Raw genomic sequence first — 112,626 nt, 5'->3', positions numbered from 1 at the left:
GGTCATGTCGATGAAGTCGATGACGATCAGGCCGCCGATGTCACGCAGGCGCAACTGACGGGCGATCTCTTCGGCCGCTTCCAGGTTGGTCTGCAGGGCGGTTTCCTCGATGTCGCCGCCCTTGGTGGCGCGCGCCGAGTTGATGTCGATGGAAACCAGGGCTTCGGTCGGGTCGATGACGATGGAACCGCCGGATGGCAGCTTCACTTCGCGCTGGAAGGCAGTCTCGATCTGGCTCTCGATCTGGAAGCGGTTGAACAGCGGAACGCTGTCCTGGTACAGCTTCACCTTGCTCGCGTACTGCGGCATGACCTGGCGGATGAAGTTCAGCGCTTCTTCCTGGGCATCGATGCTGTCGATCAGCACTTCGCCGATGTCCTGGCGCAGGTAGTCGCGGATCGCGCGGATGATGACGTTGCTTTCCTGGTAGATCAGGAAGGGCGCGCCGCGCTCACCGGAAGCCTCCTTGATGGCGCCCCAGAGTTGCAGCAGATAGTCGAGGTCCCACTGCAATTCTTCGGAGCTGCGGCCGAGGCCGGCGGTGCGCACGATCAGGCCCATGTCGGCCGGTGCGTTGAGGCCGTTCAGGGCTTCGCGCAGTTCGTTGCGTTCTTCGCCTTCGATACGACGGGAAATGCCGCCCGCGCGCGGGTTGTTCGGCATCAGTACCAGGTAACGGCCGGCGAGGCTGATGAAGGTGGTCAGGGCTGCGCCCTTGTTGCCACGTTCCTCTTTCTCTACCTGGACGATGACTTCCTGGCCTTCGCTCAGCACATCGCGGATGTTGATGCGCCCTTCGGGCGATTTCTTGAAGTATTCGCGGGAGATTTCCTTGAGGGGGAGGAAACCGTGGCGTTCGGCGCCGAAGTCGACGAAGGCAGCTTCCAGGCTGGGTTCGACGCGAGTGATGCGACCTTTGTAGATGTTGGCCTTCTTCTGTTCGCGCGCGCCGGACTCGATATCCAGGTCGAACAGGCGCTGGCCATCGACCAGCGCTACACGCAACTCTTCGGGTTGAGTCGCGTTGATCAGCATTCTTTTCATGTAGTACCAATGGTTTCCGGGGCTGCCGGAAACGGCAATCGGCACACACGACTCTCACGGTCGGTGCTCAGGTACGTACTCAGGAACGGCGGACCATTCCCGTGTCCAGCGGCGTCGGCTGGGTGTGCCGTGCCGCGACTACGTTTCCTGCTTGCTGTGATGAAACAAGCATTCAGTCAGGAGGAGGAATCAACTGTCGGACGCGGACGATAACGTGCGTCTTGGATCCAAAGCTTCAAGGCTACGCGATCCGACCGTTGTGCATCTCCACCCTGCACGCTTCCCTCAAGAATCGGGTGCCGCTCGCAGAATCCGGGAGCGGGTGGCTTTTTTCACGACTACCGGAGTAGTCGTGCGTCATGGCTCAAGGCTTGGGTTCCGAGTCGTCGACGGTGGGAGAAATGCTCATCCGCCGTAGCAACGCTTCGCAGGACTGCCTCGTGTCCGTTCAATGTGTTTGCAGGCGGTGGAGATGGCTTATTCACGCTCATCTGCAGGCCAGGCCGCTATTGCCGGCGTCCCCGACTATAGCAGCAATGATTAAGTGCTTCAATTGAATGAAAAATTGTTATTATGAGCGGATGACGACTCCCGCCTCCCAGACTTCCGGCGTTCAGCTGCTTGAGGTCGCGCCGGAATATGCCGGCCAACGTATCGATAATTTCCTCCGTACTCAGCTCAAGGGCGTGCCCAAGACGCTGATCTATCGCATCCTGCGCAAGGGCGAAGTACGGGTCAACAAGGGGCGGATCAAGCCCGAGTACAAGCTGCAGGCCGGTGACGTGGTGCGCGTTCCGCCGCTGCGTCTGGCCGAGCGCGATGAGCCGGCGCCATTGGCCCAGGGCCTGCTCGAGCGTCTGGAAGCCGCCATCGTCTACGAGGACAAGGCGCTGATCGTGGTCAACAAGCCGGCCGGCATCGCCGTGCACGGCGGCAGCGGTCTCAGCTACGGGATCATCGAAGCCTTCCGTCAACTGCGTCCGGATGCCAAGGACCTGGAGCTGGTCCATCGCCTGGATCGGGATACCTCCGGGCTGCTCATGATTGCCAAGAAGCGCAGCATGCTGCGCCACCTGCATGAGGCTCTGCGCAACGAGCATGCGGTGGACAAGCGCTACCACGCGCTGGTGCGCGGCAGTTGGCCGGCGGCCAAGAAGCAGATCCGTGCGCCGTTGATGAAGAACAACCTGCGTTCCGGTGAGCGCATGGTCGAAGTCAACGTGGAAGGCAAGGACGCGCTGACCGAGTTCAAGGTGCTTCGTCGTTTCGGCGATTTCGCCACCCTGGTCGAGGCGCGGCCGATTACCGGGCGTACCCACCAGATTCGCGTGCATGCCAAGCATGCCGGGCATTCCATCGCTGGCGATACGAAATACGGCGATGAGGATTTCTCCCGCGAAATTCGCGAGCTCGGTGGCAAGCGCCTGTTCCTGCATTCCGCGCACCTGCGCGTGCCGATGCCGGACGGCTCGGTGCTGGAGCTCGACGCGCCGGCGGACGAGATGTGGGAGCGTGCGCTGGAGCGCCTGAATGCGTGACTATTCCCTGCTGATCTTCGATTGGGATGGCACGCTGGTCGACTCCATCGGACGTATCGTCGAGTCGATGAAGATTGCGGCAGTCGGTTCGGGCCTGCCGGTGCGCAGCGATGAAGCGATCAAGGGCATCATCGGCCTGGGGTTGCCGGAAGCGATCCAGACGCTCTATCCGGAGATCGAGGAAGGTGATGCGCTGGCGCGCTTCCGGTATGACTACAGCGAGCATTACCTGTTGCTGGAGCAGCAGCCGTCGCGTCTTTTCCCGGGTGTTGCCGAGGCTATGCTGGAGTTCCGCGAGGCGGGTTATCGCCTTGCCGTGGCTACCGGCAAGAGTCGCCGCGGACTGGATCGGGTGCTGGCGGGGCAGGGCTGGAGCGACTTTTTCGATATCACGCGGGCGGCCGATGAGTCGGCGAGCAAGCCGGACCCGCGCATGCTGCATGAGATTCTCGGGCATTGCCGGGTGGCGCCGGAGCGCGCCCTGATGGTCGGCGATTCGCCCTTCGATCTGGAGATGGCCCGGCGTGCCGGGATGGATTCGGTGGCCGTGGGCTATGGGGCCCAGTCGCTGGAGGCGTTGCGGGAATTCGCTCCGACGCTGGAGGTCGGGCATTTCAATGAGTTGCGCGCCTGGTTGAATGGATGCGCGGCGGGATCAGGATTCGAGGTGAGTGAGCATGTCTGACGAATGGAAGAGCGACACGCCCAAGGCGACTGACGACAAGAGCTGGAAGCTGCTGGAGAAGACCTTGCTGGCCAGTGTCCAGGAACAGCGGCGGTCGCGGCGCTGGGGGATTTTCTTCAAGCTGCTGACCTTCCTTTATCTGTTCATTGCGTTGGCATTCCTCGGCCCGTGGGGTGGCGTGTCCAAGTCCGCTTCGCGCAGCGGTAGCCATACGGCGCTGATCGAAGTGAAGGGGATGATCGCCGACGATGAGCCGGCGAGTGCCGACAATGTCGTGGGGGCCCTGCGTACCGCGTTCGAGGATCAGGGCACCAAGGGCATCGTCCTGCGGATCAATAGTCCGGGCGGTAGTCCGGTGCAGTCCGGCTATATATATGACGAGATCAAGCGTCTGCGCGGCGAGCATCCGGATACCAAGGTCTACGCGGTGATCAGCGACCTGGGGGCTTCCGGTGCCTATTACATCGCCAGTGCGGCGGATCAGATCTATGCGGACAAGGCCAGCCTGGTCGGTTCCATCGGGGTGACGGCGGCCAGCTTCGGCTTCGTCGGTGCCATGGAGAAGCTTGGCGTCGATCGCCGCGTCTATACTTCGGGCGAGCACAAGGCGTTCCTCGATCCCTTCCAGCCGCCCAAGGAGGAAGAAGCCCGCTTCTGGCAGGGAGTGCTGGATACCACGCACAAGCAGTTCATCGACAGCGTGAAGAAGGGGCGTGGCGATCGCCTGAAGGACAAGGATCATCCTGAGCTGTTCTCCGGGCTGATCTGGTCCGGCGAGCAGGCTCTGCAGCTGGGCCTGATCGATGGCATGGGCAATACCAGCTACGTGGCGCGCGAGGTGATCAAGGAGAAGGAGGTGGTGGACTACACCATCCAGGAAACTCCGTTCGATCGTTTCGCCAAGAAGCTTGGCGCCAGTGTGGCAGAGCGCCTGGCTCTGTGGATGGGGTGGCAGGGGCCGGTGTTGCGCTGATGCATGCCTGTCAGAGGGAGCCCGGCGATGCCGGGCTTTCTCGTTTCAGGGGATCTGCACGCCTTCCGCCAGCAACATATCCACCAGGCGGATCAGTGGCAGGCCGATCAGACTGGTGCCGTCCTCGCCCTCGGTTGCGCGGAACAGGCTGACTCCCAGGCCTTCCGCCTTGAAGCTGCCAGCGCAGTCGAATGGTTGTTCGGTCTCCAGGTAGCGGCGGATGTGGGCTTCGTCGAGTTCGCGGAAGTGCACGGTGAAGGGGATGCAATCCACCTGGCAGTGTCCGGTGCGGGTGTTGAGCAGGGCCAGTCCGGTGAGGAAGCTGACGCTGGCGCCGCTGGCGGCCCGTAATTGCTCCATGGCGCGTTCGAGGTGATGGGGTTTGCCGAGTATCGTCGAGCCCTGGACGGCTGCCTGGTCGGAGCCGATGATCAGGTGCTCGGGATAGCGGCCAGCCAGCGCGCGAGCCTTGGCTTCGGCGAGGCGGCGTACCAGTTGTTCGGTGCTCTCGCCGGGGAGGGGACTTTCATCGATGTCCGGGCTGGCGCAGGTGAATGGCAGGCGCAGGCGTTGCAGTAATTCGCGGCGGTAGGGCGAGCTGGAGGCCAGGATCAGTGGCAGCATGGAAAGTCTCCTTCATGAGCTGGCCGATTCTAGCGAAAAGCACTGGCCGTACAGCGGCTTATGGCTAATTTCCTTTGACAGGGGCAAGTGCATCCCTATAATGGCGCGCTTATGTTGAATGGGCCGATACCACCTCACGTAGATCCGCGCAAACTGGTTGAGCGCGCAGCCACCCTCGAGGGTGAGCTTGCTCTCGCCAGGATGCCGCGACTTTGCGAGCAGTTGACCAGCAGCGACGGCAATATCCGGGCGAAGTTTTCCTTCTTCCGTGATGAGCAGAAGCTGGCGGTCATGCACGTCGATCTCGACGCCGAGGTGAGCATGGTATGCCAACGCTGCCTTGAGCCGGCGACCTTCCATGTTGGTGGTGCGTATGACTACGCCATCATCCAGGAAGGCAAGTCCGTTGAAGGTTTGCCGAAGGGCTACGATGCGCTGGAAGTAGGGGAAGAACCCCTCGACCTGGCATCGCTGGTCGAGGATGAGCTGTTGCTCGCCTTGCCCATCGTTCCGGTCCATGACCCTGAGGAATGCCAGCAGCCGGTGGGATATGCAACAGCGCCCGAACCGAGCGAGAACGAGGAAGAGCGTCCCAACCCGTTCAGCGTACTGGCGCAGTTGAAGCGTGACCCAAACGTTTAGGAGTTAATCAATCATGGCTGTTCAGCAGAACAAAAAATCCCGTTCCGCTCGTGACATGCGTCGTTCCCACGATGCGCTGGAAGCGAACGCTCTGTCCGTGGAAAAGAGCACTGGTGAAGTTCACCTGCGCCACCACGTCTCCCCGGACGGTTTCTATCGCGGTCGTAAGGTCGTAGACAAGGGCTCCGAAGAGTAATCCTTGTCTGCACCAATCATCGCGATTGATGCAATGGGTGGGGACTACGGTCCCCACTGCATTGTTCCGGCCTGCATTTCTTTTCTCGCCGAACACCCCTCCCTGCAACTGGTCCTCGTCGGCCAGGCACCTCTCCTTGAAGATCTGATTGCCCGCAGCTCCATTCCGGCGCTCGATCGGCAACGCCTGCATATTCATCACGCCAGCGAAGTTGTCGCCATGGACGATCGTCCGTCCCAGGCGCTGCGCGGCAAGCCCGACTCATCCATGCGCATTGCCCTGGAGCTGGTTCGCGACGGCAAGGCCCAGGCCTGCGTCAGTGCCGGCAATACCGGTGCGTTGATGGCGCTTTCACGCTATCTGCTGAAGACGCTGCCGGGAATCGACCGGCCGGCCATGGTCACCGCAGTGCCGACCCAGACCGGCAGTTGTCATCTGCTGGATCTTGGCGCCAACGTCGATTGCAGCGCCGAGCACCTCTACCAGTTCGCCATCATGGGCGCCGTGGCCGCCGAGGCTCTGGGCAAGGTCAGGCCGCGGGTGGCTCTGCTGAATGTGGGCACGGAAGACATCAAGGGTAACCAGCAGGTGAAGTTGGCCGCCAACTTGCTACAGGCAGCGAGTGGGGTGAATTTCATTGGTTATATAGAGGGAGATGGCCTCTATCGCGGTCTGGCCGATGTAGTGGTATGCGACGGATTCGTCGGCAATATCCTGCTGAAGTCCAGCGAGGGGCTGGCGGCGATGATTTCTGCACGGCTCGAGGCGCTGTTCGCTTCCAGTCTGCCGGCGCGGGCTGTGGGGCTGGTGGCGATGCCGTTGCTGCGTCGCCTGCGCACCGAGCTGACGCCAGCGCAACATAACGGTGCGAGTTTTCTCGGCCTGCAGGGCATCGTGGTGAAGAGTCACGGCAGTGCGGGCGAGGAAGGTTTCAGGAGTGCATTGCGCCGCGCCATGATCGAGGTACGGGAGAATCTGCCCCAGCGGTTGCATGGTCGCCTCGAACATCTGCTCTAAGAGCCTGTTTACGATCTGCTGCGCGTCGGCATAACTGCGTTGAAAACGGGCTCGGGGTGCTCATTTACTGCGTGTAAACTCCGCCCCCTCGTCTGTTTTCGCCTTGTTCTGCTCTAGCTCGCGAGATCGTAAACAGGCTCTAATGTGTGACCACGGCCGATAGCCCGTCATCCAACTGTAAGTCCGTTGCGCCAGGCTATGCCGGCGTTTCCCCTTCGACGAAACAACACAAAGGGACCTGTTGCAATGTCCGCATCCCTCGCATTCGTTTTCCCCGGCCAAGGTTCGCAATCGATCGGCATGCTGGCCGATCTGGGCGCACAGCACGCCGTGGTGCGCGATACCTTTGCCGAAGCCTCCGAAGCTCTTGGCTATGATCTCTGGGCCCTGTGCCAGGAAGGCCCTGAAGAGCGCTTGAACCAGACCGACAAGACCCAGCCGGCCATCCTGACCGCCTCCATCGCCCTGTGGCGTCTGTGGCAGAGCGAAGGTGGCGTGGTTCCGGCATTCGTTGCCGGTCATAGCCTGGGCGAGTATTCCGCGCTGGTCGCTGCTGGCAGCCTGCCGTTCGCCGCAGCGGTGAAACTGGTCGAGCGTCGTGGCCAACTGATGCAGGAAGCCGTGCCGGCCGGCACCGGCGGCATGGCGGCGATCCTCGGCCTGGAAGACGCCGATGTGGCTGCTGCCTGCGCCGAAGCTGCGCAGGGTGAGGTGGTCAGCCCGGTCAACTTCAATGCGCCGGGGCAGGTAGTGATCGCTGGTGCCGCCAAGGCAGTCGACCGCGCCATCGAGGCCTGCAAGGCGCGTGGCGCCAAGCGCGCCATGGCGCTGGCGGTCAGCGTGCCGTCGCACTGCGCTCTGATGCGTCCGGCCGCCGAGCGCTTCGCCGAGTCGGTCGAGGCCATCGAATGGCAACAGCCGCAGATTGCCCTGGTGCAGAACGTCAGCGCCCAGGTGGCGGTCGATCTGCCGACCCTCAAGCGCGATCTGCTGGCACAGCTCTACAGCCCGGTACGCTGGGTCGAGACGGTTCAGCTGCTGGCCGAGAAAGGCGTTACCGATCTGGTCGAGTGCGGTCCGGGCAAGGTCCTGGCCGGTCTGAACAAGCGTTGCGCCAAGGGCGTGACTACCCACAATCTGGACTCCGCGGACGCCCTTGCGGCTGCCCGTGCGGCTCTGGCTTGAACAGGAGATAAGTGGCATGAGTCTGCAAGGTAAAGTCGCACTGGTAACTGGCGCGAGCCGTGGCATCGGTCAGGCGATCGCTCTGGAACTCGGGCGCATGGGCGCCGTCGTCATCGGTACCGCTACCAGCGCTTCCGGCGCCGAGAAGATCGCCGAGTACCTGAAGGAGAACGGCGTCGAAGGTGCCGGCCTGGTGCTGGACGTTTCCAGCGACGAGTCGGTTGCCTCGACTCTCGAGCACATCCAGCAGCATCTCGGTCAGCCGCTGATCGTCGTCAATAATGCCGGCATCACCCGCGACAATCTGCTGATGCGCATGAAAGACGACGAGTGGTTCGATGTGGTCAACACCAACCTCAACAGCCTCTACCGTTTGTCGAAAGCTGTTCTGCGTGGCATGACCAAGGCTCGCTGGGGTCGCATTATCAACATCGGTTCGGTGGTCGGTTCCATGGGTAATGCCGGGCAGACCAACTACGCTGCGGCGAAGGCCGGTCTAGAGGGCTTCACCCGCGCTCTGGCGCGTGAAGTCGGCTCCCGTGCCATCACCGTCAACGCGGTTGCGCCGGGCTTCATCGATACCGACATGACCCGCGAGCTGCCGGAAGCCCAGCGTGAAGCGCTGCTCGGCCAGATTCCGCTGGGTCGACTGGGACAAGCCGAAGAGATCGCCAAAGTGGTAGCATTCCTCGCTTCCGACGGCGCCGCCTATGTAACGGGCGCCACGGTACCGGTGAATGGCGGTATGTACATGAGCTGAATGTGACCTGATCTTTCGCGGTTGTGTCATATGCACTGTCTAAAATCCGTTAGTTGGCATGCCACTGGGATTAGATGGAGCAGATGGGTGGCCGCGAAAGGGCAGTGGCATTCGGCTTGAAATGCAGAAAACCCTTTCTATACACTTACGCAGCCCAGCTGTACGGATTGTCCATAGGAGTGAAAACAAGGTATGAGCACCATCGAAGAACGCGTTAAGAAGATCGTCGCTGAGCAACTCGGCGTGAAGGAAGAAGAAGTCACCAACAGCGCTTCCTTCGTCGAAGACCTGGGTGCCGACTCCCTTGACACCGTTGAGCTGGTGATGGCTCTGGAAGAGGAATTCGAGACCGAAATCCCTGACGAGCAAGCCGAAAAGATCACCACCGTTCAGGAAGCTGTCGACTACATCGTTGCTCACCAGCAATAAGTAGTCGTCCTTTCCCGACGGAAGAAGCCGCACGGCCTGAAAGGGGCGTGCGGCTTTTCTTTAGCATCGGAGCCAGCAGGCGGGTTCCGGCGCCATAGCCGTGAAACGTACAAGAGGAAGTCGCAGTGTCGCGTAGACGCGTCGTCGTAACTGGAATGGGCATGTTGTCGCCCCTGGGTGTGGACGTGCGGAGCAGTTGGGAAGGAATTCTCGCTGGCCGCAGCGGTATCGCCCCGCTTGAGCACATGGATCTCTCCGCCTATTCCACTCGCTTCGGTGGCTCGGTGAAGGGCTTCGACGTCGAGCAATACATGTCCGCCAAGGAAGCTCGCAAACTCGACCTGTTCATCCAGTACGGTCTGGCTGCCAGTTACCAGGCGATGCGCGATTCCGGCCTGGAAGTCACCGACGCCAACCGCGAGCGCATCGGCGTGGCCATGGGCTCGGGCATCGGTGGTCTGACCAACATCGAGAACACCTGTCGCGCGCTGTTCGAGCAGGGCCCACGGCGCATCTCGCCGTTCTTCGTGCCCGGCTCCGTCATCAACATGGTTTCCGGATTCCTGTCGATCAACCTTGGTCTGCAGGGGCCCAACTACGCCATCACTACCGCCTGCACCACCGGTACCCACAACATCGGCATGGCCGCGCGCAACATTGCCTACGGCGAGGCTGACGTGATGGTGGCCGGCGGTGCCGAGATGGCTGCCTGCGGCCTGGGCATCGGCGGCTTTGCCGCGGCCCGCGCGCTGTCCACCCGCAATGACGAGCCGACCCGTGCCAGCCGGCCGTGGGACAAGGATCGCGATGGCTTCGTGCTTTCCGACGGTGCTGGCGCCCTGGTGCTGGAAGAGCTCGAGCACGCCAAGGCGCGCGGCGCGCACATCTATGCCGAGCTGGTCGGTTTCGGCATGAGCGGCGATGCCTTCCACATGACCGCTCCTCCGGAGAGCGGCGCCGGCGCGGCGCGCTGCATGAAGGCGGCGTTGCGCGATGCCGGGATGAACCCGGAAGAGGTCGATTACATCAACGCTCATGGCACTTCCACGCCGGCGGGCGACATCGCGGAAATCGCCGCGGTGAAGTCGATCTTCGGCGAGCACGCCTATCGCCTGTCGATGAGCTCCACCAAGTCGATGACCGGTCACCTGCTCGGCGCTGCCGGCGCGGTGGAAGCGATCTTCTGCATCCTCGCCCTGCGCGACCAGGTCGCCCCGCCGACCATCAACCTCGATCAGCCCGACGAAGGTTGCGACCTCGACCTGGTTCCGCATGAGCCCAAGTCGCGATCGATCGACGTGGCTCTGTCCAACTCCTTCGGTTTCGGTGGCACCAACGGATCGCTGATCTTCCGCAGGTTCCTCGACTGATGTCGAGCTGGGTCGACGGCAGTCCGGCCGAGCTCCTGTCCGTGCGCGATCGCGGACTGGCCTACGGCGATGGACTGTTCGAGACGATAGCCGTGCGTGCCGGTCGGCCGCGCCTTTTGGCGCGGCACCTGGCACGACTGGAAGAGGGTGGACGGCGGTTGCGCATGGCGTTGCCGCTGGAACTCATCGAGCAGGAGCTGCTCGCCTTCTGCGCTGACCTCGGCGAAGGTGTCGCCAAGCTGCTGGTGACCCGTGGCGACGGCGTGCGAGGCTATGCCGCCGCCAGCGACGCGCCGGTGCGCCGGATACTGCTGGGCTCGCCAGCGCCGGCCTATCCGCCGCAGCACTCCACACAGGGCGTCACCCTGTTTCCCTGCAGCACCCGCCTGGCCGAGCAGCCGTTGCTCGCCGGCCTGAAGCATCTCAATCGCCTGGAGCAGGTTCTGGCTCGCGCCGAGTGGAGCGATCCGGCCATCGCCGAGGGGCTGATGCGCGATCAGAGCGGGCGGGTGATCGAAGGGGTATTCAGCAATCTGTTCCTGGTCCGCGACGGCCAGTTGAAGACCGCCGACCTCGGTCGCTGTGGCGTTTCCGGGGTAATGCGCGCGGAATTGATCGAGCGCGCCGGGGCGTTGGGCCTGCCGGTCATAATTGGTGACATCGAGTTCACCGAACTGCTCGCGGCCGACGAGGTCTTTCTTTGCAACAGCCTTTACGGTATCTGGCCGGTACGGCAGATGGCCGAACATTCCTGGCCGCTTGGGCGGCTGACTCGTAAACTGCAAGACAATTTACGCGAAACCCTGGATTTCTGACTCGTGATGCGCAAATTGCTGGTGCTGCTGGAGAGCGGCCTGCTGCTCGCAGGGTTGCTGCTCGGCGTCGCCGCCTGGGAGCAGCAGCGTGCTCTGCAACAACCATTGGAGCTCACCGAAGAGCGACTGCTGGAGGTCCCCTCCGGCTATACCCCCGGACACCTGCTGGCGCGCCTGCAAGATGAGCAGGTGCTGCACGGTGCGTTCTGGCTGCGCCTGTATTGGCGCTTCAATCTCTCCGGACAGGCCCTGCACAGTGGCGAATATCGTCTGCGTCCGGGGATGAACGGGAGGGACCTCATCGACCTCTGGCGCGAGGGCGATGTGGTGCAGTACGGCCTCACGCTGGTGGAAGGCTGGACCTTCCATCAGGTGCGTGAGCTGTTGGCGCGCCAGCCGAAGATCGAACAGACCCTGGCCGGTCTGGGCGATGCCGAGGTCATGGCCCGGCTGGGGCAGCCTGGGGTCTTCCCTGAGGGGCGCTTCTTCCCGGATACCTACAAGTACGTCCGTGGCACCCGCGACATCGACATTCTCCGGCAGGCCTACCAGCGCATGGAGGGCATCCTCGTCGAGGAATGGAGCGGGCGCGCCAGCAATCTGCCGTACAAGGAGCCGTACCAGGCGCTGATCATGGCCTCGCTGGTGGAAAAGGAAACCGGCGTAGCGGGGGAGAGGGCGGAGATCGCCGGAGTCTTCATCCGCCGGCTGCAGAAGAGCATGCTGCTGCAGACCGATCCAACGGTGATCTATGGCATGGGCCAGCGCTACAACGGCCGGATCACTCGCGCCGACCTGCGTGAGCCGACGCCCTACAACACGTATGTGACCCCCGGGCTGCCGCCGACTCCGATCGCCTTGCCGGGGCGCGAGGCGATCCATGCGGCGCTCAATCCGGCCGACGGCCAGAGCCTGTACTTCGTCGCCAGGGGGGACGGCAGCCACGTGTTTTCCGACAACCTCGACGACCACAACAAGGCGGTGCAGGAATACCAGCTCAAGCGGCGGCCGGACTATCGCTCCAGCCCCGCACCGCTACCCGCGCAATAGCACAGACAGAAGGAGAGCCGCGTGACCGGCCTGTTCGTTACCCTCGAAGGCCCCGAAGGCGCGGGCAAGAGCACCAACCGCGACTATCTCGCCGGCCGTCTGCGCAAGCATGGCGTGGAGGTCCTGCTGACCCGCGAGCCTGGCGGCACGCCACTGGCGGAGCGTGTGCGCGAATTGCTCCTGGCGACGAGCGACGAACCGATGGCGGCGGATACCGAACTGCTGCTGGTCTTCGCCGCTCGTGCCCAGCATATCGCCCAGGTGATTCGCCCGGCGCTGGAGCGGGGCGTAGTGGTGCTGTGCGACCGCTTCACCGATGCCACCTATGCCTACCAGGGCGGCGGCCGTGGCCTGCCGGAATCGCGCATCGCCGAACTGGAGCGCTTCGTCCAGGGCGACCTGCGTCCGGACCTGACCCTGGTGTTCGACCTGCCGGTGGAAGTCGGCCTGGCGCGCGCCGCCGCACGGGGACGTCTGGACCGCTTCGAGCAGGAGGGCAAGGACTTCTTCGAAGCGGTACGGCAAACCTATCTTCGCCATGCGCGGGCCGACGCCGGGCGTTATCACGTGATCGACGCCGCGCAGCCCCTGGCGGCGGTACAGGCCGATCTCGACGAACTGCTGCCAAGCCTGCTGGAGCGCCTGCATGGCTGAGATCTATCCCTGGCAGACTGCGCTCTGGCAGCAACTGACCGGGCGTCAGCGGCATGCCCATGCCTACCTGCTGCATGGCCCCGCCGGTATCGGCAAGCGCGTCCTGGCCGACAATCTCGTCGCCTATCTGCTTTGCCAGCGGCCGCAGGGCGCGTCTGCCTGTGGCCAGTGCAAGGCCTGCCAGTTGCTGGCGGCCAGCACCCATCCCGACTACTTCCTGCTCGAACCGGAGGAGCCGGAAAAGCCGATCAAGATCGACCAGGTGCGCGAACTGGTGGAGTTCGTCGTGCAGACCGCGCAACTCGGCGGTCGCAAGGTGGTGCTGGTGGAGCCTGCCGAAGCGATGAACATCAACGCCGCCAACGCGTTGCTCAAGAGCCTGGAAGAGCCGTCCGGCGACACCGTGCTGCTGCTCATCAGCCATCAGCCGAGCCGCCTGTTGCCGACCATCAAGAGTCGCTGCCAGCAGCAGGCCTGCCCGGTGCCGAGTACCGCACAGAGCCAGGTCTGGCTGGCCGGGGCGCTCCCGGAGGAGTCCGCTGAATCCCTGGAAGAGTTGCTGGTGCTGGCCGGCGGTTCGCCGCTGACCGCCCAGCGCCTGCATGGCCAGGGCGTGCGCGAGCAGCGCGGGCTGGTGGTCGAAGGCGTGAAGAAGCTGCTCAAGCAGCAGGTGGCGCCCGGCCAACTGGCGGAAAGCTGGAACGCCATCCCGCTGCCGCTGCTGTTCGACTGGTTCTGCGACTGGGCGCTGCTGACCCTGCGCTATCAGCTGACCCGCGATGAGGCGGGGCTGGGGCTGACGGACATGCGCAAGGTGGTGCAGTACCTTGCGGAGAAGTCTTCGCAGGCGAAAGTGCTGGCGATCCAGGAGTGGTTGCTGGCGCAGCGGCAGAAGGTTCTGAACAAGGCCAACCTCAACCGTGCCCTGCTTCTCGAAGCCCTGCTGGTGCAGTGGGCAAGCCTGCCGGGAGCGGGCTAGAATCGGCGAATCGGATAATCGCCAGGATAGCTGCATGAGCTTGCCACCGAATCTGGGCCCGCGTAACGGAATCCTGTCCCTGACCATCAAGGACAAGTCCGTGCTGTATGCCGCCTACATGCCCTTCATCAGGAATGGCGGCTTGTTCATCCCGACCAACAAGTCCTACAAGCTGGGCGACGAAGTCTTCATGCTGCTCAACCTGATGGACGAGCCGGAGAAGATCCCGGTGGCCGGCAAGGTGGTGTGGATAACCCCGAAGGGCGCGCAGGGCAACCGTGCGTCGGGAATCGGCGTGCAGTTCAACGATGGCGACAATACCGCCCGCAACAAGATCGAAACCTACCTGGCCGGTGCGCTGAAGTCGGACCGGCCGACCCATACGATGTGAGCCGCAGGCTGCAAGCGCAGGCGCCCGAAGCGGGCGCCTCGTCATTTCTGGAGATTGAAATTCCCCATGCTGGTTGATTCCCACTGCCATCTCGACCGCCTCGACCTGGCCGCCCACGACGGTTCGCTCGATGCCGCCCTGGACGCCGCACGTGCGCGTGGCGTCGGACAATTCCTCTGCATCGGCGTCAGCGCCGACAATGCCCAGGCGGTGAAGGTGCTCGCCGAGCGTTATGCGGACGTGCACTGCTCGGTGGGTGTTCACCCGCTGGACCTCGAGCCGGGCAGCGCGCCGGCACTGGAATGGCTGCTGCAGGAGCTGAATCACCCGCGGGTGGTGGCGATTGGCGAAACCGGGCTCGACTACCACTACGAGCCGGAGGCGGCGGAGCTGCAGCAGGAAGCCTTCCGCCTGCACCTGGAGGCGGCGCGGATCACCGGCAAACCGGTGATCGTGCATACCCGCGAGGCGCGCGCCGACACCCTGGCGCTGCTGCGCGAGGCGGCGCTGCCGCAGGCCGGCGTACTGCACTGCTTCACCGAAGACTGGGAGATGGCCAGGGCCGCGCTGGATATCGGCTTCTACATTTCCCTCTCCGGCATCGTCACCTTCCGCAATGCCGAGGCGTTGCGCGAAGTGGCGCGGCAGGTGCCGGCCGATCGCCTGCTGGTGGAGACGGATTCGCCCTATCTCGCGCCGGTGCCGTATCGCGGCAAGCCCAACCTGCCGGAATACGTGCGCGAGGTGGCGGAATACCTGGCGGTGCTGCGTGGGGTGAGTTTCGAGACGCTGGCCGAACAGACTACTGCCAACTACAAGCGCCTGTTCCCGCTGGCAGCCTGAGCGATTACAAATCCTGCAGGCAAAAAAAACCCGGGTTCTGGGGGATGAATCCGGGTCAAGACCATTAGGAGTGTAACAATAAGGTACGCGATCCTCGGTACCTTCACTGGCGGGGTACTTGGGGGGAGATACCCGCGCACCAGTAACTAGAAGTATTGGCCAAGAAACTGCATCGTCCACAACCGTTCGGCCGTTTTTTAAACAGATTTGGAATACTCGGGGGCAGGCCTGATCAGCTTTCGCTGTCAGCTCCGTCCGATTGGTTGAGTACGCCTATTACCGGACCAGTCCGCGAATCACCGCCAGCGTCTCCTCGATCACCGTTTCCGTCGTATAGAAGTGCGGCGAGAAGCGGATTCCCGCTCCACGCTGGATGCACACGATCTGCTCGCTGCGCAGCCGTTCCAGAAGGTGGCTGTTGTCCCAGCCATCCATGCTGAAGGTGATGATCCCGGCCCGGCGCGCGGGATTCAGCGGACTGTGCAGATGCACGCCGGGCAGCTTCATCAGCCCGTCCTGCAGCCATTCCACCCGCTCTCGCAGGGCATCGCCCACTGCCGACATGCCGATCTCTTCCAGCAGGCTCAGGCTGGCGTCCAGCGCCACCGCGCCGAGCATGTTCGGGCTGCCGCACTCGAAACGACGGGCGCTGCGTGCCGGGCGCCAGTCGAGCTGGTCGTAGTTGCCGGCGTTCTCCAGCATGTGCCAGCCGAACTCGTGCAGCGCCAGTTGCTCCCGCTCGGCGGCGCGGCAATAGAACACGCCGAGTCCTTCCGGGCCGAGCATCCACTTGTGCCCGTCGGCCATGGCGAAGGCGCAGTCGTAGGCCTTGACGTCGAAGGGCAGGGCGCCCAACTGCTGGATGGCATCGATGCAGAACAGCACGCCGCGCTGGCGACAGCCGGCGCCCAGGCGTTCCAGGTCCATGCGCAGGCCGCTGGCGTACTGCACGGCGCTGATCGACAGCAGGCGGGTGCGCGGGCCGCAGGCGGCCAGCAGGTCGGCTTCCGGGTCATGTCCGGCGAGGCTGACCTGGATGACCTCCACCCCGCGTGGCTTCAGCGCTTCCCAGACCACGCGGTTGGAGGGGAACTCCTGGTCGCTGATCACCACCTGGTCGCCGGGGCGCCAGTCCAGGCCGAAGGCGACGAAGGAGAGGGCCTCCGAGGTGTTCTTGACCAGGGCGATATCCAGCGTGGAGTCGGCATTGAGCAGCCTGACGAGGCGCTCGCGCAGGCGCTTCTCCACATGCAGCCACTGCGGATAGTCGCGGGCGCCGAGGTGGATGTTCTCGCTGGCGAAAGCCGCCACCGCATCGGCGGCGCGTTTCGGCCAGGGGGCGACGGCGGCGTGGTTCAGATAGCGCAATCCCGGCGCCTGGGGAAATTCATGGGTGAAGTGATTCATATAGCGAACGGTCCGTGCAATTTGGCGCTGAATAGGCATAATACCCGGCTCGAAATCTGACTATTTCCGGCAGAACAGTCTTTTTATGCAGAAAGAGCCGCGCAAGGTTCGCGAATTCCGCCGTCGCGAGCAGGAAATCCTCGATACCGCCCTCAAGCTGTTCCTTGAGCAGGGTGAAGACAGTGTCACGGTCGAAATGATCGCCGATGCCGTCGGTATCGGCAAAGGCACCATCTACAAGCACTTCAAGTCGAAGGCGGAGATCTACCTGCGGCTGATGCTCAACTATGAGCGCGATCTTGCGGCGCTGTTCCATTCGGAAGACGTATCGCGGGACAAGGAAGCGCTCTCGCGCGCCTACTTCGAGTTCCGCATGCGCGACCCGCAACGCTACCGGCTGTTCGACCGCCTGGAAGAGAAGGTGGTGAAGACCAGCCAGGTGCCGGAGATGGTCGACGAGCTGCACCGCATCCGCGAATCCAACTTCGAACGGCTGAACCAGCTGATCAAGGAGCGGATCGCCGACGGCAAGCTGGAAGACGTGCCGCCGTACTTCCACTACTGCGCGGCGTGGGCCCTGGTGCATGGCGCGGTGGCGCTGTATCACTCGCCGTTCTGGCGCGAGGTGCTGGAGGACCAGGAAGGCTTCTTCCAGTTCCTCATGGACATCGGCGTGCGCATGGGCAACAAGCGCAAGCGCGACAGCGAAACGCCGCCCTCCGCCTGAGTCTCCATTCACGAGCCGGGCAGGCGCGCGCAGCGGGCATATACTTCTGAAGTAATGTCCGCCGGAGCCTCCGATGATCGTCGATCGCCAGGGCAGGCGTTTTCGCAACCTGCGCATCAGCCTGACCGCCGCCTGCAATTACGCCTGTACCTACTGCGTGCCGAACGGCAAGCGCCTGGTCGCCGCCCAGGACGAGCTTTCCGCCGAGACCATGGCGCGTGCCGTGGCCTATCTGATCGAGGCGGCCGGCATCGAGCGGCTGCGCATCACCGGCGGCGAGCCGCTGGTCAGTCCCAGGCTCGATCCCTTCCTGCACAGCGTCAGCCGCCTCGGCCTGGCGGATATCAGCCTGACCAGCAATGGCCAGTTGCTCTCGCGCAAGCTGCCGCTGCTGCTCGAATGCGGCATACGCCGGCTGAACATCTCCCTGGATACCCTCGACGCCGAAGGCTTCCGCCGCATCGCCCGTGGCGGCGACCTGGCGACGGTGCTGCAGGGGCTGGCCGAGGCGAAGGCCGCCGGGCTGAAGATCAAGCTGAACATGGTGCCGCTGCGCGGGCACAACCTCGACCAGGTGCTGCCGCTGCTGGACTATGCCCTGGAGCAGGGCTTCGAGCTGCGCTTCATCGAGCTGATGCGCATGGGCCACCTGGCGCGCGACGGCAATACCTTCAGCCAGCAGTTCGTGGGGATCGACGAGCTGCTGGAAACCATCGGCAGCCGCTACACCTATATCCAGGCCGATGCGCCGGTGGACTCCACCGCGCTGCGCTACCGGATTCCGGGGCTGGGCCATTTCGGCGTGATCGCCAACGAAAGCGTGCCGTTCTGCCGTACCTGCTCGCGCCTGCGCCTGTCCTCGACCGGCTGGCTGTATGGCTGCCTGTCGTCGAGCAACTGCCACTTCATCGGCGATCTGCTCGACAAGCCGCGCCACGTCGCGCTGCCGGCCCTGCAGCGGTTGCTGGTCAAGGCGCTGGCCGACAAGCAGGAAGTGGCCTTCTCCGGCGGTGTCATGGTGATGAAGATCATCGGCGGCTAGCAGCAGGTGTGCCGATAGCTGCAGCTCCGTACAATACCTGCCCCCGGCTGGCGCGGAAGTTGCCTCGATAGCGCCCGACTGCCGGCATTCCGACGCCGGTACTGGAGATCCTGCATGCGCTATCTGTTGTTGATCCTCGCCTTTGCCGCGCTGGCGGGGTGCATGAAGCCTAGCGACCTGGCCGATGGCGCCGATCATTACCTGCGCGATGCCGGCTTCCTCGACCATGGCCAGACTCGCCGGGCCAGCAACTGGCGCCTGCAGGCGGACTCCTTCGTCTATATCGCCCAGGGCCCGTTCGTGCCGCGCGGGCATCCCTATGCGCGGCCCAATGTGGTGGCCGAGGAAGCATTCAAGGGCTTCATCGAGTATTTCCCGCGGGTCCGCCGCGCCGATGCGCCCCAGGGGCTCGACTTGGCCCTGCAGACGGCACGTTCGCTCGGCGCCGATTACCTGCTGTACACCCGCTTCGCCCGCGGCGAGGACAATATCGGCACCTGGGAAGAGCTGGAGGATCGCGAGTCGCTGGGCGACGTCGGTCGCGACCGCAGCGTGGTCCAGGTGATGCTGATCGAGACCTCCACCTTCTATCTGGTCGACACGGCGACCATCCATAACCGTGGCGGCTTTCTGACGTTCTACGATGCCCAGCCGGACGATCTGCTCGGTCCGCCGCTGGAGGAATATGCCCGCAGCCTGCTGGGGCTGAAACGATGAGGTTTTCCGATGACTGATCCAGGCAAGGCCGGCGACCTGCTGGCACAGATTCCCAGGGACAAGGGGTTGCCGCCGGTACACCTGTGGAATCCGCCGTTCTGCGGCGATATCGAGATGCGCATTGCGCGCGACGGCACCTGGTACTACCTGGGCACGCCGATCGGGCGCAAGCCGATGGTGAAGCTGTTCTCCAGCATCATCCGTCGCGATGGCGACGACTACTTCCTGGTCACCCCGGTGGAGAAGTGCGGGATCACGGTGGACGATGCGCCGTTCGTGGCGATCGACGTGGCCGTCGAGGGTGAGGGCGAGCAGCAGGTATTGCGCTTCACCACCAACGTCGAGGACGAGGTCGAGGCGGATGGCGAACATCCGCTGCGCGTGGACCTCGATGCGCAGACCGAGGAGCCGGCGCCTTATGTGCTGGTGCGTGCCAATCTGGAGGCACTGATCCACCGCAACGTCTTCTACCAACTGGTCGAACTGGCTGTGCCGCGAGTGATCGACGGCGAGGAGTGGCTAGGCGTTTGGAGCGGCGGCCAGTTCTTCCGCCTGGGGCCGCTCCCTACCTGACCGTGACCTACCAGCTGTAGCTGACCCGGCCGATCACGGTGCGCTCCACGCCCGGATAGCAGCCGTCGACCTCGTTGCCATAGCAGGTGGCGGTGTAGTCGCGGTCGAACAGGTTCTGCACGTTGAGGCCTACGCTGACCTGCGGCGTCAGCTGGTAGCTGGCGGCCGCATCGACCAGGGTGTAGTCGTCGAGGCGCACCCGGTTCGCCGCGTCGCCGTACATCGAGCCCACGTAGCGCACGCCGGTGCCCAGGGTGAGGTCGCGCAGCGGGCCGTCGTTGAAGCTGTAGTTGACCCAGGCCGAGGCCATGTTGCGTGGCACGTTGGGCGTTTCGTTGCCTTCGTCGCCGCTGTTGCTTTTGGTGATCTCGGTATCCAGCCAGGTGTAGGACGCCAGGATGTCCCAGTGCTCGTCCAGGCGCGCCTTGGCCTCCAGCTCGATGCCGCGCGAGCGCGCCTCGCCCTGGGCGACCTGGAAGGTGCGGTCCAGCGGGTCGAGGGTCAGCACGTTGGTCTTGGTGATCTCGAAACCGGCCAGGGTGAGCAGGATGTTCTCGGTCGGCTGGTATTTCACGCCGACTTCCCACTGCTCGCCTTCGCTCGGATCGAAGCTGGAACCGCTGCGGTCGATCCCCGGGTTGGGCAGGAAGGACTCCGAATAGCTGGCATAGGGCGCCAGGCCGAAGCTGGTGAGGTAGGTCACGCCCAGCTTGCCGGTGAAGGCATGCTTCTGGATGTCGGCGGAGGAGCGCGGATTCAGCACGTCGTTGCGCTCCTGCTGGTAGTCGTCGTAGCGACCGCCGGCGGTGACGATCCAGCCGTCGCCGAACTTGATCTGGTCCTGCAGGTAGTAGCCGAGCTGCTCGATGGTTTCGCGGTAGTTGATCGCCGGAGTGCTCGGGCGCGGGACGTCCAGGCCGTACTGCGGGTTGTTCGGATCGAGCAGGTACGGCTGCAGGGCGGCCAGTGTCAGCGGCCCGTAGTAGCGGCGGACGTCGGCGTGGCCACGGTTGTAGTCGATGCCGCCGAGCAGGGTGTGCTGCAGGGCGCCGGTGGCGATCTCGAACTGCAGCTGGTTGTCCACGGCGAAGGCGTCCAGGTGCTCGTCCCAGCGCCGCGGCTGGCGCGCCACGAAGCTGCCCAGCGGGGTTCCGGCAAGAGCCGGCACCAGATCGCTCACGGCGCCCAGCGGCAGCATGTTGTTCATCTTCACGTCGACCTGGCCGTAGCGCAGGTTCTGGCGGAACTGCAGGGCGTCGTTGAAGCGGTGCTGGAACTCGTAGCCGATGCTGTGCTGGTCCTGGTCGAAGTGGTTGAAGCTGTGCTCGTTCAGCAGCGTGTCGGTGAGGTGGAGGTTATTCGTGTAGTAGCTCACGGTGCCGCCGGAACGGTCGCGCAGCACGTCGGCCAGCAGGGTCAGCTGGGTGTCGTCGCTGAAGTTCCAGGTGAACGACGGCGCCAGGTACAGGCGGTCGTCCGGCACTTCGTGGCCGTCGCCGTATTCGAACTGGGTGTTGCTGTCGCGGGCGACGCCGATCACCCGGTACAGATAGCGGCCTTCGTCATCCACGCGGTCGCCGATATCGAACTGGCCCTGCACGCGGTCGTGGTTGCCGGCCTGCAGTTCCACCTCGTGTACGCCGGCGGCAGTGGGTTTCTTGCTGACGCGGTTGATCAGGCCACCAGCTTCGCCCGAGCCGAACAGGGTGGAAGCGGGGCCGCGCAGGATGTCGATGCGTTCGAGCGCGTAGGGCTCGGTGCGAAAGAAGCTGTAGCTGTTGTTGAGCTGGCGCAGGCCGTCGCGAAAGTCGTTGCTCGCCTGTGCGTTGAAGCCGCGGATGTACAGCCAGTCATAACCCTTGGGGTCCATGCCGAAGGTTTCCACCTTCACTCCCGGCACGTAGCGCAGGGCTTCGGTCACGCTCTGCACGTTCTGCGCGTCCATCTGCTGGCGGGTCACCACCGAGATCGACTGCGGCGTCTCCAGGAGCGGCGTGTCGGTCTTGGTGCCGGTCCGGCTGCGGCGCGGCACGTAGCCGACGCTGTCGTCGTCGACGCTGGCCGTCACGGTGGAGGCTTCCATGCTCAGGGTGTCGGCCGGGATCAGCCGGTAGGTGCCGTCGTCGCTGCGCTGCAGTTGCAGGCGATGGCCGCTGAGCGCCTGCTGCATGGCCTGCTCCGGGGTGTACTGGCCATTCACCGGGTTGGACAGCTCGTTGCCGACCAGGCGCGGATCGATGGCCAGGATCAGGCCGGCGTCGTTGGCGATGCGGCTGAGCACGTCGGCCAGCGGAGCGGCGGGAATGGCGTAGGCGCGGACCTGTTGCTGGGATACCTCGGCCGCCTGCGCTACGGGGCCGGCGAGCATGCAGGACAGGCCCAGGGCGAGGGCCAGCGGGCTGAGGGGGAGGCGGACGTGACGCAGAGAAAGCATGGATCGAATCCTTGATGATAGGCATTGGCATTTCCAATACCGAGCGAGTCACGCCAATCCACAGGGGGCCTGGAAATTATTTTTCGGCTCCGCCCTGTGGGGCGTTTTCGCGGGGGACGATCCGGGTCCAGAGGGTGCCGTAGCGTTCGATCCGGATGGGCAGGGCGTTGGCCAGGGCGGCCAGGGTCCTGTCGCCGTCGCGCAGGGAGAAGCTGCCGCTGACGGTCAGTCCTGCCAGGCTCGGATCGACACTGATGAAGCCGCGCTTGTAGTCGGCGAGCGCGGCGACTACTTCGCCCAGCGGCCGTTCGCGCACCAGAAGCATGCCGCGGGTCCAGGCATCCGCAGCGCCCGGCGAGGCGCTGATCGGCAACAACTGGCCGTCGCGCAATTGCAGGCGCTGGCCTTCCTTGACCGTCACCTCGGCGGGTGCCGTACCGCGTGCGGCGACGGCCGAGCGCAGGACGTCCAGGGTGGTGCCGCCGTCATCGCGAACCACGCTGAAATAGGTGCCGAGGGGGCGCATCTGGCCGTCCTCGCTGCGCACCACGAAGCGCCGCGAGTCGCCATGGGCGGTGCGCACGGCAAGGCTGCCGTGGCGCAGGGTGAGGGTGCGCTGCTGGTTGTCGAAGTCGACGTCGAGCAGGGTGCGCGGGCCCAGCACCAGTTCCGTACCGTCCTCAAGGCGCACCGAGCGCAGCTCGCCAGTGGCGGTGGCGTAGTCGGCGCCCAGAGCCTCCAGCGGGATCTGCCGGTTGACGGCGAACAGGCCGCAGCCGAGGGCCAGCAGCAGCGTCAGCGCCATGCCGGGGCGCGCCTTGCGGGGCCGGTAGCTGTGCAGCAGGACCTGGCTGCCGGCACGATCCAGGCCGGCAAAGGGCGCATCGATTTCGCACAGGCGCCGCCAGGCTTCGGCATGTTCCTCGTTCGCCTGGCGCCAGGCGTGGAACTCGGCGAGCAGTTCAGGCGACGGGGTGGTCGTCTGCAGTCTCAGCTGCCAGTCGATGGCTTCGGCGATGGCGCTTTCCGCCAGCCTGCGCTGCTCAGTCATGCCCGGCCTCGAAGCGCGCGGCGTAGCAATGGCGCAGGGCCTGGGCGAGGTACTGCTGGACGCGGGTCGGCGAGACGCCGAGCTGGATGGCGATCTGCTGCTGGCTCAGCCCTTCCAGGCGGTGCAGCAGGAAAGCGCGTTTGGCCCGGCCGGACAGGCCGTCCAGCTGACGGTCGATCGCGCGCAGCTGTTCGAGCCGAATCTGCTGTTCCTGCGGGTCGTCGGCGAGTTCCTCGGGCTGTTGCGCCAGGTACTCCAGATAGCTGCGCTCCAGCGCCGAGTGGCGATAGAAGTCGATCAGCAGGCCGCGGGCGATCAGGGCGAGGAACGAGCGCGGCGGGCGCTCCGCGGGAATCTCGGGCTTGCCGAGCAGGCGGACGAAGGAGTCCTGGGAGAGGTCGGCGGCGGTATCCCGATTGCCCAGGCGGCGGTACAGCCAGCCGAGCAGCCAGGGCTGGTGCTGCTGGTACAGATCGGAGATGAGCGCGTACTGAGGGGAAAGGGTAGTGGGCCGTTTCATCCCGGCCTCGCTGCCGCAGACTTCTACTTAACGATAATTGTTATCAATTAGATCATGGGCGACGCGCTAGCGGCAAGAGCGCGAGCCATGAAACGAAAAGGGCTCCCTGAGGAGCCCTTTCGTCGGTATTACATGTTGGGGTAGTTCGGACCGCCGGTGCCTTCCGGGGCAACCCAGGTGATGTTCTGGGCCGGGTCCTTGATGTCGCAGGTCTTGCAGTGCACGCAGTTCTGCGCGTTGATCTGGAAGCGCTTGCTGCCGTCGTCGTTGCTCACCACTTCGTACACGCCGGCCGGGCAGTAACGTTGTGCCGGCTCGTCGTACAGCGGCAGGTTCTTGCCGACCGGTACGCTCGGGTCGGTGAGCTTCAGGTGGATCGGCTGGTCTTCCTCGTGGTTGGTGTTGGAGAGGAATACCGAGGACAGCTTGTCGAAGCTGAGCTTGCCGTCCGGTTTCGGGTAGTCGATCTTCGGCGCTTCGCTGGCCTTCTTCAGGCAGGCATAGTCCGGCTTGTTGTCGTGCAGGGTGACCGGGATCTTGCCGCCGAAGATGTTCTGGTCGATGAAGTTGAACGCACCGCCGACGAGGGCGCCGAACTTGTGGATCGCGGCGCCGAAGTTGCGGCTGCGGAACAGCTCGTCGTACAGCCAGCTGGCCTTGAACGAGTCGACGTAGTTGTTCAGCAGGTCGCCGCCTTCGCGGCCGGCGGCCAGGGCTTCAGCCACGGCTTCGGCGGCCAGCATGCCGGACTTCATCGCGGTGTGGCTGCCCTTGATCTTGGCGAAGTTCAGGGTGCCGAGGTCGCAGCCGATCAGCGCGCCGCCCGGGAAGACCATCTTCGGCAGCGAGTTCAGGCCGCCCTTGCAGATGGCGCGGGCGCCGTAGGCCACGCGCTTGCCGCCTTCCAGGTACTGCTTGATCACCGGGTGGTGCTTGTAGCGCTGGAATTCGTCGAACGGCGACAGGTGCGGGTTGCTGTAGGACAGGTCGATGATCAGGCCGACCACGACCTGGTTGTTTTCCAGGTGGTAGAGGAAGGAACCGCCCGGGTTGTCGTCGTTCAGCGGCCAGCCGGCGGTGTGTACCACCAGGCCCTGCTGGTGCTTGGCCGGATCGATGTCCCAGATTTCCTTGATGCCGATGCCGTAGTGCTGGGCGTCGGCTTCGCTGTCGAGCTTGTATTTCTTGATCAGCTGCTTGCCGATGTGGCCACGGCAGCCTTCGGCGAACAGGGTGTACTTGGCACGCAGTTCCATGCCCGGGGTGTAGTAACCCTCTTTCGGGTTGCCTTCGCGGTCGACGCCGAGGTCACCGGTGATGATGCCGCGAACCACGCCGTTCTCGTCGATCAGCGCTTCCTGGGCGGCGAAGCCCGGGTAGATCTCGACGCCCAGGCCTTCGGCCTGCTGGGCCAGCCAGCGGCACAGGTTGCCCAGGGAGATGATGTAGTTGCCTTCATTGTGCATGGTCTTGGGCACGAAGAAGTTCGGCACCTTGACCGCGCCGTCGGCGCTCTTCAGCAGATAGATGTCGTCGCCCTTCACCGGGGTGTTCAGCGGCGCTTCCAGTTCCTTCCAATTGGGGAACAGTTCGTTCAGCGCGCGCGGCTCGAAGACAGCACCGGAGAGAATGTGAGCACCGACTTCGGAACCCTTCTCGACTACGCAGACGCTGATCTCCTGACCAGCCTCGGCAGCTTTCTGTTTCAGTCGGCATGCGGCGGACAGGCCGGCAGGACCGGCGCCGACGACGACGACGTCGAATTCCATGTACTCGCGTTCCACTATCAATCTCTCCTAACTCAGGGCTCTACGGCTATTTTGTTGGTTATGGGGTCGGGGCACTACCCGGACAGAGCGGGGCCGCATTATATCCGTCTACGGTGTCATATCCACACCCCTTATCGAGCGATACAAACGTTTGTTTGAATCGCTCGGAACCCAGATGGAATCGGGGTTCTGGCTGCTTGCAGGGTATTCTGACGTATTGACCGGCCAGAACGATACAGTCAAGATACCCACCGGTTTTGCGGTCGCGGTCTCGCTGAATGTAGTTGCAGATGGCGTGCACTACCTGCCAGGCCTGTCTGGCGACATTCCCAATCACCGGTGAATAACGAGGAATCCATGAAGGTTCTTGTAGCTGTCAAGCGAGTGGTCGACTACAACGTCAAGGTTCGCGTCAAGGCGGACAACTCCGGCGTCGACCTCGCCAACGTCAAGATGTCGATGAACCCCTTCTGCGAAATCGCCGTGGAAGAAGCGGTACGTCTGAAAGAGAAAGGCGTAGCCACTGAAATCGTCGCCGTCTCCGTCGGCCCGACCGCCGCCCAGGAGCAACTGCGCACCGCGCTGGCGCTGGGTGCCGACCGTGCCATCCTGGTCGAGTCGAACGAAGAGCTGAACTCCCTGGCCATCGCCAAGGCGCTGAAAGCCGTGGTCGACAAAGAGCAGCCGCAGCTGGTCATCCTCGGCAAGCAGGCCATCGACAGCGACAACAACCAGACCGGCCAGATGCTGGCTGCACTGAGCGGCTACGCCCAGGGCACCTTCGCCTCCAAGGTCGAAGTGGCTGGCGACAAGGTCAACGTCACCCGTGAGATCGACGGCGGTCTGCAGACCGTTGCGCTGGCCCTGCCGGCCATCGTCACCACCGACCTGCGCCTGAACGAGCCGCGCTACGCGTCGCTGCCGAACATCATGAAGGCCAAGAAGAAGCCGCTGGACGTGGTCACTCCGGACGCCCTGGGCGTTTCCACCGCTTCCACCGTCAAGACCGTCAAGGTCGAAGCCCCGGCCGCCCGCAGCGCCGGCGTGATGGTCAAGTCCGTTGCCGAACTGGTCGAGAAACTGAAGAACGAGGCGAAAGTAATCTGATGGCTATCCTGGTAATCGCTGATCACAACAATGGCGCTCTGGCCGGTGCCACCCTGAATACCGTCGCTGCCGCTGCCAAGATCGGTGGTGAGATCGCCGTGCTGGTCGCTGGCCAGAACGTCGGTGGCGTGGCCGAGGCTGCCGCCAAGATCGAAGGCGTGGCCAAGGTGCTGGTCGCCGACAACGCCGCCTACGCCAACCAACTGCCGGAAAACGTCGCGCCGCTGATCGTCGAGCTGGCCAAGGGCTACAGCCACGTGCTGGCCCCGGCTACCACCAACGGCAAGAACTACCTGCCGCGCGTCGCTGCCCTGCTGGACGTCGACCAGATCTCCGAGATCGTCGAAGTAGTCAGCGCCGACACCTTCAAGCGTCCGATCTATGCCGGCAACGCCATCGCTACCGTGCAGTCCTCGGCTGCCGTGAAAGTGATCACCGTGCGTGGCACTGGCTTCGACGCTGCCAAGGCCGAAGGCGGTTCCGCCGCTGTTGAAGCCGTCGGCACCGTTTCCGACGCCGGCAAGTCCGCCTTCGTCGGCGAAGAGCTGGCCAAGTCCGACCGTCCGGAACTGACCGCTGCGAAGATCGTGGTCTCCGGTGGCCGTGGCATGCAGAACGGCGACAACTTCAAGCTGCTCTACAGCCTGGCCGACAAGCTCGGCGCTGCCGTCGGCGCTTCCCGTGCCGCGGTTGACGCCGGCTTCGTGCCGAACGACATGCAGGTCGGCCAGACCGGCAAGATCGTCGCGCCGCAGCTGTACATCGCGGTCGGCATTTCCGGTGCCATCCAGCACCTGGCCGGCATGAAGGACTCGAAAGTCATCGTCGCGATCAACAAGGATGAAGAGGCTCCGATCTTCCAGGTTGCCGATTACGGCCTGGTGGGTGATCTGTTCCAGATCATTCCGGAGCTGGAAGCAGCCATCTAAGGCTTCTCCCGTTCAAGAAGAAACCCGCCATCCGGCGGGTTTTTTCATTCCCGGCGGCTCTCGTAGGAGCAACTGTCCTGCCGCCGATGGTGCTTTTTTGTAGGAGCGAGGGGGACGCCCAGTCCGATGCTCGCGAAGCTTTTGTGTTGCCGGTGTTCGCGAGCAGAGCTCGCTCCACAGGAATATGTTCCGGCGCCAGATCATCTCGTAGGATGGGTTGAGCGAAGCGATACCCATGCGGGCCATGGATGATGGGTATCGCAAGCTCAACCCATCCTGCGTCAGCGCCAACGTGATTCAGCTACGGGGCTGGTTGTCGAGGAAGGCGAGGTAATGCCGGGCCGTTTCTTCCGGCCTCTCGATCATCGGTACATGCCCGCAGTTCTGCATGATCACCACGCTCGGCTGGCGCAGCAGCGGTTTCATCACGTCTACGCTGGATACATCCAGCAGGCGGTCCTGTTCACCCCAGAGCAGCAGGGTTGGCGCGGTGATCTTCGGCAGCTCCGGCTCCAGCGGGATATAGCGTTCGAGCAACTGGACGAAGATCTTCCGGTTGAAGGCGCTGCGCTCCACGGCACGCTCGCCCAGATATCGCTGCAGCCGTTCGGGCATTTCGGGCGGCTGGACGAAGACGAAGTCGAGCAGCTTCGGCAGTTCCTCGGCCTTGCTCAGCAGCAGGGGGTTGTCGCCCTGTTCGAGGCGACGCAGCAGCTCGCTCTGGCGTGGCGCCTGTACACCCGCGTTGTCGAACAGGGCCAGGGACAGCACCTGCTGTGGATGCCGTGCGGCGAACACGGCGACGATCTGTCCGCCCATGGAGTTGCCCACCAGGTGCAAGCGGCCGATGCCGAGGGCGCGGGTGAAGTCGAACAGCCGTTCGGCCTGGGAGCCGACGTCGTAGCTGATATTGTCCGGCCGGCTGCTTTCGCCGAAGCCGGGCAGGTCCACGGCAATCACGTGGTAACGCTCGGTCAGATAGCGGGCGAAACGCGGCCAGTTGTTCTTGTCGGCGCCGAAACCGTGGACCAGCAGCACGGTTTGCGCTTTTGCCGGGCCACCCTCGTAGTAGCGGATATCCAGGTCGCCGACCTGCAGGGATCGTTCGCTGAGTCCGGCGCGGGTGCTGTCGACCAGTTGGCTGGCGGCGAGCAGGGTGGCGGGGGAGAGGTAGAACACGCCGGCAGTCGCGGCAAGAATCAGGATAAGTCCGAGAAAGGCTTTCTTCATGAGTGGTCCTTATTATCAAATACAAGCCGCGCGGCAGCTTGCCACTGAATGCCCGGGGCGAAAGACGGCTGCCGTTCGTCGCCGCCTGCCGCCGACCCAAGCATGACCGATTCATTCATCGCCAAGCGAGACAATTCGATGCTCGAACGCCGCGTGTGGCTCCGTCCGGCACTGTTGCTGGTTTCCCTGCTCCTGCCGCTGGCTGCTCCGGCCGCCGGGAAATGCGAGCGGCTGATTGCCACCGGCAATCCTGACTTTCCCCCCTATCTCTGGCGCGATCCGGCCAGGCCGGACCGGCTGATCGGCGCCAACGCCGACCTGCTGGAGCGGATCGGCAAGGCGATTGGCGTGGATATCCGGGTGCTCTACACCGGGACCTGGGCCCGGGCGCAGGAGGAGGCGCGCAAGGGACGCGTCGATCTGCTGGCGGGGGCCAGCCTGACGCCGGAGCGTCTGGAGCAGATGGACTACGTGCACCCTGCCTTCCTGGCGGCCGACAGCGTGCTGTGGGTGCGCAAGGATGCCTTGTTCCCCTACGCCGGCTGGGAGGACCTGCGCGGCCGCAAGGGGGCGATCCTGGCCAATAACAGTTTCGGTCCGGGTTTCGATGGTTTCGCCAGGGCGAACCTGGCGCTGGAGGCGGTGCCGAGCCTCACCCAGGCCTTCCAGCAGCTCCTGCTGAAGCGCTCCGATTTCGTGCTGCAGCAGTATTACCCCGGCCTGGCGACGGCCGATACGCTGGGCATGCTGAACGACCTGCAGGTGCTGGAACCTCCGGTCTCCAGCGAGAGTCAGTACATCGCGCTGGCGCACAACTCCGCCTGCAACGATCCCTGGCTGCGCGGACAGCTGGCGAAAAAAATGACAGAATTGGCCGCCGCGGGTGTCCCCCAGCGCTTGCTGGAGGACAATCTGGTGCGTTGGAAGGCCCAGCAATTGCAGCCGGCCGGCACTCCCACCGAGTAGGACAAGAGATTTCGTGATCGATCCAAGGATTATGGTCGCAGGCATCGCCATGCTGGCTGTGGCAGGTTGCGCGTCGAACGACCCCGTACCAGGCGAGCAGATGCGCCTGACCGAACAGGCCCTCACGCAGGCGAAAGCTGTCGGTGCGACCGACGAACTGGCCGAGTTCAGGATGGCCGGGGAGAAATACCAGGCGGCGAAAAGCGCCCTTGCCGAGCAGGAAAACAAGAAGGCCCGGCAATTGGCGGAGCAGGCGGAGCTCGATGCGCGACTGGCGGAGGCCAAGGTGCTGACGCGCAAGAGCGCCGAGCAGTTTGCCGAACAGGGCAAGAGCATCAATCGTCTGCGCAAGCAACTGGGGGAACTGCAATGAAGTCCCGCCCGATGTTGCGCATATCCGCAATCCTCATCCCCCTGGCGCTGACCGGTTGTGCCACCTCGAAGCCGGCCGAGCAGGCGCTGGAGCAGGCACGCTCGGCGTTCCAGGCGGTCAAGGAGGATTCCAACGTATTGCGCAGCGCGCCGAAGGATGTCATCCGTGCCGGCGAATCGCTGGCGCGCGCCGAACGCCTGTCCAGCTACTGGGGCAGCGACGACGATGTGCTGCAGTACGCCTACCTCAGCCAGCGCTACAGCGAGATCGCCCGCGAGCACAGTGAGCTTGGGCTCAATCAGGAGCGCCTGGCGAAGCAGCAGCTGGAGCGCGAACGCCTGCAACTGGCCATGCGCGAGGCGCGCCTGCTCAGCGTCCAGCAGCAGAGCAAGTGGCTGGAAGAGCAGATGGTCAGCCTGGCGACCAACGAGACCGAGCGCGGCCTGGTGCTGACCCTGGGCGACGTCCTGTTCGACAGCGGCGAGGCCGACCTGAAGCCGGCGGCGAATCGCACGGTGCTCAAGCTCGTGCAGTTCCTGCAGCTGAACCCGCGCCGGGTGATCCGCATCGAGGGCTATACCGACAGCGAGGGCGATGCGCAGGAAAACCTGCAACTGTCGCGGGATCGCGCGCAATCCGTCGCCGACGCGCTGGGCGATCTCGGCATCGACATCCGACGCATCCAGGTGCAGGGGTACGGCGAGAAGTATCCGGTAGCGGACAACGCCTCCTCGCTGGGGCGCGCGCAGAACCGCCGGGTGGAAATCGTCTTCTCCGACGAGAAGGGGCAACTGGGCGCGGTTCGCTAGCGGCCATTTTCGAGCTTTTCCTACTTTTTCGTGAAAAATAGAGCCCCGGCCCGCAAGGTTCGGGGCTTTTTCGTGCTGTTCGTTCGAACTATTACGAGGCGGGAGATAGCGAGAATAGGGAATGGACCATCCCCGGATAACTAACACGAAGAGAGAGGGAAGCTCATGTCGCTCGCGAAAGACATGGTGAACGTCGTGGTGGCCGATGTTCAGCCGATGATCCGTTGGGGCCTGCAACAGTATCTACCGGAGCATTGCAGGGCGCGTGTGCTGTTCAGTACCTCCAATATCGACACCCTCCTGCAGCGATTGGCCGAAACGCCGGATGTGGATGTCGCGATCATCGAAATGGCCCTGCCGGGAATACAGGGACGCGAAGCCGAACACCTGATCGAGAGGATGCAGCGTGACCACCCGCATCTTCGCGTACTGATCTACTCCGTCATGGGCGCACCGCTGATGGCCAGGGCGGCACTGAAGCTCGGCGCCCATGCCTTCGTCTGCAAGCGCAGCCCCCTGCCGGTACTCAGCGATGCCATTGCCCATCTGCGTAACGGCGAAACCTTCATCGATCCCAAACTGCGGCTGCAACGGCACGGCAGCCGGCCATTGAGTGCCACCGAGATCGATGTCGTCTGGCGTTTGGCGCATGGCGCCACGGTCAGCGAGATAGCCGAACGTACCGACCGCAGCGTTTCGACCATCAGTACCCACAAGCGCAACGCCATGCTCAAGCTGGGCATCACCACCGATGCGCAACTGGTACTGGCCGGAATGCTCGACTGGTTGGGCGAGTACTGAGACGGAGCTGCTGACGACTCCGCCCGGGAGGGCGTTCTGTCGGCAGGAACTGTACGGCGGAGATAACCTGCTACTGTTCTGGAACAGTTTTGTCTTTTTGGCTACTGTTTCGGTTCAATGACCGAGGGATCGCCGCCGTGACCAATCTGCTCCTCTATCAACGCATTGCCCAGCAACTCGCCGAGGACATTCGCCGTGGTGTCTATCAGCCGGGCGAGCGGGTGCCCTCGGTGCGCAAACTGAGCACCCAGCTCAACGTCAGCCACGCAACTGTGCTGCAGGCCTACGCCACCCTCGAGGACCAGGGCCTGATCCGCGCTCGTCCGCAGTCGGGCTATTACGTGCACCGCACGCCGGCGCTCACCGCATCGACGCCGGATATCGCCCGGGTCGAGCGGCCGGGGCTGGTCACCCGCAGCAGCATCATCAACCAGGTACTGGCCGAGGCGCGCCGCGAAGGCGTGTTCCCGCTCGGCGCGGCGGTGCCGCATGTGGACTACCTGCCGGTGCGCGCCCTGCACCAGCAACTGGCCAAGGTCACCCGCTTCTCCAGCCCGCGTGCCTTCAGCTACATGTTCAGCCCGGGCTACGAACCGCTGCGCCGGCAGGTGGCGATCCGCATGCGCGATGCCGGCGTGATCGTCGATCCGACCCAGGTGACCATCACCCACGGCTGCGTCGATGCCATCCACATGGCCCTGAGGGTGATGACCCGGCCCGGCGACCTGATCGCCACCGAGTCTCCGAGCTACTACGGCCTGCTGCAACTGGCCGATATCCTCGGCCTGAAAGTGATCGAGATCCCCAGCGACCCGCTTACCGGGATCAGCCTGGAGGCCCTGCAACTGGCCGCCAACCAGTGGCCGATCAAGGCTCTGGTGCTGACTGCGCGGCTGAGCAATCCGCTGGGCGGGACCATCCCCGAGGAGCGCCAGAAGCAGCTGCTGAAGCTCACCGCCGACCACAACATCGGCGTGATCGAGGACGACATCTACGGCGAGCTGATGTTCGACCAGGGCCAGACCAAGGCGCTCAAGGCCCACGACAAGGAAGGGCGGGTGGTGTACTGCTCGAGCTTCTCGAAGACCATTTCCCCCGGCGTGCGCATCGGCTGGATCATCGCCGAGCGCTACCAGGAGGAAATCCGCCGCCTGCAGACCTTCACCACCCATTCCGCCTGTACGGTGACGCAGATGGGCGTGGCCGCCTATCTGGAGAACGGCGGCTACGACCGCCACCTGCGCTACATCCGCCAGGAGTACCGGAAGAACATGACCGCCTTCCAGTTGGCGGTGCAGCAGTACTTCCCGGAGGGCACGCAGATGACCCGGCCGAAGGGCGGCTTCATCCTCTGGGTCAGCCTGCCGGCCAAGGTGAATACCAAGGAGTTGCACGTACGGGCGCTGGAGCAGGGCATCAGCATCGCGCCGGGGCTGATCTTCAGTAACACCGAGCAGTTCAACAACTGCCTGCGCCTGACCTGCGGCATCCCATGGGATCGCGAAGCGGAGCGGGCGATCATGACCCTCGGCATGCTCGCCGGCCAGCTCTGTCAGGAAGGGTTGATCGCGGCGTAAGTTGAACGCCCTGCTCGCCGGAGTAGGGCGGGTGAAACCCGCCATGGGTCGCGCGTCGGATGTGGCGGATTTCATCCGCCCTACGTGTTAACCCGCTTTTCCTCGGTCGTCCGTCTCAGCGGGTGAAAGGATCATCACCCGCGAGGCCACCATCATGTCGCTCCCCATCCATTTCCTGCGTCCCGCCACCCAGGGTTTCGCCATCGGCCTGTTGCTGGCGCTTGCCGGCTGCGGTGTATCCAGCGAAGGCGAGGTCTCCAGGGCCGCGCCAGTGCCCAGTCAGCCGGCCACCCAGCCTGAAGCAGAAATGCCGGCCAGCCCGGTCGTCGAGGAGCGGGCCAAGCTGCGTTCCGAAGCCACGGCAAGCGCCTACCTGTCGAAGGCCCCGGCCGCGATGATCGCTCCGGCGCCGATGGCGGACTACCAGCAGGGCGGCTATCGCGACGTGCCCCGCGAGCAGTACCAGAACCTGCCGCAGAACCCCGTGCACGCCGTGGCGGAGGCGCCGGTTTCCACCTTCAGCATCGACGTCGATACCGGCAGCTACGCCAACGTCCGGCGCATCCTCAATGAAGGCCGCCTGCCGCCGGAAGGCGCGGTGCGCCTGGAGGAGATGGTCAACTACTTCCCCTACGACTACGCGCTGCCCGCCGATGGTTCGCCGTTCGGCATCACCACCGAGCTGGCGCCGTCGCCCTGGAACCCGCAGACGCGCCTGCTGCGCATCGGCATCCGCGCCAGCGACCGCAGCATCGCGGAGCTGGCGCCGGCCAACCTGGTGTTCCTCGTCGATGTTTCCGGCTCGATGGACCGCCGCGAGGGGCTGCCGTTGGTGAAGAGCACCCTCAAGCTGCTGGTGGATCGCCTGCGCGAGCAGGATCGCGTCGCCCTGGTGGTCTATGCCGGCGAATCGCGGGTGGTGCTGGAGCCGACGTCCGGCCGCGACAAGGCGAAGATCCGCGCGGCCATCGACCAGCTCAGCGCGGGCGGCTCCACCGCTGGCGCCTCGGGCATCGAGATGGCCTACCAGATGGCGCAGAAGGGCTTCATCAAGGACGGCATCAACCGCATCCTGCTGGCCACCGACGGTGACTTCAACGTCGGCATCAGCGACTTCGACACACTCAAGCAGATGGCCGCCGAACGGCGTCGCAGCGGCGTTTCCCTGACCACCCTCGGCTTCGGCGTGGACAACTACAACGAGCGGCTGATGGAGCAACTGGCCGATGCCGGCGACGGCAACTACGCCTACATCGACAACCTGCGCGAGGCGCGCAAGGTGCTGGTCGATCAGTTGAGCTCGACCCTCGCGGTGGTGGCGAAGAACGTCAAGATCCAGCTCGAGTTCAATCCGGCGACCGTCAGCGAATACCGCCTGCTTGGCTACGAGAACCGCGCGCTGAAACGCGAAGACTTCAACAACGACCAGGTCGATGCCGGTGAGATTGGCGCCGGGCACACGGTCACCGCGCTCTACGAAATCGTCCCGACCGGGGCCAGGGGCTGGCTGGACGATCTGCGCTACCAGCAGGCGAAACCGCAGGGCAGCGGCAAGGGCGACGAGCTGGCGCTGCTGCGGGTGCGCTACCAGGCGCCAGAGGGCGGTGCCAGCCGGCTCGTGGAGCGGCCGGTACGCATGGCGGAACAGCGCGCCAGCCTGGCCCAGGCCAGCGACGACCTGCGCTTCGCCGCGGCGGTGGCGGCCTTCGCCGAGCAGTTGCGCGGCGGCCGTTACACCGGCGCCTTCGGCATGGGCGATACTGTGCAGCTGGCCCGCGCCGCGCGCGGCGACGACCGCTTCGGTCTGCGCGGCGAGTTCGTCCAGCTCGCCGAGCTGGCGCAGAGCCTGCAGACTCCCATACCCACTCAGGCACGGACGGAGTGATGTGAAGAATACCGACACGGACGATGACGCCGCCCTGCTGCGGCGTTACCGACAAGGCGATGCCGAGGCGTTCGGCGTGCTCTATGCGCGCCATCGCCTCGGCCTGTTCCGTTTCCTCCACGGCCTCTGCGGCGACACCGCCCAGGCCGAGGAGGTGTTCCAGGAAACCTGGCTGAGCCTGATCCGCAGCGCCAGCGAACCGCTCGGCCGGGCCAGCTTCAAGACCTGGCTGTACCAGATCGGCCGCAACCGCCTGATCGACCACTGGCGCAAGCACGGCCGCCAGCAGGAGCGCCTGGAAGAGTTCGATGAACAACTGCATGGCGACGCGCTGCCGGGGCAGGACGAAGACCCCGAGCGGCAGTTCAGTCTCAGCCAGGACCGCGAACGCCTGCGCGGCGCGCTGGATGCCTTGCCCGGCGAACAGCGCGAAGTGTTCCTGCTGCGCGCCCATGGCGAGCTGGAGTTGACCGAGATCGCCGAGCTGACCCAGACACCCGCGGAAACAGTGAAGAGCCGTTTGCGCTATGCCCTGCAGAAACTGCGGCGGTTGCTGGCCGATCCGGCGGCAGCCGAGGAGGTGACCCCATGAATCGCGACCCGCAGATGCCGCGCGACGCCGACCAGGCGCTGCTCGAACATTACCGTCGGCACAGCGGCGAGCAACCGTCGGCCGAACTCGACGCGCGCATCCTGGCGGCCGCCAGGGCTGCCGTGCAACGCCCGCAACGAGCCGGCTGGCAGGAGCGGCTGCATCGCTGGCTGTTCGGCGCCGGCAACCATCATCGCTGGGGCGTGGCCGTCGCCGGCGTGGCGGTCCTGGGGATCGGCCTGAGCCTGACGCAACGCACCTTCGAGGACGCGCCGCGGCAGTTCGATGCGCCGGCCAGCGTGGTTCCTGCGCCTGCCAGCGAGGCACCGTCACAGCCGATGCTCCGCTCCGCGCCGGCTCCGGCCATGGCTCCGGCAGCGCCAGCGGAGCAGAGCGTGCTGTTCGAACAGGCCGAAAGCCGTGGAAAAGTCGCCGTCGAGGCGGAAAGCAGCAAGCGCAAGGCCGAAGCCAGCTCGCAGGCTCCGCAACGAGCCGAAGAACTGCTGGCGAAGCCGTCGGCGATGGCCGATGCGGCCATGCCGGAGCCCCAGGCCAGCCTGTGGCGCCTGCAGACCCTGCAACAGTCGGGACAGGCGGAGGAGGCCAGGGTACTGCGCGAGGAATTGCACAAGCGCTATCCGCAACTGGACATCGATGCCGAGCTGCGGCGCCTGCAGGAGAAGCCTTGATGCATGACGGCCTGCCAGCCATTGCCGGCTGGTAGGCTGGATAGTGATCCGATAGGCGGAGATCGTCGCCGCCGGAGCGCTCTTGCCATGTCACGGGAGTCACGTCAGCATTGCGCGATTTTTCCTGCAGCCCATTGAATATGCTCCGTCGATTCGTCGTCCTGCTGTGCCTGCCGCTCCTTCTCAGTGCCTGTGGCGACGAGGAGAAGGCAGCGCCGCCTCCTGCCAGTCCTGCAGCTGCCCCGCAGGCTGTCACGCCTGTCGTGCCGCCGGTCCCCGTGGCCAGGCCGGAAGCGGCTCCGGCGGCGCAGCCATCGGCGAAAACCGAGCCCCTGCCCGCCAAGGCCGGGGCGAGCGCCGAAGCTCCGCGCAAGCCGGTGAAGAAGCCGGAGAAGGTGGCTGCCAGCAAGCAGCCGGCGCCATTGCCGCCGATCGACATGCACCTGCCCAGCGACCTGGTACTGGCCTCGGCCGCTGCCGCGCCGGTCGAAGCGGAAAAGTCGCTGCTGCCGCCCATGTTCGTCGAGAAGTCCAGCCAGGGATCGTTCCAGCTCAACGGCAAGTTGCTGCACAAGGAACATGCGCGGGAAGACGACTACTGGCAGACGGTGGAAGGCGCCGAGCTGCAGTTCGAGTTCAAGCACTGAGCCGGCGCCGGGCCGGCACCATCACTCGAGATACAGGTCAGGCATCAGCTCCCCGCCCGCCGGATCGACGCGGTACTGCTCGAAATCGCTCTCACCCTGCTCGCGAAGGACTTCCTCGTCGATCAGCAGACGTCCGCTGATGCTGCGGCCGGAACTGCTCAGCACCGCATGCGCGGCGTCGGCCATGATCGCCGGGGTGCGCGCCTTCTTCATCGCCTCGGGGCCGCCCACTTCGAACTCGATGGCGGCGGTGGCGATGATCGTCCGCGGCCACAGCGAGTTGACGCTGATCCCGTATTTGCCGAACTCCTCGTGCATGCCCAGGGTGAGCATGCTCATGCCGTACTTGGTCACCGTGTAGGGCCCGAACTGGGCGAACCACTTGCTCGCCAGGTTGATCGGCGGCGACAGGCTGAGGATATGGCCATTGCCGCTCTGCTTCAGGTAGGGCAGCGCCGCCTGGCTGCAGACCAGCACCGCGCGGGTGTTGATCTGGTGCATCAGGTCGAAGCGCGCCGGCTTGAGCTGCTCGACGCCGACCAGCTTGATCGCCCCGGCGTTGTTCACTAGCGCATCGATGCCGCCGAAATGCTCCGCGGCCCTGGCCATGGCCTCGCGCACGGCATTCTCGTCGCGCACGTCCAGTTGCAGCGGCAGTGCCTTGCCGCCGGCCGCTTCGACTTCGGCGGCGACGCTGAAGATGGTGCCGGCCAGCTTCGGATGCGGTTCGGCGCTCTTCGCCGCGATGACGATATTGGCGCCGTCACGTGCCGCGCGCAGGGCGATCTCGCGACCGATGCCACGGCTGGCGCCGGTGATGAACAGGGTCTTGCCTTGCAGGGACATATGCCTACTCCGGTTCTGCTCGATGCTTATTGGTGATCGTAGGTTGGTGCTGAACGCAGTGAAGCCCAACACCCGTTGGCAGCAACGCTGCGCATCCCAGTGAGGATAGTTACCCGGCGCTTGCCCGGTTACCCGGGGCGACATACATTCGCCGGTAAATACAGTTGCCGGCGTTTCGCCTGGTGCGGGGAAGAGGGGAGGTCTGCGGCGTGTACGAGCAGAAAGCGCGCGACGTACTGCTGGAAATGGTGGCCAACGGGCAGTTGACCGATCCCGAGAGTGCCAGGGGAAAACTATTGCAGACGGCTGCCCACCTGTTTCGCAGCAGGGGCTACGAGCGCACCACGGTGCGCGATCTGGCCAGCGCGGTGGGCATCCAGTCCGGCAGCATCTTCCATCACTTCAAGAGCAAGGACGAAATCCTCCGTTCGGTGATGGAGGAAACCGTGCTCTACAACACCGCCGTGATGCGCGCTGCCCTCGCCGAGGCCGATACCCTGCGCGACCGCCTGCTGGCGCTGATTCGCTGCGAACTGCAGTCGATCATGGGCGGCACCGGCGAGGCGATGGCGGTGCTGGTATTCGAATGGCGTTCGCTGTCGCCCGAGGGGCAGCAGTACATCCTCGGCCTGCGCGACATCTACGAGCAGATGTGGATGGAGGTGCTGGAGGAAGCCTGCGTGGTGGGGGCGTGCCAGGGCGATCCGTTCATCCTGCGGCGTTTTCTCACCGGGGCACTGTCCTGGACGATCACCTGGTACGACCCCGATGGGGTGCTGAACCTCGATCAACTGGCGGAGCAGGCCCTGCTGCTGGTATTCCGCGAGCCCTGAAACGGTGGGGCTCAGACGATCCGCAACGGATAGCTGAACAGCAGCAGGTGCAGGCAATTGACCGCGCCGTGCAGCAGCACCGGCACCACCAGCCGGCCGCTGAAATGGAACGCCAGCCCGTAGCCCAGCCCGGCGACTCCCGCGACCAGGGCGAACAGCGGGCTGATCGGCAGGTGTACCAGGCCGAACAGGGCGCTGGCGGCGAATACCCCGCCGAACGGACCCAGGCGCTGCACCAGCATGGTCTGCAGCAGGCCGCGGAACACGCCTTCCTCGGCCAGGGAAATCACCCCGATATTGACCGCCATCCACAGCCAGAAACCTTCCGGCCATTTCGGATTCCACACCACCATGCCGCTGGCGACCGCCAGCAGCGGCACGGCGAACAGGGTGGTGACCACGGTGAGGGTGGCGAAGTCCGTCGAGGCGGGCTCGCTCGGTCGTGGCCGGCGCAGCCACCAGGCCAGCAGGGTGACGCCAACCAGGGCCTTGTCCCAGGACAGTTGCAGGGCATAGGCGGGGGCGTCCTGGCTCATCTGCCGCATCGGCCAGAGGGTCCAGGAAATGGTGCCCGGCAGCAGGTGGGCGGCGAGCGCCAGGCTGACGATCAGGCTGGCCAGCGACCAGGGCAGCCAGGGAATGTAGCGCTCGCCATAGAGGACCCAGGCGACGTACAGCGCGCCGATCAACAGTCCCACCGGCTGGACGTAGCCAAGGGCGAAACCGCTGAGCAGCAAAAGGGCGGGCAACAGCGGCACGAACTTCCTGAACATCGTTGTCTCCATCAGGGAGCGCGAAGTCTAGGCAAATTCCGTCGCCAATTGCCATCATGGGCTACGGACTTTTCGGCATACGCCTTGCCCATTGCGGGGCGGAGCGGGAGGTTCAGCGCTTCTCCTCGGCGTCCTTGGCGTCCATTTCGGCGTTGCGCTCGTGGATGCGCTTGAGCTGTTCCTCGGTCAGGGGCAATTTCTTCGCCGTATCGCGCAGCAGCATCAGGCCGCCGAGTATGGAACCCAGGGCCAGGATCATGATCAGCCAGGCATACCAGGGCATGGTGTTCTCCATCGGGTTGGTCAGCCTTCACCATACCCCCGGGGCAGCGCCTTGTCAGGTTCCGCGCCATTCCCTGGGCAGCGGCGATGCTGGCTCGATGGTCCGGAGGCGCTACGGAATTCCTCGCGTTTCTGCGACAATGCGCGCCGATTTTTTCGATTCGCCGCGAGAGCCCATCATGTCCGCCTGCCAGACCCCGATCATCGTCGCCCTGGATTTCCCCACCCGCGAAGCCGCGCTGGCGCTGGCCGACCAGCTCGATCCGAAACTGTGCCGGGTCAAGGTGGGCAAGGAACTGTTCACCAGCTGCGCCGCCGGTATCGTCGAAACCCTGCGTGGCAAGGGCTTCGAGGTGTTCCTCGACCTGAAATTCCACGACATCCCCAACACCACCGCGATGGCCGTCAAGGCCGCCGCCGAGATGGGCGTGTGGATGGTCAACGTGCACTGCTCCGGCGGCCTGCGCATGATGGCGGCCTGCCGCGAGACCCTGGACGCGTTCAACGGGCCGAAGCCGCTGCTGATCGGCGTCACCGTGCTGACCAGCATGGAGCGCGAGGACCTGGTCGGCATCGGCCTCGACGTCGAGCCGCAGGAGCAGGTGCTGCGCCTCGCCGCGCTGGCGCAGAAGGCCGGCATGGATGGCCTGGTCTGCTCGGCCCAGGAGGCCCCGGCGCTGAAGGCCGCGCACCCGTCGCTGCAACTGGTCACCCCCGGTATCCGTCCGGCCGGCAGCGCCCAGGACGACCAGCGTCGCATCCTCACCCCGCGCCAAGCGCTGGACGCCGGCTCCGACTACCTGGTGATCGGCCGTCCGATCAGCCAGGCCGCCGATCCGGCCGCGGCGCTGGCGGCGATCGTCGCCGACCTCGCCTGATCCATCCCCCGTCGCCTACCAGCCTTTTACTCCGGTCATGTCCGGCAGGTGGTGGGCGATGCCCTTGTGGCAGTCGATGCAGGTCGCCTGCCCAGAGGCCAGCGCGGTGGAGTGCATCTGCCGCGCACGCTGGCTCTGCCGGGTGAAGTCCATGAACTGGAAGTTGTGGCAGTTGCGGCACTCCAGCGAATCGTTGGCTTTCAGCCGCGCCCACTCGTGCTCGGCCAGCTCACGGCGGTAGTCGAGGAACTTCTCGCGGGTGCTGATGGTGCCGAAGATCTTGCCCCAGACCTCTTTGGAGGCCTGCATCTTGCGCGCGATCTTGTCCGTCCACTTGTGCGGCACGTGGCAGTCCGGGCAGGTGGCGCGTACGCCTGAACGGTTGCTGTAGTGGATGGTGTCTTTCAATTCGACGAACACGTTGTCGCGCATCTCGTGGCATGAGGTGCAGAACGTCTCGGTGTTGGTCGCCTCCAGGGCAGTGTTGAAACCGCCCCAGAACATGATTCCGCCGATGAATCCCGCCAGGGTCAGGAAGCCGAGGCTGTAGTGCGCGCTGGGCCGGCGCAGGATGCGCCAGTAACCCGCGAGCCAGGCGATGAGTGCTTTCATGGCGGCTCCTCAGGGTTTGCCGGTGGCCTTGGCGGCGTCTCGCTGGAGAAGGGTGTCGACGTCCTCGAAGGTATTGCCCACCAGTGGCGGCACATCCTCCTGCGGCACGTGGCACTGCACGCAGAAGTAGCGCCGTGGTGCCACCGCGGCCAGCGGCTGGCCGTCGCGATCCATGTAGTGGGTGATGCTGATCATCGGCGCCTGCGACTTCGCGCTGGCCGTGCGGCTGTGGCACGACAGGCACTTGTTGCTGTTGGTGTCGATGCGGTAGCCGATGATGGTGTGGGGGATGGTCGGCGGCTGCTCGGGGTAGTTGCGTTCGCGCTTGAGGTCCTTGTTTTCCTCATTGCCCAGCGGCGGCGCCGGCAGTTCCTGGGCGATGGTGCCGCCGGGCCGGCGGCCGTTGGGGGCGGGGGCGTCCAGCGGGTAGTTGACCTCGGCGGCCTGCAGCGGCAAGGCGAACAGCAGGGCCAGGAAGGCGGTATGCATCCGTTTCATGGCTGGTCTCCTCAGGCCAGGTTGAGCAGTTCGATACGCACCGCGCACTTCTTGTAGTCGGTCTGCTTGGAGATGGGGTCGGTGGCGTCGAGGGTGACCTTGTTGATCAGCCGGTTGGCGTCGAAGAACGGCACGAACACCAGACCCTGCGGCGGCTTGTTGCGCCCGCGGGTTTCCACCCGGGCGCGGATTTCGCCGCGCCGGCTGACCACTTTCACCTCGCTGCCCCGACGCAGCTTCAGCTGGGTCGCGTCATCCGGATGCATGTACACCAGCGCCTGGGGAACGGCCTTGTGCAGTTCCGGTACACGCTCGGTCATGCTGCCGGTGTGCCAGTGTTCGAGCACGCGGCCGGTGCACAGCCAGAACGGGTAGTCCTTGTCCGGCGACTCCGCCGGCGGTTCGTAGGGCAGGGCGAAGACGATCGCCTTCTTGTCCGGATAGCCGTAGAACTGCACTTCGCTGCCCTTGGTCACGTAGGGGTCGTAACCCTCGCGGTAGCGCCAGAGGGTTTCCTTGCCGTCCACCACCGGCCAGCGCAGGCCGCGGGTTTCGTGATAGGTATCGAACGGGGCGAGGTCATGCCCGTGGCCGCGACCGAAGGCGGCGTACTCCTCGAACAGACCCTTCTGGATATAGAAGCCGAACGCCTTGGCCTCCTCGTTGGCGTAGCCCTTGGCGATGTCGTCTATCGGGTAGGCATCGACCTGGCCGTTCTTGAACAGCACGTCGTAGAGCGTCTTGCCCTTCAGCTCCGGTTTCTTCGCCAGCAGTTCGGCGGGCCAGACCTCGTCGGTGGTGAAGCGCTTGGAAAACTCCACCAGTTGCCAGAGATCGGACCTGGCTTCGCCCGGCGCCGGCACCAACTGGTGCCAGAACTGCGTGCGGCGCTCGGCGTTGCCGTAGGCGCCTTCCTTCTCCACCCACATGGCGCTGGGCAGGATCAGGTCGGCGGCCTGGGCGGAAACGGTCGGGTAGACGTCGGAAACGATCACGAAGTTTTCCGGGTTGCGCCAGCCGGGAAGTATTTCCTGCATGACGTTGGGCCCGGCCTGCATGTTGTTGCAGACCTGCGTCCAGTACACGTTGAGCACGCCGTCCTTGAGCATGCGGCTCTGCTGCACGGCGTGGAAACCGATCTTCTCCTGGATGGTGCCGGCCGGCAGCTTCCAGATCTTCTCGGCGGTTTCGCGGTGTTTCGGGTTGGTCACCACCATGTCCGCCGGCAGGCGGTGGGCGAAGGTGCCGACCTCGCGCGCGGTGCCGCAGGCGGAGGGCTGGCCGGTGAGGGAGAACGGACTGTTGCCCGGCTCGCTGATCTTCCCGGTGAGCAGGTGGATGTTGTAGGTCAGGTTGTTCGCCCAGACGCCGCGGGTGTGCTGGTTGTAGCCCATGGTCCAGAACGACACGACCTTGCGCTTCGGGTCGGCGTACAGCTCGGCCAGCTCCTTCAGGCGCTCGGCGGGCACGCCGGATTCCTTCGCCGCGCGCTCCAGGGTGTAGGGCTTGACGTAGGCGGCGAACTCGTCGAAGGAAATGTCCGTCCAGGTGTTGGCCTTGTCGGCATTCTTCGCCTTCTGTTCTAGCGGGTCGGTGGGGCGCAGGCCGTAGCCGATGTCCTCGGCGCCGTGGGCGAACTTCACGTGCTTGCCGATGAAGTCCTTGTTCACCGCGCCGCTTTCGATGATGTGGTTGGCGATGTAGTTGAGGATGATCAGGTCGCTCTGCGGCTTCATCACCATGGGGATGTCGGCCAGGTCGAAGCTGCGGTGCTCATAGGTGGAGAGCACGGCGACCTTCACATGTGGCTCGCTGAGGCGGCGGTCGGTGACCCGCGACCAGAGCACCGGGTGCATCTCGGCCATGTTCGAGCCCCAGAGGACGAAGGCGTCGGTGGCTTCGAAGTCGTCGTAGCAGCCCATCGGCTCGTCCATGCCGAAGGTGCGCATGAAGCCCATCACCGCCGAGGCCATGCAGTGCCGCGCGTTGGGGTCGATGTTGTTGGAGCGGAAGCCGGCCTTGAACAGCTTGTTCGCTGCATAGCCTTCCCACACCGTCCACTGCCCGGAGCCGAACATGCCCACCGAGGTCGGTCCCTTGGCCTTGAGCGCGGCCTTGAACTTCTCTTCCATGATGTCGAAGGCCTGGTCCCAGCTGATCGGCTGGAACTCGCCTTGCTTGTCGTACTTGCCGTTCTTCATGCGCAGCAGCGGGTGGGTCAGGCGGTCGCTGCCGTACATGATCTTCGACAGGAAATAGCCCTTCACGCAGTTGATCCCGCGGTTCACCTCGGCCTTGATGTCGCCGTGGGTGGCGACCACCTTGCCGTCGCGGGTGGCGACCATCACCCCGCAGCCGGTGCCGCAGAAGCGGCAGGGGGCCTTGTTCCAGTCGAGGCGGGTCATGTCCGCCTCGGTGACCAGGTTGGCGGCGCTGCTGAATATCGGCAGGCCGGCCGCTGTCGCCGCGATGGCGGCGGCATTGGCCTTGGCGAATTCACGGCGGGTCAGTTTCATCAGGCACCTCCGGCGGGGACGCTGGCCGCAGGCAGGGCGGATGCGTCTTTATGTTCGGGGAGTGGTTCGTCCGGCGATTCGAGGATTTCGTGGTAGACCAGCACGGCGTTGATCACGCCGGGCAGGTTGTGGATCGTTTCGAGCGTGGCAAGAATCTGCGCTTCCTCCGTGGCCTCAAGGACAACCACCAGCTTGCCCAGCGGGCTTTCCTGATGCACTTCGAGGTTGGGCAGCAGCTGCAGGTTGGCCTTCACTGCCGGCAGCGCCTCGGGGCGGGCATGCACGATCAGGCTGGCGATCTGGACGCAGTCAGGCATCGGTCGGAGTCTCTGTGATCAGTCGGATGGCCTGGCTGGGACAGGGTGCCAGGCAGGCGCCGCAACCGGTACAGGCCTGCGGATCGAGTTTCGGCAACGGCGGACCGCCGATCTGCGCATGGAAGCGGATGGCGCGGGCTTCGCAGACTTCCTCGCAACTGCGGCAGTGGATGCCGGCCAGCGCCAGGCAGTGTGCTTCGATCCGTGCGTGCCAGGCGAAAGCCGGGCGCTGGCGGTGGAACACGCCGGCCGGACAGGCCGCCGCGCACTCGCCGCACAGGCTGCAGCCGGACTGGCTCAGGTCGAGTTGCGGAAAGCCGCCGTCACCGACCCGCAACACCTGTTCCGGGCACGCATCGATACACGCGCTGCAGCGCGTGCAGCGTTCACTGAGGTCGCTGGCGGTCCAGGGCGGACGGCGAACTTCCGGGGCGCCGCCCAGTCGCCGCAACAGTGCGCGGCGGGCGAGCATGGCGCTCTCCTACGACGGAGGGCCGGGCGGTCCCGCCAGCAACTGGTACATCCAGACGATGAAACCGTAGCCACCGACGATGGCTACGGAGAGCAGGGGAAACAGGCAGATCACGAGAAACAGGAACAGCCGGGTTTCCTTGCCCTTGTCTTGATTGGATCCGATCTCGCTTGGCATTGTTTTCAGGCTCCAGCCATACGGCTGAGTTGAGCCTAGTCCCTGCCTTTTGTAAGGGCAAAACGGCCGGGCGCGGCGAGCGACAGGCGGCTCGCCGCCGCGCCGGGAGCGCTACTGCCCGCTCAGGCGCTTGCCGAAGGAAATGGCATAGGACGGCGAGCGGAAGCGCAGGATCGGGTCGTTGGTGGGCGAGATGCCGTCGGCCATCACCATCGGGTCGAAGTTGATCGCCTCGCAGGCGGCGCCTTTCTGCGCCATCGCCTGGGTGAGGGTCAGGGTGCCGACCTGTACTTCCTTGCGCTCCTTCGGCCAGGGCTTGGTCGGGTCATCCTGCGGATCGCCGGGCTGGCCGACGGCTATCCACATGCCCCAACGCACCGGCCCCTTGGCTGCACGTTCGATCAGGCGCTGTTCGAGGAAGTCGGCCGGAAGGGACTTCATCTCCGCTTCGCTGAGCTGCTTCTCGCCATCCTCGGGCACGAAGCGCCAGCGCACCGGGGTGACTTCGCCCTTGGCGTTGGTGAACTTGAAGGTGTGGATGCCGAAGTAGGCGGCGTTGGCGTAGCTGGGCGGCGGGTTGTGGCTGGCCATGAATTGGCCCAGGGCATGGCTGTCCGGATGGCTGGCGGCGAAGGCCTTGAGCTTCTCCGGGTCCGGCTTGCCGGTCTTCGGATCGGCCTGCAGCGCCTGCAACTGGTCGAAGAAGGTCTTCGGCACCGCCGCGCCGAAGACCGGCACGTTGAGCATGGTCATGTGCTGCAGGGCACCGTCCGCCAGGCGGAACTCCAGGGCCATGCCGCGCGGGCTCTTGCCGGCATCCGGCGCTTTCGGGTTGCCGCCGCCGAGGGAGAAGCGCGCCACCACCGGCACCGGTTTGCCGGAGAACAGCGCCGAGCGCGAATACTGCGCTGCCTCGGGCTTGCCGACGAACTCGCCGGTCGCGCAGGTGCCCTTGATGTGGTTGCGCCGCTCGCCCTTGTTCACCCCGAAGACCTGCTCGAAGGCGCCGACCACCTGGTCGGGCGTCACATCGTTGTCGGCGGCCGACGCGGCGCAGGCGCCGCCGAGCAGCATGCCGGCCAGAAGCGAATGGAACAGCGGGTGGAAGCGGGGCTGGCGACTCATCTGGAACTCCTCAGGGCAGGCATGAAAGGCCAAGCATAGCCAGACAAGTCTCGTGTGCCTGGGGCTGGCCGAGCCTTGGCGAAAAACCGCCAAGGGGCGGGAAATCCGCCGCGGTGAAGGCGGGTTTTCGCCACCTTCCAGCCAGGATTGTCCGTGTTTTTTATGTAAATGATTGAATTTAAACAAAAATGTTAAATTCTAGAATTTGGCATGGCGATTGCCATTAGGGATCAAGGCCGTTTCAGCGGTCTTGAAAACAAATTCTCCCATTGCAGGGAGATAACGCAGTCGGTGTCGCGCTGCGAAGCGCATACCCGCGAGGACTAGCCGCCATGACCAAGCAACCCTTCTACAAGAGCCTGTATTTCCAGGTCCTGATCGCCATCGCCATCGGTGTCGCACTCGGACATTTCTATCCGCAGACCGCCGTCGCCATGAAGCCGCTGGGTGATGGCTTCGTCAAACTGATCAAGATGGCCATCGCACCGATCATCTTCTGCACCGTGGTGACCGGCATCGCCGGCATGCAGAGCATGAAGGCTGTTGGCAAGACCGGTGGCATGGCGCTGCTGTACTTCGAAATCGTCTCCACCATCGCCCTGATCATCGGCCTGGTGGTGGTCAACGTCGTGCAGCCGGGTGCCGGCATGCATGTCGACCCGGCCAGCCTCGACGCCAGCAAGATCGCTGCCTACGCCGCAGCCGGCGAGAAGCAGAGCACCATCGACTTCCTGATGAACGTCATTCCGGGCACCGTGGTCGGCGCCTTCGCCAACGGCGACATCCTGCAGGTCCTGTTCTTCTCCGTACTCTTCGGCTACGCCCTGCACCGCATGGGCAGCTACGGCCAGCCGGTGTTCCAGTTCATCGAGCGGATCACCCACGTGATGTTCAACATCATCAACGTGATCATGAAGGTCGCGCCCATCGGTGCCTTCGGCGCCATGGCCTTCACCATCGGCGCCTACGGCGTCGGCTCGCTGGTGCAGCTCGGCCAGCTGATGTTGTGCTTCTACATCACCTGCATCCTCTTCGTCCTGCTGGTCCTCGGCGGCATCGCCCGCGCCCACGGCTTCAACATCCTGCGCTTCATCTCCTACATCCGTGAGGAACTGCTGATCGTGCTCGGCACCTCGTCCTCCGAGTCGGCGCTGCCGCGCATGATCGCCAAGATGGAGAAGCTCGGCTGCGACAAGAGCGTGGTCGGCCTGGTGATCCCCACCGGCTACTCGTTCAACCTCGATGGCACCTCGATCTACCTGACCATGGCCGCGGTGTTCATCGCCCAGGCCACCGACACCCCGATGGACATCACCCACCAGATCACCCTGCTGGCGGTGCTGCTGATCGCCTCCAAGGGCGCCGCCGGCGTCACCGGCAGCGGCTTCATCGTCCTCGCCGCGACCCTCTCCGCCGTCGGCCACCTGCCGGTCGCCGGCCTGGCGCTGATCCTCGGCATCGACCGCTTCATGTCCGAAGCCCGCGCCCTGACCAACCTGGTCGGCAATGGCGTGGCCACCGTGGTCGTGGCCAAGTGGTGCAAGCAGCTGGACGTGGACACCCTGCGCGACGAGCTGGCCGCCGGCCCGTCGTCCGTGGTGGACGCCCAGCCGGCCCGCGAAGCGGCCTGATCCTTTCCACTATCGGGACGGGGTGCGAGCCCCGTCCCGCTTCCAACCCGCTCCCCCGAGCGGGTTTTTTTATGCCTCTTCCCTGGCAGTAGGGTGTGGGGCATGTAGGAGCGCGCCATGCGCGCGAATCGCGGGCATGGCCCGCTCCTACGGTCAGACGCGGGGCGTATTCATGTAGGAGCAACTGTCTTGCATCCTACGTAACTATATGGCTGGGTGGCTGGGCCATAACTCGCGTAGGTTGGTGCTGAACGCAGTGAAGCCCAACGATGGCGATGTTGGGTTTCGCGTTGCTCAGCGCCAACCTACGGTGGGCATTGCAACCCGTAGGAGCGAGCTCTGCTCGCGAAGCTTTTGCGAGGCGATGTTCGCGAGCAGAGCTCGCTCCTACAAAAGCATCATCGGCGGCGAGACAGCACGTAGGTTGGGCTCAGCCCAACGATGCAGTGGCGGCAGAGATCAGAGAATGATCTTGTCCTTGAGCTTCTCCACCGCCTGCTGCAGGGCGAGGATGACCCGGTCCTTGTCGAAGTTCTGCACGTTGTTGGTGTCCAGGTACATGGAGAACCCGGGCAGTTCGTGCTCGATGAAGCTGGAGCTGGCGCCGAGGTCGCGGCGGAAGTCGACGACCTGGTAGATCTGCACCGGCCGGCTGAAGCCCTTCACCGGGATCTGGCCCTTGTCCCGGGACATCACCACGTCCTTGACCAGCGAATAGGTCTCGTGGCTGATCAGGATCTCCCCCGCCTCGGCGGCGCTTTCCAGGCGGCTGGCGAGGTTCACCTCGCGGCCGATGATGGTGTAGTCCATGCGCGTGGCGGCGCCGAAGTTGCCCACCGTGCAGTAGCCGGTATTGACGCCCATGCGCACTTCCAGCGGTTTGGTGATGCCCTGGGCGCGCCATTGCTGGCGCAGCACCTTCATGTGCTTGCGCATGGCGATGGCCATGGACACTGCCGCTACCGCGTCCTTCTTCGCGCCCTGGGTGGTCGGGTCGCCGAAGAACACCATCACCGCGTCGCCGATGAACTTGTCGATGGTGCCGCCGTACTTCAGGGCGATCTTCGACATCTCGTTCAGGTAGTTGTTGAGCATGTCGGTGAGGGCCTCGGCTTCGAGTTCCTCGGACAGCTCGGTGAACCCCTTGATGTCGGAGAAGAACACCGTGAGCTTCTTGCGCTGGGTTTCCAGGCGCACGCTCTTCTTGCCGCTGAAGATCGATTCCCACACCTGCGGCGACAGGTACTTGGCGAGGTTGTGCGCCAGCCGTGCGGCTTTTTCCTGCTCGCGGGAAATTTCCGCCTGGGCCTGTTCGAGGCGCAGCCCCTGCTGGTGCACGAAGTAGGCTGTGATACAGATGTAGAGGGCGGACAGCAGGACGCTGACCAGCGAAACCAGCACCGGCGTCTCGCCCTTGAAGCCGGGCATGATCAACGCGCCGGTGAACATTGCGCTGCTCAGCGCCACCAGCAGGATCAGGGCGAGCGAACGCAGGCCGCCGAGCACCAGCGAAGAGAACGCCAGGACCAGCACCAGCATCAGGCTGGGCACCACCGAATAGCCGAACAGCGCGGTGGCGGCGCCGACATGCACCGCATCGACGTACAGCAGAATCTGCCGGGTGCGTTCGGGGTTTTCCGGCGGGTAGCGGCGGCAGAGGTAGTACGCCAGGTGCGGGTAGAGCAGGGCGTACGGCACCATCCAGAGGAGGTCGTAGCCGAAATGGTTGCTCAGGGTACCGGCGGCGATGCTGGCGGCGACAGTGATGTACGCCAGCACGCGGGCATGGTGCTCGCCCAGGGTTACAGCGATATCGGGGCTGCCCGATGGTTCCGAGACGATGGGCTTCATGCGCTGGAGTTTCCCTGTCGAGTGCTGACTTCGGTGCTGCCGCCTGATTGCGACCCGAGGAATCTTAACCAAGCGCCAGGCAGCGAGCCAGCGGCCTGCCGAGTATTGCTGACAGAATAGCCTTTCAGCCGATACCTACCTGAGAACCAACGCAAACGGCGACCCGAAGGCCGCCGTTCTGTGTGTGTTGCAGTCTTGCTTATTGCGGGGTGTAGATCTGGTCGAACACGCCGCCGTCGACGAAGTGGGTCTTCTGCACCGTGCGCCAGTCGCCGAAGGTCTTCTCCACCGAGAAGAAGTCCACTTTCGGGAAGCGGTCGGAGAACTTCGCGAGGATTTCCGGATTGCGCGGGCGCAGGTAGTTGTTCGCCGCGATGGTCTGGCCCTCGTCCGACCACAGGTACTTCAGGTAGGCCTCGGCCAGCGCGCGGCTGCCTTTCTTCTCCACCACCTTGTCGACCACGGCCACCGGCGGCTCGGCTTCGGCGGAAACGCTCGGATAGACCACCTCGAAACCGCCACGGCCAAATTCGCGGGCGATCATCTCGGCTTCGTTCTCGAAGGTGACGAGAACGTCGCCGATCTGGTTCTGCATGAAGGTGGTGGTAGCGGCGCGGCCGCCGGTGTCCAGCACCGGTACATGCTTGAACAGCTGGCCGACGAATTCCTTGGCCTTGGCTTCATCGCCGCCGTTCTTGAGCGTGTAGCCCCAGGCGGAGAGGTAGGTATAGCGGCCGTTGCCGGAGGTCTTCGGGTTCGGCACCACGATTTGTACGCCGTCCTTGACCAGGTCCGGCCAGTCCTTCAGACCCTTCGGATTGCCCTTGCGCACGATGAACACGGTGGCGGAGGTGAACGGCGCGCTGTTGTTCGGCAGGCGGGTGGCCCAGTCCTTCGGCACCAGGCCGCCGTTGTCGGCGAGGGCGTCGATGTCGGTGGCCTGGTTCATGGTGATCACGTCGGCCGGCAGACCGTCGATGACCGAGCGCGCCTGCTTGCTGGAACCGCCGTGGGACATCTGGATGGTCGGCTTCTCGCCTTTCTCGGCCTGCCAGTGCTTCTGGAAGGCGGCGTTGTAGTCCTTGTAGAAGTCGCGCATCACGTCGTAGGAGACGTTGAGCAGAGGCTGCGCAGCCTGGGCGGCGGAAGCCAGGGCGAGGCCGGCGGCCAGCAGCGAGGCGCTGAACAGTCGTTTCACGGGAAATTCCTTCAGGCAGTGTCGATGGGACTCGATTATGCCGTCAGGATATATGGCAGCTAAATACCTAAAGGCTATTTGCTTATGCGGGACACCGCCGCCGCGAATGCGACGGCGGCTGGAGGATTACACCGGTTCTTCGGCGACGACTACGTCGAAATCGCCTTCGGCCATGCAGGCTGCGGCGGTGAACAGTGCATCGGTGGAGGAGTTCAGCGCGGTTTCGAAGGCGTCCTGGAGGATGCCGATGACGAAGCCGATCGCCACCACCTGCATCGCCACTTCGCTGGATATACCGAACAGGCCGCAGGCCAGCGGGATCAGCAGCAGCGAGCCGCCGGCCACGCCGGAAGCCCCGCAGGCGCAGACCGAGGCGACCACGCTGAGCAGGATGGCGGTGGGCAGGTCGACGGGAATGCCGAGGGTATTCACCGCGGCCAGGGTCAGCACGCTGATGGTGACGGCGGCGCCGGCCATGTTGATGGTCGCACCCAGCGGGATGGACACCGAATAGGTGTCTTCATGCAGGCCCAGGCGCTTGCAGAGCTGCAGGTTGATCGGGATGTTGGCCGCCGAGCTGCGGGTGAAGAACGCGGTGACGCCGCTCTCGCGCAGGCAGGTGAACACCAGCGGGTAGGGATTGCTGCGGATCTTCCACCAGACGATCAGCGGGTTGACCACCAGGGCGACGAACAGCATGCAGCCGATCAGCACTCCCAGCAGGTGCAGGTAGCCGAGCAGCGCATCGAGACCGGATTCGGCGAAGGTGTTGGCGACCAGGCCGAACACGCCCAGCGGGGCGAAGGCGATCACCACGCGGACGATCAGCGAGACACCGTTGGACAGGTCTTCGAGGAAGTCGCGGGTGCTCTGGCGCGCATGGCGCAGGGCGATGCCGAGGCCGATGGCCCAGGCCAGGATGCCGATGAAGTTGGCTTCCAGCAGCGCCTTGACCGGGTTGGTGGCGACGCTGAACAGCAGGCTGTTGAGCACCTCGCCGATGCCGCCGGGCGGCGCCAGTTGCCCGGCCGGAGCGTTCAGCACCAGGCTGGAGGGGAAGGTGAAGCTGGCGCCTACCGCGACCACCGCTGCGGCGAAGGTGCCGATCAGGTAGAGCAGCAGGATCGGCCGGATATGCGTGCGCTGGCCTTGCTTGTGGTTGGCGATCGACGAGGTCACCAGCACGAGCACCAGGACCGGCGCCACCGCTTTCAGGGCGGAGATGAACAGATTGCCGAGGAGGCTGATCGAACGCGCGGCCTCCGGTGCGACCAGGGCGAGGGCGATGCCGCAGAGCATGCCGATGAAGATCCGCATGACCAGGCTGGTTCGCTTGAGTCGCTGCAGAAGGGTTGGAGCTGGAAGAGTCATATTGTCTATTCGCTGCAGTGGGGTGGCTGCCGCCTTGTGGGCAGCAGCGCGGGGGGCGGATTATGCCGGCAGCGAAGGGATTTGTGCGGTCGCTCGTCGCCACGCCGACAGGCCCGCGCAGTATGTGCGGGCCGGTTCGGCGCGACCTTGATCCATTACGGCAAAACGCTGGATGAGCGGTTGCGCTGATCGATGCGCAGCAGCAGACGCTGGCCGGCTATGGCGATCCAGCAGGCGAGGACGAACGGAGCGGTGAGTGGCGCCACGCCGAGACCGGCGATGGCGGGCTGCAGCAGAACCGCCAGCAGCACGGCGCCGATGCCGATCCACGGGCGCGCCGGGCTGCGACCGAGGGCGATGCCGGCCAGCGCGCCATTCAAGCCGAGCAGCCCGGCCTGTGCCGATGCCGGCGGCAATCCGGCGAAATGGGCGATCAACAGGGCGCCCGCCGACCCCGCCAGCGCCCAGGCGGCGCAGCGCCGGTTGGTCAGCAGCAGGCCGCCCCAGAGCAGGATGCCGGCCAGCGGCTCGCCGAGAAAGATCACTTCGCTGACGCCCAGCGCCACGGCGTCCAGTTGCGCGACCAGGCAACTCCAGCAGGTGGCAGCCGGGGCTTTCGGCAGATACAGCGCATCGCCCAGCGCCAGCGACAGCCAGCCAAGTCCTACGAAGGCGGTGGTATAGGCAGGCAGGATGGACTGGCGCAGCAGCAGGCTTTGCACCATCACGCTGGCTGTGCTGGCGGCGAGGATCAGCAGCGCCAGCCCGGTCGACCATTGGAATTGGAAGGGCAGCAGAAGACCGAGCAGGATGGCGTTGTAGCCATACAGGCCCGTGTCGATTTCCTCACGGGAGCGCATGAGCAGCCGCGCGGCGAGCGGGCCAGCGGTGGCGCCGAGCAGGGCGCCGGGTAGCAGGCGCGGTGAGGCGAAGGCGATGCTGGCGAGAATGATCAGGCCGAAGCGGAGATCGTTCTGCAGGAAGATCTGGCTGAAGCCGAGCAGGTATTTGCGTAGAGGATGCATGAGGATCGTGGGTTGGACTGGGCGTAGCGAAGCCCGGCAGCGGAGTGGCAATGTTGGGCTTCGCAGGCTCAGCGCCAACCTACAGTGGCGGAGGCCATTCAAGGCCAATCCCGGACGGACGGGGTCGCGGCCCCGTTTTCCCGGCCCCGTCCGTCCGGGAGTGACTCGGTTGCAGCTTCCGCCTGAGCGGAAGCTGGTGTTCGTTTGCCTTCGTAGGATGGGTTGAGCCTGCGATACCCATCAAAGCGTGTAGGGTGGATCACGCTTCATCGATCCACCATTCCCGGGTATCCGGCCCCGCCATGGTGGATGGAAAAGCGCCATCCACCCTACGTTTGCCGATCTACTTCTCGAATGCTGGCGCCACCGTCTCGATCCGCAGCATGTTGGTGCTGCCCGGCGTACCGAACGGCACGCCGGCGGTGATCACCACCGTATCGCCGCGCCGTGCCATGCGCTGGCCGAGGGCGATGTCCAGGGCGGTGGAGCAGATCTCGTCGACATGGGCGAGCTGGGCGTTGACCACCGAATGCACGCCCCAGGCCACGGTCAGGCGGCGGGCCGCGCGCAGGTTCGGCGTCAGGCTGAGGATCGGCGCGGTCGGCCGCTCGCGGGAAGCGCGCAGGGTCGAGCTGCCCGATTCGGTGTAGTTGACCAGCACCGCCACCGGCAGGATGCGGCTGATCCGGCGGATTGCGCAGCTGATGGCGTCGGACACCGTGGATTCCGGCTCCGGACGATTCAGTTCGAGCTGGGCCTGGTGGTCCGGCTCGCCTTCGACCTGGCGGATGATCTTCGCCATCATCTCCACCGCCTCGCGCGGGTACTGGCCGGACGCGGTCTCGGCGCTGAGCATCACGCAGTCGGCGCCTTCGCTCACCGCGGTGGCGACGTCGGTCACTTCGGCGCGGGTCGGCGCGGGGGAGAAGCGCATCGATTCGAGCATCTGCGTCGCCACCACCACCGGCCGGCCGAGCTGGCGGCAGACCTGGATGATGCGCTTCTGCAGGCCCGGCACGTTCTGCGCCGGCACTTCCACGCCGAGGTCACCGCGCGCGACCATGATCGCATCGGCCAGTCGGGCGATCTCTTCGATGGACTGCACCGCCGAAGGCTTCTCGATCTTCGCCATGATGAAGGCCTTGTCGCCGATCAGCGCGCGGGCTTCCTCTATATCTTCCGGGCGCTGCACGAACGACAGCGCCACCCAGTCCACACCCAGCTCCAGGCCGAAATCCAGGTCGCGGCGGTCCTTGGCGGTCAGCGGGCTGAGCTTGAGCACCGCTTCGGGAACGTTGACGCCCTTGCGGTCGGACAGCTCGCCGCTGTTCATCACGCGGGTCTCGATGGCGTCGCTGCGGGCTTCCAGCACCTGCAGGCGGATCTTGCCGTCGTCCAGCAGCAGGCTCATGCCCGGCTGCAGCGCGGCGATGATTTCCGGATGCGGCAGGTTGACCCGCTGGTCGTCGCCCGGCACGTCGCTCAGGTCGAGGGTGAAGGTCTGGCCCTGCTGCAGTTGCACCGCGCCGTTGGCGAAGCGGCCGACGCGCAGTTTCGGTCCCTGCAGGTCCATGAGGATGCCGATCGGGTAGTTCAGCTCGGCCTCGACCTCGCGCACCCACTGGTAGCGCTGGGCGTGGTCGGCGTATTCGCCGTGGCTGAAGTTCAAGCGGAACAGGTTGGCGCCGGCTTCCACCAGGGAGCGGATGTCCTCGCGGCTTTTGATCGCCGGGCCGAGGGTGGCGAGGATCTTCACTTTTTTATCTGGAGTCATTTGTCGCTGGCCTCGAGGATCAGGATTGCGCGGAAATCGTTGACGTTGGTGCGGGTCGGGCCGGTGGTGACCAGGTCGCCCAGTTCGGCGAAGAAGCCGTAGCCGTTGTTGTTGTCCAGCTCACGCAGCGGGTTCAGGCCGGCTGCGGCGGCGCGGCTGTAGCTGCACGGGCTCATCAGGGCGCCGGCGTTGCTTTCCATGCCGTCGATGCCGTCGGTGTCGCCGGCCAGCGCCCAGATACCCGGCTCGCCCTTGAGGTCGGCGGTGAGGCTGAGGAGAAACTCGGCATTGCGGCCGCCACGGCCGGTGCCGCGCACGGTCACGGTGGTCTCGCCGCCGGAGAGGATCAGGCAGGGCGCGGCCAGCGGCTGGCCGTGCTTGCGTACCTGGCGGGCGATGCCGGCGTGGACCTTGGCCACTTCCCGCGATTCGCCTTCCAGGTCGCCGAGGATCAGCGTCTGCAGGCCGGCGGCACGGGCCTTCTCGGCCGCGGCATCGAGGGCGCGCTGCGGGGTGGCGATCATGGTGAAGTAGCTGCGCGACAGGCGCTCGTCGCCCGGCTTGACCGTTTCCGAACGCGGGTCTTCCAGCCAGGCGCGCACATGCGCCGGCACGTCGATGGCGTAGCGCTTGAGGATTTCCAGGGCGTCGGCCGATGTGGTGGGGTCGCCGACGGTGGGGCCGGAGGCGATCACCGTGGCCTCGTCGCCGGGCACGTCGGAGATCGCGTAGGTGTAGACGCTGGCCGGCCAGCAGGCGCGGGCCAGGCGGCCGCCCTTGATCGCCGAGAGGTGCTTGCGCACGCAGTTCATCTCGCCGATGGCGGCGCCGGACTTGAGCAGCGCCTTGTTCAGTGCGCGCTTGTCATCGAGGCTGATGCCTTCGGCGGGCAGGGCGAGCAGGGCGGAACCGCCACCGGAGAGCAGGAAGATCACCCGGTCGTCCTCGGTCAGGCCGCTGACCAGTTCCAGCACGCGGCGGGCGACGCGCTCGCCGGCATCGTCCGGCACCGGATGCGCGGCTTCCACCACTTCGATGCGCTTGCAGTTGGCGCCGTAGCCGTAGGGCGCGACGACCAGGCCCTCCACCTCGCCGTTCCAGTGCTGCTCGGCCACTTCGGCCATGGCCCCGGCGGCCTTGCCGGCGCCGATCACGATGGTGCGCCCGCCGTGCACGCGCGGCAGATGGCGGGCCAGTACCTGGGCCGGGTGGGCGGCGGCGATGGCGGTGTCGAACAGGTCGCGGAGGAAGACGCGCGGATCGAGGTTCATGTCGGGGCTCCGGTGATTCTTGTTGTGCTTTCCCATTGCAGAAGGGCCTGTCTGCAAGCCCCTCTGCGATGACTTCGAACGCCCCGGCCGGCGAGGCCGTGAATCCCTCCGACCGGGTGTTCGAAAACGCTTTCGTAGGTTGGTGCTGAGCAACGCGAAGCCCAACATTTGTCTGAAGCGACGTTGGGCTTCGCTGCGCTCAGCGCCAACCTACGGTCAACCTCACTCCTTGCGGATCGAGAAGTTGGCCATGTGCTCCAGGCCCTTGATCAGGCCGGAGTGGTCCCAATTGCTGCCGCCGATGGCCGCGCAGGTGCTGAACACCTGCTGGGCGTTGGCTGTGTTCGGCAGGTTCAGGCCCAGTTCGCGGGCGCCGGACAGGGCCAGGTTGAGGTCCTTCTGGTGCAGGCTGATGCGGAAGCCCGGATCGAAGGTGCCCTTGATCATGCGCTCGCCGTGCACTTCGAGAATCTTCGAGCCGGCGAAGCCGCCCATCAGCGCCTCACGCACCTTGGCCGGGTCGGCGCCGTTCCGGGCGGCGAACAGCAGGGCTTCGGCGACCGCCTGGATGTTCAGCGCGACGATGATCTGGTTGGCCACCTTGGCGGTCTGGCCGTCGCCGTTGGCGCCGACGCGGGTGATGTTCTTGCCCATCGCCTGGAACAGCGGCAGGGCGCGTTCGAAGGCATTCGGGCAGCCGCCGACCATGATGCTCAGGGTCGCCGCCTTGGCGCCGACTTCACCGCCGGAAACCGGGGCGTCGAGGTACTGCGCGCCGGTGGCCTTGATCTTCTCGGCGAAGGTCTTGGTGGCGGTGGGGGAGATCGAGCTCATGTCGATCACGATCTTGTTCGGGCCGACGCCCTCGGCGACACCGTCCTTGCGGAACAGCACATCTTCGACGTGCGGGGTATCCGGCACCATGACGATGATGAACTCGGCTTCCTGGGCGACTTCCTTCGGATTGGCCAGGGAAATGGCGCCGGCTTCCGCCAGTGCGGCCGGGGCCTTGTCGTGGTGGGTGGAAACGAACAACTGGTGGCCGGCTTTCTGCAGGTTCTGCGCCATGGGCAGGCCCATGATACCGGTGCCGATGAATCCGATCTTGGCCATGAGAGTGTCTCCTGGTTTCGTGAGGTTCTGTGTAGTGCCGGCGTGGACCGTAGGATGGGTTGAGCCTGCGATACCCATCATTGGGGTTCGGGTCTGGCTCGATGGGTATCGCTTCGCTCAACCCATCCTACGGGGACTTAGCCGTCGAAAATTCAGATGGCGTTATGCGCCTTCAGCCAGCCCAGCCCTTCGGCCGTGGTGGTGGCGGGCTTGTATTCGCAGCCGATCCAGCCCTGGTAACCGATGCGGTCGAGGTGCTGGAACAGGAAGCGGTAGTTGATCTCCCCGGTGCCTGGCTCGTGGCGGCCCGGGTTGTCGGCCAGCTGGATGTGGTTGATCGCAGCCAGGTTGCCTTCCATGGTGCGGGCGAGGTCACCCTCCATGATCTGCATGTGGTAGATGTCGTACTGCAGGAACAGGTTGGCGCTGCCGACCTTCTCGCGGATATCCAGCGCCTGCCTGGTGTTGTTCAGGTAGAAGCCGGGGATGTCGAGGGTGTTGATCATCTCCATGACCAGCTTGATGCCCGCCGCTTCCAGCTTGTCGGCGGCGTACTCCAGGTTGTTCAGGAAGGTGTTCTCGACGGTTGCGCAGTCGTAACCCTGCGGGCGGATGCCGGCCAGGCAGTTGACCTGCTTGTTGCCCAGCACCTTGGTGTAGGCGATGGCCTTGTCCACGCCGGCGCGGAATTCCTCGACGCGATCCGGATGGCAGGCAATGCCGCGCTCGCCCTTGGCCCAGTCGCCGGCAGGCAGGTTGAACAGCACCTGTTCGAGGCGATTGGCTTCCAGTTGCGCCTTGATCTCCTCGGCCGGGAAATCATAGGGGAACAGGTATTCGACACCGCTGAAACCGGCTGCAGCAGCGGCTTCGAAGCGGTCGAGGAAGTCCACCTCGGTGAACAGCATGGACAGGTTGGCGCAGAAACGGGGCATGTCTTGCTCCTATCTAACAGGTGTGCACGTTTTGCCCCCTCTCCCTCTGGGAGAGGGTAGGGGTGAGGGCGCTCTCAGCTCGGGCAACCCTCACCCCCAACCCCTCTCCCTCTGGGAGAGGGGAGCTATCAATCCAGCAGCGGCTTAATCCAAGAGAGAGATTGCGGTCGGGGCGTCGGCGCCGGTCTGGGCCAGGTCCTCGAACTCGTTGATCGCATTGATCTCGGTGCCCATGGAGATATTGGTAACGCGCTCCAGGATGACCTCGACGACCACCGGCACCCGATGCTGCTGCATCAGCTCGCGGGCCTTGGTGAAGGCGGCACCGATCTCGTTCGGGTTGAACACGCGGATCGCCTTGCAGCCCAGGCCCTCGACCACCGCGACGTGGTCCACGCCGTAGCCTTCCAGTTCCGGGGCGTTGATGTTGTCGAAGGCCAGCTGCACGCAGTAGTCCATGTCGAAACCGCGCTGCGCCTGGCGGATCAGCCCCAGGTAGGAGTTGTTCACCAGCACATGGATGTAGGGCAGCTTGAACTGCGCGCCGACCGCCAGCTCCTCGATCATGAACTGGAAGTCATAGTCGCCAGACAGCGCCACCACCTGGCGGCTCGGATCGGCCTTGACCACGCCGAGGGCTGCCGGGATGGTCCAGCCCAGCGGGCCGGCCTGGCCGCAGTTGATCCAGTGGCGCGGCTTGTAGACGTGCAGGAACTGCGCCCCGGCGATCTGCGACAGGCCGATGGTGCTGACGTAGCAGGTGTCCTTGCCGAAGAACTCGTTCATCTCTTCGTACACGCGCTGCGGCTTGACCGGCACGTTGTCGAAGTGGGTCTTGCGCTGCAGGGTGCGCTTGCGCTGCTGGCAGGATTCCAGCCAGGCGGCGCGGCACTTCAGCTTGCCGGCGGCTTTCCACTCGCGGGCCACTTCGAGGAAGGTATCGAGGGCCTCGCCGGCGTCGGAAACGATGCCCAGGTCAGGCATGAACACACGGCCGATCTGGGTCGGTTCGATATCGACGTGGATGAACTTGCGGCCCTCGGTGTAGACCTCGACGGTGCCGGTGTGGCGGTTCGCCCAGCGGTTGCCGATGCCGAACACCAGGTCGGATTCCAGCAGGGTGGCGTTGCCGTAGCGGTGCGAGGTCTGCAGGCCGACCATGCCGGCCATCTGCGGGTGATCGTCCGGGATCACGCCCCAGCCCATCAGGGTCGGGATCACCGGAACGCCGGTCAGCTCGGCGAACTCCTGGAACTTGTCGGCTGCGTTGGCATTGAAGATACCGCCACCAGCGACCAGCAGCGGGCGCTCGGCGTCGTTCAGCATGGCCAGGGCCTTTTCGGCCTGCACGCGGGTGGCCTTCGGCTTGCTAACGGGCAGCGGTTCGTAGGCGTCGATGTCGAACTCGATCTCGGCCATCTGCACGTCGAACGGCAGGTCGATCAGCACCGGCCCCGGGCGGTCGCTGCGCATCAGCTGGAAGGCCTTCTGGAATACATAAGGCACCTGGGCCGGTTCCAGCACGGTGGTGGCCCACTTGGCGACCGGCGCGGCGATCTTGGAGATATCGACGGCCTGGAAGTCTTCCTTGTGCAGGCGGGCACGCGGCGCCTGGCCGGTGATGCAGAGGATCGGGATGGAGTCGGCGGAGGCGGAGTAGAGGCCGGTGATCATGTCGGTGCCGGCCGGGCCGGAGGTGCCGATGCACACGCCGATGTTGCCGGCCTTGGTGCGGGTGTAACCCTCGGCCATGTGCGACGCGCCTTCGACGTGACGGGCCAGGACATGGTCGATGCCGCCGACTTTCTTCAGCGCAGCGTACATGGGGTTGATGGCGGCGCCGGGCACGCCGAAGGCGGTATCGACGCCTTCGCGGCGCATTACCAGCACGGCAGCCTCGATTGCTCTCATTCTGGCCATATCTTGTTCCTCGGTTCTTATACTGATTGTGTACAAAAGTGAGGCGATAATAGTCATGGCTTTTGCCGAGGGTCAAGAGAGACTGTATACGCTTGGAAAAGCCGTATTTTTCTATAAATTCCTTATAAATCAGATATTTGATTTGTACGTTAGCTGGCTTATAAAACTGCCGTTTGAAAAAATGTATACAAAACTAATGTGAAATTGTCGTTTTTCGTTGCTTCGGCGTAGTCGATGGGCTACTAGATTGTGGCCACTTTCGGACTCCACCCGCGCTGCCGGCGTGAGGTGGGCGACTCGACTTCTTTCTTCATTCAAGAGGCTACGACAATGAACAAGATCAACCTCGAAACCGCCATCGACATCACCCGCAGCGCATTTGCCACGGGGCGCGAGCTATCCGCCGCGCCGCTGACCGTGGCCGTGCTGGACGCCGGCGGCCATCTGGTCGCCCTGCAGCGCGAGGACGGCGCGAGCATGCTGCGGCCGCAGGTCGCCATCGGCAAAGCCTGGGGTGCGGTGGCTCTCGGCAAGCCGTCTCGGGTACTGGCGGCGGACGCCCAGCAGCGGCCGTCATTCATCTCGGCGGTGAATACCCTGGCGCAGGGCAACCTGATCCCGGTACCGGGCGGCGTGCTGATCCGCAACCAGGCCAACGAAGTGATCGGCGCCATCGGCATCAGCGGCGACACCTCGGACATCGACGAGCAGTGCGCGGTGCGCGGGGTGCAGTCGGTGGGGCTGGTGGCGGATATCGGCTGATCGCTCCGCAACGCAATAGCTCGTGCAGAACGTAGGGTGGAAAACGGCGAAGCGGATGGCCGCCCCGCCTTTCCACCATTAAGCGCGGTGCGACGCGCCGAACCTGTAGGAGCCAGCTTGCTGGCGATCACGGGATGTAGGATGGGTTGAGCGAAGCGATACCCATGCTGGCCCGGAGGCCCGGATGATGGGTATCGCAAGCTCAACCCATCCTACGTTGTCCACCGTAGGCGGGCCATGCCGTTGCGTAGGGCGGGTGCAACCCGCCATGGCGTGTTTGGCAAACGGCGGGTTGCACTCGCCCTACAGCGGCAACGGCCGCAACCGCCCTTCGCCCTTGCGCTCACCCGGTTCGTCCGGGGCGGTGCCGCGCAGCACCAGGCGGGTGATGGTCTCGGTGGCGGCTTCGAAGTCGGCGTCGGTCAGGCTGTCCTTGCCGGTGACCATGGAAATCTGCCAGTCGAAATCGGCATAGGTCTGGGTCGCCGCCCAGATGGTGAACAGCAGGTGATGCGGATCGACAGGCGCCAGCAGGCCGCGGTCGATCCAGCTCTGCAGGCAGGCGATGTTGCGCTGGGCCTGGGCGTTCAGCTCGTCCAGGTACTCCTTCGGCAGGTGTGGCGCGCCGTGCATCAGTTCGCTGGCGAATACCTTGGAGGCGTGCGGCAGTTCCTGGGAAATGCGTATCTTGGAGCGGATATAGGACTTCAGCGCCTCGCTCGGCTCGTCGTCCTCGCGGAACGGCGCGGAGGCCTGCAGCAGCGGCTCGACCACGCTTTCCAGAACGCTCAGGTAGAGGTTTTCCTTGGTCTGGAAGTAGTAGTAGACGTTGGGCTTGGGCAGCCCGGCGCGGGCGGCGATGTCGCTGGTCTTGGTCGCGGCGAAGCCCTTCTCGGCGAACTCTTCGCTGGCGGCGCGGAGGATGAGGCGTCGATTGCGCTCGCGAATGCTGGTCATGATTACGGGGCTTCCAGTGTTGCGGGTTGTCGCTGAGCAGGGCGGGGCATGGTAGCACCGCGTCTTCCGGGGCCTCAAGAAAATGCCCTGGGCGGATTTTTTGTATACATTTTTTCGGGCCTGGTGTATTCGTAGGCAACCTTGCCAATCCTGTTCCGGCCCAGAACAACAAGATCATCGCCATGACAGATTCCCAATTGATCGATCCCTTCGGCCGGCGCATCACCTACCTGCGCCTGTCGGTCACCGATCGTTGCGATTTCCGCTGCACCTATTGCATGAGCGAGGACATGCAGTTCCTCCCGCGCGACCAGGTTCTCAGCCTGGAAGAGCTCTACGCGGTGGCGGACGCGTTCATCGGCCTGGGTGTAAAGCGCATCCGCATCACCGGCGGCGAGCCGCTGGTGCGCAAGGGCGTGACCTCGCTGCTGGCGCGGCTGGGCGCGCGCAGCGAGCTGGAGGACCTGGCGATCACCACCAACGGCTCGCAACTGGTCGAGCGCGCCGCCGAACTCAAGGCCGCCGGCGTCCGCCGCCTGAATATCAGTCTCGACTCCCTGCGCCGCGAGCGCTTCGCCGCATTCACCCGCAGCGACCGTCTTGAACAGGTGCTGGACGGCATCGACGCGGTGCGCGCGGCCGGCTTCCAGCGGATCAAGCTGAACTGCGTGGTGCAGAAGGAGCGCAACGACGACGAGGTTTGCGATCTGGTGGAGTTCGCCCTGGCGCGCGGGCTGGATATCAGCTTCATCGAGGAAATGCCGCTGGGCAGCATCAGCAGCCACAGCCGTGCACAGACCCTGTGCACCAGCGACGACGTGCGTCGGCAGCTCGCCGAACGCTGGACGCTGACGCCCAGCGTCGAACGCAGCGGCGGGCCGTCGCGCTATTACCGCATCGACGGCCACGCCAGCCGGATCGGCTTCATATCCCCGCACAGCCACAACTTCTGCGGCGACTGCAATCGCGTGCGGGTCACCGCCGAGGGCAAACTGGTGCTCTGCCTCGGCCACGAAGGCGCGCTCGACCTGCGTGCCCTGCTGCGGGCCCATCCGGGCGATGGTGCGCGCCTGCGTGCGGCGCTGGTGGAGGCGCTGCAGCTCAAGCCGGAGCGCCATCACTTCGACGCGGCCGAGCAGGTCCAGGTGATCCGCTTCATGAGCATGACCGGCGGCTGACTGCTCGCCACACATCGATCAAGGGATATAGGAGATATCGTGAGGCTCAAGGCTTTCTGCTGGGCGTGTGTTGCTGCGCTTTCCACCCAGGCATCGGCGCAGACCTATGTGGTCGGCGTCGAGAAGCTGGAATTCTCGCCGCACTACAGCATCGACTCTCAGGGGCAGTACCGTGGCTTCGCCCGCGAGCTGTTCGACCTGTTCGCCGCCAGTAGTGGCGTGCAGCTGGAATACCGCGTGCTGCCGGTGGATGCGCTGTTGCCGGCGCTGCTTTCCGGTAGTGTCGATTTCAAATACCCGGACAATCCCAACTGGGCGAAGAAGCGCAAGGCCGGCCATGAGCTGCGCTACAGCCAGCCGGTGGTGGAGTACGTGGATGGCGTGCTGGTCGCTCCCGAGCGGGTCGGCAAGGGTATCGACAACCTGAAGCGCCTGGCGGTGGTGGACGGCTGGACGCCGCGCGGCTACGAGTCGCGCATCGCCGATGGGCAGATCTGGCGTGTGCCCAGCGAGGAGCTGCCGCGCATGATTCGCCAGACGCTGAAGAACGAGGCCGACGGCGGCTATTTCAACGTGGTGGTCGCCACCTACTATCTGGACAACATCCGCGCCCGCCCCGGCGCGCTGGTGTTCGATCCCTCGCTGCCGTACACGCGGGGCGACTTCCAGTTGTCCAGCGTGAAGCGGCCGGAGCTGCTCGACCGCTTCGACCACTTCCTCGTCGAGCACGCGGCGGAAGTGGCGGCGCTGAAGGCACGGCACGGTGTGGAGACCCGCCTCGACTCGCGCTACATGGGCGTCGAGCAGTGGAAGGTGGAATATCTCCAACGACAGGAAAAACGCCACGCGGCCAGCGCCGCGCCTTGAATCCTGCCGGCGCCATGGTCATCCTCGCGGGCGTGCCATAGGTGTGTGGATTGTCTGGATGCGGATTCCCCTGAGCGACTGCGATCTCATCTGTTCCGGCTTTCGCCTGAGCGTGGCGGGCAGGCCGTCGCTGGAAGTCGATGGCGACCTGCTCTGGGCCATCGAGCGTCGCAGCCTGCAGCCGCTGGAAGTGAGCATCGAGGAGCAGGCGGATGGTGTGCTGGTCACTCCCTTGCCGGTGGAGCGGCAGGGCGCGTTCATGCCCCAGCAGGTGGTTTTCTGGCGCAATGAGCCGGTGCTGATACGCCATCTGCCCGGCGTCGACGATATCGACGGGGCACTTGCCTGGTGGTTGCGGCAATACGGCTTTGCACAGATTCCCGCGGAGGCAGTCGAAGTCGTCCGGCATGTCTGGGGCAGTCGGCTGAGCCTGGATCGTTCCCGGCTGCGCATGACCCCTGGCGGTGCCGAGCATTTCCTGTTTCCGGATGGCGCTGCCAGCATCTATCTCGGCTATCTCACCCTCGATTGGGATGCCCTGGTCTTCGAGGCGCGCGCGGGGGCTGACTGAATTCCCGTTGAACCGATGCTGGCAAAGTGCGGCCTAAGCAATTATCGCGCTGCGAGGTTGCTTGAATGGGAAACCGGAAGCCACCAGCCAGTCGCCCGGTCTGTTACCGGTCCCGGCGGCAATATCCATGGGACGCACCTAATCTTCACATCACCGTGGAGAGCAGATGGTCCGGTGCGGAACCATGGCTATGCCAGCGGGTCTACGAGCCGGTCCAACGAGGAGGTGACCAATAATGACCATAACAAAGAAGATGAAAGGCATTGCGGCAGCCCTGGCCTTCGCGCAGTTGGGTATGGTGGTCCAGGTGCCGGTGGCGCAGGCGTCGATGGTGGGAACGGCCGAGGTGCTGCAGGCGCAGTCGCAGCAGTATGACCGCCAGCAACTGCTGCAGATGCTCGACGACGAGGGTGTGCAGAACAAGCTGAAGGAGCTGGGTGTCGAGCGCAGCGTGGTCGAGAAGCGCATCAGCAGCCTGACCAATGAAGAGCTGGCGCAATTCAACCAGCAACTGGATCAGGCGCCGGCCGGCGGCATCATTGGCATCATCCTTCTGGTACTGCTGATCTTCGTCTTCACCGACCTGCTGTGCATCACGCACATCTTCACCTTCGTCAGATGCCAGCGGTAAGACTGCGCGGCCTGGCCATCGTCCTCGCCGCAGTGCTCCTTGGGGCATGCGCGAGGACGCCGCAGTTGCCGCCGGAAACATCCAGGCTGCCGGAGCGGGTCGAGCTGAGCGATGTGCAGTTCTTCCCGCAGCAGGAGTTTCAATGTGGCCCGGCAGCGCTTGCCACCATGCTCAACCAGCGTGGTGTGCGTGTGACACCGCGGCAGTTGAAGGACCGGGTGTACCTGCCCGGGCGCCAGGGCAGTCTGCAGGTCGAGCTGGTAGCTGCGGCGCGGGAGCAGGGGATGTTGGTCTATCCGCTGCGGCCGCGTCTGGAGGATGTGCTGACCGAGGTGGCTGCCGGCAACCCGGTGCTGGTGTTGCAGAACCAGGGGCTCGACTGGTTGCCGATGTGGCATTTCGCGGTGGTGGTCGGTTACGACCTCAATCGTCAGGAGTTGGTGCTGCGCTCGGGCATCACCAAGCGCCTGGTGATCGATTTCACCAGCTTCGACCTGACCTGGGTGCGCAGTGATCGTTGGGCGGTGGTGACGGTACCGGCGGATCGTGTGCCGGCGACGGCTGAGGCGACCCCGTGGCTCAAGGCTGCTCATGATCTTGAGGAAACCGGCCGTCCGGCGCTGGCCACACAGGCTTACCAGAACGCGACCCGCACCTGGCCGGGCGAGCCGCTGGGCTGGTTCGCCCTGGCCAATGCGCGTTATGCGTCTGCCGATCTGAGCGGGGCAGAGCAGGCCTTGCGCCAGAGCGTTGCTGTCGGCCCGAAGTTCGCGGCGGCCTGGTTCAACCTGGCCAATGTGCTGGGTGAGCGGGGATGCGCCGTGCAAGCGAAGGAGGCCGGACAGTGCGCCCGGCAGCTGGCGCCGCAGGATAGCCGCTTCACCACATTGCCGCCGAGCAGCGCGGCGGCTGGCAGTTGCGAGGTGTTGCCGGCGTGTCCGGGAAGCTGAAACGAAAACGGCGCCATTTGGATCTGGCGCCGTTTTTGTGTGCCTGGGTTACACGCCCAGCTTGTCGCGCAGGTTGTAGTACCAGGCGCCGATTGCGGAGAACGGAACCTGGAACATGCGACCGCCCGGGAACGGGTAGTGCGGCAGGTCGGCGAAGGCGTCGAAACGCTCGGCCTGGCCGCGCAAAGCCTCGGCCAGCACCTTGCCGGCCAGATGGGTGTAGGTGACGCCGTGGCCACTGCAACCCTGGGAATAGTAGATGTTGTCGCCGATCCGACCGACCTGCGGCAGGCGCGACAGGGTCAGCAGGAAGTTGCCGGTCCAGGCGAAGTCGATCTTCACGTCCTTCAGCTGCGGGAATACCTTCAGCATCTTCGGACGGATGATCGCCTCGATGTTCGACGGATCACGCGCACCGTAGACCACGCCGCCACCGAAGATCAGGCGCTTGTCGCCAGTGAGGCGGTAGTAGTCCAGCAGGTAGTTGCAGTCCTCGACGCAGTAGTCCTGCGGCAGCAGGGTCTTGGCCAGCTCGTCGCTCAGCGGCTCGGTGGTGATCACCTGGGTGCCGCACGGCATCGACTTGGAAGCCAGCTCCGGAACCAGGCCGCCGAGGTAGGCGTTACCGGCGACAACCACGAACTTGGCTTTCACACGGCCTTGCGGGGTGTGCACCACCGGGTTGGCGCCACGCTCGATGCGGGTTGCCGGGCTCTGCTCGTGAATCACGCCGCCCAGGGATTCCACGGCTGCGGCTTCGCCCAGCGCGAGGTTCAGCGGGTGGATGTGGCCGCCGCTCATGTCGAGCATGCCACCGACGTAGCTGTCGGTAGCGACGACTTCACGAATGCGCTTGGCGTCCATCAGTTCCAGCTGGGTGTGGCCAAAGCGCTCCCAGAGCTTCTTCTGCGACTCCAGGTGGCCCATCTGCTTGGCACTGAGGGCGGCGAACACGCCACCGTCCTTCAGGTCGCACTGGATGTTGTACCTGGCGATACGCTCGCGAATGATGCGGCCGCCTTCGAAGGCCATCTGGCCGAGCAGTTGCGCCTGCTTCGGCCCAACGGTGCGCTCGATGACATCGATGTCACGGCTATAGCTGTTGACGATCTGCCCGCCGTTGCGCCCGGATGCGCCGAAGCCCACCTTGGCGGCTTCGAGGACGGTGACCTTGAAGCCGTTTTCCAGCAGGAACAGGGCAGTGGAGAGGCCGGTATAGCCGGCACCCACGATGCATACGTCGGTTTCGGTTTCCCCTTTCAGCTCAGGGCGTGCGGGAACCGGATTGGCCGACGCTGCATAGTAGGAGGAGGGGTATGGAGTGTGCGGCATATTGCACCTGTGTTTGTTATTTTTTACGAGATGTGCCGATGCTACCCGAGTCCGAATCGGCCGGCTAGTGCCTGTGCAAAATTTTCAACGCCCGAGTGAACATAAAAAAATTCACTTTTTCAGTGGGTTAGCGAAAAAAGCGCTTGACGCCCGAAATTCATCGCGTAGAATGCGCCCACATCGACAGGCACATAGCTCAGTTGGTTAGAGCACCACCTTGACATGGTGGGGGTCGTTGGTTCGAGTCCAATTGTGCCTACCAAACATAACCGCTTCGGCGGTACGCGAAGGGCGATCCGAAAGGATCGCCCTTTTTGTTTTGGCTCGCGTAAAGGGCGTGCTGCGGCTTCGGTGTTCGGCAATCAGACAGTCTAGCCCTGTGTGGGGCGTTGCTGGCTGGTGTCGGCTGGATGGTGGAGTGCGGTCCCGGAAGTGCCGGGGCGCCGGCGCCTGCTTCAGGCGGTAAGCGAGCTCTGGATGCGCTCGATGACGGCTTGCAGGGGTTCCGGTTTCTGGTACTGCTGTGGGTACAGGCGTTCGCTGTGGCGCGCAATGCCGTGCTCATTCACCAGTGTGAAGCTGAAGCTGTCCTTCTTCCTGGCCATGACGATGCAGTTCAGTGGAGCGAACGCGGAGGACAGGGTGTGGATTGCATGCTGGATTTGAGTGGGTGTGTTCATATTTTCTTGATCATTTCCTGAATGTAACGGTGCTATGACCGCCAATGGCGGAAAAAGCTCCGGTTGATTCAAGGATGCGCTGCATTTGTGACCGGAATATGGCTGCCGGTGGCTATTCGAGTCGGGTGATAAGCGAAATTTGTGCGGGAGATAGTGCCTGCGATGTGGACTAGTCCAGTGCCGGCTTTGTGTGCGGGTGGATGTGTCGCTTGACTGTCGGAAAGTCGCTGCGGGCAGGGAATATTGCGTAGCAGCAATATTTTGGAGACTGCCGGTTCTGTCTTGCGTTATCGGGTGGGGCGGTCAGGTGAGTATTCCCGCGGCAGCGCCTTGCACGCTTCCGCGGGTGAGGCTTACTTCTGCAGCCAGGACTCTACGGTGTCGTTGCCGTATTGCTGTTTCCAGGCTTTCAGGGTCTTGTGGTTGCCGCCTTTGGTTTCGATGGTCTCGCCGTTATGCGGGTTCTTGTAGACCTTGAGCTGGCGGCTGCGGCGCTGCGGTGCGGGCTCCAGTTCGACCGGCAACTGCGGATCGAGAATCTCGATGACGTTGCGCAGGTTCATGCCGTATTCGTCCATCAGGGATTGCAGTTGATCCTTGAATTCCAGTTCCTTTTTCAGGGAGCCGTCGCTTTTCAGCTTTTCAAGCAGGGCAAGTTGTTCTTGAAGGAGGCGTTCGGCTGCGCGGAATTCCGCAAGTTTGGACATCATGTACTCCGGTTGGGTGTTTGAATTGCTGATTTATTGTCCAAGTTAATCCGGGATAACGTCAACTCCGTTTGTTGTTTATTCATTTCCCGCTGTTTTTTGGGGCGGTAGAACTTCCTGTCCGGTTTCATGTCCGGCGGCTTGTGTGGTGTGTATTGAGCTCGGCTGTTGGATAATTATCGTGCATCGAGGCAAGTCCTCATTTTTTGTATGTGATTCGCTGCGTTCGGGTGATTGCGGGTTGGGGGAAGGAATGAGCTCCAGGGTTCAGTCGTACAGGGTTAATGGCTATGAGCTCGCTTGTCTGGACGAAGGCGAGGGAGTGCCGCTTGTGCTCGTGCATGGCTCGCTGTGCGATTACCGCTACTGGCAATGGCAGTTGCGTGGTCTGGGGCAGGATTTTCGCCTGGTGGTGCCGAGTCTTCGGCATTACTACCCGGAAAAATGGGATGGCAAGGGGAGTGGTTTCTCCACTCGGCAGCATGTGGATGACCTGCTCGAGTTGCTGGATCGGCTGGGTGAGCCTGTTCACCTGCTGGGGCACTCGCGGGGCGGCAATGTATGTCTCCGCGTCGCGCTGGAGGCGCCGGAGCGCTTGCGCACGCTTTCGCTGGCTGATCCGGGAGGGGACTTCGCAGTCGATGTGTTCCGCTTTGCCGGCGTGGAAATGCCTGTCCTGCCACGCGAGCGGAATCGCTTTCGCGAGCAGGCCTTGCAGTTGATCCAGCAGGGGGCGGTCGAAGAGGGCTTGTCGCTCTTCGTCGATACGGTAAGCGGGCAGGGTATCTGGGCCCGTTCTTCGCGGCATTTCCGCGAGATGGCCGCGGATAATGCGATGACCCTGGTCGGCCAGGTGCGCGACCAGCCCGAGCCGCTGGGGCGCGAGGTTCTTGAGCGCTTGGGTGTTCCAGTGCTGCTGCTGAGTGGCGAGCTGAGCCCGGAGCCGTTCCCGGGAGTGGTCGAAGCATTGCGCAAGGTGCTGCCGGATGCCCGGGTGTCGGTAATAGCCGGTGCATCCCATGGCATGAACGCCATGCGGCCGGCTGCGTTCAATCGTGCCGTGCTGGAGTTCATCCGGCAGTTCTGACTGCTGCATATATGTGCCGCTCGTCAGTTCGGGCAACTTGCAGTAACATTGCGCCTTTCCCGGACTGCCTGGTCCGGGCGTTGTTCGTTCGATTTCTTCCAGTGATCTCCGTCCGCGCGCGAAAGCGCAGGGTGCCGAACAGGCGCCTGCCACTGTGAGGCAGGCATGCCCGGCGGGCGACGCTTACTGGCACATCCCAACCCATGTGGCCTTTCGTAGGGGTCACCACTAGGAGAGGAGGCGCCATGCCCATCATTACTCTTCCCGACGGTAGTCAGCGTTCGTTCGATAATCCGGTCAGCGTGGCCGAGGTGGCTCAATCCATTGGCGCGGGCCTGGCCAAGGCAACCCTGGCCGGCAAGGTCAACGGCCGTCTGGTGGATGCCTGCGATCTGATCGATACCGACGCGACCCTGCAGATCATCACGCCGAAGGACGAGGAAGGGCTGGAGATCATTCGCCACTCCTGCGCGCACTTGGTTGGGCATGCGGTCAAGCAACTCTATCCGACCGCCAGGATGGTGATCGGGCCGGTGATCGAAGAGGGCTTCTATTACGACATCTCCTTCGAACGCCCCTTTACTCCGGAAGACATGGCGGCGATCGAGAAGCGCATGCAGGAGCTGATCGACACGGACTACGACGTCATCAAGAAGATGACTCCCCGTGCCGAGGTCATCGAAGTCTTCAAGGCTCGCGGCGAGGACTACAAGCTGCGACTCGTCGAAGACATGCCCGACGAGAAGGCGATGGGCCTCTACTACCACGAGGAATACGTGGACATGTGCCGTGGCCCGCACGTGCCCAATACCCGCTTCCTCAAGGCGTTCAAACTGACCAAGATTTCCGGTGCCTACTGGCGCGGCGACTCGAAGAACGAGCAACTGCAGCGCATCTACGGCACCGCCTGGGCTGACAAGAAGCAGCTGGCTGCCTACATCCAGCGCATCGAAGAGGCCGAAAAGCGCGATCACCGCAAGCTCGGCAAGCGCCTGGATCTGTTCCATACCCAGGAAGAAGCTCCGGGTATGGTGTTCTGGCACCCGAACGGCTGGACCGTCTATCAGGTGCTCGAGCAGTACATGCGCAAGGTACAGCGTGATAACGGCTACCTGGAGATCAAGACCCCGCAAGTGGTCGATCGCAGCCTCTGGGAGAAGTCCGGTCACTGGGCGAACTACGCCGAGAACATGTTCACCACCGAGTCGGAAAGCCGCGACTACGCGATCAAGCCGATGAACTGCCCGTGCCACGTGCAGGTGTTCAATCAGGGCCTGAAGAGCTATCGCGAGCTGCCAATGCGTCTGGCCGAGTTTGGTGCCTGTCACCGCAACGAGCCGTCCGGTGCGTTGCACGGCATCATGCGTGTGCGTGCCTTCACCCAGGACGATGCACATATCTTCTGCACCGAAGAGCAGATGCAGGCCGAGGCGGCAGCCTTCATCAAGCTGACCCTGGATGTGTATTCGGACTTCGGCTTCTCCGATATCGAGCTGAAACTGTCCACTCGTCCGGAAAAACGCGTGGGCTCCGACGAGTTGTGGGATCAGGCTGAAGCGGCTCTGGCTGCGGCCCTGGATCATGCTGGCCTGAAGTGGGATCTGCAGCCGGGCGAGGGTGCGTTCTACGGTCCGAAGATCGAGTTCTCTCTCAAGGATTGCCTGGGTCGCGTATGGCAGTGCGGCACCCTGCAGCTTGACTTCAACCTCCCGACCCGCCTGGGCGCGGAGTACGTCAGTGAGGACAACAACCGCAAGCATCCGGTGATGCTGCACCGCGCGATTCTCGGTTCCTTCGAGCGCTTCATCGGGATGCTCATCGAGCACTACGAAGGAGCCTTCCCGGCATGGCTGGCGCCGACCCAGGCGGTGGTGATGAACATCACCGACAAGCAGGCCGAATTTGCCGACGAAGTGGTCCGTCTGCTCGACGAAAGCGGATTCCGTGCCAAGTCCGACTTGAGAAACGAGAAAATCGGCTTTAAAATCCGCGAGCATACTTTGCTCAAGGTTCCCTACCTCCTGGTTATTGGCGATAGGGAAGTTGAATCGAAGGCCGTCGCCGTACGTACCCGCGAAGGTGAGGATCTCGGCTCCATGCCGGTTTCCCAATTCGTCGAACTGCTGGCTCAGACGGTTTCCCGGCGTGGTCGCCAAGACTCGGAGTAATCATTATTAAGCGTGAAATGAGGCAGGATAAGCGAGCTGTACCGAAGCCCCCGATCAACGAGAACATCTCTGCGCGCGAGGTTCGGCTGATCGGTGCAGATGGAGCTCAGATTGGTGTGGTCTCGATCGACGAGGCCCTTCGCCACGCCGAAGAAGCCAAGCTGGATCTGGTGGAAATTTCCGCAGATGCGGTGCCTCCTGTCTGCCGCATCATGGACTACGGCAAGCACCTGTTCGAGAAAAAGAAACAGGCTGCTGCTGCCAAGAAGAACCAGCACCAGCAACAGATCAAAGAAATCAAGTTTCGTCCAGGGACGGAAGAAGGGGATTACCAGGTAAAACTACGCAACCTGGTACGTTTCCTTAGCGAGGGGGACAAGGCCAAGGTATCGCTTCGATTCCGTGGTCGTGAGATGGCTCACCAGGAGCTGGGGATGGAACTGCTGAAGCGGGTCGAACAGGACCTCGCCGAATACGGTGCCGTCGAACAGCATCCTAAGCTGGAAGGACGCCAGCTGATGATGGTCATCGCCCCCAAAAAGAAAAAATAACCACCAGGGCACTGGCAGGCCTTGCGGTTATGCGTAATCACTGAATGCGGAGTATCCGAACATGCCAAAGATGAAGACCAAGAGTGGCGCTGCAAAGCGCTTCAAGAAGACTGCTGGTGGCCTCAAGCACAAGCACGCCTTCAAGAGCCACATCCTGACCAAGATGAGCACCAAGCGTAAGCGTCAACTGCGTGGCACCACCATGCTCGCTGCGTCTGATGTTCGTCGTGTAGAACGCTCCCTGCGTCTGCGTTGATTTCCGGTAGAGGATTAATAAATGGCTCGTGTTAAGCGTGGCGTCATTGCTCGTCGCCGTCACAAGAAAATTCTGAAACTCGCCAAAGGCTACTACGGTGCACGCTCGCGCGTGTTCCGCGTTGCCAAGCAGGCGGTAATCAAGGCCGGCCAATACGCCTACCGTGACCGCCGTCAGCGCAAGCGCCAGTTCCGCGCACTGTGGATCGCCCGTATCAACGCGGGTGCTCGCATGAACGGTCTGTCTTACAGTCGTCTGATCGCTGGCCTGAAAAAGGCTGCGATCGAGATCGACCGTAAGGTTCTGGCCGATCTGGCAGTGAACGAAAAAGCGGCGTTTACCGCGATTGTCGAAAAAGCTAAGGCAAGCTTGGCTTAAGCCCTAAGACAATCACCGGACTCTGGTCCGGAAGTAACGTCACCGATAGGGGAAGAGCCTGACCGCTCTTCCCCTATTTTGTATCTGGAGTTGGTACATGGAAAACCTGGACGCGCTGGTCTCCCAAGCCCTGGAGGCTGTGCGACACACCGAAGACGTCAACGCCCTGGAGCAGATCCGGGTTCATTATCTTGGCAAGAAAGGCGAGCTGACCCAGGTGATGAAGACCCTGGGCGACCTGCCGGCCGAAGAGCGCCCGAAGGTTGGCGCACTGATCAACGTTGCCAAGGAAAAGGTGCAGGACGCTCTGAATGCGCGTAAGACCGAGCTGGAGGGCGCGGCCCTGGCGGCGCGGCTGGCGGCCGAGCGTATCGATGTGACCCTGCCTGGTCGTGGCCAGTCCTCCGGCGGTCTGCATCCGGTGACCCGTACCAAGGAACGCATCGAGCAATGCTTCACCCGCATCGGCTATGAAGTCGCCGAAGGTCCGGAAGTAGAAGACGACTATCACAACTTCGAAGCGCTCAACATCCCCGGCCACCATCCGGCCCGGGCGATGCACGATACCTTCTACTTTAACGCCAACATGCTGCTGCGTACCCATACCTCGCCGGTACAGGTGCGCACCATGGAAAGCCAGCGCCCGCCGATCCGCATCGTTTGCCCCGGCCGTGTGTACCGCTGCGACTCCGACCTGACTCACTCGCCGATGTTCCACCAGGTGGAAGGTCTGCTGATCGACGAAGACGTCAGCTTCGCCGATCTCAAGGGCACCATCGAAGAATTCCTCCGTGCGTTCTTCGAGAAAGAATTCTCCGTACGTTTCCGCCCGTCCTTCTTCCCCTTCACCGAGCCTTCGGCGGAAGTCGACATCCAGTGCGTGATCTGCAGCGGCAAGGGCTGCCGCGTCTGCAAGCAGACCGGCTGGCTGGAAGTCATGGGCTGCGGCATGGTGCATCCCAACGTGCTGCGCATGTCCGGCATTGACCCGGAAAAATACCAGGGCTTTGCCTTCGGCATGGGCGTCGAGCGCCTGGCCATGCTGCGCTACGGCGTGAACGACTTGCGCCTGTTCTTCGACAACGATCTGCGGTTCCTCGGGCAATTCCGCTAGGCCGCACGACGTCAACGAATTATTAGGAGAGCAGGATGAAATTCAGTGAACAATGGCTGCGGAGCTGGGTAAATCCGCAGGCTTCCCGTGATGAGCTGGTGGCTCGTCTGTCCATGGCCGGCCTTGAGGTCGATGCTGTGATTCCCGCCGCCGGCGTCTTCAGCGGCATCGTGGTGGGCGAAGTGCTCGCCACCGAGCAGCATCCGGATGCCGACAAGCTGCGCGTCTGCCAGGTGAGCAACGGCAACGAAACCTTCCAGGTGGTCTGCGGCGCGCCCAACGTGCGTCCCGGCCTGAAAATCCCCTTCGCCATGATCGGCGCCCAGCTGCCGGGCGACTTCCAGATCAAGAAGGCCAAGCTGCGCGGCGTAGAGTCCAACGGCATGCTCTGCTCTGCAAAAGAGCTGGAGATCAGCGACGACAACTCCGGGCTGATGGAGCTGGCGGCCGATGCACCGGTTGGCCAGGATATTCGCGCCTACCTGCAGTTGGACGATGTCTCCATCGAGCTCGGCCTGACGCCGAACCGTGGCGATTGCCTGTCGCTCAGCGGCCTGGCTCGTGAAGTCAGCGCGCTGTACGCCACGCCGGTCGCTCCGGTGCAGGTCGAGGCAGTCGCACCGGCCCATGACGAAGTTCGTCCGGTCGAACTGCTGGCTCCCCAGGCCTGTCCGCGTTACCTCGGTCGTGTCATCCGCAATGTCGACCTGAGCCGCCCGACTCCTCTGTGGATGGTCGAGCGTCTGCGTCGCTCCGATATCCGCAGCATCGACGCGGCGGTCGACGTCACCAACTACGTGATGCTCGAACTGGGCCAGCCGATGCATGCCTTCGATCTCCAGGAGATCAAGGGCGGTATCCGCGTGCGCTTGGCGGAGGAGGGCGAGAAGCTGGTCCTGCTGGATGGCCAGGAAGTCACCCTGCGCGCCGATACCCTGGTGATTGCCGACCACGAACGTGCTCTGGCCATCGCCGGTGTGATGGGCGGCGAGCACAGTGGCGTGAGCGCCAAGACTCGTGATCTGTTCCTCGAGAGTGCTTTCTTCGACACCATCGCAGTGGCAGGCAAGGCTCGCTCCTATGGTCTGCACACCGACTCTTCGCATCGCTTCGAGCGTGGCGTGGACTGGCAGCTGGCGCGTCGTGCCATGGAGCGTGCTACCTCGCTGCTCCTGGAGATCGTCGGCGGCGAAGCCGGCCCGGTAATCGAGCAGGTAAGCGCTGCCGATCTGCCGAAAGTGGCGTCCGTTACGCTGCGTGCTGATCGCGTCAAGCAAATGCTCAGCATGGACATGGACGCTGCGGAGATCGAGCGTCTGCTCACCGCGCTGGAGTTCGACGTCAAGGCTGATGGCGAAGGACGCTGGCAGGTCGGCGTGCCCAGCCATCGCTTCGACGTTTCCCTGGAAGTCGACCTGATCGAGGAACTGGCTCGCCTGTATGGCTACAATCGTCTACCGGTGCGTTACCCGCAGGCGCGCCTGGCGCCGAACACCAAGTCCGAGTCGCAGGCGGAGTTGCCGGGGCTGCGTCGTCTGCTGGTGGCCCGCGGTTACCAGGAGGCGATCACCTACAGCTTCATCGATCCCAAACTGTTCGAGCTGTTCCATCCGGGCGTGAAGCCGCTGCTGCTGGCCAATCCGATCTCCGCGGACATGGCGGCCATGCGTGCGTCTCTGTGGCCGGGCCTGATCAAGTCGCTGCAGCACAACCTGAACCGCCAGCAGTCGCGCGTGCGCCTGTTCGAGAGCGGCCTGCGTTTTGTCGGTCAACTCGAAGGCCTCAAGCAGGAGGCCATGCTCGCTGGCGTTCTCTGCGGCAGCCGCCAGCCGGAAGGCTGGGCCAACGGTCGCGACGGCATCGACTTCTTCGACGCCAAGGCCGATGTGGAGGCGCTGCTGGGCAATGCCGGCGCGCCGGAAACCTTCAGCTTCATGCCGGGCGAGCATCCGGCCCTGCACCCGGGGCAGACCGCTCGGATCGAGCGTGATGGCGTGCTGGTTGGCTACCTTGGCGCGTTGCACCCGGAGCTGGCCAAGGTGCTGGACCTGGATCATCCGGTCTATCTCTTCGAGCTGGTGCTGGCGGAAGTGGCGCGTGGTCGCCTGCCGAAGTTCAGTGAACTGTCGCGTTTCCCCGAAGTGCGCCGTGACCTCGCCTTGCTGGTAGATCGCGATACGCCGGCCGAGTTCGTCCTTGCGGCGATCCGTGAATCGGCGGGGGAATGGCTCACCGACCTCAGGCTGTTTGATGTCTATCACGGAAAAGGCATTGATCCGCTTAGAAAAAGCTTGGCCGTCGGCTTGACCTGGCAGCATCCATCACGCACTCTTAACGATGACGAGGTGAATGCCACAACGCAAAATATCGTCGCCTCGCTGGAGCAAAGGTTCAACGCCACGTTAAGGAAGTAGCGTATGGGGGCTCTGACGAAAGCTGAAATTGCCGAACGTCTGTATGAAGAGCTGGGCCTGAACAAGCGGGAAGCCAAGGAGCTGGTGGAGCTCTTCTTCGAAGAGATCCGCCAGGCGCTGGAGCACAACGAGCAGGTGAAGTTGTCCGGTTTTGGCAACTTCGACCTGCGCGATAAACGCCAGCGCCCGGGACGCAACCCGAAAACGGGAGAGGAAATCCCGATCACGGCTCGCCGCGTCGTCACCTTTCGTCCAGGCCAGAAACTGAAAGCCAGGGTTGAGGCTTATGCTGGAACCAAGTCATAACGACGAACTTCCGCCAATTCCGGGCAAGCGCTACTTCACCATCGGTGAAGTAAGCGATCTTTGCGCGGTGAAGCCGCATGTTCTGCGCTACTGGGAGCAGGAGTTCCCGCAACTCAATCCAGTCAAGCGCCGCGGAAACCGCCGCTATTATCAGCGCCAGGACGTGCTGATGATCCGCCAGATCCGCGCGCTGCTTTACGACCAGGGCTTCACCATCGGCGGCGCCCGCCAACGCCTTTCGGGCGACGAAGCTCGCGAGGACGTCACTCAGTACAAACAACTGATCCGGCAGATGATCACCGAGTTGGAAGATGTACTGCAGGTGCTGCGCAAGTAGCTGAAAAAAATGAAAAAAGCGCTTTCCGGGCAGAAATGCTTGCGGTATAGTGCGAACCGCTCCCAGGGGACTGGTAGCATCGTCGGGGCGTAGCGCAGCCTGGTAGCGCACTTGCATGGGGTGCAAGGGGTCGAGTGTTCGAATCACTCCGTCCCGACCAATATATCAATGACTTAGCCACCTTCGGGTGGCTTTGTCGTTTCTGGCTCAGTGACTTTTCAAGTGGCTGAGCTAATTTTCGACTATCCCTGCCTCCTCTTCAGGATCGTCAGCGACGGTGCGCGACTATCAGTTGTCGATACCTTATTGGCCGCATTGATCAGTTGATCCAGCTTCGCCACGGAGTAATGGCTGGTGGTGCTGCCGTTCTTGTGGCCCATATGCTTCAGGTCGTGAATCCGTAGAGACCGACAGCCAGGGTGCGCCGGCGTGCGATGGGCCCTTTCCCATTTGTCCGCCACACGCACCCTGGCCTTCCTCTAGGCACTGTCGTTCATCCGGTGAACTGCCGTCGGTCCATTCGCATCCGGCTTCCCATAAGGGAGGACCAAAGTTTGATGAAGGCTGCGCTGTCCTTCGATGGTTCGCTTGACCACGCCGTTCAAAACGATAAGGCGATCCTCGCTATTCTTCATGCCCGACTTCTCGTGACGCTCACCAAACTCATCTGAAATGAGGAGCACATTGGTTCCAGGTTCCAGGTTCCAGGTTCCAGGTTCTGGGATCTTGATCTCCCATTCCCATTCCTAGCGCAGTTTGCAGACCTCCTGCTCGCGGCACCCGGTGTTCACCTTGTATGGCGCCATGCGCAATAGATGGTGAGGAAGCTCGGCAGATGATCGATTGTTCTTCTCATGACATTGGATAGGGCGGGCGTCGTGTCTTCTTCCCGTCCAGCTTGGAGGTCATAGGCACGTGCTAATTCATGGTCGTTTCTCTTCGTTCCGTCATTTCAGGGCGCATAGGTTGGATGCCAAGCAATTGGGTCGATTGTCGCGCCAGTTCGAGAAGCTGGAACGCGGCCAGAACACTGAGATCGAGACGCTAACTTTGTTCACCAGCGATAGCACGCCAGTGCCCAACGCCTACGCCAACCACGTGTATCAAGACAGTTCGATGGTGGTTTCACGAGAGACTCGTCGATTGCCAGCGCGAGGTTTATTTGCGAGGACTTTGCAGCAGCTCTTCTGTCCATGGTATATGTATTTGACATATACATTTTTATACGTATGATATGCGTATAAAAATGAGGACTGGCACATGTCACTTAAGCTCAAGCAATTCAGAATAAAAGCCGGCTTGACGCAAGCCAAGCTGGCCAAGGCTGTAGGAGTCTCGCAGCCGAATTACCAGAGGTGGGAGAGTGGAACGGCACCAATCCCGGAGGACAAGTTAAAAAAACTAGCTGAGGTACTGCAGGCTGGTGCCGATACCTTGCTTGGTCGGCATGCACCAATTCATGCAGGGTTTTACGATGAATCGATCGGAGAAGATCTCAATTATTATGGCGAGGTTTCTATCCACTTTCATGGAGGAGGAAAACCACTTTTACTTTCAATAACAGATGGTGAGTTTTCTCGCCTGTATAGAAATTTACAGAGAAACTTGAGATTTGTAATAGTCGAGAGCTTGGCGAATCAGAAAGCTATTATCCGGACACAGGCGATTGCTGACTTATATTTTTCAAGTGAGGCCTACGATGATTTTGGGCTCGAACATGAAGATTATGAGGATCACATTCTGTTTCAGATGCCCGACCCGCGTGACTGGGAAATCGTGGAAGCGCTGTCTGAAGATGACGAGTACGCTCTTAGCGAATTCTCTACTGAAGATGTCCAGCGTGTTTCGGAAGTCGTTATGATTACGGATGAACAGTATGAAGTGCTTGTGGCCGATGGGCGGATAAGGCCGGAGGATCTGGAAAGGGAAAGAAATAAGAACCAAGAAGAGACGGACAGAATATTCGGCCTTGCAACCAAATTGAAGTATCAACTTTCAAATGGGCGGCAGCGCAGCGTAGAGAGCCTGGGCGCAGAGGAGATGTTCGAGGCCTTTTATAAATTGGTGGATTTTGACGGGGACACAGATGATGACTTGATAGCTATGTCGATTGAAGGAACACATCGTATCGCTTTCATCAATAAAGCAGCCTTGGATTATGTCATTCTGCCGGCGCATCGCTTCGATCAAGGAAGAATAGAGGTGGAGGGAAAGATGCTTGATGAAAACTGAAGCCTGCTGCAGTTAATCGCCGCTCAGACAAAGATAGAGAGCTCGCCGTGATCTCAACCCGTCAGTTGCTGTTGATTCGACTCGCAGGCAGCTTGATGCCGGTGTGAATGCTCAGTAACCGCTCTTGCAATGAATATTATCCACCTTGCAGGCGGTGCCTAATCGAGGACAGGTGAGTAGACCACGGCCTATTCAGTCTCCTTGCTCAGATCGTTGAGCAGAGTGCTGATAACAGCTTCCTCCGGAATTGCGAGCCCTTGGGTGTCCATCGTTAAGCGCAGCTCTTTGTCCCAAAGAGCCTCGACTCCGAAGATATCCAAATCGCGCGGCCGCTTTGGCGTTACCATCACCGCCTCTAGGTAGTCTTTGTATCCGAATCGCCAAGAGGCCGCCTGCCAAGTACGCATGACGTGGTTGCCGATTCCGATCCCAGGCCAGTCATAGTCACCGTGGTAGTAAAGGTTTGCCCCAGCTGCAACTAACTGGTCGAGTAGGATTCGCTGTGCGGCGGCGGGCATGCCATCGGTGCAGACTAATGGAGCACTGTTGGCACCCAGATGGTCGGCGACAATGGCCACGATGTTCGGATTCTCACACACGTAGACATTTCGCCCGTCTACTTGCCAGGAATATGGTTTGCGAACTAGTTGCCGCAGCGAGAGGTAGGCGGGCTCACCCGGCACCCAGGTGCAAGGGGCATCCGGTGTTGCAGGTAGGTTGAGGAAGAGTGCAGGGCGAGCCAGCTCGTTGACGAGAACTCCCGCTCTTGACCAGACTTCGCGCAGTCGCTCTTCGGCGCCGCCACTGGTCTCGACTGCTGCTTCATTCTCTAAGGACGTACCAGTGCGCTCATGCAGGCGCCACGCCGACAGTACCAGGGTCGCTACAGGGCGGCCGGCATCTAGCGCATGGGCATCGCCTAGCGTTTCCGCAGCAAGTTGAGAGCGAGGTAGTCCTTCCACGGGCAGGCGGCGGAGCACAGTATCAGTCGCTGCCAGTAGCTGATTAGCGCCCGCGGGGTCGCGCCCAAGACGCTTGAGCAGGGGCATGGAGGTGGCTGTGTTTTGCAGCCAGGCGCGGAGGAGAGGGCTGCCTTCGTCCGACGCCGAGGTTGTCAGGGCCGACCATTGTGCCGATAGCGTTTTACGCAGGCTGGCTTTCGCAACGATGGGGCCGTCCAGCCTCTCCAGAGCATCCTGTAGCGAGTTAGCTAGCCCTGCGGCGCGCAGTCGTGCATCGAGATCGGCAATGTCCAGCGTCATCGAGCGCGCTATGCGCGAGGGGCGGCCGGTCAGTTGGCAAAGAGCCGAGTACTCTACCGGGGCAAGGTTGCTCAAGTGAACCGAGGATAGCGTCCGCTCGCCATCGGCGAGCTCAAAACGGCGGCGCAGGCGCTGGCGGAGGGCGTCCAGTGCTGGCTCGCCGAGCAGGCGCTGTAGACGTAAGTCGGGGCTGGTCTTCATGCCCAGGGGAACCTGCGATCAGGATCTTCTTCGAGTCGCTTGGCGCGGCCGTCCCAGGTCCAGCGCGAGACGAAAACCGCATCGATACCTTCGCGGCGCTGTAACTGGCAAATCGACACGCCAGGTAACTCCGCGTAGCAGGCCCACTCCCGTTCGCTGGTGATGACGAAATCTAGGTCGAATTCCCGCACCAGTCCCATGCAGTGTGCCCGGGCGGTATCGTCGATACCGGCGAAGGCTTCGTCGAGCAGCATCAAGCGTGGCGCCAATGGACTGCCGCCGTGGCCATAGAAACTGGCGATGGCGGCGAATAAGGGTACGGTCAGGCCTAGCGCGCGTTCGCCGCTGGAGGCCGGTCCGGACAGCTTGCGCCATTGACCATCCTGCTGGCGCTGTATGCGGAAACGATGCCAATAGCGGTAATCCAGCGCGTGTGCGAGTTGCTCGAGTAGGCTTCTGCCGGCGCTGTCGGCATCGGCTAGGGCACGTTCGGCGGCGATCTGCTGTTGCAGTATGGTACCTACCGCGCGCCGGTCTTCGGTCGACCAGAGGTCGGCGCTGGTATTGAGCAGGCTCTTGCGGGCGGCCTCCAGGCCTGCCGGTGCGCCTTCCTCGACGGATAGCGGCTCCCATAGCAGGCGGTAGCGTACGCCTGTGGTGGTTGGGCGCTTGTGCAATTCGTCGTTTATCGCCTTGACGCGGTCGTCGGCAGCTCGCATCAGTCGCTGGAGCTCGGCGGCGATTTCTGCCTGGAGGTGATTTTCCAACACTTCACGCTCACGCGCCGACAACAGTTCGCTGCGCTGGGCAATATCCTCGGCCAACAGTAGCGCGAGCGTATCAGGACGCTCAGCACGATTCTGGAACTGGATAGTGACGGTGATGCCCCAGTCGTTGGGTTCCGATATGGCCTGGTGGTTCAAGGCGCTCAGACCGCGCTGCAGCTCGCTCAGGTCTTCGGCGATCTGTTTTTGTACACGAGTCCAGGTGGCCTCGTCATCAGCGATGTCAACCAGCGCCTGTTCAATACGGCGGGCCAGGTTCAGCGCCGGGTCGATGCTCCAATGCTCAGGCAATTGCAGGTCCGGCAATGCGGCGGCGAGCAGGCCGCTGGCGCTGAAATGGCGAAGGCGCTCGACGGCCGTAGTGCGCTCGTCGCTACGCTCGTTCAGTACTTGCTCGGTGCGTTCGACGTGCGCTGTGGTCACCGCCAGCCGCTTTTCCGTTTCGCCCAGCTCCGTGCGACGTGTTTCGGCGTCTTGCTCGGCCTGGGCACGTCCGGTGAGCGCGGTGGCCAGTTTGGCCAGCAATTCTTCCACCTGCTGGCCGATGGACTGGCGTAGCGTCTCGAAGCGGACCCGGGCCTGTTCGGCCTGCTCGTCGGCGACCATCAGGGTTTCTTCGGCCTCTTCCAGCACCCTGCGTGCTTCGCCTTCGCGCTGTTGCTGCTGGCACTGATCGGGCCATGCGCGCTGCCACTCGCGTGCCGTCTGAACCAGATGCGCCTGGGCGTTGGCGAAGTGTTCCAAGGCCTCTTCGGTCGCCGGTAGCAGCTCGGGGTCTGCCGGCAGGCGCAGGTCGGTCGCGTCGTGGTGTAACTGCTCGCGTGCCGATTGCCATGCGTCTTTGGCTTCCTGGCTGCGTGTTTCTGCCTGCACCAGCAGCTGCCGGGTCCGATCGACATCACGAGCGGCCTGCAGCGCGGTAGCAATCGCATCGCGCAGAGGGCGTTCGGAGGGTACGCTTTGCCGTTCCCGTTCGGCTTGGCTGCGCTCGGCGGCCAGGGTTTCGTATTGTCGTTCGAGCTTGGCTTGCGCCATGTCGAGTTCGGCGAGGAGGGTGGCGAGTGCTTCCAGCCGTCGTTGTCGCGCGAGTTCCCGTGCGCTGCGGCCGATGTAGCCTGCCTCGGTTTTTTGCCAAGCGCCTGCCAACGGCCCCAGACGATAGCGGCCATCAGGCGACAGCCAGGCTTCGGCATCGCTAGGCTCCTGCGTGCCGTAAGCCACACCCGCCAACAGCGCAGTCAGCGTTGCTCGTGTGATTGGGCAGGCCTCGGGCAATGCGGGGATCAGCGCCGCGTTCAGGTTGGCACCGTTCACTGCCGCGCGCTGGTGCCAGCTGCTATCCAGCAGCGGCGTACCGTCGCTATCGCTTAATACTCCATTTGGCGACAGCCAGGCGTCAAGCAGCCCGCTGGCTTCCAGGGCGGCTTCCAGCCCGGCGCGTTGCGCGGCATCCAGGCTTGGATCGAAATCCACCAGGTGCCAGAGCGGCGCGCCCTGCCGTTGCAGACGCACACCACTGGCCCGGGTGGGCGGCTCGGCGGGCAGCGCATCTTCGCCGGCGGCCAGGCGGGTGCGCTCGTCCTCAATATCGGCGCGCTGCTTGTCCAGGCTAGCAAGGTTACTGTCCAGCTCTGCCTGTTGGGCAGCGTGTCGTTGCAGCGTCGTCTGCCAGGCGTTGTCCAGTGCCACTTGCGCCGGGTTTTCGCCTTCCGGAAGGGCCGCCCACTCGGCTAGTTGCAGCAAGGGCTGCTCAGCATCGAAGCGCAGTTGGACGAGGCTTGTGCAGTGCTCGGACCAGGCTTCGACCAACGCGCTGCCTGCCTGTTCGGCTTGCTGGTCGGCCCCCTCGCGTTGCGCCAGTGCTATATCCATTTCACTGCGAATGGTCCGTACGTTTTCTTGCTTGTCCGCCAGTACCGCCTGGCGCTGGCTGACCTCAATAAGGCGCTGACGCAAATGGGCGATGTCCTGGCGCCGATTTCTCACCAGCTCGCGCAGGGCTTCTTCAGCGGCCCTGTACTCGGGCGGATGTGCTGCCAGCGCTTCGGCTTCAAGGCTGAGCAGCGGATTGATCGCAAGGTCTGCTGTCATGGCGAGTGCTTTGGCCGCGTCCTGCGTGCGAGTACGTGCCTTGTCCAGCTCATCGCGAGCCTGGGTGGCCGCAGCGGTCCGTCGCTGGCTCAGTTCTACTTCGTTATTGAGTTTGCTACGCGCTTCATCGCGATGTCGGCTTGCCGTGTGAGCTGCACGTTGCCGCTCGGCGGCATTGCGTTCTTCAAGGGAAAGACGATTGGCGTCCTGGTTGGTGGGATCGCTCTGCAGCGTATCCACCAGTTCTCGGGCCGCCGAATACTTCAGCTTCGCAGCCTCGTGCTCCGCAAAAGCCTCACCCTGAGCGCTCTGTGCGCTGGCGAGTTCGGCCTGCGCTTGATGGCGGGCCTCGCTGGCGTTGTCGAAGTGGGTTTGAGCCTGGCGTAGTTCGCGTGCCTGGCGCCGCGCCAACATACCGGTATAGATGCGGTAGCGCCGTTCGAACTGGGTGACGGTTTGCTCCAGTAGGCGCGTTTCCTCCAATTGAATGCGGTCTTCTTCCAGTTGGTTGAGCGCCTCGGCCACATCGCCCAGCAGTTCGGGTGGTAACGGAGGCAGCGACTCACTCAGGGCATTGGACAGTCCGGTTTCGTCGGGTTTCTTCGACAGTTGTGGCTGGCGTAGCTGGATCAGCGTATCCATCAGAGCGTCATAGCGCCGTGTCCCTAGCTGGAACAGGCGTTCGTCCACGGCACGGCGATAGAGATGATGGTTTTCGAATAGTTGACCGCGTCCGCCAAGTGCATCGCGCAAGCGTTCGCGAGTAAGGACCTGGCGCTCGGCGGTGGTAAGCCAAAGATCTTCGCCGATACGTGGGTCTAGTGTCGTGCCGTCACCTTCCACGATAAAAAACCAGCTGTCTACTTGAGCCCGGCCATCGACTGCCGACAAACCGACCCCCAGGGTAAGGTAGCGGGGGCGGCCATCGCGCTCGCGTCGGCCAAACTCGATCCAGCTGTAGCCGATACGGCGGGGATAGCTGCCGACCAGGAGGTTCCAGGCCATCTTCTTGCCGCTATCGCCGTCGGGCTCGACGCGTGACGAGCGCAATTGTGCGTCCAGCAGCAACGGTAAGCTCAGCGACAGGACCTTGGATTTCCCGGTGCCGTTATTGCCGCGCAGCAGTAAATGGCCATCGCGGAACCAGAACTCCTCGCTGTCGTAGTGGAACAGTTCGACGAGGCCAAGACGTAAGGGCTGCCAGCGTTCGCGCAGAGGCTTGGGCAGTGCGGGGCGGGGGGAGGTGATGAATAGGTCGCTGGTCATGCGTCGGGCTCGGTTAAAAACAGGGTTTCGGCGCCCTGGGCGTTGCGCACCTCGGTCTGTCCGAGGGAGAAGCGGGCAATGGCGGGCAACGGATGTACGCCATGCATATCACGCAGCATTAGGCCCAGACGACATAGGCGAGCGATGGCGATTTCCGCCAGCTCGCGTTCGGCGCCTGGCGCGCGCGCCGACTTGCGCCAATAGCGGCCATACCGCCCAGCGGCCTCGCGCAGGAACAGGGCAATTTCGCTTTCGGTCGCTCGCAATGGGGCACGTTTATCCCGCAGACGCCGAGCCAGGTGCTCTGCTACCAGCAGTGTTACATGAGCCTCGGTGCCTTCGGCGGGCATGGCTACATCCGTCAGTTGTCCGCTCTCGTCGATCAGAGCCAGGCCTTCGGCGCGTTGCTCTGCGACCAATCCGGTGGCTTCACACAGGCGGTTGGCGAGAACACCGCGCTGATTGACAAAATAGCTGCGTGCCTCTTCGTCCAGGGTGTCGGTATACAGCACCGGATCATCGAGCAGGCGTCGCGCCAAGTGGTGGCGTATGGCATCTCGCCTGCCTTGCTCGCTGTCCACCGTAAAGCCGGCCACCAACGCATGCAGCCGCGCCTCGGTATTTCCCGGCGTCTCCTCTGTGCTCCAGGTCGAGGGCCCGCGCACCGCCGCTAGCAGGCCGGCCAGCAAGCGCCGGTGAATGTCGTAGAGGGCGTCGGACTGTGGCCCGCTGCCGTCCTGCACGAAGCTCTCTTCCTCGCCAGCGACACGTTCGAGAATGCCATGATCCAAGAGGGTACGGCACACCATGACCAACTCGCGTCTTTCGGCAGCACCGTGCAAGGTGAAGGCGAAACCCAATGTCTCCAATGCCGGGTCGGCGGCTTGTTGTACGATCCGTTCGCCGATTTGTCGCAGGGTAATCTGCGGATCGGCTCGCTCCAGCACTGCAGCAGCTAGGCACAGCAGTACATAGCGACGCCGGTCATAGTCCGGCAGGCCGCGGGTCGAGGTGGACAGGTCGGCCGGGCGCTTGAACAGGCGGGCACCCTCGCGGTCCACATGCAGCGGCCAGCCGGTCTCGCGGGCGAACCACTCGCGCAGGCGCTCGGCTTGGCGACGTACGGCGGGGAAATCCGTGTGCCCTGGCGGCATGAGCGGACACATCAGCAGGCTGCGCAGAGCCCGGCGGAATTCGTCTTGCTGCTGCGCCTTCTGTGTTTCTCCGACATGTCGGGTGCTACGGCGGGACGAGGGTATGCTCATGATCTGTCCTCGGTGAGCCGGATCGTCAGCAGATGATCCCGGCCGGAGAACACCCCGGCTGCCGTGCAGATTTGGGCGCGGCTGTCTTCAGCCAGAGGTTCCAGGCGAATGTGCAGCAGACCATCGCCCGTCTGACGCTCGACAGGACTGTTCGGGTCGTGTTGTTCGGCCAGTGCCTCACCAAGCAATCCTAGAAAGAGGCCGAAGGCATGCACATCGAGCTCGCCCAGTTCCGATAAGCGTGTCGGGCGGCCGGTCGCCAATCGCCGGCGCGCGGCCTCGACCTGGCGCGATTCCTCCGCCAATTGCTGAGCCATCAGCGCCCGATCCCGGCTACGATCGCGCACTTTCGCCAGTGCGCCGCGCGGCGCGGCCTCACCGTACTCGCGCAAGCGCGGATTGATGATCAGCGGAGGTGCATCCAGCCAAGAGGTGCTCGCTGGCACGTCGTCTGCCTCAGCAACCTCTAGTGAGAAGTGGCGTGCTGGGTGCAGCGCGAACGCTGTTTGCGCGAGACGGTGGGCATCGTTGTCGCTGTCGCATGCAGCGAACCACTGTGCCAGCACTCGGAAATCGGCCGACCGGTCGCTGCGCCCGCTGCGTCGCTCATTGATTGCCGCGATGGCGCTAAGCAGTTGCGGGATCGCCGAGCGCGCTCGGGCACGCAGTAGTTCTGCTTGAGGTGGTTCGTTGCCGGTGGCCAGAAACCAGCCGCGCAATCCTTTCCAGCGCTCGCGCCAGATATCCTGGCGACGCTGTGTTTCCTCTGCCTGCTCGCCAGTGCCGTCGGGGGCGGCATCACGCGCTTCACGTGCAGCGACTTGGCGTAAAACATAGTCGATGGAGGCGGACAATTCATGCAGCGTGCGGGCGATGGCATCGGAGCGGCGGATCAGATCACCCATGAAGCGCTCGAGATAGTCGATCAGCCGTCGCTTGTAAGCGACCAATGCAGTGGCGTCGGCCTGCTGCAGCTCTAGACTACGTGCCACTCCAGCCATGAATGCCTGAGCGTTTTCAGTAAGCCCCTCAAAAACCCGCACCAGGTCGCGTAGAACCTCATGTGCCTTGGCGGTATCGAGGCCGTTGACGGATTGCGCCTCAGCCATCAATTGCTGCAAGGCTCGCAAGCGGCCGTCGATGTCCTCCAGCGCGACTGTCTGCAGTTCTGCACGATGACGTAGGCTCTGCCCGAATGCTATCAGGCCGGCCTCTACCGCCTCGCCGCCGCGCGAGAGTCGATAGAGAAAACGTGCTCGATAATAATCGTTGAGCGTGGATACGCGCGTCATGTCCGGCTGTGATTCGAGATTGCCCCAGGCGGCCAATTGAGCCAGTGCGGCAGCAACCTCTTCCTGAGCCGGTGGCGTCCGGTGACCCCAGTTCGCCTCGGACAATATCTCGTCGGGCCGTAATTGCAGACGGTACTGACGCTTGGCGGCGGCGAATACCTCCATGATGGCGCGATAGAGGGCCGCCTTTTCCGCAGTGGCGTGGCGAAACAAGTCCGCTGAAGCTTCCGGCCAGGATGAATCGCGAATCACCAAATTTTGCCTCAGTGACCTTCCGTGATCGACGAGGCTATTCTTCAGTCCTCTTCGCTATTTGCCAAGCTTTCGTTAAAAGCCCCTTGAACCATTGCTAATGGGGGCGACACGTTTTGTTCTCGCGTCGCTGGTGGTGACATAAGGGCACAACGTGTTCTTGAAATGGCTTTTTGCGACGTATTGGTTTACGGCCCCGTGGATGGTGAGGAACGTCGCGGGACACCTGGTTGGCAACACATGGGCATGGCTTAGAGGAAGTCAGCTTAACCGATTCAACTTCGAGCACTACGATCTCTCCACCGCCGGGTATGCCTATCTGCGCGGCGGGCTCAACAATCAGCATCTGGGGGAGGAGCGCTTACACCTATCGTCGTGACTGAAGACTCTTCTCCGGCGTCATGATCACGCAGCACACCGACACCCCGGTCGTCTTGCCGTTGCCGCTGGCTTCGACCTGGGTGACGATCAACTGTTAGGGGCATTCTGCTCCAGTGACTCAAGCGCTCCTGGCCGGCGTATACATCGAACGCTTCGGCTCAGCAAACGCCCGGCGCAGCATGGGTTCGAAGAACTCCAGCGGTTTGGTCGGATACTCCGGGTCGAATGCGGGCGCGTCGTATTTGGCGCAGAACTCCACGGTGCGCTCGAAGTTCGGATCGCCGCGGAATTGCTCGTGCAGGTCGTGGTCCTTGCCGATCAGGTGGAAGAAGTAATAGCTCTGGAAGATGCCGTGGTTCAGCACCATCCACAGGTTCTCTTCGCTGACGAAGGGTTTGAGGATGGCGGCGGCGATGTCCGGGTGGTTGTAGGAGCCCAGCGTGTCGCCGATATCGTGCAGCAGCGCGCAGACTACGTATTCCTCGTCCTTGCCATCTTCCCAGGCGCGGGTGGCGGTCTGCAGGAGTGGGTCAGGCGGTCACGGCGAAGCCGCCGCAATCGCCTTCCAGCAGTTTCAGGTGGGCGAGGATACGGTCCGGCAGGTAGGGGCCGTAGTTGGCGCGGAATTCGCGGCTGATGATGGCCCAGTCCTCGGCGGTGCCGTCTTCCATGTGGGTGAAGCGGGCGCGTTCGTGTTGCATCAGGTGTCTCTCTTGTTGTTATCGAAAGGCCCCTCTCCGGCCGGAGAGAGGCGTCGGGCTCACTGGTCGTAGCCGGGCATTTCGCGGTCGAGCTTCGCAGCAATGCCGGCCAGGCCAGCGGCGCGTAGTACCGAACCTCCGCCATCCGGCGATTAGCCAGGTCCGTGTGATCGAGGCCTTCGACTTCCCCCCCCCTTTGTTAGCGGCAGAAACATCGCCGCGATGAATAGGTACACGCGGCCTATGACTGCATTTTTCTTACATGACCTTACAACTTTTCTTAACAGGGATTTTTCTGAGTACGTGGGATGAGTTTGTGATTCAGCCTATCCAAAATGTCGATGGATAGAGACAGATCGAGCTTTCCTACTTGGGTGTGGTGAGGACAGTTGGCGAATTTTGTGTGGGCCGAATGACGATATTTTTTATTTAACGTAGGAAATGGACGTTTACCCTGTAGGACCGTTCCTGTGAAGGTGATATCGGGTGCAGGTGATATCGACAGGCTTCATGAGGTGGTTATCTTGCAAGGCCACAATTAAAACAACCATCGCTTCTGTCAGGAGGATTCCGTGAGGAAAGTTCTCGTAGTTGATGATCAGCCCCTCGTATGCCTAGCTATTCGTGAATTGGTAGAGGGCATGGGGCACGAAGTGGTGGGAGAGGCATCCAATGGCCGGGATGCGCTGGCCATGGCGGAGAGCCTGAAGCCGGATCTCGTCATACTGGAGCCGGCGATATCGAGCCTGGAAGGCCTGGATGTGCTGCACAGGCTGGCATCCCTGAAACGACCACTGGATGTGCTTGTGTTCACCGGAGAGAGCGGGGGAGGGTTGGCATTGCGCTGTATCCAGGCCGGGGCAGCTGGATTCGTCTGCAAACAATGCGGACTGGATCAGTTGAAGAGTGCCATTTTCGCAGCTATCTCGGGCTATAGCGTGTTTCCCAATCTGGTGGGGAGGCTGGTTGTAAATAGCGGGAAATCCATAAATGAGTATGTTCTGCCGATTACCAGTCGTGAGGCGGCCATTCTGAGGCTTCTGGCGGGTGGGGCATCGTATAGACATATTTCAGATGCGCTGGGTATCAGTATCAAGACAGTGAGCGCCCACAAGAGAAACATGGAGAGGAAACTGGATGTGCAATCCATGGCCGAATTGCTTGAGATGGCCAGGTCCTATTCTCTTGTTTAAGGTTTCCAGGGCGTCGGCAGTCGGTCAGGTTGGGTTTTCAATGGATGGCAGTAATTCTCGTGTCGATTGATTGGTGCCCGTTTGACCGCAAGTTTCTCGCTCGCGTGGACGGCGCGGAGTTCATCTTTGGCAGCGGGGCTGTTTGAAACATGATCTATCGGGCTCTTGTTTACAGGTGCCTGAAGGCGCATTTGAGGTAAGAGCGTGAAGAAACTGGAACCCAAAAGAATTGATCCAGAGATTTCATGGAAGATCGTGAAGAGAGGATTGCGTGAGCGGCGGATAACGTTGATGGCGCTTGCGCAGGAGTTGGGTTTGGCTGCCAGTACCGTTTGCAGCGTCAAATATACGAACTATCCCTCTATCGAGGCTGCCATTGCGCGCCGAATCAGTACTGTTCCCGAGAATATATGGCCTGATCGATATCCTGACAGGGCAGGCAAGATCATTTCCAACTCGGACCAAGAGTCGGATACGTGAAACTTTCGTGAGCGCTGAACTGGATGAGATAGATGATTGCCAGTTCGTGGATGCGCAGGGCGCGGCCCGGAGAGCGAGCGGAGCGAGTAATGCTCAAGACTTCGCTTCCTCACCGATTCCTGTCGGGGACGCCAGCTCCAGCCTGACCCTCGCCCTGCGACTTCTCGTGCAGAGCCTGGCGGCGAATGTTCTTGAGGAGGCGCCGCCAGGCAGGTCGTTGCCGTTGCGGCAGGCTGATTTCAGGGGATGCGGATCTGGCGCTGTTGATTGATACCGTCATCGTCGATCCAGCTGAAAACCACCTGCGTACCCTTGCCTGGCAGTGCTTCCGTGAGCGGGACATCCAGTTGGGAGAAGGGGGCGAGCATGTCTCCGGCAGCCGATTGGCTGGTTGCACCGTTGCGCAACTCCAGGCCGACCAGGGTGACATGGTAGGGCGTGGGATTGTTTATCCGTAGCAGCGGCTTGCCGGCCTTCTGTTGCAGAGAGAAGCCCAGCCTGGAGATGGCCTCCTCGGACGACGGCTCGAGGTGCTTCGGCCGGTAGAAGACTTTCATCTGGGTGCGCATGGTCACGGTCAGTCTGGAGCTTTCCGGTGGCAGCGGTCCCTTCGGCTTGGGTGGAATCTCGTAGATGTTCAGCCAGAACAGGGATTCGCGGTCAGCGGGCAGATCCCCGCCGGTGAACAGCAGGCGCAGGCTGCGCCGCTCGCCGGGCTCCATGCGGAACATCGCCGGCAACGGCATGAGGGGAGCGACGGCCTTGTCCGGTGTGGAGTCCAGGCTGCCGTCGTCGATCCAGGTCTGTGTCACCACGGGATATTCGTTGACGTTGGCCAGCAGCAGCGAGACTTCCCGTACACCTTCGGGAACGATCACCCGGGTGCGCTCCGCCGTGACGCCGGCCCAGGCGCCTTGCCCGGCCAGCACCAGCAGCAGGCCGAGCAGGACGAGGGCTCTACTGGACACGGATGACTACCTGCGCCGTCGCCTCCACCTTGCCAGGCGTGACTTCTGGCTGGGTGCCCGACTGCAGTTTTTCCAGCGTGGCCGAGAAAGTCTCGGTGTAGTGGTCGATCCCCGACATCGTGGCGGTTTTCTGCTGGGCGCCGGCAAGCACGCCGTACCAGCCCTTCTGGTTGGCGGTGGCCGCGCCGGTGGACGAGTTCTCGTCGGGGAGCAGGTTGATCGGGCTGCCATTGCGCAGGATGCGGATGCCCACGCCATTCGCCATGCCCGGCTGGCCGTAGCGATCCGAGAGCAGGTAGGTCAGGCCGCCACTGACATTCTGCAGCCCCAGACCTGGGGCGGCCGCAAGTGCTCCCGCAGAAGCCTTGATACCCATTGCCGTATTGTTCTGCGCAGTACCCGAGGTGGCTGCTGTCTGGCACCTGAACTGGATCTGGAACGGTTCTGTGCGGGAGCCACCGGAGTTCAGTTCGTTGACGGTCACGGTGGGGAACAGCACGGTGGGCGTGACCGTGGTGACCGCGCAGGTCGGATAGCGCTTGAGGGTGACCTGGTTGTAGAGCGAGATGTTGCCCGGCCACGCCCCATACCATCCGTCGTAGTAATTGAGGTGGTTAAGCCCCCGCATGTCGCTGTAGAAACCCGGGCCAGCCAGGGATATGTATCCAGCGGGCTGGTTGTAGCCCTGTATCTGGCTCATGGTTCCCGCGCTGTAGACGAACCCCGGGCCACCGACCTCGGTGGGGGCACTGTACAGCTCCAGGCGTATGGTGCTGAGGTTCTTCGCCTTGACCAGCTTGTATTGCTGGCCGTCCGGCCGCCCGGGCTGTTCGATATCCAGTCCCGTGAGCACACGGCCCTTCCAGATATAACTGAGCACGTCTCCAGTGGTGACGTTGGTCAGTTTGAGCAGCACGTTGGGCCAGGGCGTACGCATCGCCCCTGTCAAGCCGAGGCTGTTGCCGAGGGTGTCGCCGGTATAAGAGCTACCGCCATAACCACCCCAGTAGTTGTCGCCATTGGTCGCATATTGCTCGATGACCTGATCGTTCTGCGCGCAGCGCAGCAGGACCTGTTCAGGGTCGTATCCGCCCGGTTGTCCATAGGTGGTCAATGGAACTACCGAACTGGCCAACAGCGCGGGATAAGGCTGCAGCGCCGGGTCCAGCAGGTTGATCACATTGGGCAAGCCGACCGGGCCACGGTTTGCATCGTAGGCGCCTTCCCATGTGGCGGCCTTCCCATCCACCGGGCGAATCTGGGAGCTGCTCGGGCTATTGGAAGTGCTCTGCACCTTGTAGCAGTTCGCCCATACCGGGGATGCTCCCAGGCATGCAACGTAAATCCCCGCTCCGACCGCCAGCAGTTGCGGAGTGGAGCCTCTGAACATCGACATGGAAAATCCTCCCCGCTCTCAGCGAACGGCCGAGCAGGTTGCTTCTAGGCGTATAAGTGCTTTGTCGCCATCCTGGCCCTTCAGGTCGTAGGGCAACTGGCACTGTTCGCCAGCACCATCGCCCCACTGCACGGTCAGGCGCCCCTTGTCGGCTTCGGCGCGTGCATAGACCTGGCCGCCCTGGCCGACCATGCCGATGCTGGCGCCCTGTTCGTCCAGCACGTTGGCGCCCAGCGGCAGCGGCGAGCCATCTGCTTGGCGTCCCCGGATCAGCATGGCGTGGCCGGAGAGGGTCTTGAATGCCACCTTCAGCGTGGCGCCGGCATAGGGCGCGACCTTGCGCTCGGTTTCCAGCAGCTCGGCCTGGGCATCGATGCCCTGCGGGTCGAGGCCGATGGAGTTGTAGTGATAAGGATTGAGCCAGGGCACCACGGCGTAGCCGGAGCCATCGATACGCGAACCCTGGCCGCCGCGCACGTTGGCGCCCTTGGCGCCTTTCGCCTCGACCAGGGCGAAGGTGTCGCCCAGGTACGGGCCGAGGGTGAGTCCGCCGCCATGCACGACCGCCGCACCACGGGCGCTGGCGCTGGCTTGCCAGTAGTCGCGGCCCTGGGAATAGGAGCCGCCCAGGGTCACGGAAGGCATCTGCTTCTGCAGGTTGCCGCTCCAGTCGGTACCGTTGCCTTCGCTGTCGCGGCTGGCGCTGAGCCCATAGCTGAGCGGCTGGGTATCGCCGAGCGAACCGTTCAGGCCAGCCTGGTAGCTGGTGCCCTGGGTGTCGCCGGAGCGCTGTGAAACCGACGAACTCAGATAGGGCGCCCGAGAACTGGAGCCGAGCGGCATCGACAGGCTAAGGGTCAGGGTGTTGTTGTTGGTGCCGCTATCCCTGTCGTGGCGATCGAAGTCAGGCGGCAAGCGTGGATCGTCCGAGCGATCGTCGTAACGGGTAGTCTTCTGCTTGGTGTAGGACAGGGTGTAGCTGAGGTTGCGCCAGGTGTTGGAATAGCCGAACTGCAACTGGTTGTCCCGGCTCTTGCCGTCATAGTAGTCGCTGCTGGAACCGGACAGGTAGAGGTTGCCGTAACCGCCCAGTTGCTGGTTGACCATCAGGGTGAACTGGTTGCGCTGGCGGTAGCTGGCCGAGTCCCAGGTGGTGCCGTCCGATTCGGCCGCACGGGCACCGAGCACGTCGGTGAGATCGCGGAAGCCCTCGGTGGAATAACGGTAACCGGCCAGCGTCAGGGTGGTGTTGGTCGGCTGGAAGGTCCGGCTGTAATCAAGCCCCAGGCGCCAGCCCTGCTCGCGCTTGCCGTCCTCCACCTCGGCGGTGGAATAGGTGGAATTCAGGCCGAAGGCGCCCCAGCGCGTGGCCAGCACACCGCCGCCGAGCACCGCGAGATAATCTTCGGCGACGCGCGCACCGGTATTGAGGGTGATGCTGTTGGTCAGGCCGCGCTCGTAGGTGACGTCGCCGAACAGGTCGTTGCCGTCGCCATAGTAGCGGGCCTGGCCGAGGGAAACGCTGTAGCGCGATTGTCCCGGGCGCATCGAGGTGGGCACCGAGGAGAACGGCACGGTGAAGGTCGAACGGGTGCCGTCGGCCTCGATCACCTCAACATCAAGGTCGCCCAAAGAGTTGGTGGCGTTGAGGTCGTTGATCACGAAGGGGCCCGGCGGCACGCTGGTTTCGTACACCTTCTGGCCGTTCTGGCTGACCACCACGCGCGCGTTGGTGGTCGCCACGCCGCGAATCTCCGGCGCGTAGTTGCGCCACGCGTCCGGCAGCATGCGTTCGTCGCTGGCCAGTTGGACGCCACGGAAGGCCATGCTGCCGATCAGGTTGCCCGAGGTGTAGCTGTCGCCCAGGGTCAGCTCGCTGCGCAGCCCGGGCAGGGCGCGCTGGGCGTAGGTACGAATGGAATCCCATTCGGTATCGCTGCCGTAGCCGGCGTCGGAATAGCGGTAGCTGGACTGGTTGCGCAGGCGCCACAACCCCAGGTTGATCCCCGAGTTCAGGCCCAGGTAGCCATAGTCCGAGGTGCTCGAGTAGCCGCTGCTGCTGTAGTCCGAGCGGTAGAAACTGGCGTCGTAGTTGGCGAAGGCCATGCTGCTGCCGCTGTCCCACTCGCTCTCGGGGACATAGCCACGTGGCTTGATATCCATGGACGCGCGGGGAATCGACAGGTCCAGGCGTAGCCGTGCGATGTCCAGGCGCATGCTGGCCCCTGGCAGGCGTTGCTCCAGGGCGCGGCAGACGGTGCGCTCGCTCGCAGGCTTGCCGGCTTGCTCGTCCTGACCGGCCGTATTCGCCAGTTTTTCGGGAAGCACGCCGATGTTCTTCAGCAGGAAACTGTCGCTGAAACACGGCACTACCGGCCCGTTCGGCGTTTCCTGGCGGAATTCGACGGACGTCCGCGCGATGAAATCGTTGTTGGCGTACAGGTCCAGGTTGTAGACGCCGGGGTCGACCTGGTTCGGCTGGTTGAAGCGGGAAATCCGGCCTCCGCCCAGCGGCGTACCCATCAACAGGCTGTCGTCGAAACTGTAGCCGAGCAGTTCGCCGCCTTCCGCGGCATATCCGGTGCCGCAGATCAGCATGGCGCCCGTTGCCACGGCCAGTGCCAGGCGGGCGACCGCAAAGGGAACCGCCGCTCCGGGCGGAGTCTGGCTGTTCATCACGGCACCATGATCGGTTGGGTGATCTCGATCCGCGCGCCGTGGTCATTGATCAGCGAGCAGCGGATGGTGGCTTGCCCCTTGGGCAGTGCTGCGTTCTTGGCGATATGCCAGAGGCCGATCCGCGACTTCGGCGCGACCATGCCGTTCTTCAGCGGTACTTCGCGCCCGCCGGCCAGCAGCGTGCCGCCGCTGAAGGAGGCGTAATAGCCGCTGGGGTTGTCGACCATGACCTGCCAGCCATCGCCAGTGCGGTCCAGGTTGAAGCGCAGTTGTTCGGGCACCTTCTCGGGAGTGCCGGCGATGCCGCTCGGGCGATAGAACAGCTTCAGGCGATTGCGCAGCATGACCAGCAACTGGTTCTGCGACTTGTGCGCCTCGCTGCGTGGCGGGATCTGCTGGAAATTCAGGTAGAACACCGACTCGCGATCCTGCGGCAGCCCTTCGCCGACATAACGGATACGCACGCTCTGCCCGGACCTGGGTTCCATGCGGAACACGGGAGGAGTGATCAGGAAGGGGGCGTCGGCGTCGTCCGGCGTCGAGTTCGGGCTGTTCACATCTGCCCAGACCTGGACGACATTGGGGAAGGGGTCCTGGTTGGTCAGTTGCATGGTCTTTTCGGCGGCATCGCCAGGGTAGATGACCCGGGTGCCGACAGTGACCACACTGGCATGGGCGGATATCGCCAGACCTCCCAGACTCAGTAGCAAACCCGCCGCGAAGAAATACCTGGCGAAAACTGAAGCATGTATCGGACGCATATCCACACCTTACAGCCACTGCGTGACCACTGGATCAAGGCAAAAATAATCCCGAACCTGGCAAAACTTGCTCGTCAGGTTGATGTTTGCCTTTTAGTGGTTAAGTCGAATATCAAAAAGAAAGTTGGTTTTCCCGGCTCTATTGGAACGGACAGGATCCACTTCCGTATAAAAAATATAAATGTCAGGAGTGGCACTTCCTTGTGCCTGTCGGTGGGTTACCCCATCAACAAAACGTTACTCGTAACGGACCGCGTAAGTTACTGCGCTTTCCACGGCGCCAGGAGTAACGGCAGCAGCTTCCGAAACGTATTGAACTTCGTACCGGTAGCTGGTGGATGTATCGCCAGCGGGCAGGACAATGGTGCCGGCCTCGACTGCGCCTGCGGACAGGTCAACTTGAGCGCCGCCGACAGCGTCAAGCAACTGCAGCGCTACGCCAGTAGCTCCACCAGCAGCGGTGTTGAGCATGTTGCCGGAGGCAGTGGCGTTGTTGGCCAGGAACTCGGTGGTGAAGTTCTGGGGGTTGGCGGCATCCACAGTGCAACCGGTGAGGCTGACGGTGAATGGAGTGGGAGTGGAGGTATCGTTTACTGCGGCAAAGTCACTTACCGGCGCGGAATCCAGCAGAACCGTGGGGTTGGCGGAACCATCAATAGCGACCACGCAAGTCTGATCGGTTACTTCGCCCTTGAATACGATGGTATTGGCGGCGGCAGCAAAACCCGGAGCAGCAATAATGGCCAGGGCCAGCAGCGATTTAATAGAAACTTTCATGAATCTCTCCTTGTAGTCACTTCGGTATGGGCAGTTACTGCCTCTGGAATTAATGCTACTGCGCCGAGTGGAAAATTGATGTCTGAAAGAGTCCATTGACGTGTAGGACTCGTCTGAATGAAGAACTATCGGTGTAGGAAAAATAATACAGAGGGAAATTTCTGTCTGATTGCGGCGGGCAATACGGATGTTCGTAATTCTTTCGCCGGGCGCCCGTTACTGACCCGGACTCGCGGGAGGTGCGAAGGCTTCTGTTCGGAGTGTTCCCGGCGAGGTGAAGTCCCCCGTCGTCACACCCGACCGAGGATTCAGAGGGAGCATTCATTGCACCTGGCAGCTGGGGGGTTCTTGCCTTCCTCACTTGTGAGAAGCGAGGCCAGATGAGTCTGCAGCTGCTCCAGTGCCTCCAGGAGTTGTTCGGCCAGATCGCGCAGCAGGTTTTCCTGAGCGTGATCCTTGCAGGCGGTTTCAAGGGCGGTACAACGATCCTGCACCAGCTTCGCCCGAACCAGCCGGGCGGCGCCCTTGATGCGGTGGGCGAGGTCCGCGAGCCCTTCCCAGTCCCCCGCGTCCAGCAGGGAGGCAATCTGCTGGGAATCCGCCTGATTGCTGTCATGCAACTGCCGCAGCAGTTGCCGGACCATCCGGGTGTCATGACCACACATTTCTTCCAGCGTCTGCATGACGACTACCGCCTCGGAATCATCGATAGGCTGGTGAGGCGCCACGGCTGGCGTCGTCGGTTCGACCGCGTTTCGCGGTATCTGCTCCAGGCGTTCCCGTAGCGCCTGCAGCCCGATCGGCTTGAACAGGCAGTCATCCATTCCCGCGTTGCGGCAGCGATCGATTTCATCGCGCTGGGCATTGGCCGTAAGGCCGAATATCAGGCAGGGCGGAATGCCCGCTTCGCGTTCGATCTCGCGGATCCTGCCGGCCAGGGCGTAGCCGCTGAGCACCGGCATATTGCAGTCCGTGATGACCAGGTCGAAAGCTCCCGGATGCCATGCCTGCAGGGCTGTGGCGCCATCGTCGGCGGTCTCGACCTGATGGGAAAGGTGTTCGAGTTGCTGGGCGAGCAGCATGCGGTTGGCCGGGTGGTCGTCCACGACCAGCACGCGGAGGGGGCGTTGCGGCGATTCCGGTAGTACGGCGGCGCTTTCCGCCGATGCCAGAACAGGGGCCACTTCCTGCAGAACCAGCTTCACGCAGATCCTGCTACCCACACCGACCTCGCTCGCGATGCCGAGGTGGCCGCCCATCATTTTCGCGAGATGCAGGCAGATGGGCAGACCCAGGCCCGTGCCGCCTCGAGCCGCGTGGCCAGTTTGTCGGGCCTGCATGAAGGGTTCGAACAGTTGGTCGATGTCATGCTGGGCAATGCCGATCCCGGTGTCCTCGACGCATACCTCCAGCTCAAGGCGATCGTCGGCCAATGGTGTGGCGGTCACGTGGATCCTGACTTCTCCCGTGTCGGTGAACTTGATGGCATTGCTCACCAGGTTCGACAGGATCTGCTTGAAGCGCAGTGGGTCGACAAGAACGCTGCAGTCCGCATGGGGGTCCATGTCCAGCTTCAGCTGCAGCCCTTTCTGCCTGGCCAGGCCGTCGAAGACCCGCGTCACGGAATCGATCAGGTCTCGCAGGCGAGTAGGCTCGGGGGTCAGCGTCAGCCGGCCGGCTTCGATCTTCGCCACATCGAGGATGTCGCCGATGAGAAGCAGCAGGGTTTTGGCCGATTCGTAGGCGACTTCGATAGGGTTTCGCTCGAGACATCTGCTACATGCCGTATTGGCCAGCGCCAGCTCCAGCATGCCGATCACCGCGCTCAGCGGCGTGCGGATTTCATGGCTCATGGTGGCCAGGAACGCGCTCTTGCTCCGGCTGGCCGCCTCGGCCTGGTCCTTGGCGATCTGCAACTGGTGGTGCAGGCGTTCGCGTTCGGTCACGTCGACCCACCCGCAGACCATGCCGACGACCTCCCCGCCAGGGCTCCGGTAAGGCGTGACCCAGTCGTAGACTTCCCGGGTCTGCCCATCCATCTCGATGACGCGATCGCAGGCGAAGGGTTTTCCCTGCTTCATGATCCGGGCGTATTCGTCGTGGAGTTCCTGCGCCTGCTGTGGTCCCAGCCAGACGATGTCGGCCAGGGAAGAACCCCGGGCGTTCTCATGGGACAGGCCGGTGAATTCGAGGTAGCTGCGATTGCAGGTCAACAGGTGCCCACTCCTGTCGCGTACCGCAACCGGCAGGGGAATGCCATTGATCAAGGCGCGCTTGAATTCCAGGCGGTAGTTCAACTCCTTCTCGGCCCGGTTCCGCTGGCGCACTTTGACCAGCAGCCGCCAGTTCCACAGCATGAACATCGCCAACGCCAGCGTAGCCGCCAGCAGCAGCCGGTAGAGCGGAGTCCGATACCTTTCCCAGATGCTGTCGGTCGGCTCCGTCGCGCTGGACCAGCGACTGATGATCTTCGCCTGGTCATCGGGGGCGATCGCCAGCAATGCCTTGTTCAGGATGCTCAGTAGCTCCGGCTCGGAGCGGGAGACCGCAAAGGAGAAATTCCCGGGGCCGCGATCCAGCGTCGCGATGATGCGCAGGTCGTTGAAGTGGCGGGGGATCAGGAAGTTCGCCGCGGCCATGAGGTGAACCGCCGCGTCCACCTTCCTCTCGCTGAGCAGCGGGAAGGCGTCGGCATTGTTCTCCACCTCCACCAGCTGGATTTCCGGATAGTGCTCCCTGAGGTAGGACACCAGCACCGTGCCGCGTGGCACGGCCAGTCGCCTGCCCTTGAGGTCGTCGAGGCTGTTGATCCTGTCGTCGGACTTGTTGGCGACCACGATGAACGAAGTGCTCAGGTAGGGACGCGTGAATTCGAGAATGTCCTCGCGCTCGGGCGCCGGGGTCAGGGCGGCGATGGCACTGGCCTGGCCCAGCCGGACGCGCTGCAGCATTTCCGGAATCGAGGTGGCGGGCTGGATCTCGAAGCGCAGCCCGGTCCTGGCGGCGATCAGGTCCAGCAGGTCGGCGACTATGCCTCGCAGGCGCTGGTTGGAGTCCAGGAAGGTCACCGGTGCGAGGGACTGGTCCACGACGAGCACCGGCCTGGGGTGCTGGCTCAGCCATTTCTGTTCCCGGGGAGCCAGGTTCAACTCCTGGCCGGCGATGGGGTAGAGAACGCCGGCCTGCCAGCGCCGCTGGATGTCCATTCGAGTCTGGGTGGGAATGCTGCCCAGGGCCTTGTCGAGGATATCCAGCAGCCTTGTATTGGATGCATTCAGGGCGAAGCCGAACCCGCCGCCATTAAACCGGGCGAAGTTCAGGATCTTCAGCTTCTGCTGGTAGTCCTGGCTGATCAGGTACTGGGCACTGAAGGCATCCCCCACGTAGACATCCGCCCGTCCGAAGGAAACAGCCTCCAGTGCATGGCGCAGGGAGTCGAACACCACGAGCGTCGAGCGGGGGAAGTGGGTGCTGATCTCCTCAGGTGAAAAGTACCTGTCGACGAGCGCGATTCGCTTGCCCACAAGCATTTCCGCGTCGTTCTCATCGCTCTCCTTGCGGCCCACCAGCACGGTCTGGTTGGCGAAGTAGGGCACGGAGAGAGCGACGCCCGGCAACTCGGCGATGTGCCTGGTGGAGCGGCTGAGAAGATCTATCTTGCCGCCGAGCAGGGCTCTGGCGGCGCTGTCCGTATCAGGAAACTGCCGAACCTGGATCAGCAGACCCAGCCGCGCCCCCAGGACTCCCAGGTAGTCCGCGGTAATTCCCTCCAGGTCACGCCCGCTGGCCGTGATATCGAGTGGCGGGTAGTCCGGAGCGACGACGCCAACGGTCAGACTCTTCCGGGCGCTCAGCCACTGCCAATCGGATTCGGACAGATGAACGTCGAAGCTGTCCGTCGTGGAGCGGGCCAGCAGCGTAAGGGATGAGGTGGCCGCATGCGGGCCGGCTCCGGGCAGCAGCAGAACGGCAGCCAGAAAGATGCCGAGGACGTACCGCCAACTGCCGGAGCTCATGAGCGCCTTCAAACCAGCGCGTTGCGCTTGGCGAAATCGATGAGATCCACCAGCGAGCGGGCATTGAGCTTCATCAGCAGACGGGTCTTGTAGGTACTCACCGTCTTGTTGCTGATGTACATCTGCTCGGCGATGTCCTTGTTGGAGTGGCCATTGGCAAGGTACTTGAGTACCGTCATCTCCCGGTGCGAAAGCCGCTCGATCATATCGTGGTCGGCTTTGCCCACGCCGTTATCGTGGCTGGCGTGAAGCACGGCGCTCGGGAAGTAGTTGTACCCGGAGACGACCGCATTCACCGCGCCTGTAAGCCCGCTCAGCCCCTCCTGCTTGCAGACAAAACCGGCGGCACCGGCCTGGATGCAGCGTGCTGCGAACAGCGAAGCGCTTTGGCCGCTCAGCACCAGGATCTTCAGCGGCAACTCGAGCGCCACGAGACGCTTGATCACCTCCATGCCGTCCAGCCTGGGAATACCGATATCCAATATGACCAGTTCCGGCGCGAGCTGCTTCACCATGGACAAGGCATCCACGCCATTGTCCGTCTCGCCAACGATCACGTGGCCATCTTTCTCCAGGAGCGCTCGCATCGCCATCCGAATAACGGGATGGTCATCAACGATCAGGACTGTACTCACAACAACCTCCGGCGGCGCCTGTTCATTCGTCACGATTCAATCTGACGAAAATACCTACTCAGCGGAGGAGTCTGGAATCAGCCAGCCCTATGGTTAGGACATGTCCTACAGACAATAAGGCCATATCCTACGTTTATCTGTGATTAGCCCTTCCTGTCAGATGATGTCTGAAGGGATTTCGTTGGGCATGAGGCGTAGGAAAGTCGGTGCGGCGTCAGGCGTGCCGAGACTCCTTGCTCTCTGGCGGGTGGAGTCCCGGGCCTGCCGCATGCATGGACGACCAGGGACTGGTGTTTTCCGGTTGGCTGGAAGATGGCGGCGTGCATTGGCAGGTCGCCGATGCCTGGCCTGAATCTGCGGGACGTCCTCCGGTCGCGTGTCCTTCACGACGTGGGGTGGCCATCGGCGAAGTGGCATCCGGGCAGGGGCGGCGAATTCATGCGCCCAGGCGGTGGTGCCCGGCGCAGCCGGCTTCGCAGGTTTCCCCACCCGCTCAACCCGCCGGCCTCTCCAACTGGAACGTCATGGAGTAACTGAACCTGCTCGCCGGATGGATGCCGGTGGTCACCTCGACCACGCGGTCGCCGACGAAGTAGGTGCGGATGGCGCGCAGCCCCGGCGAGCCGGCGGGCACCTGCAGGGCTTCGGCGGTCGCGCCGTCGATCAGCACGCCCTGCAGTTCCTGCTCCACGCGGGTCATGCGGATGCCGTAGCGCTCTTCGATCAGGTTGTAGACGGGCACGTTCATGTGCTTGCCGATCTTCGGCAGGTCGGCGAAGGCGGCATCGACGTAGATGTCCACCAGCGCGATGGGCTCGCGGCTTTCGTTGCTGTTCAGGCGCACGCCGCCCAGGTGCAGCCAGGGTGTGCCGGCTTCGCAGCGCAGCAGTTCGACCTGGTCGGGGCCGGCTTCGATCTGTTCGCGGACGGTCAGCTGGAAGGTCGTTCCCTTCGCGTAGCGGGCGAGGTCGGTCAGCGCATCCATCGACTGGGTGTACTTGCTCTGCGGCCGGTTCGCCACCACCCGCGTGCCGACCCCCGCCTGGCGGGTCACCAGGCCCAGTGCGCAGAGCTTCTGGATCGCCTGGCGCACTGTGTAGCGGCTCAACCCCCATTTCGCGCAGAGCTCGGCTTCCGTCGGCAGCAGACCGCCTATCGGCGGCTGGCCGTTGCGGATGTCCTGCATCAGGGTGCGTGCCAGGTCGACGTGGCGCGGCGCCGGGGCACCAAGGACGGCGTCTTCGATGGGGTCGTGGGAGGGGGGAAGGGCGGGCATCGTGGACCTGCGATCTGCAAGGGAGATTGGGCCGAATCATATCGCGCCGAAAAAGCATTGACACGAATGTTCGAATGTTCGAACATTTGCTCAAGCCGCTCCGAAAGGGAAGCGGATACAACAACAGTCGCTGCTTCGAAGGAGTTTCCTTCCATGTATCCCATCGATTACTTCTGGCGCTCGGCCGAACGCTTCCCAAATCGCCCTGCAATCATCAGCAAGTCCGGGATACTGACGTTCCGCGAACTGGCCGACACGGTGCTGTCGCGGGCTGCGACGCTGGCCTCCATCGATCCGCTGCCGGGAAGCCGGGTGGGGATCGGCGCGGCCAACAGCGTGGACCATCTGGTCGCGCTGCTCGCGGTACTGGCCGCCGGCAAGGTGTGGGTGCCGCTCAACCCGCGCAACGGCACGCCCGAGTTGCGCCGCATCGTCGAGTTCGCCCGGCCGGCGCTGGTGCTGGCGGACGAGGAAATGTTCGGCCGGCTGGAAGGCATTGCTTCGCGCCTGGAATCGATAGATGTGCTGAACCGCCCGGCTGGCGCAGCCATCGACCTGTTGATGGGGCCGCGCTCGCAGGGCGGCGTAGCGCTGGAGCGGGCCCAGGCGATCAAGTTCACCGGCGGCACCACCGGCACGCCCAAGGGCGTCATCCAGCCGCTGCGGGCGTGGAACACCAATATCGCCACGCAACTCCACGAACTCGGCCTGACCCCGGCCGACCGCTACCTGGTCGCCGCGCCGATCACCCACGGCACCGGCACCTACATGCTGCCGCTGCTCGGCGCCGGCGGGGCGCTGGTGTTCCCTGACGGCAGCAGCCCGGCGGCGCTGCTCGATGCGGCCGCCGCGCACCGGGCGACGATCTTCTTCGCCCCGCCGACGCTGATCCAGTCGCTGGCCGAGGAGCAGCGCCACGCGCCGCGCGATCTCTCCAGCCTGCGCTACCTGGTGTACGGCGGCGCGCCGATGCGGCCGGAGCAGATCTGCGCCGCCCAGGCCGTCTTCGGCCCGGTGCTGTGCACGTCCTACGGGCAGACCGAGGCGCCGCAGATCATCACCTTCATGCCGCCATCCGACATGCACGGCGACAACCTCATCTCCGTCGGCCGGCCCTCGCTGCTGACCCGCGTGGCCATCGTCGACGCCGACGGCAATCCGCTACCGGCGGGCGAGGAGGGTGAGATCGCGGTACGCGGCGACCTGGTGATGGGCGGCTATCTCGACGCCGAGGAAGAAACCCGCAAGACGCTGGTGAACGGCTGGCTGCGCACCGGCGATGCCGGGGTGTTCGACGAGCGCGGCTTCCTGTTCCTGCGTGACCGCCTGCGCGACGTGATCATCACCGGCGGCTTCAACGTGTACCCCAGCGATGTCGAGGTGGTGCTCTCGTCGCACCCGGCGGTGGCCGACTGTGCGGTGGTCGGCATCGCCGATGCCAAGTGGGGCGAGGCGGTGCACGCCGCGGTGCGCCTGCGTAACGGCATGCAGGTCAGCGCCGACGAACTGATGGGACTGGTCAAGCGCGAGCTGGGCTCGGTGAAGACGCCCAAGCACATCCACTTCTTCGACACCCTGCCGCAGAGCGCCGTCGCCAAGATCCTCAAGCCGGCGGTACGCGAAGCCATCCTCAAAGCGAGCCAGGCATCATGAGCGCCCAGCAGATCAACGCGCCGCAGACCCGCCTCTGCAGCCACACCCCGGATGCCATCCACTACGGCGACGCCAGCCTGGTCGACGACCTGATCGGCAAGGCGAGCTTCGTCGAGGTGTTCATGCGCCAGACCTTCGGCCGCCGGCCGAGCGCCGCCGAACTGGCCATCGTCGACGCGGTGCTGGTGACGCTGATGGAGCACGGCATGACGCCCAGCGTGATCGCCGCGCGGATGGTCTACTCCAGCTCGCCGGAAAACCTCCAGGCCGGTGTCGCCGCCGGCCTGCTGGCGGTGGCCAGCCGCTTCGTCGGCACCATGGAGCCGGCCGCCGGCTTGCTGCGGCAGATCGTTGCCGCCGCTGACGACGGCGCCACCGTGGCGCAGCGCATCGCCCGCGAATACCGCGAGCGCCGCGAAGCGCTGCCCGGCTTCGGCCACCACCTGCACCGGCCGGACGATCCGCGCGCCGTCGCGCTGCTCGACCTGGCCCGCCGGCACGGCACCTTCGGCGCGCATTGCGAGGCGCTGCTGATGCTCGCCGCCGAGGTCGATGCAGCCGCCGGACGGCACATCACCATCAATGCGACCGGCGCGGTAGCTGCTTTGCTGGGAGATATATGTGTCGAGCCGCAACTGATGCGCGGTTTCGCCGTGCTCAGCCGCGCCGCCGGGCTGGTCGCGCATATCGCCGAAGAGCAGCGCGAGCCCTCCGGCCGCTTCATCTGGGATCTGGTCGACCGGGCGATGTCTCCCGGCCACCACGACGACAATCACTGAGGAAAACCGCCAAGCCCTCGTGTAATGCAGCAACCTGACTTGGCATTCGACAACAATAAATTCATGAGGAAACCATCATGAACCAGGCAGCACCGGCAATTCAGCGTCATCACCACATCACCCTGAGTGTGGGCACCGCGCAGCAGGACTACGACTTCCACACCAAGGTCCTGTCCCTCAAGAGCGTGAAGAAGACGCTGATCTACGATGGCTCCAAGCCGTTCTACCACCTCTATTACGGCAACGACATCGGCGAGGAAAGCACCCTGCTGACCTGCTTCCCGGTGGCGCACTTCGGCCGCAAGGGCCAGCGCGGCAACGGCCAGATCAACACCATCAGCCTGTCGGTGCCGGTCTCCAGCCTCGCCTTCTGGGCCAAGCGCCTCGCCGACCACGGCTTCGAGGTCAAGTACAGCGAACGCTTTGGCGAGAAGGTCCTGAGCTTCGCCCACCCCTGCGGCATTCCCTACGAGCTGATCGGCATCGCCGACGACGACCGCAAGCCGTATTCCAACGGCGAGGTCCCCGCCGAACTGGCGATCCGCGGCCTGCACACCATCGTGGTCAACGCGCCGGCGATGGAGTCTTCGCAGGAATTCATGATCGACGCCTGGAGCGCCAGCGAGACCGACCGCGACGGCAAGTTCACCCGCTTCCAGTTCGGCGAGGGCGGCTCCGGCAAGTACGTCGATTTCTCCCTGGAATCCCGCCTGCCCCAGGCCAGCTGGTCGTACGGGGAGGGCACCGTGCACCACTGCGCCTTCCAGGTGGCCGACCATCATGTGCAGGACCTGGTCAAGCGGCGCCTCGAAGGCATGGGCTTCACCGACACCTCCGAGCGCAAGGACCGTGGCTACTTCGAGTCGATCTACGTGCGCACCCCGAGCGGCGCGATGTTCGAGGCGACGGTTTCCAAGCCGGAAGCCTTCCTGATCGACGAGAGCTACGAGAACCTCGGCTCGGAAATCATGATCGCGCCGCAGTTCCGTCATCAGCGCGAGGAAATCCTCGCCTCGCTGGAATCGCTGAAGTACGACTGACGGTGCGCACCTGCGGCCGCCGGTTGCGGCGGCCTGACTGAGGTAGATCGGAGAATCGCGATGGCTTTACCCAACCCACACCTCGAACCGCCCATCCGGGTGTTCGGCGCCGCGCCGCGCGATGCGCGCCTGGCGGTGATCCTCGTGCACGGACGCGGCCAGTCGGCGGAGCTGATGCGCGAGTTGGTCGTCGAGCGCTTCGGCCGCGCCGACCTGGCCTGGTTCGCCCCCACCGCGGACGGCGGCAGCTGGTATCCGGAGCGCTTCATCGCGCCGCTGGAGGTCAACGAGCCGCGCCTGTCCCAGGCCCTGGAGCGCATCGGGATACTCTCCGCCGAACTGGTCGAGCAGGGCTTCCCCCACTCTTCGCAGGTTCTGATGGGCTTTTCCCAGGGCGGCTGCCTGTGCTGCGAATTCGCCTGGCGCAGCCCGAACCGCTACCGCGCGCTGGTGGCCTTCACCGGCGGCCTGATCGGCCCGCCGGGGATGCCGCGCGACACCGCCCGCCCGGCGCTGCGCGACCTGCCGGTACTGCTGTCGAGCTGGGACGACGACCCCTACGTGCCGCCGGAAAGCGTGCAGGAGAGCGCCGCGCTGTTCCGATCCGCCGGAGCCGAAGTGCACCTGCATATCGAACCCGCTGTGGAGCACGGTATCCGCGACGCCGAGATCGGCTATGCGCGCGACCTGCTTGATGCCGAACCCCTCCATCAGGAACACAGATCATGACCATCCAGGCCTTTCTCCATGAAGAGCACGCCTCCCGCGTCGTCTTCGGCCGCGGCAGCCACGCGCGGGTCGCCGACGAACTCGATGCGCTCGGCGTGCGCCGCGCACTGGTGCTGACCACTCCGGAGCAGACTGCGCTCGGCGAGCGCATCGCCGCGTTGCTCGGCGACCGCAGTGCCGGCGTGTACGGCGGCGCGGTGATGCACGTGCCGCTGGAGTCGGCGCGCAAGGCTATCGAGGTGGCCCGCGAAGCCGGCGCCGATGCGTGCGTGGCGGTGGGCGGCGGCTCGACCATCGGGCTGGCCAAGGCCATCGCCCTGGAGTCGGAGCTGCCGATCCTCGCCCTGCCGACCACCTACGCCGGCTCGGAGATGACGCCGCTGTACGGCATCACCGCCAACGGCGAGAAGAAGACCGGCCGCGACTGGAAGGTCGCCCCGCGCACGGTGATCTACGACCCCGAACTGAGCGTCGGGCTGCCCCTGGGGATCAGCGTGACCAGTGGCATGAACGCCATCGCCCACGCCGCCGAGGGCCTCTACGCGCAGAACGCCAGCCCGGTGCACCGGCTGATGGCGGAGGAGGGCATCCGCGCCCTGGCCGTCGCGTTGCCGGCGTTGCAGCGCGATCCGTCCGATCTCGATGCGCGCGGCGATGCGCTGTACGGCGCCTGGCTGTGCGGCGCGGTGCTGGGCCGGGTGCAGATGGGCCTACACCACAAGCTCTGCCACGTGCTGGGCGGCAGCTTCAACCTGCCTCACGCCGAACTGCACACGGTGATGCTGCCGCACGCCCTGGCCTACAACGCCGAGGCAGCGCCGCAGGCGATGCAGGCGCTGGCCCGCGCGCTGGGCAGCGAAGACGGCGTCGCCGGGTTGGTCGCCCTCGGCCGCGCGCTGGGCGTGCCGCGCTCGCTGCGTGAGATCGGCATGCCCGCCGATGGCCTGGAGCGCGCCGCCGAGCTGGCCGTCGCCGCGCCCTATCCGAACCCGCGACCGCTCGACCGCGAGGCGCTGCGTGCCCTGCTGCAACGCGCCTTCGACGGCGCCGAGCCGCGCTGAACGGGAGAACCGGCATGCTGATCGAATACCGCGCCTACACCCTGCACCTGGGCGCCGAGGAACTGTTCTGGGAAGCGCAGCGCGAGCGCGGCGAACATGGCCTGCGCGCGATCTTCGAGCGGCTGATCGGTTCGTTCGCCACGCGCAGCGGTCCCACCGACCAGATCGTCAGCCTGTATCGCTACGACAGCTTCGAGGACTGGCACACGCGGCTCTACGGCATCTACGGCCAGGCCCGCCTGCAGCCGTATTTCCGGGTGATCCGGCCGCTGATTGCGCGCCAGGAGAGCAAGTTCCTGCTGCCCGCGCCGCTGCCGGAACTCACTCCGCACTGGGGCAACGGCCATGACTGGCTGCCCGCGGACGGCCCGCTGTTCGGCGCCGACAGCGTGATCGAGCAGACGACCCTGAGCTTCGCCGCCGGCGGCGTGCCGGCCTGCTGGGACGCGTTCCGCCAGCATGCGCTGGGCGACGATCCGGTGGCGTTGAACGGCGTGTTCGCCACTTTCAACTCCATCGCCGGCGCGCTCAACGAGGTGCTGATCTACCGCCGCTTCGCCAACCTCGCCGCACTGCTCGAACACCGCCAGCAACTGCGCCGCTCGCCGGCATGGACCAGCTTCCTGCGCAGCCTGGCGCCGCTGACCGTGGCCAGCGACATGCGTCTGCTGGCGCCGTCCAGGGTGACGGACATGGCGCCGCTGTTCGCCGACTGATCCACCCCAACCATCGCTGCGTCCACCGCCCCGACCGTCGTCGGGCGGATGGCTGCGCACGTCCGAATCGAACGTCAGGAGACAACAACAATGAAAGCCTGCACCTTCACCGCATCGAGCCTGCTGCTCGCCAGCCTCGCCGCATCGCTTCCCGCCCAGGCCACCGAGGGCGGCGGAACCGTCTACGCGCCGGGTGTCAACGGCTTCGGCTGCTGCGCGCTGCCGCCGCCGGGCACCTACATGATGCTCGACGTGCAGCACTACCGCGCCGACGACCTGAAGGGCAACGACGGCCGCAGCGTGCCGGTTCCGGGCTTCAAGGTCCGCGCCGACGCCATCGCGCCGCGCTTCATCTGGGTCACCCCGCAGGAACTGCTGGGTGGCACCCTCGCGCTGCACACCATCGTGCCGGTCGTCACCCTCGACGTTTCCGCCGGCGGACGCTCGCAACGCAACACCGGCGTCGGCGACATCGTTTTCGGCCCGGCCATCGGCTGGCACCACTCGGCGAACCTGCACACCGTCGCGGCCATCGACTTCTTCGCGCCGACCGGCGAGTACGACAAGGACGACCTGGCGAACATCGGCCGCAACTACTGGGCGACCCACCTGGTCGGCGGGATTTCCTGGATCGACGCCAAGGGCTTCAACGCCGACGCCAAGGTCATGTACGGCATCAACGCGCGCAACGACGACACCGACTACCGCTCGGGCGACGAATTCATCGTCGACTACGCGGCAGGCTGGGCCTTCGGCAATGGCTGGACGGTGGGCGTGGGCGGCTACTTCTACCAGCAGATCACCGACGACGAGCAGGACGGCCATACCGTCCGCGACAACAAGGGCGCCGCCCGCGCCATCGGCCCCTCGGTGCGCTACGACAGCGGCCAAGGCTGGTTCCTCACCGCCAAGGCCTACCAGGAAACCGGCGTACGCAACCGCGCCGAGGGCGACACTCTGTGGCTGCGCGCGGTATTTCCGCTTTAGGAGACAGCACCATGCATGACGCCGCCGCCCTGCTGATCCGCCACCAGGTGATGCCGCAGTATCAGGAAGACTACGAAGTCTGGCTGAAGGAAACCGCCGCCGCCTGCCGGCACTTTCCCGGGAACATGGGTGTAGCCATCATCCGCCCACACGGCCCGGCCGCTCCCTATTCGGTGCTGCTGCGGTTCGACAGCCACGAGCACCTCACCGGCTGGATCGAATCGCCAATCCGCCAGCAACTGGTGGAGCGTGCGCGGCCGTGGCTGCAATCGGTCGAGGAAGGCGAGATCGAGACGGGGCTGGAGTACTGGTTCACGCCCTCGCGACTGGCGCCGCTGCGTGCCAGGCCGTTCAAGCAGTTCCTCGTCACCCTGTCGGCCATCTATCCCTTGAGCCTGCTGATTCCTTGGGCGCTGCGTCCGCTGCAGGAGCACATCACCCTGCTGCGCATGCCCTGGCTGTTCGGCCTGCTGGTGGTGGTCGTTCTGGTGTTCGCCATGGTCTACCTGATCATGCCGAGATACACCCGGCTGGTCGCCAGGTGGCTGTTCCAGTAGCGCCGATCGGGGCAGTTCGGCGCCCTTCAGATAGTGGCGGATGCGGATCTCCACGCCCTCGCTCTGCAGCCGGCGCACGGCCGCTTCGATCTTCAGCTCGCCGCGCGTCACCCGCTGATGGTGGCGCAGGTGTTCCCGCCATCGCGTTGCAGTTCGAGCAGGTACGCAGGAGGTCGTTGGTCTGAAGGGACCTCCGTGCATCGCCATTCGAACTCCACACCTTTACCTGCCATATGCTGCTGAGTGAGGAGCGGCAGCATGAGCGTGTTCAGGCATTTCGAGCGAAATTTCGTGGGGCGTGACTTCGCCGTCGGGGATATCCACGGCCACTTCACCCGTTTGCAGGCTGCTCTGGATGCGGCTGGATTTGTCGCGGAGAGCGACAGGCTGTTTTCAGTCGGCGATCTGGTGGACCGCGGGCCGGAGTCGATCCGCGCGCTGGAGTGGCTGGACCGGCCATGGTTCTTCGCGATCCAGGGGAATCACGAGGACATGGCGGTCCGTCATGCCTTCGAACATAGCCTCGATCCCGATGTGTATTGCAGCAATGGTGGAGCCTGGTTCATGGCGTTGCCGGACTTCGAACAGCGCCGGATCGCCGCCCGGCTCGGCAGTCTTCCGCTGCTTGCCGAGATAGATACGGAGTATGGTCCGGTCGGCCTGGTGCATGCGGATTGCCCGCTGGCGTCGTGGACTGATCTGTGCGAAGTGATGACGAGTCCCGATGTGCCAAGGCGACTCAGGGAGAGATTGAAGGTCGTTTGCCAGTGGTCTCGCGAGCGGATCTACGCTGCGGATGAACGAGGGGTGGCCGGGGTGAGGGCGGTTATCGTCGGTCATACCCCGGTCCGGCAGGTTGCAGCCCTCGGCAATGTCTACCACATCGATACAGGCGGCTGGCTGGAGGCAGGCCATTTCACCTTGCTCGACCTGCATACCCTGCAGGCCGGGTAGGGCGGCGCCAGTCGGCGAGTTCGGGAGCCCGGATATCGGCCTCTGAAAATTCTTTCAGAAAGTCGTTGACGAAGTTTTTTGAGTCCCTATAATGCGCCCCACTCTCACGGCGGTGCCGGCAAAGAGCTTGAAAATCAAGCACTTAAGCAGCAGCGAAGTGAGGGTGAGGTGCCGAGAGGGGCTTGACAGCGAGTTTGATCACTGTAGAATGCGCCTCCCGCTGACGAGAAGGTTCGATCTTCTCCTTGGCGCAAGCGATTGAGTAGAAACGAAAATTTCGAAAAATAAGGCTTGACGGACGAAGAGGTTAGCGTAGAATGCGCGCCTCGGTTGAAGCGAAGGCCTCAACCAACTGCTCTTTAACAAGTTGAATCAAGCAATTCGTGTGGGTGCTTGTGAGTTAAGACTGGTCGATCGCAAGATTATCAGCATCACAAGTAACACTCGTGAATTCGAGAGTTTTTTGCGATTGCTGAGCCAAGTTTAGGGTTTTCTCAAAACCCAAGCAGTATTGAACTGAAGAGTTTGATCATGGCT

At 63.6% G+C, this 112,626-nt stretch carries 104 protein-coding genes, 2 tRNA genes and 4 pseudogenes (1 of these 110 only partly in view); 64 read left to right on the top strand and 46 right to left on the bottom strand.

What is annotated here, in order from left to right; genetic code table 11:
* Window positions 1-1,044, bottom strand: the start of a protein-coding gene (gene rne / locus JFY56_RS17990; RefSeq protein WP_208315305.1) for a ribonuclease E. 2,070 nt of this gene lie to the left of the window's left edge; the window shows 1,044 of its 3,114 coding nt (coding positions 1-1,044); its start codon is at window positions 1,042-1,044; its stop codon lies off the left edge, out of view.
* Window positions 1,045-1,625: 581 nt separating this feature from the next.
* On the opposite strand from rne, the gene rluC reads away from it, so the two are divergent.
* From rluC to sppA, 3 genes are read left to right on the top strand one after another with little or no spacing between them, the layout of a single operon-like run.
* Complete coding sequence (gene rluC, locus JFY56_RS17985; protein ID WP_208315304.1) at window positions 1,626-2,582, top strand: 23S rRNA pseudouridine(955/2504/2580) synthase RluC; 957 nt, start codon at window positions 1,626-1,628, stop codon at window positions 2,580-2,582.
* Complete coding sequence (locus tag JFY56_RS17980) at window positions 2,575-3,267, top strand: HAD-IA family hydrolase (protein ID WP_208315303.1); 693 nt, start codon at window positions 2,575-2,577, stop codon at window positions 3,265-3,267. The genes rluC and JFY56_RS17980 overlap by 8 nt, the downstream gene beginning before the upstream one ends.
* A complete protein-coding gene (sppA, locus tag JFY56_RS17975) occupies window positions 3,260-4,240 on the top strand; it encodes a signal peptide peptidase SppA (RefSeq protein ID WP_208315302.1) in 981 nt (326 codons plus the stop codon). Before JFY56_RS17980 ends, sppA begins: the two co-directional genes overlap by 8 nt.
* 45 nt (window positions 4,241-4,285) lie before the next feature.
* On the opposite strand, the gene JFY56_RS17970 is transcribed toward sppA, so the two are convergent.
* On the bottom strand, window positions 4,286-4,864 hold the full coding sequence (locus JFY56_RS17970) for a Maf family protein (protein ID WP_208315301.1): 579 nt from the start codon (window positions 4,862-4,864) through the stop codon (window positions 4,286-4,288).
* Between the two features lie 111 nt (window positions 4,865-4,975).
* On the opposite strand from JFY56_RS17970, the gene JFY56_RS17965 reads away from it, so the two are divergent.
* The 13 genes from JFY56_RS17965 (at window position 4,976) to JFY56_RS17905 (ending at window position 15,195) form a co-directional block, all read left to right on the top strand.
* On the top strand, window positions 4,976-5,506 hold the full coding sequence (locus JFY56_RS17965) for a YceD family protein (RefSeq protein ID WP_208315300.1): 531 nt from the start codon (window positions 4,976-4,978) through the stop codon (window positions 5,504-5,506).
* A gap of 13 nt (window positions 5,507-5,519) precedes the next feature.
* On the top strand, window positions 5,520-5,702 hold the full coding sequence (gene rpmF, locus JFY56_RS17960) for a 50S ribosomal protein L32 (protein WP_208315299.1): 183 nt from the start codon (window positions 5,520-5,522) through the stop codon (window positions 5,700-5,702).
* Window positions 5,703-5,705: 3 nt separating this feature from the next.
* Window positions 5,706-6,719, top strand: a complete 1,014-nt coding sequence (gene plsX / locus JFY56_RS17955; protein ID WP_208315298.1) for a phosphate acyltransferase PlsX — start codon at window positions 5,706-5,708, stop codon at window positions 6,717-6,719.
* A gap of 246 nt (window positions 6,720-6,965) precedes the next feature.
* Window positions 6,966-7,904, top strand: a complete 939-nt coding sequence (gene fabD / locus JFY56_RS17950; protein ID WP_208315297.1) for an ACP S-malonyltransferase — start codon at window positions 6,966-6,968, stop codon at window positions 7,902-7,904.
* 16 nt (window positions 7,905-7,920) lie between these two features.
* Entirely contained in the window at window positions 7,921-8,664 is a 744-nt protein-coding gene (gene fabG / locus JFY56_RS17945) for a 3-oxoacyl-ACP reductase FabG (RefSeq protein WP_208315296.1), read from the top strand.
* Between the two features lie 192 nt (window positions 8,665-8,856).
* Window positions 8,857-9,093, top strand: a complete 237-nt coding sequence (acpP, locus tag JFY56_RS17940; RefSeq protein WP_084315350.1) for an acyl carrier protein — start codon at window positions 8,857-8,859, stop codon at window positions 9,091-9,093.
* Window positions 9,094-9,218: 125 nt separating this feature from the next.
* The gene (fabF, locus tag JFY56_RS17935; protein WP_208315295.1) at window positions 9,219-10,463 is read left to right on the top strand and encodes a beta-ketoacyl-ACP synthase II; all 1,245 of its coding nucleotides are present in this window, start codon (window positions 9,219-9,221) and stop codon (window positions 10,461-10,463) included.
* Window positions 10,463-11,278, top strand: coding sequence for an aminodeoxychorismate lyase (gene pabC / locus JFY56_RS17930; protein ID WP_208315294.1), 816 nt, complete (start codon window positions 10,463-10,465; stop codon window positions 11,276-11,278). The genes fabF and pabC overlap by 1 nt, the downstream gene beginning before the upstream one ends.
* A 6-nt stretch (window positions 11,279-11,284) precedes the next feature.
* Window positions 11,285-12,328, top strand: coding sequence for an endolytic transglycosylase MltG (mltG, locus tag JFY56_RS17925; protein ID WP_208315611.1), 1,044 nt, complete (start codon window positions 11,285-11,287; stop codon window positions 12,326-12,328).
* A gap of 21 nt (window positions 12,329-12,349) precedes the next feature.
* Complete coding sequence (gene tmk / locus JFY56_RS17920; protein ID WP_208315293.1) at window positions 12,350-12,982, top strand: dTMP kinase; 633 nt, start codon at window positions 12,350-12,352, stop codon at window positions 12,980-12,982.
* A complete protein-coding gene (locus JFY56_RS17915) occupies window positions 12,975-13,961 on the top strand; it encodes a DNA polymerase III subunit delta' (protein ID WP_208315292.1) in 987 nt (328 codons plus the stop codon). The genes tmk and JFY56_RS17915 overlap by 8 nt, the downstream gene beginning before the upstream one ends.
* A 34-nt stretch (window positions 13,962-13,995) precedes the next feature.
* Window positions 13,996-14,352 carry a PilZ domain-containing protein gene (locus JFY56_RS17910; RefSeq protein WP_208315291.1) on the top strand — a complete coding sequence of 119 codons (357 nt, stop codon included), beginning with the start codon at window positions 13,996-13,998 and terminating at the stop codon, window positions 14,350-14,352.
* 66 nt (window positions 14,353-14,418) lie between these two features.
* Window positions 14,419-15,195 (top strand): TatD family hydrolase, encoded by a 777-nt coding sequence (locus JFY56_RS17905; protein ID WP_208315290.1) that lies wholly within the window; start codon window positions 14,419-14,421, stop codon window positions 15,193-15,195.
* Between the two features lie 276 nt (window positions 15,196-15,471).
* On the opposite strand, the gene JFY56_RS17900 is transcribed toward JFY56_RS17905, so the two are convergent.
* On the bottom strand, window positions 15,472-16,602 hold the full coding sequence (locus JFY56_RS17900) for an aminotransferase class V-fold PLP-dependent enzyme (protein WP_208315289.1): 1,131 nt from the start codon (window positions 16,600-16,602) through the stop codon (window positions 15,472-15,474).
* 85 nt (window positions 16,603-16,687) lie between these two features.
* Here JFY56_RS17900 and JFY56_RS17895 point away from each other — a divergent pair, with 85 nt between their 5' ends.
* From JFY56_RS17895 to JFY56_RS17880, 4 genes are all read left to right on the top strand, one after another.
* Window positions 16,688-17,329: a TetR/AcrR family transcriptional regulator gene (locus JFY56_RS17895; RefSeq protein ID WP_208315288.1), complete on the top strand. Its 642-nt coding sequence runs from the start codon at window positions 16,688-16,690 to the stop codon at window positions 17,327-17,329.
* A 73-nt stretch (window positions 17,330-17,402) separates the two neighbouring features.
* On the top strand, window positions 17,403-18,371 hold the full coding sequence (locus JFY56_RS17890; protein WP_208315287.1) for a GTP 3',8-cyclase MoaA: 969 nt from the start codon (window positions 17,403-17,405) through the stop codon (window positions 18,369-18,371).
* Between the two features lie 114 nt (window positions 18,372-18,485).
* On the top strand, window positions 18,486-19,088 hold the full coding sequence (locus JFY56_RS17885) for a DUF4823 domain-containing protein (RefSeq protein WP_208315286.1): 603 nt from the start codon (window positions 18,486-18,488) through the stop codon (window positions 19,086-19,088).
* A 9-nt stretch (window positions 19,089-19,097) separates the two neighbouring features.
* The gene (locus tag JFY56_RS17880; protein WP_208315285.1) at window positions 19,098-19,661 is read left to right on the top strand and encodes a DUF1285 domain-containing protein; all 564 of its coding nucleotides are present in this window, start codon (window positions 19,098-19,100) and stop codon (window positions 19,659-19,661) included.
* 7 nt (window positions 19,662-19,668) lie between these two features.
* Here the strand turns inward: JFY56_RS17880 and JFY56_RS17875 are convergent, their stop codons facing one another.
* From JFY56_RS17875 to JFY56_RS17860, 4 genes are all read right to left on the bottom strand, one after another.
* Window positions 19,669-22,095, bottom strand: coding sequence for a TonB-dependent siderophore receptor (locus JFY56_RS17875; RefSeq protein WP_208315284.1), 2,427 nt, complete (start codon window positions 22,093-22,095; stop codon window positions 19,669-19,671).
* A 76-nt stretch (window positions 22,096-22,171) separates the two neighbouring features.
* Window positions 22,172-23,146, bottom strand: a complete 975-nt coding sequence (locus JFY56_RS17870) for a FecR domain-containing protein (RefSeq protein WP_208315283.1) — start codon at window positions 23,144-23,146, stop codon at window positions 22,172-22,174.
* Complete coding sequence (locus tag JFY56_RS17865) at window positions 23,139-23,666, bottom strand: sigma-70 family RNA polymerase sigma factor (protein WP_208315282.1); 528 nt, start codon at window positions 23,664-23,666, stop codon at window positions 23,139-23,141. The genes JFY56_RS17870 and JFY56_RS17865 overlap by 8 nt, the downstream gene beginning before the upstream one ends.
* Before the next feature lie 128 nt (window positions 23,667-23,794).
* A complete protein-coding gene (locus JFY56_RS17860) occupies window positions 23,795-25,450 on the bottom strand; it encodes an electron transfer flavoprotein-ubiquinone oxidoreductase (RefSeq protein ID WP_208315281.1) in 1,656 nt (551 codons plus the stop codon).
* 342 nt (window positions 25,451-25,792) lie between these two features.
* Here JFY56_RS17860 and JFY56_RS17855 point away from each other — a divergent pair, with 342 nt between their 5' ends.
* Both JFY56_RS17855 and JFY56_RS17850 read left to right on the top strand, forming a co-directional pair.
* Entirely contained in the window at window positions 25,793-26,542 is a 750-nt protein-coding gene (locus JFY56_RS17855) for an electron transfer flavoprotein subunit beta/FixA family protein (protein WP_208315280.1), read from the top strand.
* Window positions 26,542-27,471, top strand: a complete 930-nt coding sequence (locus JFY56_RS17850; RefSeq protein ID WP_208315279.1) for an electron transfer flavoprotein subunit alpha/FixB family protein — start codon at window positions 26,542-26,544, stop codon at window positions 27,469-27,471. The genes JFY56_RS17855 and JFY56_RS17850 overlap by 1 nt, the downstream gene beginning before the upstream one ends.
* Before the next feature lie 297 nt (window positions 27,472-27,768).
* Here JFY56_RS17850 and JFY56_RS17845 read toward each other — a convergent pair whose 3' ends face one another.
* Window positions 27,769-28,701, bottom strand: coding sequence for an alpha/beta fold hydrolase (locus JFY56_RS17845; RefSeq protein ID WP_208315278.1), 933 nt, complete (start codon window positions 28,699-28,701; stop codon window positions 27,769-27,771).
* Between the two features lie 138 nt (window positions 28,702-28,839).
* On the opposite strand from JFY56_RS17845, the gene JFY56_RS17840 reads away from it, so the two are divergent.
* The 9 genes from JFY56_RS17840 (at window position 28,840) to JFY56_RS17800 (ending at window position 37,040) form a co-directional block, all read left to right on the top strand.
* A complete protein-coding gene (locus JFY56_RS17840; protein ID WP_208315610.1) occupies window positions 28,840-29,667 on the top strand; it encodes a substrate-binding periplasmic protein in 828 nt (275 codons plus the stop codon).
* 31 nt (window positions 29,668-29,698) lie between these two features.
* Entirely contained in the window at window positions 29,699-30,040 is a 342-nt protein-coding gene (locus JFY56_RS17835; protein ID WP_208315609.1) for a DUF4398 domain-containing protein, read from the top strand.
* Window positions 30,037-30,849, top strand: coding sequence for an OmpA family protein (locus JFY56_RS17830; RefSeq protein ID WP_208315277.1), 813 nt, complete (start codon window positions 30,037-30,039; stop codon window positions 30,847-30,849). The genes JFY56_RS17835 and JFY56_RS17830 overlap by 4 nt, the downstream gene beginning before the upstream one ends.
* A 165-nt stretch (window positions 30,850-31,014) precedes the next feature.
* Window positions 31,015-31,650, top strand: a complete 636-nt coding sequence (locus JFY56_RS17825) for a response regulator transcription factor (protein WP_208315276.1) — start codon at window positions 31,015-31,017, stop codon at window positions 31,648-31,650.
* Between the two features lie 137 nt (window positions 31,651-31,787).
* Window positions 31,788-33,227 carry an aminotransferase-like domain-containing protein gene (locus JFY56_RS17820; protein WP_208315275.1) on the top strand — a complete coding sequence of 480 codons (1,440 nt, stop codon included), beginning with the start codon at window positions 31,788-31,790 and terminating at the stop codon, window positions 33,225-33,227.
* Window positions 33,228-33,381: 154 nt separating this feature from the next.
* Entirely contained in the window at window positions 33,382-35,112 is a 1,731-nt protein-coding gene (locus JFY56_RS17815) for a vWA domain-containing protein (RefSeq protein WP_208315274.1), read from the top strand.
* Window position 35,113: 1 nt separating this feature from the next.
* Window positions 35,114-35,704, top strand: coding sequence for an RNA polymerase sigma factor (locus JFY56_RS17810; protein WP_208315273.1), 591 nt, complete (start codon window positions 35,114-35,116; stop codon window positions 35,702-35,704).
* On the top strand, window positions 35,701-36,393 hold the full coding sequence (locus tag JFY56_RS17805; protein ID WP_208315272.1) for a hypothetical protein: 693 nt from the start codon (window positions 35,701-35,703) through the stop codon (window positions 36,391-36,393). Before JFY56_RS17810 ends, JFY56_RS17805 begins: the two co-directional genes overlap by 4 nt.
* A 140-nt stretch (window positions 36,394-36,533) precedes the next feature.
* Window positions 36,534-37,040 (top strand): translation initiation factor 2, encoded by a 507-nt coding sequence (locus JFY56_RS17800; RefSeq protein WP_208315271.1) that lies wholly within the window; start codon window positions 36,534-36,536, stop codon window positions 37,038-37,040.
* A 21-nt stretch (window positions 37,041-37,061) separates the two neighbouring features.
* Here the strand turns inward: JFY56_RS17800 and JFY56_RS17795 are convergent, their stop codons facing one another.
* Window positions 37,062-37,886, bottom strand: a complete 825-nt coding sequence (locus tag JFY56_RS17795; protein ID WP_208315270.1) for an SDR family oxidoreductase — start codon at window positions 37,884-37,886, stop codon at window positions 37,062-37,064.
* Window positions 37,887-38,095: 209 nt separating this feature from the next.
* Between JFY56_RS17795 and JFY56_RS17790 the strand changes: the two genes are divergently transcribed.
* Window positions 38,096-38,719 carry a TetR/AcrR family transcriptional regulator gene (locus JFY56_RS17790; protein ID WP_208315269.1) on the top strand — a complete coding sequence of 208 codons (624 nt, stop codon included), beginning with the start codon at window positions 38,096-38,098 and terminating at the stop codon, window positions 38,717-38,719.
* 11 nt (window positions 38,720-38,730) lie between these two features.
* On the opposite strand, the gene JFY56_RS17785 is transcribed toward JFY56_RS17790, so the two are convergent.
* Together JFY56_RS17785 and JFY56_RS17780 are read right to left on the bottom strand one after the other, a co-directional pair.
* Window positions 38,731-39,492 carry a CPBP family intramembrane glutamic endopeptidase gene (locus JFY56_RS17785; protein ID WP_208315268.1) on the bottom strand — a complete coding sequence of 254 codons (762 nt, stop codon included), beginning with the start codon at window positions 39,490-39,492 and terminating at the stop codon, window positions 38,731-38,733.
* Window positions 39,493-39,604: 112 nt separating this feature from the next.
* Window positions 39,605-39,775, bottom strand: coding sequence for a DUF2897 family protein (locus JFY56_RS17780; protein WP_208315267.1), 171 nt, complete (start codon window positions 39,773-39,775; stop codon window positions 39,605-39,607).
* Window positions 39,776-39,953: 178 nt separating this feature from the next.
* Here JFY56_RS17780 and pyrF point away from each other — a divergent pair, with 178 nt between their 5' ends.
* Window positions 39,954-40,652, top strand: coding sequence for an orotidine-5'-phosphate decarboxylase (gene pyrF / locus JFY56_RS17775; RefSeq protein WP_208315266.1), 699 nt, complete (start codon window positions 39,954-39,956; stop codon window positions 40,650-40,652).
* Between the two features lie 15 nt (window positions 40,653-40,667).
* Here the strand turns inward: pyrF and JFY56_RS17770 are convergent, their stop codons facing one another.
* From JFY56_RS17770 to JFY56_RS17740, 7 genes are all read right to left on the bottom strand, one after another.
* Entirely contained in the window at window positions 40,668-41,264 is a 597-nt protein-coding gene (locus tag JFY56_RS17770) for a cytochrome c3 family protein (RefSeq protein ID WP_208315265.1), read from the bottom strand.
* A 9-nt stretch (window positions 41,265-41,273) separates the two neighbouring features.
* Complete coding sequence (locus JFY56_RS17765; RefSeq protein WP_208315264.1) at window positions 41,274-41,762, bottom strand: nitrate reductase cytochrome c-type subunit; 489 nt, start codon at window positions 41,760-41,762, stop codon at window positions 41,274-41,276.
* A gap of 11 nt (window positions 41,763-41,773) precedes the next feature.
* Complete coding sequence (napA, locus tag JFY56_RS17760; RefSeq protein WP_208315263.1) at window positions 41,774-44,278, bottom strand: nitrate reductase catalytic subunit NapA; 2,505 nt, start codon at window positions 44,276-44,278, stop codon at window positions 41,774-41,776.
* Window positions 44,278-44,595 (bottom strand): chaperone NapD, encoded by a 318-nt coding sequence (locus JFY56_RS17755; RefSeq protein WP_208315262.1) that lies wholly within the window; start codon window positions 44,593-44,595, stop codon window positions 44,278-44,280. Before JFY56_RS17755 ends, napA begins: the two co-directional genes overlap by 1 nt.
* The gene (gene napF, locus JFY56_RS17750; protein WP_208315261.1) at window positions 44,588-45,067 is read right to left on the bottom strand and encodes a ferredoxin-type protein NapF; all 480 of its coding nucleotides are present in this window, start codon (window positions 45,065-45,067) and stop codon (window positions 44,588-44,590) included. The genes JFY56_RS17755 and napF overlap by 8 nt, the downstream gene beginning before the upstream one ends.
* Window positions 45,068-45,076: 9 nt before the next feature.
* The gene (gene napE, locus JFY56_RS17745; RefSeq protein ID WP_208315260.1) at window positions 45,077-45,244 is read right to left on the bottom strand and encodes a periplasmic nitrate reductase, NapE protein; all 168 of its coding nucleotides are present in this window, start codon (window positions 45,242-45,244) and stop codon (window positions 45,077-45,079) included.
* 111 nt (window positions 45,245-45,355) lie between these two features.
* Entirely contained in the window at window positions 45,356-46,369 is a 1,014-nt protein-coding gene (locus JFY56_RS17740) for a catalase family peroxidase (RefSeq protein WP_236032811.1), read from the bottom strand.
* 332 nt (window positions 46,370-46,701) lie between these two features.
* On the opposite strand from JFY56_RS17740, the gene JFY56_RS17735 reads away from it, so the two are divergent.
* Window positions 46,702-48,000 carry a dicarboxylate/amino acid:cation symporter gene (locus JFY56_RS17735; protein WP_208315259.1) on the top strand — a complete coding sequence of 433 codons (1,299 nt, stop codon included), beginning with the start codon at window positions 46,702-46,704 and terminating at the stop codon, window positions 47,998-48,000.
* A 459-nt stretch (window positions 48,001-48,459) separates the two neighbouring features.
* Here the strand turns inward: JFY56_RS17735 and JFY56_RS17730 are convergent, their stop codons facing one another.
* From JFY56_RS17730 to gcl, 9 genes are all read right to left on the bottom strand, one after another.
* Window positions 48,460-49,851, bottom strand: coding sequence for an adenylate/guanylate cyclase domain-containing protein (locus JFY56_RS17730; RefSeq protein ID WP_208315258.1), 1,392 nt, complete (start codon window positions 49,849-49,851; stop codon window positions 48,460-48,462).
* Between the two features lie 199 nt (window positions 49,852-50,050).
* On the bottom strand, window positions 50,051-51,049 hold the full coding sequence (locus JFY56_RS17725) for a sulfate ABC transporter substrate-binding protein (RefSeq protein ID WP_208315257.1): 999 nt from the start codon (window positions 51,047-51,049) through the stop codon (window positions 50,051-50,053).
* Window positions 51,050-51,175: 126 nt separating this feature from the next.
* Window positions 51,176-52,420: a serine/threonine transporter SstT gene (sstT, locus tag JFY56_RS17720; protein ID WP_208315256.1), complete on the bottom strand. Its 1,245-nt coding sequence runs from the start codon at window positions 52,418-52,420 to the stop codon at window positions 51,176-51,178.
* A gap of 155 nt (window positions 52,421-52,575) precedes the next feature.
* Entirely contained in the window at window positions 52,576-53,445 is an 870-nt protein-coding gene (locus JFY56_RS17715) for an urea transporter (protein ID WP_208315255.1), read from the bottom strand.
* Window positions 53,446-53,788: 343 nt separating this feature from the next.
* Window positions 53,789-55,219, bottom strand: coding sequence for a pyruvate kinase (pyk, locus tag JFY56_RS17710; RefSeq protein ID WP_208315254.1), 1,431 nt, complete (start codon window positions 55,217-55,219; stop codon window positions 53,789-53,791).
* Entirely contained in the window at window positions 55,216-56,490 is a 1,275-nt protein-coding gene (locus JFY56_RS17705; RefSeq protein WP_208315253.1) for a glycerate kinase type-2 family protein, read from the bottom strand. Before JFY56_RS17705 ends, pyk begins: the two co-directional genes overlap by 4 nt.
* A 222-nt stretch (window positions 56,491-56,712) precedes the next feature.
* Window positions 56,713-57,603 carry a 2-hydroxy-3-oxopropionate reductase gene (locus JFY56_RS17700; protein WP_208315252.1) on the bottom strand — a complete coding sequence of 297 codons (891 nt, stop codon included), beginning with the start codon at window positions 57,601-57,603 and terminating at the stop codon, window positions 56,713-56,715.
* 152 nt (window positions 57,604-57,755) lie between these two features.
* Window positions 57,756-58,538, bottom strand: a complete 783-nt coding sequence (hyi, locus tag JFY56_RS17695; RefSeq protein WP_208315251.1) for a hydroxypyruvate isomerase — start codon at window positions 58,536-58,538, stop codon at window positions 57,756-57,758.
* A 144-nt stretch (window positions 58,539-58,682) separates the two neighbouring features.
* Window positions 58,683-60,458 (bottom strand): glyoxylate carboligase, encoded by a 1,776-nt coding sequence (gene gcl, locus JFY56_RS17690; RefSeq protein WP_208315250.1) that lies wholly within the window; start codon window positions 60,456-60,458, stop codon window positions 58,683-58,685.
* Between the two features lie 330 nt (window positions 60,459-60,788).
* Between gcl and JFY56_RS17685 the strand changes: the two genes are divergently transcribed.
* Window positions 60,789-61,220 carry a GlcG/HbpS family heme-binding protein gene (locus tag JFY56_RS17685; RefSeq protein WP_208315249.1) on the top strand — a complete coding sequence of 144 codons (432 nt, stop codon included), beginning with the start codon at window positions 60,789-60,791 and terminating at the stop codon, window positions 61,218-61,220.
* Between the two features lie 303 nt (window positions 61,221-61,523).
* Here the strand turns inward: JFY56_RS17685 and JFY56_RS17680 are convergent, their stop codons facing one another.
* Window positions 61,524-62,177 (bottom strand): TetR/AcrR family transcriptional regulator, encoded by a 654-nt coding sequence (locus JFY56_RS17680; protein ID WP_208315248.1) that lies wholly within the window; start codon window positions 62,175-62,177, stop codon window positions 61,524-61,526.
* A 182-nt stretch (window positions 62,178-62,359) separates the two neighbouring features.
* On the opposite strand from JFY56_RS17680, the gene moaA reads away from it, so the two are divergent.
* From moaA to JFY56_RS17655, 5 genes are all read left to right on the top strand, one after another.
* Window positions 62,360-63,355 carry a GTP 3',8-cyclase MoaA gene (gene moaA / locus JFY56_RS17675; protein ID WP_208315247.1) on the top strand — a complete coding sequence of 332 codons (996 nt, stop codon included), beginning with the start codon at window positions 62,360-62,362 and terminating at the stop codon, window positions 63,353-63,355.
* A gap of 39 nt (window positions 63,356-63,394) precedes the next feature.
* Window positions 63,395-64,222, top strand: coding sequence for a substrate-binding periplasmic protein (locus JFY56_RS17670; protein WP_208315246.1), 828 nt, complete (start codon window positions 63,395-63,397; stop codon window positions 64,220-64,222).
* A 58-nt stretch (window positions 64,223-64,280) separates the two neighbouring features.
* Complete coding sequence (locus JFY56_RS17665) at window positions 64,281-64,793, top strand: hypothetical protein (RefSeq protein WP_208315245.1); 513 nt, start codon at window positions 64,281-64,283, stop codon at window positions 64,791-64,793.
* Between the two features lie 235 nt (window positions 64,794-65,028).
* The gene (locus tag JFY56_RS17660; RefSeq protein WP_208315244.1) at window positions 65,029-65,424 is read left to right on the top strand and encodes a PA2779 family protein; all 396 of its coding nucleotides are present in this window, start codon (window positions 65,029-65,031) and stop codon (window positions 65,422-65,424) included.
* Window positions 65,412-66,374 (top strand): PA2778 family cysteine peptidase, encoded by a 963-nt coding sequence (locus tag JFY56_RS17655; RefSeq protein WP_208315243.1) that lies wholly within the window; start codon window positions 65,412-65,414, stop codon window positions 66,372-66,374. The genes JFY56_RS17660 and JFY56_RS17655 overlap by 13 nt, the downstream gene beginning before the upstream one ends.
* 48 nt (window positions 66,375-66,422) lie before the next feature.
* On the opposite strand, the gene JFY56_RS17650 is transcribed toward JFY56_RS17655, so the two are convergent.
* A complete protein-coding gene (locus tag JFY56_RS17650; protein ID WP_208315242.1) occupies window positions 66,423-67,706 on the bottom strand; it encodes an NAD(P)/FAD-dependent oxidoreductase in 1,284 nt (427 codons plus the stop codon).
* Between the two features lie 185 nt (window positions 67,707-67,891).
* Between JFY56_RS17650 and JFY56_RS17645 the strand changes: the two genes are divergently transcribed.
* Window positions 67,892-67,968: transfer RNA gene (locus JFY56_RS17645), tRNA-Val, on the top strand.
* A 193-nt stretch (window positions 67,969-68,161) separates the two neighbouring features.
* Here JFY56_RS17645 and JFY56_RS17640 read toward each other — a convergent pair.
* Both JFY56_RS17640 and JFY56_RS17635 read right to left on the bottom strand, forming a co-directional pair.
* Window positions 68,162-68,386, bottom strand: coding sequence for a hypothetical protein (locus JFY56_RS17640; RefSeq protein WP_208315241.1), 225 nt, complete (start codon window positions 68,384-68,386; stop codon window positions 68,162-68,164).
* A 353-nt stretch (window positions 68,387-68,739) separates the two neighbouring features.
* A complete protein-coding gene (locus JFY56_RS17635) occupies window positions 68,740-69,093 on the bottom strand; it encodes a histone-like nucleoid-structuring protein, MvaT/MvaU family (protein WP_208315240.1) in 354 nt (117 codons plus the stop codon).
* A 253-nt stretch (window positions 69,094-69,346) separates the two neighbouring features.
* Between JFY56_RS17635 and JFY56_RS17630 the strand changes: the two genes are divergently transcribed.
* From JFY56_RS17630 to JFY56_RS17585, 10 genes are all read left to right on the top strand, one after another.
* Complete coding sequence (locus tag JFY56_RS17630; protein WP_208315239.1) at window positions 69,347-70,180, top strand: alpha/beta fold hydrolase; 834 nt, start codon at window positions 69,347-69,349, stop codon at window positions 70,178-70,180.
* A 245-nt stretch (window positions 70,181-70,425) separates the two neighbouring features.
* Entirely contained in the window at window positions 70,426-72,348 is a 1,923-nt protein-coding gene (thrS, locus tag JFY56_RS17625; protein ID WP_208315238.1) for a threonine--tRNA ligase, read from the top strand.
* Window positions 72,348-72,899: a translation initiation factor IF-3 gene (gene infC, locus JFY56_RS17620; RefSeq protein ID WP_208315607.1), complete on the top strand. Its 552-nt coding sequence runs from the start codon at window positions 72,348-72,350 to the stop codon at window positions 72,897-72,899. The genes thrS and infC overlap by 1 nt, the downstream gene beginning before the upstream one ends.
* Window positions 72,900-72,960: 61 nt before the next feature.
* Window positions 72,961-73,155, top strand: a complete 195-nt coding sequence (gene rpmI, locus JFY56_RS17615; protein WP_208315237.1) for a 50S ribosomal protein L35 — start codon at window positions 72,961-72,963, stop codon at window positions 73,153-73,155.
* Window positions 73,156-73,176: 21 nt separating this feature from the next.
* Window positions 73,177-73,533 carry a 50S ribosomal protein L20 gene (gene rplT, locus JFY56_RS17610; protein ID WP_043250919.1) on the top strand — a complete coding sequence of 119 codons (357 nt, stop codon included), beginning with the start codon at window positions 73,177-73,179 and terminating at the stop codon, window positions 73,531-73,533.
* Between the two features lie 97 nt (window positions 73,534-73,630).
* Window positions 73,631-74,647, top strand: a complete 1,017-nt coding sequence (pheS, locus tag JFY56_RS17605; protein ID WP_208315236.1) for a phenylalanine--tRNA ligase subunit alpha — start codon at window positions 73,631-73,633, stop codon at window positions 74,645-74,647.
* A gap of 35 nt (window positions 74,648-74,682) precedes the next feature.
* Complete coding sequence (gene pheT / locus JFY56_RS17600) at window positions 74,683-77,061, top strand: phenylalanine--tRNA ligase subunit beta (protein WP_208315235.1); 2,379 nt, start codon at window positions 74,683-74,685, stop codon at window positions 77,059-77,061.
* A gap of 3 nt (window positions 77,062-77,064) precedes the next feature.
* Complete coding sequence (ihfA, locus tag JFY56_RS17595) at window positions 77,065-77,367, top strand: integration host factor subunit alpha (protein WP_003090661.1); 303 nt, start codon at window positions 77,065-77,067, stop codon at window positions 77,365-77,367.
* Window positions 77,348-77,704 carry a MerR family transcriptional regulator gene (locus tag JFY56_RS17590; RefSeq protein WP_208315234.1) on the top strand — a complete coding sequence of 119 codons (357 nt, stop codon included), beginning with the start codon at window positions 77,348-77,350 and terminating at the stop codon, window positions 77,702-77,704. Before ihfA ends, JFY56_RS17590 begins: the two co-directional genes overlap by 20 nt.
* An 83-nt stretch (window positions 77,705-77,787) precedes the next feature.
* Window positions 77,788-77,864: transfer RNA gene (locus tag JFY56_RS17585), tRNA-Pro, on the top strand.
* A gap of 82 nt (window positions 77,865-77,946) precedes the next feature.
* Here the strand turns inward: JFY56_RS17585 and JFY56_RS24445 are convergent.
* Window positions 77,947-78,619: pseudogene (locus JFY56_RS24445) on the bottom strand (tyrosine-type recombinase/integrase); the annotation flags it as partial.
* A 57-nt stretch (window positions 78,620-78,676) separates the two neighbouring features.
* On the opposite strand from JFY56_RS24445, the pseudogene JFY56_RS24740 reads away from it, so the two are divergent.
* Window positions 78,677-78,793 (top strand): annotated as a pseudogene (locus tag JFY56_RS24740) (CopG family transcriptional regulator); the annotation flags it as partial.
* 171 nt (window positions 78,794-78,964) lie between these two features.
* On the top strand, window positions 78,965-79,936 hold the full coding sequence (locus JFY56_RS17580) for a helix-turn-helix domain-containing protein (protein WP_208315233.1): 972 nt from the start codon (window positions 78,965-78,967) through the stop codon (window positions 79,934-79,936).
* Between the two features lie 188 nt (window positions 79,937-80,124).
* Here JFY56_RS17580 and JFY56_RS17575 read toward each other — a convergent pair whose 3' ends face one another.
* The 5 genes and pseudogenes from JFY56_RS17575 to JFY56_RS17555 all read right to left on the bottom strand — a co-directional run bounded on the left by JFY56_RS17575 (window position 80,125) and on the right by JFY56_RS17555 (window position 89,432).
* Complete coding sequence (locus JFY56_RS17575; protein WP_208315232.1) at window positions 80,125-81,399, bottom strand: TIGR02679 family protein; 1,275 nt, start codon at window positions 81,397-81,399, stop codon at window positions 80,125-80,127.
* Window positions 81,396-85,541: a TIGR02680 family protein gene (locus JFY56_RS17570; protein WP_208315231.1), complete on the bottom strand. Its 4,146-nt coding sequence runs from the start codon at window positions 85,539-85,541 to the stop codon at window positions 81,396-81,398. The genes JFY56_RS17575 and JFY56_RS17570 overlap by 4 nt, the downstream gene beginning before the upstream one ends.
* Window positions 85,538-86,806, bottom strand: coding sequence for a TIGR02678 family protein (locus JFY56_RS17565; RefSeq protein ID WP_208315230.1), 1,269 nt, complete (start codon window positions 86,804-86,806; stop codon window positions 85,538-85,540). Before JFY56_RS17565 ends, JFY56_RS17570 begins: the two co-directional genes overlap by 4 nt.
* Complete coding sequence (locus JFY56_RS17560; protein ID WP_328824926.1) at window positions 86,803-88,350, bottom strand: TIGR02677 family protein; 1,548 nt, start codon at window positions 88,348-88,350, stop codon at window positions 86,803-86,805. Before JFY56_RS17560 ends, JFY56_RS17565 begins: the two co-directional genes overlap by 4 nt.
* 499 nt (window positions 88,351-88,849) lie before the next feature.
* A pseudogene (locus JFY56_RS17555) lies at window positions 88,850-89,432 on the bottom strand (HD domain-containing protein).
* Between the two features lie 572 nt (window positions 89,433-90,004).
* Here JFY56_RS17555 and JFY56_RS24630 point away from each other — a divergent pair.
* Window positions 90,005-90,625, top strand: a complete 621-nt coding sequence (locus tag JFY56_RS24630; RefSeq protein WP_208315228.1) for a response regulator — start codon at window positions 90,005-90,007, stop codon at window positions 90,623-90,625.
* Between the two features lie 204 nt (window positions 90,626-90,829).
* Window positions 90,830-91,105: a helix-turn-helix domain-containing protein gene (locus JFY56_RS17545; RefSeq protein ID WP_208315227.1), complete on the top strand. Its 276-nt coding sequence runs from the start codon at window positions 90,830-90,832 to the stop codon at window positions 91,103-91,105.
* A 239-nt stretch (window positions 91,106-91,344) separates the two neighbouring features.
* Here the strand turns inward: JFY56_RS17545 and JFY56_RS17540 are convergent, their stop codons facing one another.
* The 8 genes from JFY56_RS17540 to JFY56_RS17505 form a co-directional block, all read right to left on the bottom strand.
* Window positions 91,345-92,073, bottom strand: coding sequence for a fimbrial biogenesis chaperone (locus JFY56_RS17540; RefSeq protein ID WP_208315226.1), 729 nt, complete (start codon window positions 92,071-92,073; stop codon window positions 91,345-91,347).
* Window positions 92,063-93,469 carry a fimbrial protein gene (locus JFY56_RS17535; protein ID WP_408004427.1) on the bottom strand — a complete coding sequence of 469 codons (1,407 nt, stop codon included), beginning with the start codon at window positions 93,467-93,469 and terminating at the stop codon, window positions 92,063-92,065. Before JFY56_RS17535 ends, JFY56_RS17540 begins: the two co-directional genes overlap by 11 nt.
* An 18-nt stretch (window positions 93,470-93,487) precedes the next feature.
* Window positions 93,488-96,145, bottom strand: a complete 2,658-nt coding sequence (locus JFY56_RS17530; RefSeq protein ID WP_408004426.1) for a fimbria/pilus outer membrane usher protein — start codon at window positions 96,143-96,145, stop codon at window positions 93,488-93,490.
* Window positions 96,145-96,909 (bottom strand): fimbrial biogenesis chaperone, encoded by a 765-nt coding sequence (locus JFY56_RS17525; protein WP_268968876.1) that lies wholly within the window; start codon window positions 96,907-96,909, stop codon window positions 96,145-96,147. The genes JFY56_RS17530 and JFY56_RS17525 overlap by 1 nt, the downstream gene beginning before the upstream one ends.
* Window positions 96,910-97,146: 237 nt before the next feature.
* A complete protein-coding gene (locus JFY56_RS17520; protein WP_208315225.1) occupies window positions 97,147-97,686 on the bottom strand; it encodes a fimbrial protein in 540 nt (179 codons plus the stop codon).
* Between the two features lie 308 nt (window positions 97,687-97,994).
* The gene (locus JFY56_RS17515; protein ID WP_208315224.1) at window positions 97,995-101,702 is read right to left on the bottom strand and encodes a transporter substrate-binding domain-containing protein; all 3,708 of its coding nucleotides are present in this window, start codon (window positions 101,700-101,702) and stop codon (window positions 97,995-97,997) included.
* A gap of 8 nt (window positions 101,703-101,710) precedes the next feature.
* A complete protein-coding gene (locus JFY56_RS17510) occupies window positions 101,711-102,337 on the bottom strand; it encodes a response regulator (protein ID WP_208315223.1) in 627 nt (208 codons plus the stop codon).
* 493 nt (window positions 102,338-102,830) lie between these two features.
* Window positions 102,831-103,613 carry a GntR family transcriptional regulator gene (locus JFY56_RS17505; RefSeq protein WP_208315222.1) on the bottom strand — a complete coding sequence of 261 codons (783 nt, stop codon included), beginning with the start codon at window positions 103,611-103,613 and terminating at the stop codon, window positions 102,831-102,833.
* 153 nt (window positions 103,614-103,766) lie between these two features.
* On the opposite strand from JFY56_RS17505, the gene JFY56_RS17500 reads away from it, so the two are divergent.
* The 8 genes from JFY56_RS17500 to JFY56_RS17465 all read left to right on the top strand — a co-directional run bounded on the left by JFY56_RS17500 (window position 103,767) and on the right by JFY56_RS17465 (window position 111,135).
* Complete coding sequence (locus JFY56_RS17500; protein WP_208315221.1) at window positions 103,767-105,266, top strand: class I adenylate-forming enzyme family protein; 1,500 nt, start codon at window positions 103,767-103,769, stop codon at window positions 105,264-105,266.
* A complete protein-coding gene (locus JFY56_RS17495; RefSeq protein ID WP_208315220.1) occupies window positions 105,263-106,045 on the top strand; it encodes a citryl-CoA lyase in 783 nt (260 codons plus the stop codon). The genes JFY56_RS17500 and JFY56_RS17495 overlap by 4 nt, the downstream gene beginning before the upstream one ends.
* A 77-nt stretch (window positions 106,046-106,122) precedes the next feature.
* Entirely contained in the window at window positions 106,123-107,085 is a 963-nt protein-coding gene (locus tag JFY56_RS17490) for a VOC family protein (protein WP_208315219.1), read from the top strand.
* Between the two features lie 60 nt (window positions 107,086-107,145).
* On the top strand, window positions 107,146-107,814 hold the full coding sequence (locus JFY56_RS17485) for an alpha/beta hydrolase (protein WP_208315218.1): 669 nt from the start codon (window positions 107,146-107,148) through the stop codon (window positions 107,812-107,814).
* Window positions 107,811-108,875: a maleylacetate reductase gene (locus tag JFY56_RS17480; protein ID WP_208315217.1), complete on the top strand. Its 1,065-nt coding sequence runs from the start codon at window positions 107,811-107,813 to the stop codon at window positions 108,873-108,875. The genes JFY56_RS17485 and JFY56_RS17480 overlap by 4 nt, the downstream gene beginning before the upstream one ends.
* A 14-nt stretch (window positions 108,876-108,889) precedes the next feature.
* A complete protein-coding gene (locus JFY56_RS17475) occupies window positions 108,890-109,591 on the top strand; it encodes an NIPSNAP family protein (protein ID WP_208315216.1) in 702 nt (233 codons plus the stop codon).
* Window positions 109,592-109,681: 90 nt separating this feature from the next.
* Window positions 109,682-110,578 carry a SphA family protein gene (locus JFY56_RS17470; RefSeq protein WP_208315215.1) on the top strand — a complete coding sequence of 299 codons (897 nt, stop codon included), beginning with the start codon at window positions 109,682-109,684 and terminating at the stop codon, window positions 110,576-110,578.
* A gap of 11 nt (window positions 110,579-110,589) precedes the next feature.
* The gene (locus tag JFY56_RS17465; RefSeq protein ID WP_208315624.1) at window positions 110,590-111,135 is read left to right on the top strand and encodes an antibiotic biosynthesis monooxygenase; all 546 of its coding nucleotides are present in this window, start codon (window positions 110,590-110,592) and stop codon (window positions 111,133-111,135) included.
* Between the two features lie 9 nt (window positions 111,136-111,144).
* Here JFY56_RS17465 and JFY56_RS17460 read toward each other — a convergent pair.
* Window positions 111,145-111,276, bottom strand: a pseudogene (locus tag JFY56_RS17460) (MFS transporter); the annotation flags it as partial.
* 117 nt (window positions 111,277-111,393) lie between these two features.
* On the opposite strand from JFY56_RS17460, the gene JFY56_RS17455 reads away from it, so the two are divergent.
* Window positions 111,394-112,089 (top strand): metallophosphoesterase, encoded by a 696-nt coding sequence (locus JFY56_RS17455; RefSeq protein WP_208315214.1) that lies wholly within the window; start codon window positions 111,394-111,396, stop codon window positions 112,087-112,089.
* Window positions 112,090-112,626: the final 537 nt, after the last annotated feature.

The sequence above is a fragment of the Pseudomonas schmalbachii genome (genome assembly GCF_017589465.1).
Classification (GTDB): domain Bacteria; phylum Pseudomonadota; class Gammaproteobacteria; order Pseudomonadales; family Pseudomonadaceae; genus Pseudomonas; species Pseudomonas schmalbachii.
Note: the sequence above shows the minus strand (reverse complement) of the source record. Positions and strands in the feature narration are given on the sequence as shown.

Coding starts and splice junctions, on each gene's coding strand:
- rluC (WP_208315304.1), top strand. CDS start 1,626: ATGACGACTCCCGCCTCCCAGACTTCCGGCGTTCAGCTGCTTGAGGTC.
- JFY56_RS17980 (WP_208315303.1), top strand. CDS start 2,575: ATGCGTGACTATTCCCTGCTGATCTTCGATTGGGATGGCACGCTGGTC.
- sppA (WP_208315302.1), top strand. CDS start 3,260: ATGTCTGACGAATGGAAGAGCGACACGCCCAAGGCGACTGACGACAAG.
- JFY56_RS17970 (WP_208315301.1), bottom strand. CDS start 4,864: ATGCTGCCACTGATCCTGGCCTCCAGCTCGCCCTACCGCCGCGAATTA.
- JFY56_RS17965 (WP_208315300.1), top strand. CDS start 4,976: ATGTTGAATGGGCCGATACCACCTCACGTAGATCCGCGCAAACTGGTT.
- rpmF (WP_208315299.1), top strand. CDS start 5,520: ATGGCTGTTCAGCAGAACAAAAAATCCCGTTCCGCTCGTGACATGCGT.
- fabD (WP_208315297.1), top strand. CDS start 6,966: ATGTCCGCATCCCTCGCATTCGTTTTCCCCGGCCAAGGTTCGCAATCG.
- fabG (WP_208315296.1), top strand. CDS start 7,921: ATGAGTCTGCAAGGTAAAGTCGCACTGGTAACTGGCGCGAGCCGTGGC.
- acpP (WP_084315350.1), top strand. CDS start 8,857: ATGAGCACCATCGAAGAACGCGTTAAGAAGATCGTCGCTGAGCAACTC.
- pabC (WP_208315294.1), top strand. CDS start 10,463: ATGTCGAGCTGGGTCGACGGCAGTCCGGCCGAGCTCCTGTCCGTGCGC.
- mltG (WP_208315611.1), top strand. CDS start 11,285: ATGCGCAAATTGCTGGTGCTGCTGGAGAGCGGCCTGCTGCTCGCAGGG.
- JFY56_RS17915 (WP_208315292.1), top strand. CDS start 12,975: ATGGCTGAGATCTATCCCTGGCAGACTGCGCTCTGGCAGCAACTGACC.
- JFY56_RS17910 (WP_208315291.1), top strand. CDS start 13,996: ATGAGCTTGCCACCGAATCTGGGCCCGCGTAACGGAATCCTGTCCCTG.
- JFY56_RS17905 (WP_208315290.1), top strand. CDS start 14,419: ATGCTGGTTGATTCCCACTGCCATCTCGACCGCCTCGACCTGGCCGCC.
- JFY56_RS17900 (WP_208315289.1), bottom strand. CDS start 16,602: ATGAATCACTTCACCCATGAATTTCCCCAGGCGCCGGGATTGCGCTAT.
- JFY56_RS17895 (WP_208315288.1), top strand. CDS start 16,688: ATGCAGAAAGAGCCGCGCAAGGTTCGCGAATTCCGCCGTCGCGAGCAG.
- JFY56_RS17890 (WP_208315287.1), top strand. CDS start 17,403: ATGATCGTCGATCGCCAGGGCAGGCGTTTTCGCAACCTGCGCATCAGC.
- JFY56_RS17885 (WP_208315286.1), top strand. CDS start 18,486: ATGCGCTATCTGTTGTTGATCCTCGCCTTTGCCGCGCTGGCGGGGTGC.
- JFY56_RS17880 (WP_208315285.1), top strand. CDS start 19,098: ATGACTGATCCAGGCAAGGCCGGCGACCTGCTGGCACAGATTCCCAGG.
- JFY56_RS17875 (WP_208315284.1), bottom strand. CDS start 22,095: ATGCTTTCTCTGCGTCACGTCCGCCTCCCCCTCAGCCCGCTGGCCCTC.
- JFY56_RS17870 (WP_208315283.1), bottom strand. CDS start 23,146: ATGACTGAGCAGCGCAGGCTGGCGGAAAGCGCCATCGCCGAAGCCATC.
- JFY56_RS17865 (WP_208315282.1), bottom strand. CDS start 23,666: ATGAAACGGCCCACTACCCTTTCCCCTCAGTACGCGCTCATCTCCGAT.
- JFY56_RS17855 (WP_208315280.1), top strand. CDS start 25,793: ATGAAGGTTCTTGTAGCTGTCAAGCGAGTGGTCGACTACAACGTCAAG.
- JFY56_RS17850 (WP_208315279.1), top strand. CDS start 26,542: ATGGCTATCCTGGTAATCGCTGATCACAACAATGGCGCTCTGGCCGGT.
- JFY56_RS17845 (WP_208315278.1), bottom strand. CDS start 28,701: ATGAAGAAAGCCTTTCTCGGACTTATCCTGATTCTTGCCGCGACTGCC.
- JFY56_RS17840 (WP_208315610.1), top strand. CDS start 28,840: ATGCTCGAACGCCGCGTGTGGCTCCGTCCGGCACTGTTGCTGGTTTCC.
- JFY56_RS17835 (WP_208315609.1), top strand. CDS start 29,699: ATGGTCGCAGGCATCGCCATGCTGGCTGTGGCAGGTTGCGCGTCGAAC.
- JFY56_RS17830 (WP_208315277.1), top strand. CDS start 30,037: ATGAAGTCCCGCCCGATGTTGCGCATATCCGCAATCCTCATCCCCCTG.
- JFY56_RS17825 (WP_208315276.1), top strand. CDS start 31,015: ATGTCGCTCGCGAAAGACATGGTGAACGTCGTGGTGGCCGATGTTCAG.
- JFY56_RS17815 (WP_208315274.1), top strand. CDS start 33,382: ATGTCGCTCCCCATCCATTTCCTGCGTCCCGCCACCCAGGGTTTCGCC.
- JFY56_RS17805 (WP_208315272.1), top strand. CDS start 35,701: ATGAATCGCGACCCGCAGATGCCGCGCGACGCCGACCAGGCGCTGCTC.
- JFY56_RS17800 (WP_208315271.1), top strand. CDS start 36,534: ATGCTCCGTCGATTCGTCGTCCTGCTGTGCCTGCCGCTCCTTCTCAGT.
- JFY56_RS17795 (WP_208315270.1), bottom strand. CDS start 37,886: ATGTCCCTGCAAGGCAAGACCCTGTTCATCACCGGCGCCAGCCGTGGC.
- JFY56_RS17785 (WP_208315268.1), bottom strand. CDS start 39,492: ATGTTCAGGAAGTTCGTGCCGCTGTTGCCCGCCCTTTTGCTGCTCAGC.
- JFY56_RS17780 (WP_208315267.1), bottom strand. CDS start 39,775: ATGCCCTGGTATGCCTGGCTGATCATGATCCTGGCCCTGGGTTCCATA.
- pyrF (WP_208315266.1), top strand. CDS start 39,954: ATGTCCGCCTGCCAGACCCCGATCATCGTCGCCCTGGATTTCCCCACC.
- JFY56_RS17770 (WP_208315265.1), bottom strand. CDS start 41,264: ATGAAAGCACTCATCGCCTGGCTCGCGGGTTACTGGCGCATCCTGCGC.
- JFY56_RS17765 (WP_208315264.1), bottom strand. CDS start 41,762: ATGAAACGGATGCATACCGCCTTCCTGGCCCTGCTGTTCGCCTTGCCG.
- napA (WP_208315263.1), bottom strand. CDS start 44,278: ATGAAACTGACCCGCCGTGAATTCGCCAAGGCCAATGCCGCCGCCATC.
- JFY56_RS17755 (WP_208315262.1), bottom strand. CDS start 44,595: ATGCCTGACTGCGTCCAGATCGCCAGCCTGATCGTGCATGCCCGCCCC.
- napF (WP_208315261.1), bottom strand. CDS start 45,067: ATGCTCGCCCGCCGCGCACTGTTGCGGCGACTGGGCGGCGCCCCGGAA.
- napE (WP_208315260.1), bottom strand. CDS start 45,244: ATGCCAAGCGAGATCGGATCCAATCAAGACAAGGGCAAGGAAACCCGG.
- JFY56_RS17740 (WP_236032811.1), bottom strand. CDS start 46,369: ATGAGTCGCCAGCCCCGCTTCCACCCGCTGTTCCATTCGCTTCTGGCC.
- JFY56_RS17735 (WP_208315259.1), top strand. CDS start 46,702: ATGACCAAGCAACCCTTCTACAAGAGCCTGTATTTCCAGGTCCTGATC.
- JFY56_RS17730 (WP_208315258.1), bottom strand. CDS start 49,851: ATGAAGCCCATCGTCTCGGAACCATCGGGCAGCCCCGATATCGCTGTA.
- sstT (WP_208315256.1), bottom strand. CDS start 52,420: ATGACTCTTCCAGCTCCAACCCTTCTGCAGCGACTCAAGCGAACCAGC.
- JFY56_RS17715 (WP_208315255.1), bottom strand. CDS start 53,445: ATGCATCCTCTACGCAAATACCTGCTCGGCTTCAGCCAGATCTTCCTG.
- pyk (WP_208315254.1), bottom strand. CDS start 55,219: ATGACTCCAGATAAAAAAGTGAAGATCCTCGCCACCCTCGGCCCGGCG.
- JFY56_RS17705 (WP_208315253.1), bottom strand. CDS start 56,490: ATGAACCTCGATCCGCGCGTCTTCCTCCGCGACCTGTTCGACACCGCC.
- JFY56_RS17700 (WP_208315252.1), bottom strand. CDS start 57,603: ATGGCCAAGATCGGATTCATCGGCACCGGTATCATGGGCCTGCCCATG.
- hyi (WP_208315251.1), bottom strand. CDS start 58,538: ATGCCCCGTTTCTGCGCCAACCTGTCCATGCTGTTCACCGAGGTGGAC.
- gcl (WP_208315250.1), bottom strand. CDS start 60,458: ATGGCCAGAATGAGAGCAATCGAGGCTGCCGTGCTGGTAATGCGCCGC.
- JFY56_RS17685 (WP_208315249.1), top strand. CDS start 60,789: ATGAACAAGATCAACCTCGAAACCGCCATCGACATCACCCGCAGCGCA.
- JFY56_RS17680 (WP_208315248.1), bottom strand. CDS start 62,177: ATGACCAGCATTCGCGAGCGCAATCGACGCCTCATCCTCCGCGCCGCC.
- moaA (WP_208315247.1), top strand. CDS start 62,360: ATGACAGATTCCCAATTGATCGATCCCTTCGGCCGGCGCATCACCTAC.
- JFY56_RS17665 (WP_208315245.1), top strand. CDS start 64,281: ATGCGGATTCCCCTGAGCGACTGCGATCTCATCTGTTCCGGCTTTCGC.
- JFY56_RS17660 (WP_208315244.1), top strand. CDS start 65,029: ATGACCATAACAAAGAAGATGAAAGGCATTGCGGCAGCCCTGGCCTTC.
- JFY56_RS17655 (WP_208315243.1), top strand. CDS start 65,412: ATGCCAGCGGTAAGACTGCGCGGCCTGGCCATCGTCCTCGCCGCAGTG.
- JFY56_RS17650 (WP_208315242.1), bottom strand. CDS start 67,706: ATGCCGCACACTCCATACCCCTCCTCCTACTATGCAGCGTCGGCCAAT.
- JFY56_RS17640 (WP_208315241.1), bottom strand. CDS start 68,386: ATGAACACACCCACTCAAATCCAGCATGCAATCCACACCCTGTCCTCC.
- JFY56_RS17635 (WP_208315240.1), bottom strand. CDS start 69,093: ATGTCCAAACTTGCGGAATTCCGCGCAGCCGAACGCCTCCTTCAAGAA.
- JFY56_RS17630 (WP_208315239.1), top strand. CDS start 69,347: ATGAGCTCCAGGGTTCAGTCGTACAGGGTTAATGGCTATGAGCTCGCT.
- thrS (WP_208315238.1), top strand. CDS start 70,426: ATGCCCATCATTACTCTTCCCGACGGTAGTCAGCGTTCGTTCGATAAT.
- rpmI (WP_208315237.1), top strand. CDS start 72,961: ATGCCAAAGATGAAGACCAAGAGTGGCGCTGCAAAGCGCTTCAAGAAG.
- rplT (WP_043250919.1), top strand. CDS start 73,177: ATGGCTCGTGTTAAGCGTGGCGTCATTGCTCGTCGCCGTCACAAGAAA.
- pheS (WP_208315236.1), top strand. CDS start 73,631: ATGGAAAACCTGGACGCGCTGGTCTCCCAAGCCCTGGAGGCTGTGCGA.
- pheT (WP_208315235.1), top strand. CDS start 74,683: ATGAAATTCAGTGAACAATGGCTGCGGAGCTGGGTAAATCCGCAGGCT.
- ihfA (WP_003090661.1), top strand. CDS start 77,065: ATGGGGGCTCTGACGAAAGCTGAAATTGCCGAACGTCTGTATGAAGAG.
- JFY56_RS17590 (WP_208315234.1), top strand. CDS start 77,348: ATGCTGGAACCAAGTCATAACGACGAACTTCCGCCAATTCCGGGCAAG.
- JFY56_RS17580 (WP_208315233.1), top strand. CDS start 78,965: ATGTCACTTAAGCTCAAGCAATTCAGAATAAAAGCCGGCTTGACGCAA.
- JFY56_RS17575 (WP_208315232.1), bottom strand. CDS start 81,399: ATGAAGACCAGCCCCGACTTACGTCTACAGCGCCTGCTCGGCGAGCCA.
- JFY56_RS17570 (WP_208315231.1), bottom strand. CDS start 85,541: ATGACCAGCGACCTATTCATCACCTCCCCCCGCCCCGCACTGCCCAAG.
- JFY56_RS17565 (WP_208315230.1), bottom strand. CDS start 86,806: ATGAGCATACCCTCGTCCCGCCGTAGCACCCGACATGTCGGAGAAACA.
- JFY56_RS17535 (WP_408004427.1), bottom strand. CDS start 93,469: ATGTCGATGTTCAGAGGCTCCACTCCGCAACTGCTGGCGGTCGGAGCG.
- JFY56_RS17530 (WP_408004426.1), bottom strand. CDS start 96,145: ATGAACAGCCAGACTCCGCCCGGAGCGGCGGTTCCCTTTGCGGTCGCC.
- JFY56_RS17525 (WP_268968876.1), bottom strand. CDS start 96,909: ATGCGTCCGATACATGCTTCAGTTTTCGCCAGGTATTTCTTCGCGGCG.
- JFY56_RS17520 (WP_208315225.1), bottom strand. CDS start 97,686: ATGAAAGTTTCTATTAAATCGCTGCTGGCCCTGGCCATTATTGCTGCT.
- JFY56_RS17515 (WP_208315224.1), bottom strand. CDS start 101,702: ATGAGCTCCGGCAGTTGGCGGTACGTCCTCGGCATCTTTCTGGCTGCC.
- JFY56_RS17505 (WP_208315222.1), bottom strand. CDS start 103,613: ATGCCCGCCCTTCCCCCCTCCCACGACCCCATCGAAGACGCCGTCCTT.
- JFY56_RS17500 (WP_208315221.1), top strand. CDS start 103,767: ATGTATCCCATCGATTACTTCTGGCGCTCGGCCGAACGCTTCCCAAAT.
- JFY56_RS17495 (WP_208315220.1), top strand. CDS start 105,263: ATGAGCGCCCAGCAGATCAACGCGCCGCAGACCCGCCTCTGCAGCCAC.
- JFY56_RS17490 (WP_208315219.1), top strand. CDS start 106,123: ATGAACCAGGCAGCACCGGCAATTCAGCGTCATCACCACATCACCCTG.
- JFY56_RS17485 (WP_208315218.1), top strand. CDS start 107,146: ATGGCTTTACCCAACCCACACCTCGAACCGCCCATCCGGGTGTTCGGC.
- JFY56_RS17480 (WP_208315217.1), top strand. CDS start 107,811: ATGACCATCCAGGCCTTTCTCCATGAAGAGCACGCCTCCCGCGTCGTC.
- JFY56_RS17475 (WP_208315216.1), top strand. CDS start 108,890: ATGCTGATCGAATACCGCGCCTACACCCTGCACCTGGGCGCCGAGGAA.
- JFY56_RS17470 (WP_208315215.1), top strand. CDS start 109,682: ATGAAAGCCTGCACCTTCACCGCATCGAGCCTGCTGCTCGCCAGCCTC.
- JFY56_RS17465 (WP_208315624.1), top strand. CDS start 110,590: ATGCATGACGCCGCCGCCCTGCTGATCCGCCACCAGGTGATGCCGCAG.
- JFY56_RS17455 (WP_208315214.1), top strand. CDS start 111,394: ATGAGCGTGTTCAGGCATTTCGAGCGAAATTTCGTGGGGCGTGACTTC.